The sequence below is a fragment of the Brevundimonas subvibrioides genome, from assembly GCF_027271155.1.
Lineage (GTDB): Bacteria > Pseudomonadota > Alphaproteobacteria > Caulobacterales > Caulobacteraceae > Brevundimonas > Brevundimonas subvibrioides_D.
Map to the genome: position 1 here is coordinate 1,449,388 of NZ_CP114542.1, position 112,249 is coordinate 1,561,636.

The 112,249-nt window shown below is 67.3% G+C and carries 110 protein-coding genes and 5 tRNA genes (2 of these 115 running past the window's edge); 71 read left to right on the forward strand and 44 right to left on the reverse strand.

Features of this window, described 5'->3' with window-relative positions:
- From O3139_RS07270 to eno, 9 genes are all read left to right on the forward strand, one after another.
- Positions 1–105, forward strand: partial view of a DUF6249 domain-containing protein gene (locus tag O3139_RS07270; protein WP_269516364.1) — the 3' end only. The gene continues 312 nt to the left of window position 1, outside the view; the window shows 105 of its 417 coding nt (coding positions 313–417); its start codon lies off the left edge, out of view; its stop codon occupies positions 103–105.
- 26 nt (positions 106–131) lie between these two features.
- On the forward strand, positions 132–710 hold the full coding sequence (locus O3139_RS07275) for an RNA polymerase sigma factor (protein ID WP_269516365.1): 579 nt from the start codon (positions 132–134) through the stop codon (positions 708–710).
- Positions 700–1,119 carry a hypothetical protein gene (locus O3139_RS07280; protein WP_269516366.1) on the forward strand — a complete coding sequence of 140 codons (420 nt, stop codon included), beginning with the start codon at positions 700–702 and terminating at the stop codon, positions 1,117–1,119. The genes O3139_RS07275 and O3139_RS07280 overlap by 11 nt, the downstream gene beginning before the upstream one ends.
- 88 nt (positions 1,120–1,207) lie before the next feature.
- Complete coding sequence (gene panB, locus O3139_RS07285) at positions 1,208–2,044, forward strand: 3-methyl-2-oxobutanoate hydroxymethyltransferase (protein WP_269516368.1); 837 nt, start codon at positions 1,208–1,210, stop codon at positions 2,042–2,044.
- Positions 2,045–2,140: 96 nt separating this feature from the next.
- Positions 2,141–2,944 (forward strand): tetratricopeptide repeat protein, encoded by an 804-nt coding sequence (locus tag O3139_RS07290; RefSeq protein WP_269516369.1) that lies wholly within the window; start codon positions 2,141–2,143, stop codon positions 2,942–2,944.
- 35 nt (positions 2,945–2,979) lie between these two features.
- Positions 2,980–4,434, forward strand: coding sequence for a PQQ-binding-like beta-propeller repeat protein (locus O3139_RS07295; protein ID WP_269516371.1), 1,455 nt, complete (start codon positions 2,980–2,982; stop codon positions 4,432–4,434).
- Positions 4,435–4,466: 32 nt separating this feature from the next.
- Complete coding sequence (gene der / locus O3139_RS07300) at positions 4,467–6,080, forward strand: ribosome biogenesis GTPase Der (RefSeq protein WP_269516372.1); 1,614 nt, start codon at positions 4,467–4,469, stop codon at positions 6,078–6,080.
- A gap of 856 nt (positions 6,081–6,936) precedes the next feature.
- Positions 6,937–7,119, forward strand: a complete 183-nt coding sequence (gene rpmF, locus O3139_RS07305) for a 50S ribosomal protein L32 (RefSeq protein WP_029416334.1) — start codon at positions 6,937–6,939, stop codon at positions 7,117–7,119.
- 215 nt (positions 7,120–7,334) lie between these two features.
- Positions 7,335–8,612 carry a phosphopyruvate hydratase gene (gene eno, locus O3139_RS07310; RefSeq protein WP_269516373.1) on the forward strand — a complete coding sequence of 426 codons (1,278 nt, stop codon included), beginning with the start codon at positions 7,335–7,337 and terminating at the stop codon, positions 8,610–8,612.
- Positions 8,613–8,627: 15 nt separating this feature from the next.
- Here eno and O3139_RS07315 read toward each other — a convergent pair whose 3' ends face one another.
- Together O3139_RS07315 and O3139_RS07320 are read right to left on the reverse strand one after the other, a co-directional pair.
- Positions 8,628–9,362, reverse strand: a complete 735-nt coding sequence (locus O3139_RS07315; RefSeq protein WP_269516374.1) for an arginyltransferase — start codon at positions 9,360–9,362, stop codon at positions 8,628–8,630.
- Between the two features lie 121 nt (positions 9,363–9,483).
- On the reverse strand, positions 9,484–10,380 hold the full coding sequence (locus O3139_RS07320; RefSeq protein WP_420022348.1) for a flagellar motor protein MotB: 897 nt from the start codon (positions 10,378–10,380) through the stop codon (positions 9,484–9,486).
- A 120-nt stretch (positions 10,381–10,500) separates the two neighbouring features.
- Here O3139_RS07320 and O3139_RS07325 point away from each other — a divergent pair.
- Positions 10,501–10,585, forward strand: a tRNA-Leu gene (locus O3139_RS07325).
- A 55-nt stretch (positions 10,586–10,640) separates the two neighbouring features.
- On the opposite strand, the gene O3139_RS07330 is transcribed toward O3139_RS07325, so the two are convergent.
- Positions 10,641–12,209: an amino acid permease gene (locus O3139_RS07330; protein ID WP_269516377.1), complete on the reverse strand. Its 1,569-nt coding sequence runs from the start codon at positions 12,207–12,209 to the stop codon at positions 10,641–10,643.
- A gap of 146 nt (positions 12,210–12,355) precedes the next feature.
- On the opposite strand from O3139_RS07330, the gene hrpB reads away from it, so the two are divergent.
- The gene (hrpB, locus tag O3139_RS07335; RefSeq protein ID WP_269516378.1) at positions 12,356–14,803 is read left to right on the forward strand and encodes an ATP-dependent helicase HrpB; all 2,448 of its coding nucleotides are present in this window, start codon (positions 12,356–12,358) and stop codon (positions 14,801–14,803) included.
- 50 nt (positions 14,804–14,853) lie between these two features.
- Positions 14,854–16,149 (forward strand): MFS transporter, encoded by a 1,296-nt coding sequence (locus O3139_RS07340; protein WP_269516379.1) that lies wholly within the window; start codon positions 14,854–14,856, stop codon positions 16,147–16,149.
- 1 nt (position 16,150) lies between these two features.
- Here O3139_RS07340 and O3139_RS07345 read toward each other — a convergent pair whose 3' ends face one another.
- Genes O3139_RS07345 through O3139_RS07355 form a run of 3 tightly spaced genes read right to left on the reverse strand, consistent with a single transcriptional unit; the run spans position 16,151 to position 19,263 of the window.
- A complete protein-coding gene (locus O3139_RS07345; RefSeq protein WP_269516380.1) occupies positions 16,151–16,948 on the reverse strand; it encodes a TrmH family RNA methyltransferase in 798 nt (265 codons plus the stop codon).
- Positions 16,945–17,844 (reverse strand): class I SAM-dependent methyltransferase, encoded by a 900-nt coding sequence (locus tag O3139_RS07350; RefSeq protein ID WP_269516381.1) that lies wholly within the window; start codon positions 17,842–17,844, stop codon positions 16,945–16,947. The genes O3139_RS07345 and O3139_RS07350 overlap by 4 nt, the downstream gene beginning before the upstream one ends.
- Before the next feature lie 18 nt (positions 17,845–17,862).
- On the reverse strand, positions 17,863–19,263 hold the full coding sequence (locus tag O3139_RS07355) for a glycosyltransferase family 2 protein (protein ID WP_269516382.1): 1,401 nt from the start codon (positions 19,261–19,263) through the stop codon (positions 17,863–17,865).
- A 126-nt stretch (positions 19,264–19,389) separates the two neighbouring features.
- Between O3139_RS07355 and O3139_RS07360 the strand changes: the two genes are divergently transcribed.
- On the forward strand, positions 19,390–20,034 hold the full coding sequence (locus tag O3139_RS07360; RefSeq protein ID WP_269516383.1) for a TetR/AcrR family transcriptional regulator: 645 nt from the start codon (positions 19,390–19,392) through the stop codon (positions 20,032–20,034).
- A gap of 8 nt (positions 20,035–20,042) precedes the next feature.
- On the opposite strand, the gene O3139_RS07365 is transcribed toward O3139_RS07360, so the two are convergent.
- Positions 20,043–22,094: a transglycosylase SLT domain-containing protein gene (locus O3139_RS07365; RefSeq protein WP_269516384.1), complete on the reverse strand. Its 2,052-nt coding sequence runs from the start codon at positions 22,092–22,094 to the stop codon at positions 20,043–20,045.
- 113 nt (positions 22,095–22,207) lie between these two features.
- On the opposite strand from O3139_RS07365, the gene dapA reads away from it, so the two are divergent.
- On the forward strand, positions 22,208–23,092 hold the full coding sequence (gene dapA / locus O3139_RS07370; protein ID WP_269516385.1) for a 4-hydroxy-tetrahydrodipicolinate synthase: 885 nt from the start codon (positions 22,208–22,210) through the stop codon (positions 23,090–23,092).
- Positions 23,092–23,595, forward strand: a complete 504-nt coding sequence (gene smpB / locus O3139_RS07375; protein ID WP_269516387.1) for an SsrA-binding protein SmpB — start codon at positions 23,092–23,094, stop codon at positions 23,593–23,595. The genes dapA and smpB overlap by 1 nt, the downstream gene beginning before the upstream one ends.
- A 1-nt stretch (position 23,596) precedes the next feature.
- Here smpB and O3139_RS07380 read toward each other — a convergent pair whose 3' ends face one another.
- The 3 genes from O3139_RS07380 to O3139_RS07390 form a co-directional block, all read right to left on the reverse strand.
- Positions 23,597–23,797, reverse strand: coding sequence for a hypothetical protein (locus O3139_RS07380; protein ID WP_269516389.1), 201 nt, complete (start codon positions 23,795–23,797; stop codon positions 23,597–23,599).
- Between the two features lie 127 nt (positions 23,798–23,924).
- A complete protein-coding gene (locus O3139_RS07385) occupies positions 23,925–24,599 on the reverse strand; it encodes a uracil-DNA glycosylase (RefSeq protein WP_269516391.1) in 675 nt (224 codons plus the stop codon).
- A gap of 76 nt (positions 24,600–24,675) precedes the next feature.
- On the reverse strand, positions 24,676–25,218 hold the full coding sequence (locus tag O3139_RS07390; RefSeq protein ID WP_269516392.1) for an NYN domain-containing protein: 543 nt from the start codon (positions 25,216–25,218) through the stop codon (positions 24,676–24,678).
- Here O3139_RS07390 and folK point away from each other — a divergent pair.
- The 3 genes from folK to O3139_RS07405 all read left to right on the forward strand — a co-directional run bounded on the left by folK (position 25,217) and on the right by O3139_RS07405 (position 28,775).
- Positions 25,217–25,786 (forward strand): 2-amino-4-hydroxy-6-hydroxymethyldihydropteridine diphosphokinase, encoded by a 570-nt coding sequence (gene folK, locus O3139_RS07395; protein WP_269516393.1) that lies wholly within the window; start codon positions 25,217–25,219, stop codon positions 25,784–25,786. The genes O3139_RS07390 and folK overlap by 2 nt on opposite strands.
- 347 nt (positions 25,787–26,133) lie before the next feature.
- The gene (gene rpoZ / locus O3139_RS07400; RefSeq protein WP_209320979.1) at positions 26,134–26,493 is read left to right on the forward strand and encodes a DNA-directed RNA polymerase subunit omega; all 360 of its coding nucleotides are present in this window, start codon (positions 26,134–26,136) and stop codon (positions 26,491–26,493) included.
- 95 nt (positions 26,494–26,588) lie between these two features.
- On the forward strand, positions 26,589–28,775 hold the full coding sequence (locus O3139_RS07405; RefSeq protein WP_269516394.1) for a RelA/SpoT family protein: 2,187 nt from the start codon (positions 26,589–26,591) through the stop codon (positions 28,773–28,775).
- Between the two features lie 10 nt (positions 28,776–28,785).
- On the opposite strand, the gene O3139_RS07410 is transcribed toward O3139_RS07405, so the two are convergent.
- Together O3139_RS07410 and O3139_RS07415 are read right to left on the reverse strand one after the other, a co-directional pair.
- A complete protein-coding gene (locus O3139_RS07410; RefSeq protein WP_269516395.1) occupies positions 28,786–29,262 on the reverse strand; it encodes a hypothetical protein in 477 nt (158 codons plus the stop codon).
- A gap of 83 nt (positions 29,263–29,345) precedes the next feature.
- A complete protein-coding gene (locus O3139_RS07415; protein WP_245162351.1) occupies positions 29,346–29,462 on the reverse strand; it encodes a hypothetical protein in 117 nt (38 codons plus the stop codon).
- Between the two features lie 172 nt (positions 29,463–29,634).
- Between O3139_RS07415 and O3139_RS07420 the strand changes: the two genes are divergently transcribed.
- The 3 genes from O3139_RS07420 to dacB all read left to right on the forward strand — a co-directional run bounded on the left by O3139_RS07420 (position 29,635) and on the right by dacB (position 35,219).
- On the forward strand, positions 29,635–30,144 hold the full coding sequence (locus O3139_RS07420) for a hypothetical protein (protein WP_269516396.1): 510 nt from the start codon (positions 29,635–29,637) through the stop codon (positions 30,142–30,144).
- 126 nt (positions 30,145–30,270) lie between these two features.
- Positions 30,271–33,735 (forward strand): DNA polymerase III subunit alpha, encoded by a 3,465-nt coding sequence (dnaE, locus tag O3139_RS07425; protein ID WP_269516437.1) that lies wholly within the window; start codon positions 30,271–30,273, stop codon positions 33,733–33,735.
- Positions 33,735–35,219, forward strand: coding sequence for a D-alanyl-D-alanine carboxypeptidase/D-alanyl-D-alanine-endopeptidase (gene dacB / locus O3139_RS07430; protein ID WP_269516397.1), 1,485 nt, complete (start codon positions 33,735–33,737; stop codon positions 35,217–35,219). Before dnaE ends, dacB begins: the two co-directional genes overlap by 1 nt.
- A gap of 74 nt (positions 35,220–35,293) precedes the next feature.
- Here the strand turns inward: dacB and O3139_RS07435 are convergent, their stop codons facing one another.
- Positions 35,294–35,836, reverse strand: a complete 543-nt coding sequence (locus tag O3139_RS07435) for a hypothetical protein (RefSeq protein WP_269516398.1) — start codon at positions 35,834–35,836, stop codon at positions 35,294–35,296.
- Positions 35,837–36,026: 190 nt separating this feature from the next.
- On the opposite strand from O3139_RS07435, the gene rpsB reads away from it, so the two are divergent.
- The 15 genes from rpsB to lpxB all read left to right on the forward strand — a co-directional run bounded on the left by rpsB (position 36,027) and on the right by lpxB (position 50,875).
- Entirely contained in the window at positions 36,027–36,893 is an 867-nt protein-coding gene (gene rpsB, locus O3139_RS07440; RefSeq protein ID WP_269516400.1) for a 30S ribosomal protein S2, read from the forward strand.
- A 97-nt stretch (positions 36,894–36,990) separates the two neighbouring features.
- Complete coding sequence (tsf, locus tag O3139_RS07445) at positions 36,991–37,935, forward strand: translation elongation factor Ts (protein WP_269516401.1); 945 nt, start codon at positions 36,991–36,993, stop codon at positions 37,933–37,935.
- 140 nt (positions 37,936–38,075) lie between these two features.
- Positions 38,076–38,819, forward strand: a complete 744-nt coding sequence (gene pyrH, locus O3139_RS07450; protein WP_269513304.1) for a UMP kinase — start codon at positions 38,076–38,078, stop codon at positions 38,817–38,819.
- 25 nt (positions 38,820–38,844) lie between these two features.
- Positions 38,845–39,402 (forward strand): ribosome recycling factor, encoded by a 558-nt coding sequence (gene frr / locus O3139_RS07455; protein WP_209320968.1) that lies wholly within the window; start codon positions 38,845–38,847, stop codon positions 39,400–39,402.
- Positions 39,403–39,436: 34 nt separating this feature from the next.
- A complete protein-coding gene (gene uppS / locus O3139_RS07460; RefSeq protein WP_269513305.1) occupies positions 39,437–40,192 on the forward strand; it encodes a polyprenyl diphosphate synthase in 756 nt (251 codons plus the stop codon).
- On the forward strand, positions 40,192–41,016 hold the full coding sequence (locus tag O3139_RS07465; RefSeq protein WP_269513306.1) for a phosphatidate cytidylyltransferase: 825 nt from the start codon (positions 40,192–40,194) through the stop codon (positions 41,014–41,016). The genes uppS and O3139_RS07465 overlap by 1 nt, the downstream gene beginning before the upstream one ends.
- Complete coding sequence (gene dxr, locus O3139_RS07470; protein WP_269513307.1) at positions 41,013–42,209, forward strand: 1-deoxy-D-xylulose-5-phosphate reductoisomerase; 1,197 nt, start codon at positions 41,013–41,015, stop codon at positions 42,207–42,209. The genes O3139_RS07465 and dxr overlap by 4 nt, the downstream gene beginning before the upstream one ends.
- 37 nt (positions 42,210–42,246) lie before the next feature.
- Positions 42,247–43,464 carry a M50 family metallopeptidase gene (locus O3139_RS07475; protein ID WP_269513308.1) on the forward strand — a complete coding sequence of 406 codons (1,218 nt, stop codon included), beginning with the start codon at positions 42,247–42,249 and terminating at the stop codon, positions 43,462–43,464.
- Positions 43,465–43,493: 29 nt separating this feature from the next.
- On the forward strand, positions 43,494–45,965 hold the full coding sequence (gene bamA / locus O3139_RS07480; protein ID WP_269513309.1) for an outer membrane protein assembly factor BamA: 2,472 nt from the start codon (positions 43,494–43,496) through the stop codon (positions 45,963–45,965).
- Positions 45,966–45,997: 32 nt separating this feature from the next.
- On the forward strand, positions 45,998–46,588 hold the full coding sequence (locus O3139_RS07485) for an OmpH family outer membrane protein (protein WP_269513310.1): 591 nt from the start codon (positions 45,998–46,000) through the stop codon (positions 46,586–46,588).
- 12 nt (positions 46,589–46,600) lie between these two features.
- Complete coding sequence (gene lpxD, locus O3139_RS07490; RefSeq protein WP_269516438.1) at positions 46,601–47,599, forward strand: UDP-3-O-(3-hydroxymyristoyl)glucosamine N-acyltransferase; 999 nt, start codon at positions 46,601–46,603, stop codon at positions 47,597–47,599.
- 6 nt (positions 47,600–47,605) lie between these two features.
- Complete coding sequence (fabZ, locus tag O3139_RS07495) at positions 47,606–48,085, forward strand: 3-hydroxyacyl-ACP dehydratase FabZ (protein ID WP_269513311.1); 480 nt, start codon at positions 47,606–47,608, stop codon at positions 48,083–48,085.
- Positions 48,082–48,867, forward strand: coding sequence for an acyl-ACP--UDP-N-acetylglucosamine O-acyltransferase (gene lpxA / locus O3139_RS07500; protein ID WP_269513312.1), 786 nt, complete (start codon positions 48,082–48,084; stop codon positions 48,865–48,867). The genes fabZ and lpxA overlap by 4 nt, the downstream gene beginning before the upstream one ends.
- The gene (gene lpxI / locus O3139_RS07505) at positions 48,864–49,709 is read left to right on the forward strand and encodes a UDP-2,3-diacylglucosamine diphosphatase (protein WP_269513313.1); all 846 of its coding nucleotides are present in this window, start codon (positions 48,864–48,866) and stop codon (positions 49,707–49,709) included. Before lpxA ends, lpxI begins: the two co-directional genes overlap by 4 nt.
- The gene (lpxB, locus tag O3139_RS07510) at positions 49,706–50,875 is read left to right on the forward strand and encodes a lipid-A-disaccharide synthase (protein WP_269513314.1); all 1,170 of its coding nucleotides are present in this window, start codon (positions 49,706–49,708) and stop codon (positions 50,873–50,875) included. Before lpxI ends, lpxB begins: the two co-directional genes overlap by 4 nt.
- 83 nt (positions 50,876–50,958) lie before the next feature.
- Here the strand turns inward: lpxB and O3139_RS07515 are convergent, their stop codons facing one another.
- Entirely contained in the window at positions 50,959–51,600 is a 642-nt protein-coding gene (locus O3139_RS07515; protein WP_269513316.1) for a hypothetical protein, read from the reverse strand.
- A gap of 39 nt (positions 51,601–51,639) precedes the next feature.
- Positions 51,640–52,533, reverse strand: a complete 894-nt coding sequence (gene miaA, locus O3139_RS07520) for a tRNA (adenosine(37)-N6)-dimethylallyltransferase MiaA (protein ID WP_269513317.1) — start codon at positions 52,531–52,533, stop codon at positions 51,640–51,642.
- A gap of 73 nt (positions 52,534–52,606) precedes the next feature.
- Here miaA and O3139_RS07525 point away from each other — a divergent pair, with 73 nt between their 5' ends.
- The 3 genes from O3139_RS07525 (at position 52,607) to O3139_RS07535 (ending at position 55,653) form a co-directional block, all read left to right on the forward strand.
- Entirely contained in the window at positions 52,607–53,656 is a 1,050-nt protein-coding gene (locus tag O3139_RS07525; protein ID WP_269513318.1) for an Mrp/NBP35 family ATP-binding protein, read from the forward strand.
- Positions 53,657–53,719: 63 nt separating this feature from the next.
- Positions 53,720–54,817, forward strand: a complete 1,098-nt coding sequence (locus tag O3139_RS07530) for an NADH:flavin oxidoreductase (RefSeq protein WP_269513320.1) — start codon at positions 53,720–53,722, stop codon at positions 54,815–54,817.
- Positions 54,818–54,918: 101 nt separating this feature from the next.
- Entirely contained in the window at positions 54,919–55,653 is a 735-nt protein-coding gene (locus O3139_RS07535; RefSeq protein ID WP_269513322.1) for a sterol desaturase family protein, read from the forward strand.
- Positions 55,654–55,756: 103 nt separating this feature from the next.
- On the opposite strand, the gene O3139_RS07540 is transcribed toward O3139_RS07535, so the two are convergent.
- The 7 genes from O3139_RS07540 to O3139_RS07570 form a co-directional block, all read right to left on the reverse strand.
- A complete protein-coding gene (locus tag O3139_RS07540; protein ID WP_209320954.1) occupies positions 55,757–56,077 on the reverse strand; it encodes a YbjQ family protein in 321 nt (106 codons plus the stop codon).
- Between the two features lie 16 nt (positions 56,078–56,093).
- The gene (locus O3139_RS07545) at positions 56,094–56,621 is read right to left on the reverse strand and encodes a dihydrofolate reductase (protein ID WP_269513323.1); all 528 of its coding nucleotides are present in this window, start codon (positions 56,619–56,621) and stop codon (positions 56,094–56,096) included.
- Positions 56,621–56,917 (reverse strand): phosphoribosyl-ATP pyrophosphohydrolase, encoded by a 297-nt coding sequence (locus O3139_RS07550; protein WP_269513324.1) that lies wholly within the window; start codon positions 56,915–56,917, stop codon positions 56,621–56,623. Before O3139_RS07550 ends, O3139_RS07545 begins: the two co-directional genes overlap by 1 nt.
- Entirely contained in the window at positions 56,914–57,531 is a 618-nt protein-coding gene (locus tag O3139_RS07555; protein WP_269513325.1) for a hypothetical protein, read from the reverse strand. Before O3139_RS07555 ends, O3139_RS07550 begins: the two co-directional genes overlap by 4 nt.
- 11 nt (positions 57,532–57,542) lie before the next feature.
- Positions 57,543–57,767: a DUF2188 domain-containing protein gene (locus tag O3139_RS07560; protein WP_269513326.1), complete on the reverse strand. Its 225-nt coding sequence runs from the start codon at positions 57,765–57,767 to the stop codon at positions 57,543–57,545.
- A gap of 10 nt (positions 57,768–57,777) precedes the next feature.
- A complete protein-coding gene (locus tag O3139_RS07565) occupies positions 57,778–58,644 on the reverse strand; it encodes a thymidylate synthase (RefSeq protein ID WP_269513327.1) in 867 nt (288 codons plus the stop codon).
- Positions 58,645–58,719: 75 nt separating this feature from the next.
- A complete protein-coding gene (locus tag O3139_RS07570) occupies positions 58,720–59,262 on the reverse strand; it encodes a DUF924 family protein (protein WP_269513328.1) in 543 nt (180 codons plus the stop codon).
- A gap of 43 nt (positions 59,263–59,305) precedes the next feature.
- Between O3139_RS07570 and ilvC the strand changes: the two genes are divergently transcribed.
- Entirely contained in the window at positions 59,306–60,298 is a 993-nt protein-coding gene (ilvC, locus tag O3139_RS07575) for a ketol-acid reductoisomerase (protein WP_420022349.1), read from the forward strand.
- 68 nt (positions 60,299–60,366) lie between these two features.
- On the opposite strand, the gene O3139_RS07580 is transcribed toward ilvC, so the two are convergent.
- Positions 60,367–60,443, reverse strand: a tRNA-Pro gene (locus O3139_RS07580).
- Positions 60,444–60,600: 157 nt separating this feature from the next.
- Here O3139_RS07580 and O3139_RS07585 point away from each other — a divergent pair.
- Positions 60,601–60,674, forward strand: a tRNA-Gln gene (locus tag O3139_RS07585).
- Between the two features lie 214 nt (positions 60,675–60,888).
- Positions 60,889–61,344, forward strand: a complete 456-nt coding sequence (locus tag O3139_RS07590; RefSeq protein WP_269513330.1) for a response regulator — start codon at positions 60,889–60,891, stop codon at positions 61,342–61,344.
- Between the two features lie 3 nt (positions 61,345–61,347).
- On the opposite strand, the gene O3139_RS07595 is transcribed toward O3139_RS07590, so the two are convergent.
- The 4 genes from O3139_RS07595 to O3139_RS07610 form a co-directional block, all read right to left on the reverse strand.
- Positions 61,348–62,706 (reverse strand): hypothetical protein, encoded by a 1,359-nt coding sequence (locus tag O3139_RS07595; protein ID WP_269513331.1) that lies wholly within the window; start codon positions 62,704–62,706, stop codon positions 61,348–61,350.
- A 63-nt stretch (positions 62,707–62,769) separates the two neighbouring features.
- Complete coding sequence (locus tag O3139_RS07600; protein ID WP_269513332.1) at positions 62,770–63,096, reverse strand: hypothetical protein; 327 nt, start codon at positions 63,094–63,096, stop codon at positions 62,770–62,772.
- 30 nt (positions 63,097–63,126) lie between these two features.
- Positions 63,127–63,675 (reverse strand): GNAT family N-acetyltransferase, encoded by a 549-nt coding sequence (locus tag O3139_RS07605; RefSeq protein WP_269513333.1) that lies wholly within the window; start codon positions 63,673–63,675, stop codon positions 63,127–63,129.
- On the reverse strand, positions 63,672–65,846 hold the full coding sequence (locus O3139_RS07610; RefSeq protein ID WP_269513334.1) for a S9 family peptidase: 2,175 nt from the start codon (positions 65,844–65,846) through the stop codon (positions 63,672–63,674). The genes O3139_RS07605 and O3139_RS07610 overlap by 4 nt, the downstream gene beginning before the upstream one ends.
- Before the next feature lie 84 nt (positions 65,847–65,930).
- On the opposite strand from O3139_RS07610, the gene O3139_RS07615 reads away from it, so the two are divergent.
- Entirely contained in the window at positions 65,931–66,737 is an 807-nt protein-coding gene (locus O3139_RS07615) for a trypsin-like serine peptidase (protein WP_269513335.1), read from the forward strand.
- On the opposite strand, the gene O3139_RS07620 is transcribed toward O3139_RS07615, so the two are convergent.
- From O3139_RS07620 to O3139_RS07645, 6 genes are all read right to left on the reverse strand, one after another.
- Positions 66,721–67,668 carry a glycosyltransferase family 2 protein gene (locus O3139_RS07620; RefSeq protein WP_269513336.1) on the reverse strand — a complete coding sequence of 316 codons (948 nt, stop codon included), beginning with the start codon at positions 67,666–67,668 and terminating at the stop codon, positions 66,721–66,723. The two genes, O3139_RS07615 and O3139_RS07620, sit on opposite strands and share 17 nt — an antisense overlap.
- Positions 67,668–68,603: a glycosyltransferase family 2 protein gene (locus O3139_RS07625; RefSeq protein ID WP_269513337.1), complete on the reverse strand. Its 936-nt coding sequence runs from the start codon at positions 68,601–68,603 to the stop codon at positions 67,668–67,670. Before O3139_RS07625 ends, O3139_RS07620 begins: the two co-directional genes overlap by 1 nt.
- A complete protein-coding gene (locus O3139_RS07630) occupies positions 68,600–70,048 on the reverse strand; it encodes a lipopolysaccharide biosynthesis protein (RefSeq protein ID WP_269513338.1) in 1,449 nt (482 codons plus the stop codon). The genes O3139_RS07625 and O3139_RS07630 overlap by 4 nt, the downstream gene beginning before the upstream one ends.
- Positions 70,048–71,598, reverse strand: coding sequence for an exopolysaccharide biosynthesis polyprenyl glycosylphosphotransferase (locus tag O3139_RS07635; protein ID WP_269513339.1), 1,551 nt, complete (start codon positions 71,596–71,598; stop codon positions 70,048–70,050). The genes O3139_RS07630 and O3139_RS07635 overlap by 1 nt, the downstream gene beginning before the upstream one ends.
- Before the next feature lie 47 nt (positions 71,599–71,645).
- Complete coding sequence (locus O3139_RS07640) at positions 71,646–72,479, reverse strand: enoyl-CoA hydratase-related protein (RefSeq protein ID WP_269513341.1); 834 nt, start codon at positions 72,477–72,479, stop codon at positions 71,646–71,648.
- 72 nt (positions 72,480–72,551) lie between these two features.
- Positions 72,552–72,643, reverse strand: a tRNA-Ser gene (locus O3139_RS07645).
- Positions 72,644–72,806: 163 nt separating this feature from the next.
- Here O3139_RS07645 and O3139_RS07650 point away from each other — a divergent pair.
- The 3 genes from O3139_RS07650 to egtB all read left to right on the forward strand — a co-directional run bounded on the left by O3139_RS07650 (position 72,807) and on the right by egtB (position 76,756).
- Positions 72,807–73,112, forward strand: a complete 306-nt coding sequence (locus tag O3139_RS07650; protein WP_269513342.1) for an SCP2 sterol-binding domain-containing protein — start codon at positions 72,807–72,809, stop codon at positions 73,110–73,112.
- 141 nt (positions 73,113–73,253) lie between these two features.
- On the forward strand, positions 73,254–74,468 hold the full coding sequence (locus tag O3139_RS07655) for an acyl-CoA dehydrogenase family protein (protein WP_269513343.1): 1,215 nt from the start codon (positions 73,254–73,256) through the stop codon (positions 74,466–74,468).
- A gap of 128 nt (positions 74,469–74,596) precedes the next feature.
- Positions 74,597–76,756 (forward strand): ergothioneine biosynthesis protein EgtB, encoded by a 2,160-nt coding sequence (egtB, locus tag O3139_RS07660; protein ID WP_269513344.1) that lies wholly within the window; start codon positions 74,597–74,599, stop codon positions 76,754–76,756.
- A 66-nt stretch (positions 76,757–76,822) separates the two neighbouring features.
- Here the strand turns inward: egtB and O3139_RS07665 are convergent, their stop codons facing one another.
- The gene (locus O3139_RS07665) at positions 76,823–77,050 is read right to left on the reverse strand and encodes a general stress protein (RefSeq protein ID WP_269513345.1); all 228 of its coding nucleotides are present in this window, start codon (positions 77,048–77,050) and stop codon (positions 76,823–76,825) included.
- Between the two features lie 98 nt (positions 77,051–77,148).
- Positions 77,149–77,295, reverse strand: coding sequence for a hypothetical protein (locus O3139_RS07670; RefSeq protein ID WP_269513346.1), 147 nt, complete (start codon positions 77,293–77,295; stop codon positions 77,149–77,151).
- Positions 77,296–77,391: 96 nt separating this feature from the next.
- On the opposite strand from O3139_RS07670, the gene O3139_RS07675 reads away from it, so the two are divergent.
- Complete coding sequence (locus O3139_RS07675) at positions 77,392–77,682, forward strand: hypothetical protein (protein WP_269513347.1); 291 nt, start codon at positions 77,392–77,394, stop codon at positions 77,680–77,682.
- A gap of 3 nt (positions 77,683–77,685) precedes the next feature.
- Here O3139_RS07675 and O3139_RS07680 read toward each other — a convergent pair whose 3' ends face one another.
- The gene (locus tag O3139_RS07680; protein ID WP_269513348.1) at positions 77,686–78,387 is read right to left on the reverse strand and encodes an MBL fold metallo-hydrolase; all 702 of its coding nucleotides are present in this window, start codon (positions 78,385–78,387) and stop codon (positions 77,686–77,688) included.
- Between the two features lie 96 nt (positions 78,388–78,483).
- Between O3139_RS07680 and O3139_RS07685 the strand changes: the two genes are divergently transcribed.
- From O3139_RS07685 to O3139_RS07705, 5 genes are all read left to right on the forward strand, one after another.
- On the forward strand, positions 78,484–79,419 hold the full coding sequence (locus O3139_RS07685; RefSeq protein ID WP_269513349.1) for a polysaccharide deacetylase family protein: 936 nt from the start codon (positions 78,484–78,486) through the stop codon (positions 79,417–79,419).
- A gap of 144 nt (positions 79,420–79,563) precedes the next feature.
- Entirely contained in the window at positions 79,564–80,907 is a 1,344-nt protein-coding gene (gene tig / locus O3139_RS07690; RefSeq protein ID WP_269513350.1) for a trigger factor, read from the forward strand.
- Positions 80,908–81,000: 93 nt separating this feature from the next.
- Positions 81,001–81,951 (forward strand): hypothetical protein, encoded by a 951-nt coding sequence (locus O3139_RS07695; protein WP_269513351.1) that lies wholly within the window; start codon positions 81,001–81,003, stop codon positions 81,949–81,951.
- A 132-nt stretch (positions 81,952–82,083) separates the two neighbouring features.
- On the forward strand, positions 82,084–82,725 hold the full coding sequence (locus O3139_RS07700) for an ATP-dependent Clp protease proteolytic subunit (protein WP_269513352.1): 642 nt from the start codon (positions 82,084–82,086) through the stop codon (positions 82,723–82,725).
- A 150-nt stretch (positions 82,726–82,875) separates the two neighbouring features.
- On the forward strand, positions 82,876–83,196 hold the full coding sequence (locus O3139_RS07705; protein WP_269513353.1) for a hypothetical protein: 321 nt from the start codon (positions 82,876–82,878) through the stop codon (positions 83,194–83,196).
- A gap of 5 nt (positions 83,197–83,201) precedes the next feature.
- Here the strand turns inward: O3139_RS07705 and O3139_RS07710 are convergent, their stop codons facing one another.
- On the reverse strand, positions 83,202–83,849 hold the full coding sequence (locus O3139_RS07710) for an HAD-IB family hydrolase (protein ID WP_269513354.1): 648 nt from the start codon (positions 83,847–83,849) through the stop codon (positions 83,202–83,204).
- A gap of 183 nt (positions 83,850–84,032) precedes the next feature.
- On the opposite strand from O3139_RS07710, the gene clpX reads away from it, so the two are divergent.
- The 5 genes from clpX to O3139_RS07735 all read left to right on the forward strand — a co-directional run bounded on the left by clpX (position 84,033) and on the right by O3139_RS07735 (position 89,731).
- Positions 84,033–85,298 (forward strand): ATP-dependent Clp protease ATP-binding subunit ClpX, encoded by a 1,266-nt coding sequence (gene clpX, locus O3139_RS07715; protein WP_209320355.1) that lies wholly within the window; start codon positions 84,033–84,035, stop codon positions 85,296–85,298.
- Positions 85,299–85,522: 224 nt separating this feature from the next.
- Entirely contained in the window at positions 85,523–86,086 is a 564-nt protein-coding gene (locus O3139_RS07720) for a cupin domain-containing protein (RefSeq protein WP_269513355.1), read from the forward strand.
- Positions 86,087–86,118: 32 nt separating this feature from the next.
- A complete protein-coding gene (locus tag O3139_RS07725) occupies positions 86,119–86,955 on the forward strand; it encodes an AraC family transcriptional regulator (RefSeq protein WP_269516439.1) in 837 nt (278 codons plus the stop codon).
- A 178-nt stretch (positions 86,956–87,133) separates the two neighbouring features.
- Positions 87,134–89,536, forward strand: a complete 2,403-nt coding sequence (gene lon / locus O3139_RS07730) for an endopeptidase La (RefSeq protein WP_269513356.1) — start codon at positions 87,134–87,136, stop codon at positions 89,534–89,536.
- Between the two features lie 118 nt (positions 89,537–89,654).
- Positions 89,655–89,731: transfer RNA gene (locus tag O3139_RS07735), tRNA-Val, on the forward strand.
- A gap of 92 nt (positions 89,732–89,823) precedes the next feature.
- On the opposite strand, the gene O3139_RS07740 is transcribed toward O3139_RS07735, so the two are convergent.
- Positions 89,824–93,006 carry an autotransporter outer membrane beta-barrel domain-containing protein gene (locus tag O3139_RS07740; RefSeq protein WP_269513357.1) on the reverse strand — a complete coding sequence of 1,061 codons (3,183 nt, stop codon included), beginning with the start codon at positions 93,004–93,006 and terminating at the stop codon, positions 89,824–89,826.
- A 305-nt stretch (positions 93,007–93,311) separates the two neighbouring features.
- Here O3139_RS07740 and O3139_RS07745 point away from each other — a divergent pair, with 305 nt between their 5' ends.
- Positions 93,312–94,562 carry a glycosyltransferase gene (locus O3139_RS07745; protein ID WP_269513358.1) on the forward strand — a complete coding sequence of 417 codons (1,251 nt, stop codon included), beginning with the start codon at positions 93,312–93,314 and terminating at the stop codon, positions 94,560–94,562.
- A gap of 22 nt (positions 94,563–94,584) precedes the next feature.
- Here the strand turns inward: O3139_RS07745 and O3139_RS07750 are convergent, their stop codons facing one another.
- The gene (locus tag O3139_RS07750) at positions 94,585–95,904 is read right to left on the reverse strand and encodes a diguanylate cyclase domain-containing protein (protein ID WP_269513359.1); all 1,320 of its coding nucleotides are present in this window, start codon (positions 95,902–95,904) and stop codon (positions 94,585–94,587) included.
- A gap of 189 nt (positions 95,905–96,093) precedes the next feature.
- Between O3139_RS07750 and O3139_RS07755 the strand changes: the two genes are divergently transcribed.
- Complete coding sequence (locus O3139_RS07755; RefSeq protein ID WP_269513360.1) at positions 96,094–97,020, forward strand: YihY/virulence factor BrkB family protein; 927 nt, start codon at positions 96,094–96,096, stop codon at positions 97,018–97,020.
- Here the strand turns inward: O3139_RS07755 and O3139_RS07760 are convergent.
- Complete coding sequence (locus O3139_RS07760) at positions 96,986–97,222, reverse strand: sulfurtransferase TusA family protein (protein WP_269513362.1); 237 nt, start codon at positions 97,220–97,222, stop codon at positions 96,986–96,988. The two genes, O3139_RS07755 and O3139_RS07760, sit on opposite strands and share 35 nt — an antisense overlap.
- Entirely contained in the window at positions 97,219–97,713 is a 495-nt protein-coding gene (locus tag O3139_RS07765; protein WP_269513363.1) for a CinA family protein, read from the reverse strand. The genes O3139_RS07760 and O3139_RS07765 overlap by 4 nt, the downstream gene beginning before the upstream one ends.
- A gap of 83 nt (positions 97,714–97,796) precedes the next feature.
- On the opposite strand from O3139_RS07765, the gene O3139_RS07770 reads away from it, so the two are divergent.
- Positions 97,797–100,097, forward strand: a complete 2,301-nt coding sequence (locus O3139_RS07770) for a spermidine synthase (RefSeq protein ID WP_269513364.1) — start codon at positions 97,797–97,799, stop codon at positions 100,095–100,097.
- Positions 100,098–100,103: 6 nt separating this feature from the next.
- Here O3139_RS07770 and O3139_RS07775 read toward each other — a convergent pair whose 3' ends face one another.
- Entirely contained in the window at positions 100,104–101,237 is a 1,134-nt protein-coding gene (locus O3139_RS07775; protein ID WP_269513365.1) for a bifunctional 2-C-methyl-D-erythritol 4-phosphate cytidylyltransferase/2-C-methyl-D-erythritol 2,4-cyclodiphosphate synthase, read from the reverse strand.
- 64 nt (positions 101,238–101,301) lie between these two features.
- On the opposite strand from O3139_RS07775, the gene dusB reads away from it, so the two are divergent.
- The 6 genes from dusB (at position 101,302) to hflX (ending at position 108,691) form a co-directional block, all read left to right on the forward strand.
- Positions 101,302–102,360, forward strand: coding sequence for a tRNA dihydrouridine synthase DusB (gene dusB / locus O3139_RS07780; protein WP_269513366.1), 1,059 nt, complete (start codon positions 101,302–101,304; stop codon positions 102,358–102,360).
- Complete coding sequence (locus O3139_RS07785) at positions 102,357–104,618, forward strand: sensor histidine kinase NtrY-like (RefSeq protein WP_269513367.1); 2,262 nt, start codon at positions 102,357–102,359, stop codon at positions 104,616–104,618. Before dusB ends, O3139_RS07785 begins: the two co-directional genes overlap by 4 nt.
- A 9-nt stretch (positions 104,619–104,627) precedes the next feature.
- The gene (locus tag O3139_RS07790) at positions 104,628–106,034 is read left to right on the forward strand and encodes a sigma-54-dependent transcriptional regulator (protein WP_269513368.1); all 1,407 of its coding nucleotides are present in this window, start codon (positions 104,628–104,630) and stop codon (positions 106,032–106,034) included.
- Positions 106,034–106,897, forward strand: a complete 864-nt coding sequence (locus O3139_RS07795) for a D-amino-acid transaminase (protein ID WP_269513369.1) — start codon at positions 106,034–106,036, stop codon at positions 106,895–106,897. The genes O3139_RS07790 and O3139_RS07795 overlap by 1 nt, the downstream gene beginning before the upstream one ends.
- 110 nt (positions 106,898–107,007) lie before the next feature.
- On the forward strand, positions 107,008–107,253 hold the full coding sequence (hfq, locus tag O3139_RS07800; RefSeq protein ID WP_013269198.1) for an RNA chaperone Hfq: 246 nt from the start codon (positions 107,008–107,010) through the stop codon (positions 107,251–107,253).
- Between the two features lie 127 nt (positions 107,254–107,380).
- Positions 107,381–108,691 (forward strand): GTPase HflX, encoded by a 1,311-nt coding sequence (gene hflX / locus O3139_RS07805; protein WP_269513370.1) that lies wholly within the window; start codon positions 107,381–107,383, stop codon positions 108,689–108,691.
- Between the two features lie 5 nt (positions 108,692–108,696).
- Here the strand turns inward: hflX and O3139_RS07810 are convergent, their stop codons facing one another.
- Positions 108,697–109,524, reverse strand: a complete 828-nt coding sequence (locus O3139_RS07810; protein ID WP_269513371.1) for a hypothetical protein — start codon at positions 109,522–109,524, stop codon at positions 108,697–108,699.
- Positions 109,525–109,853: 329 nt separating this feature from the next.
- Between O3139_RS07810 and O3139_RS07815 the strand changes: the two genes are divergently transcribed.
- The gene (locus O3139_RS07815) at positions 109,854–110,402 is read left to right on the forward strand and encodes a hypothetical protein (protein WP_269513372.1); all 549 of its coding nucleotides are present in this window, start codon (positions 109,854–109,856) and stop codon (positions 110,400–110,402) included.
- Positions 110,403–110,521: 119 nt separating this feature from the next.
- Here O3139_RS07815 and rpmG read toward each other — a convergent pair whose 3' ends face one another.
- Positions 110,522–110,689 (reverse strand): 50S ribosomal protein L33, encoded by a 168-nt coding sequence (gene rpmG / locus O3139_RS07820; RefSeq protein ID WP_013269202.1) that lies wholly within the window; start codon positions 110,687–110,689, stop codon positions 110,522–110,524.
- A gap of 362 nt (positions 110,690–111,051) precedes the next feature.
- Here rpmG and rpsL point away from each other — a divergent pair, with 362 nt between their 5' ends.
- The 4 genes from rpsL to fusA all read left to right on the forward strand — a co-directional run.
- Entirely contained in the window at positions 111,052–111,426 is a 375-nt protein-coding gene (rpsL, locus tag O3139_RS07825; protein ID WP_013269204.1) for a 30S ribosomal protein S12, read from the forward strand.
- Between the two features lie 10 nt (positions 111,427–111,436).
- Positions 111,437–111,577 (forward strand): hypothetical protein, encoded by a 141-nt coding sequence (locus tag O3139_RS07830; RefSeq protein ID WP_269513373.1) that lies wholly within the window; start codon positions 111,437–111,439, stop codon positions 111,575–111,577.
- Between the two features lie 12 nt (positions 111,578–111,589).
- Positions 111,590–112,063 (forward strand): 30S ribosomal protein S7, encoded by a 474-nt coding sequence (gene rpsG / locus O3139_RS07835; protein WP_209320530.1) that lies wholly within the window; start codon positions 111,590–111,592, stop codon positions 112,061–112,063.
- Positions 112,064–112,211: 148 nt separating this feature from the next.
- Positions 112,212–112,249, forward strand: the start of a protein-coding gene (gene fusA, locus O3139_RS07840; RefSeq protein ID WP_269513374.1) for an elongation factor G. Its footprint extends 2,044 nt past the window's final position; 38 of the gene's 2,082 nt are visible here — the first part of the coding sequence; it begins with the start codon at positions 112,212–112,214; its stop codon lies off the right edge, out of view.

A 112,249-nucleotide genomic window follows, 5' to 3' on the forward strand; every position in this document is an offset into this window, starting at 1 on the left:
GGTGGCCCCGACTTCGATGGAGATCTGCTGGGCATCGCCGCCATCCCGGTCACCGTGGGCCTGGCCTATCTGCTGCTGAGCTTCTTCAACAAGAACAAGGACTGAGCCCGGCCTGACAGGGGGAAACAGTCATGGCCAAGTCCCTGATGGACCATCACGACGTGGAGCTCGCCGCCCTTGCGGCGGCGGGCGGGCGGCGCGAGTTCGGCGAACTGGTCCGCCGCCACGGCTCGGCCGTGCGTTTTCTGCTCCGGCGGATGGGCGCGCAGGGGGCCGAGGCCGACGACGTGGCCCAAGACGCCTTTCTGCAGGCGTTCGAGAAATGCGCCGAGTTCCGGGGCGACGGCACCTTCGCCGCCTGGGTCAAGCGCATCGCCGCGCGGCTGTATCTGAAGCGCAAGGCGAAGGACGCCCGCTATGTCGCCGGGATCGAGCCGGACCAGGAGGAGGTCACGCCCTCTCCCGACCAGGCCGGTCTGGTCGATCTGGACGAGGCCCTGAAAACCCTGAGCGAGACGGAACGCCTGTGCGTCTCGCTGTGTCATGGCGCGGGGCTGTCTCATCCCGAGATCGCGACCGCCATGAATCTGCCGCTAGGAACGGTGAAATCTCATGTCAAACGTGGTCTGGATAAACTCCGTGCCCGGCTTTCGCCAGAACTTGGCAAGGACGGTGCCGGACAGTCGGGGAGGACGACCCATGTCGGCTGACGAATTCGATCCGATGATCGAGCGGCTGTTCGCCCGCACGCCCCAGATGGCCGACGCGCCCCTGTTCGCCGCTGATGTCGAGACGAAGCTGCACGCCTCGACCCGGGTGCGGACCCTGGCCCTGACCCTTGCGGGCGTGGTCGGAGGGATCATCGCAGTGCGGGAGTCGATGAACGTGAATCTGCACCTGGCGGGATCACAGGCCCCGGTGGCGGGTCGGGTGATCGGACAGGGGATCCAGTCCGCCAGTCTGGACGTGCAGGGGGCGGTGGCCTCCGGCCTGTCGCAGATGGGGCTGGCCGACATGACGCTGGGGTCCATGGGCGGGATGCAGCTGTTCTGGATCGCCGCCGGCGCCCTGATCGCCCTGGCCGCCGCGGGGGTGATGAAGCTGTCGCAGGAGGTCTGATCGCCCGATCTGCGCACCTCCCGGCCTTCGCCGGGGTGCATGGAGATGATAGAGAGACCCGCCGTCGCATCAGATCGAGTTCAAGCCGATGTCCGCCCAGTCCCAGCCGATCGTCAAGCGCCTCGCGGCTCCCGACATCATGAAGCGGAAGGGCGGCGAGCCGATCGTCTGCCTGACCGCCTATGACGCCCCGACGGCGGCGCTGCTGGACGATCACTGCGACCTGCTGCTGGTCGGGGACAGCGTCGGCATGGTGGTGCACGGCCTGCCCAATACGGTCGGCGTGACGTTGGAGATGATGATCCTGCACGGCCAGGCGGTGATGCGCGGGTCGAAGCGGGCCATGGTCGTGATCGACATGCCGTTCGGCAGCTACGAAGGCGGGATGCAGATTGCCTATGAGAACTGCGCGCGGGTGATGAAGGAAACCGGGGCCCAGGCGGTCAAGCTGGAAAGCGGCCCGACGGTGCCCCAGACGATCGAATATCTGGTCCAGCGCGGCATCCCGGTCATGGGCCATGTCGGTCTGCGCCCCCAGGCGGTGCTGACCGAGGGCGCGTTCAAGGCCAAGGGCAAGACCGACGACGAGCGCCTGCGGGTCATCGCCGAGGCCGAGGCGACCGCCGACGCCGGAGCCTTCGCCATCGTCATCGAGGGCACGGCCGAGGGCGTGGCGCGCGAGATCACCGGCACGATCGACAAGCCGACCATCGGCATCGGCGCCTCTGCCGCCTGTGACGGGCAGATCCTGGTGACACCGGACATGCTGGGCCTTTTCGACTGGACGCCGAAGTTCGTGCGCCGGTACGCCGATCTGCGCGGGGAAATCGACCGCGCGGTCGCAACCTATGCCGCCGATGTGAAAGCCCGCCGTTTTCCTGCCGAAGTCGAGACCTACTTCTCGCGCACGCCCGTCACCTCCTGACGCGTCTTGCCCGTCAAGATGCGTTGCGGGGAAAGCGCCGACTGTCTAGGGTCCGCGCCGATTGGCTTTGCAGCGTTTTTTGGGGCGGCGTTTCACGTGACTGATGTCTTTGAAGAGGTCGAGGAGGAGATTCGCTCCGAACGCCTCAAGCGCCTGGCGCGCACCTGGCTGCCGGTCGTGGGCGGCATTCTGGCCGTCGCCCTGGTCGCCGCCCTGGCATGGTGGGGCTGGCAGAGCTTCCAGACCAGCCAGGCCAGCAAGGCCTCCGTCGCCTATCAGCGCGGCATCGAGGCCCTGCAGTCCGGCGACAAGGCGGCGGCCGAGAGCGCCTTTGCCGAGGCCCAGAAGGCCGGCAACGGGGCCTACAAGGCCCTGGCCCTGCAGCAGCGCGCGGGTCTGGCCGTCGAGGCCAATCGCATCCCCGACGCCATCAAGCTGTTCGATGACGCCGCCAGGGCCGACTCCGATCCGATGCTGGCCGATCCGGCCCGCTACAAGGCCGCGCTGCTGCTGATGGACAACGGGGGGACGCTGGCGGACCTTGAGGCGCGCCTGATGCCCCTGACCGACGATGACCGGCCCATGCGGCCGTTCGCGCAGGAGGCGCTGGGACTGGCGCGCCTGCAGTTCAACAAGCCCGCCGAAGCGCGCGAGCAGTTCGTGCTGCTGACCCTCGGGCAGGACGTACCGGATTCGGTGCGCCAGCGCGCCCAGGCCGCGATCAGCATGATCGATGCCGGACTGGTGGCCGGGCTCGGCCCCATCGTCGCCGCCCAGCAACTGGTCCCGCCCCCGGAGCCCGCCCTGCCGACCGGCCCGGATGGCCAGCCGATCGACCCGCGTGCCCTGGAAGCCGCCCGTCAGGCCCAGGCCCAGGCCGAAGCCCAAGGGTCCAACTGACCGTGACGACCCGCCCCCTCAAGACCGGAACACCGATGACCCCTGTGTCGCGCGCATTGAAGACGGCCCTGGTTCTGGGGCTCGCCGCCGGATTGGCGTCCTGCGGGACCGTGCGGCGCGCCCTGCCGTTCGGTCTGGGCAAGGACGACGCGCCCCAGGCCACGGCGACCGAGGGGACGCGGATCTCGATCCTGACCTTTGAGCAGCAACTGGCCCCGTCCGCCGGTCTGGCGGGACGCGACTTCTTCCTGCCGGGACCGGTCGCGGCCAATTCCTGGCCTCTGCCGGGCGGCACCGAGACCAATTCGATCGAGCACGTCATCGCGGCACCGACCTTCACCGTCGCCTGGCGTCGCCGCATCGGCGACGGATCGGCCAGGACCCGCCAGGTCATGGCGCCGGTCGTGGCCGACGGTGGCCGCGTCTTCGTCATGGACGGCGAATCGACCGTGACCGCCGTCGATGCCGCCACCGGCGACATCGTCTGGAAGGTCGACGTCAAGCCGGACGGCCGGGAGGCCCGCGGTGGAGCCAGCCTGTTCGGCCTGCCCATTCCCTCCATCGGCGTCGGCGGACCGGGTGAACTGACCGGTGGCTTCGGTGGCGGCGTCGCCGTCGGCGGCGGCAAGGTCTTCGTCGCCTCCGGCTATCGCACCATGTCGGCCCTGGACGCCGCCACCGGCGCAGTCGTCTGGACCCAGCCGGTCGATGTGCCGATCCATGGCGCGCCGACGGTGGCGGGCAACCACGTCTATGTCGTCGACGTCGACAACCAGCTGATCGCCTTCAACACGGCGACGGGTCTGCAGGACTGGTCCTATCGCGGCATCGTCGAGCCGGCGCGGATCATGCGGGCCTCCAGCCCGGCGGTCAGCGGCGAGACGGTCATCGCCCCCTTCTCGTCCGGCGAAGTGGTCGCCCTGCGGGCCGGCAACGGCCAGGTGGTGTGGCAGCAGGTCCTGTCGCGCACCAGCCGCACCAGCGCCCTGTCGGAGGTCCGCGACATCGCGGGTCGCCCGGTCATTTCGCGCGGCTTCGTCTATGCCGTCGGCCATTCGGGCGTGATGCAGGCCATGGACATCCGCACCGGTCAGCCGAAGTGGTCGCTGCCCGTCGCGGGCGTCAACGCGCCGCTGCCGGCGGGGGACGTGGTCTATGTGGTGTCCAAGTCGGGCGAGCTGACCCTGGTCAACCGGGAGTCGGGCGCGGTCTACTGGACCCGCAATCTGAACGACGGCCGGATCCGTCAGGAAGGCGGCTTCCTCGGCTTCTTCGACCGCACCGTGCGGCCGGAGTGGTCGGGTCCGATCCTGGCCTCGAACCGGCTGGTCCTGGTCAACTCCGACGGCGATGCCGTGGCCTTCGATCCGAAGACGGGCGTGGAGACCGCCAGCATCCCTCTCGGCGCACCCGCCTATATCGCCCCCGCCGCCTACAATGGCGCGCTCTATGTCCTGACCGACGACGGTGAACTGGTCAGCATCCGCTGACCTTCCGCACCGAATTACGCTAGAAGGCCGACATGGCACTGAAGCTCGCCATCGTCGGCCGCCCGAATGTGGGCAAGTCGACACTGTTCAACCGGCTGGTCGGCAAGCGCCTTGCGCTCGTCGACGATCGTCCGGGCGTGACCCGCGACCGGCGCTATGCCGAGGGCAGCATCGGCGACATGGACCTGACGCTGATCGACACGGCAGGCTACGAGGACGTCAGCGACGACAGCCTGGAAAGCCGGATGCGCGAGCAGACCGAGCTGGCGCTGGAGGACGGCGACGTCATCCTGTTCATGATGGATGCGCGCGAGGGCGTGACCTCGCTGGACCGCATCTTCGCCGAGCGGCTGCGCAAACAGCACAAGCCCGTCATCCTGCTGGCCAACAAGGCCGAGAGCCGCGAGAGCGGTGGCGGGGTGGGGGAGGCGCACGCCCTGGGCTTCGGCGAGCCGGTCGCCATCTCGGCCGAGCACGGCGAGGGGATGGCCGACCTGTATGCCGCCATCCGCGACGCCTCGGTCGACATCTTCGTCGAGGAGATCGACGAGCCGGACAAGCCGATCCGCATCGCCATCATCGGCCGTCCGAACGCCGGCAAGTCGACCCTGATCAACCGCCTGATCGGCGAGGACCGTCTGCTGACCGGGCCCGAGGCGGGGATCACCCGCGACTCGATCTCGGTCGACTGGGAGTATGAGGGCCAGAACATCCGCCTGGTCGACACGGCCGGGATGCGGCGCAAGGCGCGGGTGCAGGAGAAGCTGGAAAAGCTGTCGGTCGCCGACACCATCCGCGCCATCACCTATGCCGAGGTCGTCGTGCTGGTGATGGACAAGGACAATGCCTTCGACGTCCAGGACCTGCAGCTGGCCGATCTGGTCGAGCGCGAGGGCCGGGCGCTGGTCTATGTCGCCGCCAAATGGGATCTGGAAGACCAGCCCCAGGCCAAAATGGCCGAGCTGAAGCATCTGGCCGACGACAAGCTGCCGCAGCTGCGCGGGGCGCCGTTCGTGGCCCTGTCGGCGCATTCGGGGCGCGGCGTCGATCGCCTGATGCCCGCGGTGCTGAAGGCGCACGAGACCTGGTCGGTCAAGGTCAAGACCAAGGATCTGAACGACTGGCTGGCCCTGGCGACCCAGAGGCATCCGCCCCCCGCCGTGGACGGCAAGCGGATCAAGACCAAATACATGGCCCAGACCAAGGCCCGCCCGCCGACCTTCGTCCTGTTCGCCAGCCGCGCCGCCTCCCTGCCCGAACACTATATCCGCTATCTGACCAACAGCTTGCGCGAGAGCTTCGACCTGCCGGGCACGCCGCTGCGACTGACGATCAAGGGCGGGTCAGAGAACCCCTATGCCTCGGGCGGGGCCAAGTCCGGCCCCGAACGCTACAAGGGCGACGCCAAGACCGCGCCGCGCGCCGTCAGGAAGAAGGCGGAAGAGGAATCCCACCTGCCCGGCAAGGCGCTGGAACAGAAGAAGACCCGCGTCGCCAAGCCCCGCATCATCGGCGCAGTGAAGAACTCGGCGTCCAAGAAGGCCGGGTCGTCAGTGGCGGTCCAGGAGGGCGCGCGCGGCGGGGCACGGCAGGTGTCGCGCTCGGGCCGTGTGCGGACGGGGCAGAAGCATCTGCCGAAGAAGTAGGGGGGCTGTCTGAAGTCAGGCCGTCGTGCAGTCTCCTCCCCGTCGCTGCCTGGCGAGGGGGAGGGGGACCGCGAAGCGGTGGAGGGGCTTTTGAGGCCCGCACCGGGTCCGGGGTGAAGACCCTCTCCGTCCCGGCGCTGAAGAAGCGCTGCGCCTTGAGGACCGGCTCTTAGACGAGCCAACCGCAAGCCCCATCGCTACGCGACAGGGAGGAGACCTCGCGAACTGCCGTTGAGGGTGGAAAGCAAACGTCAACCTAGGGTTCGACAGCGGATGTCGTGGTGGCTATAACTCATCGGACTAATGAGCCGCGAGAAACCTCATGCTGGGTTGCTGCCCCAACTGCGCTACGCGGATAACGTACGCCCAGGCGGCTTTCAGCGGCAAAGAGATTGAATGCAGGCGATGCCAATACGCGCTCAATAAGCGCACGCCGCTTTGGCTGTTGCTGCCGGGGACGTGGGCGATCATAGCGTCGTTTCAGAGCTTTCCGGCAGACAGCTTTGTCCCATGGCTAGCCAGCGGACTCACGCTGGTGACCGTGGGCTTCGGCGCTAAGTATCTAAGCCGGGTGAGGTACTCCGCAGAGTAGAATGTGTTTCCGCAATCGGGAGGGAACCTGCCAGACGTCTGAGATGGGTCGACAAACGAAGTTGGTGCGGGAGTGAGACGCGGACGTTAGGCGCTCCGCCCCTCGTAGCCACCGTGCCCGCCCTGTCTCATTCCCCCTTGAACATCCCGCCCGACTCCGGCATAAGCCGCCGCTCGCAGGCGGCTCATCCGATGGGCCGCCGCATTTCGTTTTCGCGCTGGCGGGTTTCGACCTGTGGCGCCCGACCCTGAGATTGAGACGGACATGGCTGTTCCGAAGCGCAAAGTATCGCCCTCGCGTCGCAATATGCGCCGCGCCCACGATGCCCTGGGCACCAACCCCTATACCGAAGACAAGGACACGGGCGAGCTGCGTCGGTCGCACCACATCGACCTGAAGACCGGCACCTATCGCGGCCGTCAGGTCCTGACGCCCAAGGAAGACTAGGCCTCTTCCTTCCACGGCTTTCGTGAGGTTTTCGGCGCGCGGGACACCCCGCGCGCCGTTTTCGTGCGTTGAGGGGGCATCGACCTTCAAGGCGTGCCCTTCATGATCCGATCCCTGGCCGCAGAACCCGTTCTGGCCCGTCGGCGGTTGGCGATTCGCGGGGGGCGGGCTAAACCCCCGGCCTGATCTCCCTGCATCCGCGAAGGCCCCAGCCCATGACCGACATCGCCGACATCGTCGCCCGCCAGATCCTCGACAGCCGGGGCAATCCCACCGTTGAAGTCGATGTGGTTCTGGACGACGGCAGCTTCGGCCGGGCGGCGGTGCCGTCGGGGGCCTCCACCGGGGCGCACGAGGCGGTCGAGCTGCGCGACGGCGATGCGACGATGTGGGGCGGCAAGGGCGTCCAGAACGCCGTAGATGCCGTCAACGGCGAGATTTTCGACGCCCTGTCGGGCATGGACGCCGAGGACCAGCGCCGCATCGACGAGGCGCTGATCACCCTGGACGGCACCGAAAACAAGGGACGGCTGGGGGCCAATGCGATCCTGGGCGTGTCGCTGGCCGTCGCCAAGGCGAGCGCCATCTCGGTCGGCCTGCCGCTGTTCCGCTATGTCGGCGGCATCTCGGCGCGCGTGCTGCCGACGCCGATGATGAACATCATCAACGGCGGGGCCCATGCCGACAATCCGATCGACATCCAGGAGTTCATGATCCTGCCGACCGGGGCCGAGAGCTTCTCGGAAGGTCTGCGGATGGGCTCGGAAATCTTCCACGCCCTGAAGAAGCAGCTGAAGGACGCCGGTCACAACACCAATGTCGGCGACGAGGGCGGCTTTGCCCCCAATCTGGCCTCGGCCGAGGAGGCGCTGAGCTTCATCACCAGGGCGGGACAGGCCGCGGGCTATCTGGCGGGCGAGGATTTCCACCTGGGCCTGGACGTCGCGGCGACCGAGTTCTTCAAGAACGGGGCCTACAACATGGCCGGCGAGGGCAAGATCCTGGACGGGGAGGGGATGGTCGCCTACCTGGCCGACCTGTGCGAACGCTTCCCCATCGTCTCGATCGAGGACGGGTGCGCCGAGGATGATTTCGACGGCTGGAAGCTGTTGACGGATGCTCTCGGTGAGCGCGTCCAGATCGTCGGCGACGACCTGTTCGTGACCAATCCGGCGCGTCTGGCGGCCGGGATCGGCGAGGGCCTGGCCAATTCCATCCTGATCAAGGTCAACCAGATCGGCACCCTGTCCGAGACCCTGGACGCCGTCGATATGGCCCACCGCGCGGGCTATACCGCCGTGATGAGCCACCGCTCGGGCGAGACGGAAGACTCCACCATCGCCGACCTGGCCGTGGCCACCAACTGCGGGCAGATCAAGACGGGCTCGCTGGCGCGGTCCGACCGCACGGCCAAGTACAACCAGCTGCTGCGCATCGAGGAACTGCTGGGCGACCAGGCGTCCTACTATGGCGACGGGATGCTGCTGAAATAGGGGCCCGGGACCGGTTCAGTCGATGCGGGTCCAGCCGAGAGGCTTCAGGACCTCCATCGGCCGGAACTGAGCCTTGTAGTCCATCTTGGGCGAGCCCTCGACCCAGTAGCCCAGATAGACGAACGGCAGGCGCACGGTCGCGGCCTGGCGCAGGTGGTCCAGGATGGCAAAGACCCCCAGCGAGCGCTTGCCCAGGGCCGGGTCGAAGAAGCTATAGACCATCGAAAGCCCGTCCGAGAGCAGGTCGCACAGGGTGACCGCGACCAGGTCGCCGGGGCCTTCGTCGGTGCTGGGCAGGCGGTATTCGATCAGGTGGGTCCGGACCGCCGTGTCCTCGACCATGGCGATATAGTCGGGCCAGGTCATGTCGGTCATGCCGCCGCCCGGGTGGCGGGTTTCCAGATAGCGTTTCAGCAGGGCGAACTGCTCCTGCGTCGCCTCGGCCTCGACGAGATCGCGCGACAGGTCGGCGTTGCGGCTCAGGATCTTGCGATGCCCGCGCGAGGGCCGGAACTCCGGCACCGGCAGGCGGACCGAGATGCAGGCGTCGCACCCCTCGCAGGCCGGGCGATAGGCGATGTTCTGACTGCGGCGGAACCCGGCATGGGTCAGTTCGTCGTTGACATGCGCCCCGTCCGAGAAGGGCAGGTTGGCGAAGACCTTCCGCTCCGTCATGCCTGGCAGATAGGGGCAGGGCGCGACCGCCGTCATGAAGAAGCGGAGCTGGCGCGTGGGAATATGCTGCGTCACGTCAGTGCGTCCGTATCGGTCGGACGATCATCGAGGGCAGGCAAGGCGTCATGGGGGGATTTGGCGTCATTCCGGCCTGCGCCGCAAGACTGTTCGCGCCGGAACCGAACCGGCGCGATCCTCACAGGCTGGTGTCCGTCGGGAGCACGGGGGCCTCGCGCAACAGGACGATGGCGATGCGGCGGTTTCCGGCCAGCGATGGATCGTCCGGGTAGAGCGGATCGGACCCGGCCTTGCCCGCCACGGAATAGACCCGGTCGACGTCGACGCCGGCCGCCTGCAGGATCTGACGCGACGCATCGGCGCGCGACGCCGAAAGGGGCCAGTCACCGGGGCTGGAGGCGCGGCCCGAGCCGGCGATGGCCGAGGTGTGGCCGGAGATCGAGATGCGGTTGGGCAGGCGGTTGATGACACCGGCGATGGCGCGCAGCAGGACCTGGGCGCGGGCGTTCGGGCGCGTCGAATTCTGGTCGAACATTGAGCGGCCTTCCTGGTCGACCAGCTGGATGCGCAGACCCTCCGGCGTCTGGTCGATGATCAGCTGTTTCGACAGCTCGGCCAGCTCGGGCATGCGCTGCATGGCCTGACGCAGGGATTCGGCGGCCGAGGCGAATTCGGCGGCTTCGCGGGCGGCGATCTCGTCGCGCAGCTCCTCCTCGGAGGCGGCGGCCAGGTTGGGGCTGGTCCCGACTTCCTGGGGCGCGTCTTCGGGGGCCTCGGGGGCCTGCTCCTGAAGCACCGACATGGAGCCGGAGCTCTTGGCCCCGTCCTCGCCCAGGGAGGTGCCGCCCAGGATCCCGCCGGAGCCGGAGGTGGTCGCCGACACGCTGGCGGGCGCGAAATACTCGGCGATGCCGCGCTTCTGCTCCGGGTCGGTCGTGTTGATCAGCCACATCAGGAGGAAGAAGGCCATCATCGCGGTCACGAAGTCCGCATAGGCGACCTTCCACGCGCCGCCGTGGTGTCCACCGCCGACGACCTTCTTGACCTTCTTGATGAGGATCGGACGATCACTCATGGACGACATGGCACGAGCCCTGAGACAACGATGCCTGACCGTGGTCGATCAAGGTTAAGGCTGCGTTTCCAATTGTGCGGTTGTGGCCGCGATCGCTTGCCCCTAAACCCACCGCCCAGTGCGGATGTGGCGAAACTGGTAGACGCACCAGATTTAGGTTCTGGCATCGCAAGATGTGGAGGTTCGAGTCCTCTCATCCGCACCAAAAACAAAAGGCCCGGGATCGCTCCCGGGCCTTTCGTCCTTGGGTGATCCGTAGATCAGGTCGTCGCGGGAGGCGGTGGAATGTCGGCATCCTGCTCGTGGATGTCGCTCAGACCGCGCCCGACGTGGCTCTTGCGATAGCCATACAGGAAGTAGATCACCAGGCCGATGCCGCCCCAGATCGGCAGCACCATCTTGGCGTCGTGCGGCAGGTTCCAGAACAGGAAGGCGCAGCCCGCGGCCGAGAGCGGCGCGAACAGCCAGATCAGCGGCGTGCGGAACGGACGCTTCCGGTTGGGCTCCTTGACCCGCAGGATCATGACCGCCAGCGACACCATGAAGAAGGCGAACAGGGTGCCCGAGTTCGAGATGTCGGCCAGCTGACCGACCGGGAACAGGGCCGCCGCGATGGCCACCGCGATGCCGGTGAAGGCGGTCACGATGTAGGGCGTCTTCCACTTGGAGTGGATCTTGGTCAGGCCTTCCGGCAGCAGGCCGTCGCGCGCCATCACGAAGAAGATGCGCGTCTGGCCATAGATCATCATCAGGATGACCGAGGGCAGGGCCAGGAGGGCAGCCGTGCCGAGGGCGTTGCCGACCAGCGGGAAGTTGACCTCACGCAGGACGTGGGCCAGCGCCTCGTTGGAGCAGACCAGCTTGTTGGCGTTCTCGGCCAGGGCACAGGCGGCAACGAAGGCGGGCGATCCGGGCTGGACCGCTTCGCCGGCCGGGCCGACCACGGGCTGGGCCCCGATGGCGCCGATCGCACCGACGGCCACCAGCAGATAGAAGATGGTGCAGATGGCCAGTGAGCCGATCAGGCCGATGGGCACGTTGCGTTGCGGGTTCTTGGTTTCCTCGGCGGCGGTCGAGACCGCATCGAAGCCGACATAGGCGAAGAAGATCGAGGCTGCGGCCCCGACGATGCCCATGCCCGAGGAGCTGCCGAACAGGCCGTTGGGCGCGAACGGGGTGAAGTTCTCGGACTTCATCAGCGGCAGGGTGATGACGATGAAGGCCGTCAGGGCGACGACCTTGACCACCACCAGCACGGCGTTGACGCGCGCCGACTCCGTCGTGCCCAGCATCAGCAGGAAGGTCACGCCCAGGGCCACGATGATGGCGGGGATGTTGATGATGCCGGCCGAAAAGTCCGGCGTCGGGATGAAGCCGTTCATCGACCAGGTCGGGCCGGCCTGGAGAAGGTCGGGCCAGTCTACGCCAAGCCCGTTCTCGAGCAGGCCAAGGACATATCCGGACCACCCCACAGACACGGCCGAGGCCGCCACGGCGTATTCGAGGATCAGCGCCCAGCCGACGCACCAGGCCAGAAGCTCGCCCATGACGGCATAGGTATAGGTGTAGGCGGAGCCCGAAACCGGGGCCATGGCCGCCAGTTCGGAGTAGCAGAGCGCGGCGACGGCGCAGACGGCCCCGGCGATCACGAAGCTGATCGCCATGCCCGGACCGGCCTTTTGCGACGCAGCGGCCGTCAGAACGAAGATGCCCGTGCCGATGATGGCGCCGATGCCCAGAAGCGTCAGCTGGACTGGACCGAGCGACCGATGAAGTGATTTCTTCTCGGCCGTGGCTAGAATCGCGTCGAGCGACTTAATGCGCCACATGAAATTCCCCTAATACGATTATCCCGGACCCCTGCCGGTTTGCGCCGACGCTAACCATGGAAATGGCCTTGCGCAACGCGCTATCGATCCCGTGACTGCGTGACGACGCTTTCGTGAACACCGCCGTTGCCGCTAGAGCGCTCCCGATGTTGCCGATCCACGCCATTCTGGACGATCTGAAGGCCGCGGTGGCCGCCCATCCGGCCGTCGTGCTGGGGGCACCGCCGGGCGCGGGCAAGACGACGGTCGTCCCACTCGCTTTGCTGGACGCGCCCTGGCGCGGCGACGGGCGCATCCTGGTGCTGGAGCCGCGTCGGCTCGCGGCGCGGGCGGCGGCGGAGCGGATGGCGGCGACGCTGGGGCAGGCGACCGGAGAGGTCGTCGGCTATCGCACGCGGCTGCAGAGCCGGATCGGGCCGCGCACCCGGATCGAGGTGGTCACCGAAGGGGTCTTCACCCGGATGATCCTCGATGATCCCGGCCTCGACGGTGTGGCCTGCGTCATCTTCGACGAGTTCCACGAACGCAGTCTGGACGCCGACCTGGGCCTGGCGCTGGCGCGCGACAGTCAGGGGGTGCTGCGGGAGGACCTGAAGATCCTGGTCATGTCGGCGACGCTGGACATCGCGGGGATTTCGCGGCTGCTGGCCGGTGCGGACGGGATGCCTGCACCCGTGATCGAGGCGGAAGGGCGGGCCTATCCGGTCGAGACCCTGTATCTGGGCCGCAATCCGGTCGAGCGGGTCGAGGACGCGACGGCGCGGGCCTGTCTGACGGCGCTGGGCGATCAGTCCGGTTCGGTGCTGGCCTTCCTGCCGGGGCAGGGCGAGATCCATCGGACGGCGCAGCGGATCGCCGAGCGGCTGCGCGATCCGTCGGTCGATATCGTTCCGCTGTTCGGGGCGATGGAGAAGGACGCCCAGGACCGGGCCATCCAGACCTCGCCGCCGGGCCGGCGCAAGGTCGTGCTGGCGACGTCCGTGGCCGAGACCAGCCTGACCATCGAAGGCGTGCGAGTTGTCGTCGACAGCGGGGTGTCCCGCGTGCCCCGGTTCGAGCCGTCCAGCGGCCTGACCCGGCTGGTGACCGTGCGGGTCAGCCGGTCCTCGGCCGAGCAGCGCCGGGGGCGGGCGGGACGCACGCAGCCGGGGGTCTGTTATCGCCTGTGGGACGAGGAGGCGACGCGGGGGCTGGTGCCGCACCAGCGGCCGGAGATTCTGGAGGCGGACCTGACGGGACTGGCGCTGGATCTGGCGCGCTGGGGGGCACGGTCCACGGACGGTCTGGCCCTGCTGGATGCGCCGCCGAAGGGCGCGATGGCTGAGGCGCGGGCGGTGCTGACGCGACTGGGTGCGCTGGACGGGGCGGGCGGGCTGACGGCGCACGGGCAGCGGCTGACCCGGATGCCGTTGACGCCGCGGCTGGCGCACCTGGTCGCGATGGCGGCCGATGCGGAGGAGGCGATGCTGGGGGCACGCATCGCAGCCGTGCTGAGCGAGCCGGGGCTGGGCGGCAACGACACGGACCTGCGCGAGCGGCTGCGCGGCTTCGACCGCGACCGAAGCGCCCGGGCCCATGACGCGCGCAAGCTGGCCGATCAATGGGCGCGGGCGGCCCCGGGCGGCGGCGAGACGAGGGGCGACGGCATCGACGTCGGCACCCTGCTGGCCGAGGCCTTCCCCGAGCGGGTCGCGCGGGCGCGGGGCAGGCCGGGCGAGGTGCTGCTGGCTTCGGGCCGGGGCGCGTTTCTGGACGCCACCGATGTTCTGGCCGCAGAGCCCTGGCTGGCGGTCGCCGATCTGGGCGGCGGCGATGCCCGGGACCGGATCCGGCTGGCGGCCCCTCTCGATCCCGCGACGCTGGAGGGGCGGATGATGGTGGAGGATCGGCTGGCGCGCGAGCCGTCGGGGCGTCGGGTCGTGCGGCGCATCCGGCGGCTGGGGGCCATTGTGGTCGACGAGCGGGTCATCGGACCGGCCGACCGCGCGGCGATCACCGCCGCCCTGCGCGCCGAGGTGGATCAGCAGGGGCTGGCGGGCCTGCGATGGGGCGAGCGGGCGACCGCCCTGCGCGACCGCCTGGCCTTTCTGAGGGGGCTGGACGAGGACTGGCCCGACGTATCCGACGACGGGCTGACCGCGGCGCGCGAGACCTGGCTGTGGCCCCTGCTGGACACGGCTCAGGCCCTCGACACCCTCCCGGACGACGCCCTCGCACAGGCCCTGCTCAGCCTCGTGCCGTGGGACCGGCACCGGGACCTTGATGCCCTGGCCCCGGCGCGCCTTGTTACGCCCCTGGGGTCGGCGGCGATCGACTATGCGGCTCACGGCGGGCCGCGCGTGGATATCCGGGTGCAGGAGCTGTTCGGCGTCCGGGATCATCCAGTCGTCGGCGGGGGCCGGGTGCCGCTGACGCTGGCCCTGCTGTCGCCGGCACGGCGGCCGCTGCAGCTGACGCAGGATCTGCCGGGCTTCTGGAGCGGGTCGTGGAAGGATGTGCGCGCCGAAATGCGCGGCCGCTATCCGCGCCATCCCTGGCCGGAGAACCCCGCCGAGGCGCCGCCGACCAACCGGGTCAAGCCACGCGGGACCTGACCGCTTGACCGCCGGGCCCGGCCGACGCATCGGTGGTCATCGACATGGGGATGCCGACCTTGCCCGCACCTGACCTGCTGATCGCGCCCAGTCCCGCCTCGACCCGGCGCGTCCTGTTCGCCAGCCTGATCGGCACGACGATCGAGTTCTTCGATTTCTACATCTATGCGACCGCCGCCGTGCTGGTGTTTCCGGCCCTGTTCTTTCCGGGCGGCGATCCGCTGACGGCGCAGCTGCAGTCGTTCGCCACCTTTGCGCTGGCCTTCTTTGCGCGGCCGGTCGGGGCGGTGGTGTTCGGACATTTCGGGGACCGGATCGGGCGGAAGGCGACCCTGGTCGCGGCCCTGATGACCATGGGACTGTCGACCATCGCCATCGGCCTGTTGCCGACCTATGCACAGGTCGGCGTCGTGGCCCCGATGCTGCTGGCCCTGTGCCGGTTCGGTCAGGGTCTGGGTCTGGGCGGCGAGTGGGGCGGCGCGGTCCTGCTGGCGACCGAGAACGCCCCGCCGGGGCGCAAGGCGTGGTTCGGGATGTTCCCGCAACTGGGTGCGCCGATCGGCTTCATCCTGTCGACCGGGGCCTTCATCGTCCTGACGTCGACGATGAGCGATCAGGCCTTTCTGGATTGGGGATGGCGGGCGCCGTTCCTGGCCAGTGCGATCCTGGTTATCGTCGGCCTGTGGGTCCGGCTGCGGATCACCGAGACACCGGAGTTCAGCCGGGTGATCGAGCGGGCCGAGCGGGTCAAGGCCCCCATCCTGACCCTGCTGGCCCGCTACAAGGGCGCTCTGGTGCTGGGGACGCTGGGGGCCACCACGACCTTTCTGCTGTTCTATCTGATGACGGTATTCGCGCTCAGCTGGGCGACGACGACCCTGGGCTTCACCCGTGCCGACATCCTGCCGATCCAGCTGGTCGGGGTGGTCTTCTTCGGGGCCTTCATCCCGATTTCTGCGCTGGCGGCCGATGCGTTCGGTCAGATCAAGGTGCTGGTTGCGGCCTCGATCGGGATCGCCCTGTTCGGGTTTCTGATCGCGCCGCTGTTCTCGGGAGGACTGACCGGGCTGCTGGTCTTCTTTTCGATCGGGTTCGCTCTGATGGGGGCGACCTACGGGCCGCTCAGCGCGACCATGGCGCGGCCGTTCCGGGCGGCGGTGCGCTATACCGGGGCGTCGATGGCGTTCAACCTGGCGGGCATTGCAGGAGCGTCGATGGCTCCGTCCGTTGCGACCTTTCTGGCCAGTACCTTCGGTGTGCCGGCCGTGGGCCTGTATCTGGCGGGATCGGCCGTGGTGACCATCGTGGCCCTGATCGGCATGTCGCGGCTGAAGGTCGAGGACTGACTCAGACCGCGTCGGTCACCGCATAGGCCATGATGCCGGTGGCGATGGCCAGGTTCAGACTGTCGGCCCGTCCGCGCATCGGGATCTTCACATTGACGTCGCAGGCGGCGGCGAGGCCGTCGGTCAGCCCCGCCTGCTCGTTGCCCATCAGGATCAGGGTCGGCGATGCAAGGGCCGCGTCGCGGTAGCCGACGCTGGCATCCAGCCGGGTGCCGACCACGCTGCCGGGCCAGGTCGTCCGCCAGGCCAGAAAGGCCTCGGCCGTGCAGCGGACGATGGCGACGGCAAAGACGCTGCCCATGGTGGCCCGGACGGCCTCCACGGAAAAGGGATCGACGCAGTCGCCGATCAGGATGACGCCGCCGCACCCGGCCGCGTCCGCCGTGCGGATGATGGTGCCGAGATTGCCGGGATCACGGACCTGCTCCAGCGCGATCCAGCAGGCGGCCGATGCGGGGTCGATCTGGTCCAGCCGGGCATAGGCCTGGTCGAAGACGCCCAGCACGGTTTGCGGGTTCTCGCGGCGGCTGATCTTTTCGAGGATGGGGTGGGTGACGGTGACGATCTCGCCGCCGGCCTCCAGCGTCGCGGCCTTCGCGCGGTCCAGCAGCGGATGGGGCCGCGCCTCCATGCCGACCATCAGCAGACGGGGCGCGCGGCCCTGATCCAGCGCCTCGCCGATGAACTTCAGGCCCTCGGCGAGGAACTGGCCCGTGGCTTCGCGTTCCTTGCGCATATGCAGGGCGCGGACGGCCTTGACCGTGTCATTGGTCAGGGAGGTGACGAGGCGTTCCGTCACGACGCGCTCCACCGGGCGAAGAAGGACAGGCCAATGGCGCGGGCGTCCGGGCCGTCCTCGGACAGGGCCAGTTCGCCCCAGTCGATGCGGCCGGCGCGGTTCGCGGTCGCCTCCCGCATCAGATGCGCCAGCGACAGGCCCGAGACCCGCGCGGCATAGGCGTTCAGCAGCAGGAAGTCCGCGTCGTCGGTCAGCAGGGCCGCGCAGTCCTTCAGCAGGGCCGGCATGTCCTCGAACAGCCGCCAGACCTCGCCCGTCGGTCCCCGTCCGTATTTCGGCGGGTCGAGGATGATGCCGTCATAGCGAGAGCCCCGCCGGACCTCGCGCGCCACCCATTTCCGGGAGTCCTCGACGATCCAGCGGATCGGGTGGTCGGACAGGCCGGAGAGATCTGCATTCTCGCGCGCCCAGGCGACCGACTTTTTGGAGGCGTCGACGTGGGTGACCTCGGCACCCGCCGCGGCGCAGGCCAGGCTGGCGACGCCGGTATAGCCGAACAGGTTCAGGATCTTCGGCCGGGCGCGGGCCCGCACTCGGCCGTCCAGCCATTCCCAGTTCGCGGCCTGCTCGGGAAAGAAGGCCAGGTGCCGGAACGGGGTGAAGCGGCCCGTGAACCTCACCTCGCGCCACGACAGGGGGAAGGTGTCGATGGCCTTGCCCGCGAACCGCCAGCGCCCGTCGTCATCCTCGTCCTGCGCCTGCGGGTCGAAGAGGGCGTCGGCGCGGTCGAAGGCGGTCGGATCGCGCGGCAGCCAGAAGCACTGGGGCTCGGGCCGGACGACCGTGTGGGGTCCGTATCGTTCCAGCTTCCGGCCCTCTCCGGAATCAAGCAGCGCATAGTCGGACCAGCCATGGGTCAGCAGCGTCTGGGGCTCGGGCGCGAAAACGGGGGGCATGGATCAGGCCTTATGCCGTCAGGCGGCCTGGCGTCCAGCCGTCGCGGGCCCGTCGTTGGCTGCGACTGACAGATCGATGGCGTCCGGCAGGTGCCGCGTCTTGTTCCAGGCGAAGGGCTCATAGAACAACCGGGCAAAGGCATGGGCGAAGGCCAGGGTCAGCAGGGACCAGTAGAGCGGTGCCCGGGCGAGGTCGGCGAGGCGACAGGGCAGACCGGCCCGCCGGGTCCCGAGCCAGGCGCTGCTCCAGGCGGCCACGGTGCCGAGGCTGAGGACCCCCAGGGACGCCAGAGACGCGCGAGGCTCCAGCCCGGCCGCGACCGCGACCAGCACCAGGGCCGCGACCCAGGTCACGGAGATCGCGTGCACGGCCGCAGCCGCCAGCGATGCCCCGATGGTCATCAGCAGGGCCAGGGCCCCCCGCCATCCAAGGGTGTGCAGCGAACGGGTGTGAACGCCGCAGGTCTGCATGTATCCCTTCAGCCATCGCGTCCGCTGTGGCAGCCAGGCACCCAGACCTCCGGGCGGGGGCTCATGGGTCGGGCGCCGGATGACCCCCAGGGTGCCACCGGCCCGCCACAGGCGAAAGCCCAGGTCGGCATCCTCGGTCACATTGTGTGCATCCCAGCCGCCGACGGCGCGCAGCCACGACGCCCGGAAGTGATTGCTGGTCCCGCCCATCGGATACGGCAGCCCCAGCCAGGTCATGGCCGGCAGGGTGACCTCGAACAGGCTGGCATATTCGATGGCGAACTGGCGATCCAGGAAGGGCGTACGGGTCCGCGTCGCGGTCCGGATGCGCAACGGCGCCTGAAGGGCGGACAGGGTGCCAGATGCGTCGGCGGCGAAACGCGCCGCGGCCTCGCGGAGCTGAAGCGGATCGGGATCGTCCTCGGCATCATAGACCGTCACCAGCTCGCCGGTCGCGGCGGCCAGGCCGACGTTCAGGGCGCGGGGCTTGGTGCGGGGATGGCCGGGTGGCGCGATCACGATCGACATCCAGGCCGGGCGGTCGGCGTGCCAGGCCGCGTCGATGGTCTCCTGGTCGTGAGCCTCCAGCAACAGGAAGGCCTCCAGTCGATCCGGGGGATAGTCGATCCTTGACAGGCGTTCGACCAGCTGGTCGATCACCGATGCCTCATCCAGCAGGGCCACCAGTATGGTGTAGCGGGGAAGGTCCGGCCCCCGCGCCACGGTGCCTGGTCGAGGTCGTGGCACCGCGATCAGCATGATCCGCCAGAGGGCCACGGACACGAAGGCCACTTGCGCACTGCGGATCAGGATGGCCCCGGTCGTGTCAGGGGCCAGTCGCATTCCGGCACCGGCAGCCACCAGGGCCGCCAGCAGGAATCCCGCCTGTGGCCAGGTCAGGCTCCGACGGCTTGCCCATTCGTCGAAGTGGCGCGCCAACCTCTCCACGGCCCCCAACCGCAAGTTGCCCGACAGTCCTAGGCGGCAGCCCTGTGTCGGGCAAGGCGTTGGCATGACGACGGGATTGCCGCTATTCCAGCACGGCGGCGTCGCGCCGTGGATGGAGTTGGTCGCGTGCCGGAACTGCCGACGATGTCTTCAGCGGTGCCGGTCAAGGGCGCGCGCAAGCCCAAGGGCGAGGGCCATGCCCGGCGTGCCGAAATCCTGGAAGCGGCCGAACGCATCTTCGTGGAGGTCGGCTACGAGGGGGCCACGATCCGGCGGATCGCCGATGAGGTCGGCCTGTCGTCGACGGCGCTCTATATGCATTTTTCCGAGAAGTCGGAGATCCTGCACGAGATCTGTCGCGTCGCGTTCGCGCGCCTTCAGGCCATGAACCAGGCGGTGATGGACGAGCCCGGACCGCCGGACCAGCGTCTGCGGCGGCTGCTCGAAGCCTATGTCGCCTTCGGGTTCGACAATCCCAATGCCTATCGCCTGACCTATCTGACCCGCCCGGTCGAGGCACGCGACGGCGCGCAGACGGCGGCCCAGAACCTGGGCGGAGAGCTCTATCGTGCGTTCGAGGCGGTGGTCGGCGACATGGCCGAACAGGGGCATCTGAGGGGCGATCCGCGCACTGCGGCCCAGACGCTCTGGGCGGGCGCGCACGGCGTTGTGTCCCTGATGATCACCAAGCCCTATTTCGACTGGGTCGGCCGCGAGGCCCTGTCACGGTCGATGATCGATGCGCTGATCGCGGGCCTGCTGAGGCCCTGAGGGCCGACCTATTGATACGGTCGCGGCCCGTTGTAGCCCGCCGCGATGTCGCGCGAGAGGGTCAGGGGGGCGGAGCCGCCGTTCAGCCGGGCCTTGTAGACCGACATGTTTTCCATCACCCGCATCATGTAGTTGCGCGTCTCGGTGAAGGGGGCGCACTCGATGAAGTCGGTCGGGTCCACGCCGCCCCCGGCGACGCCGCCGCGCGGATCACCGCACCGCGCCGTCCACTGCAGCGGCCGGGCAGGGCCGGCATTGTAGCCGACGGTGGTCAGCAGCATGGAGCCCGAAAACTGGCTCATCAGCTCACCGAGGTGATAGCTGCCCAGGGTCATGTTGTAGTCGGGGTCCCACAGCCGCTCGGACGACCAGGGCATGCCCAGACGCCGGGCGACCCCCGAGGCGGTCGAGGGCAGGAACTGCATCATGCCGCGGGCGTCGGCGCCTGAGCGCGCGCGGGGGTCGAAGCTGGATTCCTGACGCGTGATGGCCAGGGTGAACTCCAGCGGGGCGGCCCCGGCCACGACCGGCGGGATGCGGATCGGATACTGGCGCTCCGGCATCAGATAGCCGCGCTGGCTGGCGGTCCGGCCGACCATCATGGCCCCGAACCCGTCGCCATAGCCGCGCGACAGGTCCATCAACTGGGCCAGATCGGTCACGCCGGGCAGGGTGTCGTCCAGCTGGTAGGCGAAGACCCGGAACAGGCTCATCTCGCCGGTCTCGCCCAGGATGCGGGCCGCGCGGACGACCTCGTTGGCCTCGAAGGCGGCCGCGTCGTTCCGGGTGATGACGGGATCGGCGGGCAGGGTCAGGGTCGTGATCCCGGCCTTCTCGGCGGCCAGCTGGCCGTAGAAGGTCTGAATGTGACGGGCCCCCTCCTGGTAGAAGGTCCGGGCCCCTGCCTGATCGCCCCGGGCCTCGGCCGCGCGGCCCAGCCAGTACAGGGCGCGGCCCTGGGTGATCGGGGTCTGTGAGGACTGGCGCAGGGTCTCGAAATGGCGGGCGGCGGTCGCCGGATCGCCGAGTTTGGTCAGGGCGACCCAGCCGGCGAAGAACTCCGCATCGACCTTCTTTTCGCCGGACGGGAAGCCGTGTCCCGCCATGGCGTCGTAGGCGGCGCGCCATTCGCGGCGCTCAAGGGCATCGAGGAAATAGTTGCGGCGCTCGGACCACAGCGTAGCCTGGGCATCCGAATTCAGCGGCGAGGGGGGCAGGGCCGACAGAAGGGGGAAGCCCTCGCTCTGGCGACCGGCCGCGCGCAGGATGCGGACCCGCTCCAGCACCACATTGGAATCCCTCGCCTGCGACGGCGACAGGTTGGCCACGATCGCATCGCCGCCATAGGCGCTGCGCAGCGACAGGACGGCGTTGGCGATGGTCTGGCGTTCGGGCGAGACGAGGGCGATCATGGCCCGCGTGGCCGGGCCGTGCGGGCCGACGAGCAGCATGTTCAGCCGCGCCTCGTGATCCCGCTGTGTCAGGGCGGACCCCCAGCGGGCCAGGATGCGGCTCTGGTTCGCCACGTCGAAGGACTGGGTCTGCCACCATTCCTCGATCAACAGGCGGGCTTCGTCCCCGCGACCGCGCTGGTCCAGCGCCTCGGCCAGGGCGATGGCCCCCTCGACGGTGGTGGGCCGGTCCGAGGCGAAATAGGCGATGGCGGCGTCGGCCCCCACGCCGGCGCGGTCCAGCGCCCGTTCGCCCGCCGCGATCCGGCCCTCGGCCCGGGGCCAGCCAGCCAGGGCGGTCTTGTCCTGGGCCAATTCGGTGAAGGACAGCTGATCGGCGGAGGTATCGACCAGGGCCCATTCGACCAGCTTTCTGGCCGTGCCGTCGCCGATGCCGGAGATGGCGTTGCGCGCGCCGGTCACGTCGCGGGCGCGGGCGGCGGCCAGACCCTGGCGGAACAGGGCCGTGTCGGCCTGGCTCAGGATGCCCGGCTGATAGGCGTCGCTCGAGGCGGAGGGTGTGCCCTGGGGCGGCTGGCGGTTCAGGTCGGCGGTCTGTGGAATCGGCGCGAGAACGGCCAGAACGGCCGCCAGGGTGGTCGCAAGCATGATATGTCCGATCCCCATTCATCCCGGTTGCGGGTTCGACCCCGGCAACCTACCCTCTCGCGTCTCGTTTCAGGCGACCGCCGCCCATCCCCACGCAAGGTATTCTTGTTTCAATGACCGCCCCCTTGTTCAAGGGCGTGATCACCGCCCTGATCACACCACTTCGTGACGGAAACGTGGACGAAGCCGCTTTCGAGGCCCTGCTGGAACGCCAGATCGCTGCCGGGGTCCATGGCGTCGTGCCGATGGGCACGACGGGCGAAAGCGCGAGCCTGTCATCGGAAGAGCACCGGCAGGTGGTCGAGCTGTGCGTGCGCGTCGCCGCCGGGCGTGTGCGGGTGATCGCGGGCGCGGGATCGTCCTCGACCGACAAGGCGATCGGGATGGTGCGCCATGCCAAGACCGTCGGGGCCGACGGTGCCCTGGTCGTCACCCCCTATTACAACCGGCCGTCGCAGGCGGGTCTGAAGGCGCATTTCGAGGCCATTGCCGATGCCGTCCAGCTGCCGATGCTGCTGTACAATGTGCCCGGCCGGACGGGCGTCGATCTGGCGGATTCGACGGTGGCCGAACTGGCCGGCCATCCGAACATCGTCGGCATCAAGGACGCGACCGGTGACATGGGGCGGGTCAGCTGGATGCGGGCCAATATCACGGGCCAGTTCGACCTGATCTCGGGCGATGATGCCAGCTTCCTCGGCTATCTGGCCCACGGCGGGCACGGCGTGATCTCGGTGGTGTCGAACGTCGCGCCGGACGCCATGGTGGCGCTGTACGGCGCGCTTCAGGCCGGGGACCTGGCGACCGCCCGCTCGTGGCAGGATCGGCTGATCGGTCTTCACAAGGGTCTGTTCGCCGATGCATCGCCGTCGCCGACGAAATATGCGCTGGCGAAGCTGGGGCTGTGCGGCGAGGAGGTACGGTTGCCTCTGGTGCCCACGTCGGCCGAGGCGCGCGCGATCGTCGATGCGGCCCTGTCCGCGGCCGGGATCGGCTGATGGCGACGTCAAGGGAGAAGGCCGCCGCCGCGACCAAGGCCCCGATCACCAAGGCCAAGGTGATCGCCGAGAACCGCCGTGCCCGCTTCGACTATTTCCTCGAGGACAATATCGAGGCCGGCATCATGCTGCTGGGCACCGAGATCAAGGCGCTGCGGATGGGGCGGGCCAATATCGCCGAGAGCTATGCGGCGGTGGAGGGGCGCGAGATCGTGCTGATCAACGCCGACATCCCGCCCTATGTGCAGGCCAACCGGTTCAACCACGAACCGCGCCGGCCCCGGAAGCTGTTGCTGCACAGAAAGCAGATCGACCGGCTGATCGGGGCGGTCCAGAAGGACGGCCAGACGATCATTCCGCTGAAGCTGTATCTGAACGACGACGGCAAGGCGAAGCTGGAGATCGCCCTGGCCAAGGGCAAGAAGCTGCACGACAAGCGCGAGGCCTCGGCCGATCGCGACTGGGCCAGAGACAAGGCCCGGCTGCTGCGCGACCGCGGCTAGATCAGGCGGCGCGGCTCAGCGGTCGGGCGTCGACGACGTTCGGCGCGGACAGCGTCGGAGCGCTGGTCCCGTAGATTCCCAGCGACGGCGCGAAGGCGCGCTCGGCCACCATGATCGTCAGGGTCAGGACGACGGCCGCGAGCAGGGCCAGCAGGCCGATCCGGCGTTCGGCCGCGGTGAAAAGCGAAGGCTTGTTACGCATGGTCTGCCCCTCCCAAGGCATGGATCCAACGCAATCTGAGCGGGGTTGTTCCCCCCGGATTCCATACACCCGAACGGTCCTGATTCGTGTGTCCGGCGAACCACAGTCGCCGATCAGGCGAGGTGAATCAGCGGCCGTCGATCAGGGCCCTGGCGCGCCGGAAGATCGCCTCGAACATCCCGGGCGTCAGGCGGCCGGTGTTCGTGTTCAGGCGCGAGCAGTGATAGCTGTTCAGCAGGACGTAGCCGCCGATCCCGGCCTCCATGCCGTGGCCCGACGCCATGGCCGAGGCCGGATGGCCCATGGCCTTCAGCACGCTGCGGCGCGAGACGTCGCCCAGGGTGACGATGACCTTCAGCCGGGGCAGGGCGTCCAGCCGGGCCTTGAGGAACGGGCGACAGGTCGCCTCCTCGATCGGGAGGGGCTTGTTCTGGGGCGGGGCGCAGCGGACGGCGTTGGTGATCATGCAGTCGACCAGCGTCAGGCCGTCGTCCGGCCGGGCGTCATAGGTGCCGGTGGCGAAACCGGTCCGGATCAGCGTCTCGTAAAGAATCACGCCCGCGCCGTCGCCGGTGAAGGGCCGGCCCGTCCGGTTGGCACCGGTCCGGCCGGGGGCGAGGCCCGCGACCAGCAGCCGCGCGTCCGGGTCGCCGAACGACGGCGCCGGGCCGTTCCACCAGTCGGCGTTCTGGCGGCGGTTCTCCTCGCGATAGGCGACCAGCCGGGGGCACAGGGGGCAGTCGCGGGGCGGTTCGGCGATGCCGGGAGGGGCGAGTGGCGAGTGGCGGGGGGCGAGTGTCATGGTCGAGATCATCCCAAATTCAGGACCGAAGGGCGAGGCTCAGTGAGCGACGGCCTTCCTCGCCACGCGCCACGCGTTACTGGCCGCCGCTGCGGGGCCGCCCCCAGTCGTCCAGCCGGTCGGCCAGGTCGATGTAGTCGTCGGCCTGACGCCTCAGCTCGTCGGCGATCATCGGCGGCTGGCTCTTCACGGTGGAGACGACCGTGACCCGCACGCCCTTCGCCTGCACCGCCTGAACCACGCGGCGGAAGTCGCCGTCGCCCGAGAACAGGATGGCGTGGTCCATGTGCGGAGCCATCTCCAGCATGTCGACCGCGATCTCGATGTCCATGTTTCCCTTGGTCTTTGTATGACCCTGGGCGTCGGTGAACCGCTTGACCGGCTTGGTCACGACCGAAAAGCCGTTGTAGCCCAGCCAGTCGACCAGAGGCCGGATGGACGAGAACTCTTCGCCCTCGATCACCGCCGTGTAATAACAGGCGCGGATCAGGCGGGATTGCTGGCGAAAGCCGTCCAGCATCTTCCGGAAATCGAGATCGGCGTTCAGCGCCCTGGCCGCCGAATACAGATTGGCTCCGTCGATGAAGACGACGAGGCGGTCGTTCGGATAGGATGTCATGGCAACCCTTGCGGAAACATCGGTCGCAGACACCCATGCGGGCCTCGTCAATATCGACGGGCCCGGGAACCTGGACGATGCCGTCATCGTCGCCCTGGGCTGCAATGACAAGGGGGTCTGGTCCGACTGCCGCGAGGCGCTGGAGGCGGCCCTGGCCCGGTTCCGGTCCGAGGGCATCGATGTGATCGCCCGGTCGTCCTGGTGGGCGTCGCAGGCCTGGCCCGACCCGACCGACCCGCCCTTCCTGAACGGCGTGGTGATGGTCCGCACCGCCCACGACCCCCACGCCCTGATGGCGGCGCTGGGCCGGATCGAGGAAGCCTTCGGGCGGCGGCGGGTGGTGCCGAACGCGCCCCGCACGCTGGATCTGGACCTGATCGCCTATGGGCGGGAGCAGGGGGACCGCGACGGCCTGATCCTGCCGCACCCGCGCGCGGCGGACCGCAGGTTCGTCATGGGGCCTCTGGCGGAGATCGCGGCGGCGTGGGTGCATCCGGGGGTGGGGAAGACGGCGAAGGCGCTGGCGATCACGGCCACAGTGGGCGTCGATGCCCGCTCACTGGGCTAAAATCCAAGCACAACTCTCGCGACTATCCACACGATCAGAAGGCCGAGGATCAGAAACAACACCCATCGCCCTCGCGCTTTCTCCGAGGTAGGCAGCCTTGGGGTTGCCGCGAAACTCCAGAATGCGGGACGTTTCCTGTCTGGCGGGCCAACGACCTTGTCAATTTCCCGGGCGTGGTAGGCGGCGTTGAGGCGCTCTTCGATCGGGTCAGGGACTTCGTGCATGGGTGAGACTAGCATATCAGCTGAACCCAAGCGACTGACCCGCCCCAAATCGGCCCCTGTGGCGTTGCACAAACGCCTCTCCATCTGTATGCAACGCGGTTCTCCCCCCGCCCGAGGTAATTCATGGCTCGCGTCACTGTCGAAGATTGCATCCAGAAGGTGCCGAACCGGTTCGGCCTGGTCCTGCTGGCCGGGAACCGCGCCCGCGCGATCGCCAATGGCGCACCGCTGACCATCGATCGCGACAACGACAAGAACCCGGTCGTCGCCCTGCGCGAGATCGCCGACGAGACGGTGGTCCCCGCCGACCTGCTGGAGACCGTCGTGGTCGCCCTGCAGCGCGTGGACGAGCGCACGGAAGCCGAGGACGAGGCGGAAATCGTCGGTCTGCTGGCCGAGCCGCAGCACATGAACATGGCCGAGGCCGAACTGATCCGCGCCCTGCAGAGCGACCGGGACGGCGGGCAGGAGGAGCGGTACTGACGGCCCAATCCGCCAACGGTATCACCATCCTCCCGGCGCGGTCCGGTTCGACCCCGCCGCCGACCCCCATTGCCAATGACGTCGTATCGCCGCCCGTGGAAACACCGGCGGCGAAACGCATTCCGGTCCTGCGACAGTTCGAGCTGATCGAGGCGGTCAAGGCCTATGACCCCACCGCCGACGAGGCCCTGCTGAACCGGGCCTATGTCTATGCGATGAAGATGCACGGCTCGCAGCTGCGGGCCTCGGGCGATCCCTATTTCGCCCATCCGATCCAGGTCGCCGGCATCCTGACCGACTACCGGCTGGACACCGCCACCATCGTCACCGCCCTGCTGCACGACGTGGTCGAGGACACCTCGGCCACCCGCGACGACATCGCCCTCATGTTCGGCGAGGAGGTCGCGGTGCTGGTCGAGGGGGTGACCAAGCTGAGCCGGCTGGAGCTGCAGGCCGAGCACACCCGTCAGGCCGAGAACCTGCGCAAGTTCATCCTGGCGATCTCGAAGGACGTGCGCGTCCTGCTGGTGAAGCTGGCCGACCGCCTGCACAACATGCGGACGCTGAAATACGTCAAGCCCGAGAAGCGCGAGCGGATCAGCCGCGAAACCCTGGAGGTCTATGCGCCGCTCGGCCGGTCGATTGGCATCCACTCCATCGCGTCGGAGCTGGAAGAGCTGGCGTTCGAGCATCTGAACCCCACGGCCCGGACCGCCATCGAGCGGCGGCTGGAGGCGCTGAAGCTGGAGCATGGCGGGGCCACCGAGACCGTCGCCGAAGAATTCCACCGGGTGCTGAGCGAGGCGGGGATCAAGGCCCGCGTCTATGGCCGCCAGAAGACCCCCTATTCGATCTGGAGGAAGCTGCAGAGGAAGTCCGTGGGCTTCTCGGCCCTGTCCGACATCTATGGCTTCCGCGTGCTGGTCGAGGCCGAGGACGACTGCTACCGCGCGCTGGGGGTCATCCACCGCGCCTGGCCGATGGTGCCCGAGCGGTTCAAGGACTTCATCTCGACCCCCAAGTCGAACAACTATCGCTCGCTGCACACCACGGTGGTCGGCCCCGCCGGTCTGCGGATCGAGATGCAGATCCGCACCGAGGCCATGGACCGGGTGGCCGAGGACGGGGTGGCGGCGCACTGGGCCTACAAGAACAAGTCCTATGGCTTCGACCAGGAAGCGATGGAGCGCGAGGGCGGCCGCGACCCGCTGCAGAACCTGCGCCACCTGGTGCAGGTGATCGAGCACGGGGAGGGGGGCGAGGACTGGGTCGAGCACGCCAAGCTGGAAATGTACCTGGATCAGGTCTTCGTCTTCACGCCCAAGGGGCGGCTGATCACCCTGCCGCGCGGGGGCATGGCGCTGGACTTCGCCTATTCCGTCCACACCGAGGTCGGCGACACGGCCGTGGGCGTCAAGATCAACGGCGAGCTGAAGCCGATGCGCACGGCGCTGCAGAACGGCGATGTGGTCGAGATCATCCGCGGCAAGAAGCGCGAGGCCCCGGCCGACTGGCGCAGCCTGACCGTCACGGGCCGCGCCCGGTCGGCCATTCGCCGCCATATCCGCTCTTCGGAACGCGACGAGTTCTACAAGCTGGGCAAGACGACGCTGGAACAGGCCCTGGGTCGGGTCGGCAAGTCGCTGGCCGAGGTGTCGCTGAAGTCCGCGGTCGAGACCTTGGCCACCGGCACCGAGGAGGATCTGTTCGACGCCATCGGCCGGGGCCGTCTGCCCGCCAACAAGGTGGTCGAGATGCTGTTCCCGGCCCTGAAGGGCACGCTGAACACCGGCCAGGAACGCCGCAGGATCGCCGACGACAAGGCCCGCATGTTCGTGCGGGGCGGCGGCCTGACGCCGGGAATCAGCATCCATTTCGGGGCCTGTTGCACCCCGGTGCCCGGCGACCGGATCGTGGGTATCCTGGAGCCCGAGCAGGGCCTGACCGTCCATGTCATCGACTGCCAGAAGCTGGCCGACTATGCCGACGACGACAGCGTCTGGCATGACCTGCAGTGGACGCCCCAGGCCGAACAGGGTGCGGTCGGCACGGCCCGCCTGCGCGCCACCATCAAGAACGCGCCCGGTGTCCTGGGCCAGGTCTGCACCGTGATCGGCGAGGCCGGCGGCAACATCCTGAACCTGAAGATGGCCCACCGTCAGTCGGACTTCTTCGACGTCGATCTGGACGTCGAGGTCGCCGACGCCAAACACGCCACCAGCATCATGGCCGCGCTGAGGGCCAACCCCAGCGTGGACACCGCCGAACGGTCGCGGGGGTAGGGCCGCTGTCCTATCGAAGGGCCGTCAGTTCATCTAGATAGGCAAACGCAGCTACCGGATCTCGCAGAAGGTAAGTCTTCAACTTTCGCGGATTTTTCCCGCGTGCGCGAATAAGGATGTAACTTTCATACAGACTTGCTGTGTGGAGCCTACAGGCGACCAATTCGCTCAGCCGGACAGAAAAAAACAGCGGATGTAGAAAAACGAGTCTGTCATCAGCCTCGTAGAAGACCGCACCGCCAACGACGAACCTGTAAAGATAGGCCCATCCCGCTGCTCCGCAGATCAACAGCATCGCCGAACTCGCGGCTGCGAGAACCGATATCAAAACAGGTATCCCGCTTCCCCAGACCGTGCCTGGCGTCACCCAGCACCAAGCCATGGCCATCGAACCCGACAACCAGAGGCCAGTCGCCAAAGCCATCTGATTCTGCACGCGGCTCCGCTCGACAGAAACAGCCGCTTTGCCCATCGAGGTTTCGGTCATCGTGCTGGCGCTTCAGTCAAGCTGTGATGCCTAAGGGGACGTCGGTCGAATGCCGCGACTTCCGGGACACCCAGGCCGGAAGCCTACTTCTTCCCGGGAGGCTGGGTGAAGGGCGAGGTGCCGACCGACACGGCCGGCTTGGCCTTCTCTGCCTTGGGTTTGCGGACTTCCTTGTTGGACTTCACTTGACCCTTGGCCATGGCTGATACTCCGGACGGGCACCGCCGGGAGGGCGGGCGTGACGAATACAGCATAGCCTGTGTCGATCCCGCCGTCCTCCGAAAGCGTGGGCTTGACGAGCAACGATCTGGCGAACAACGATCTCCCAGTTTGTAACTGGGGGCCAGGATGCGCTCAATTGCGAGGGCAATCTTGGGCGTCCTGCCCATTGTCTGGACCGTCATCACGGCCCCGATCGCGATCATCAGCGCCCTCAGCGACCTGCTCAATATCGACGGTCTGCTGCTCGCTCCGGTCGCCACCTACAGGGCGGCTGCGGTCGACACGGCGTCCGCCCTCGGCCTGTCCCTGCCGGTCGCGTGCTGGGTGATTGATGTGGTCATGCTGGCCCTCGCGGCGGGCGTTCTGGCCTGGCTATTCTTCACGCGTCTTTTTCTCGAAAGCCGGAGCCAGTGGAGGGCGGCGCGAGAGGGACGGGCCATCGCCGTCAACCCTCAGGCTCGCCGCCGAACAGGCCGCCATTGCGCAATCCAACATCCGGATGTTCAGGGCCAACGAGCGCCGCAAGCTTCTCATCGCGTCAGGGATCGTTGTCGCGATCGTCGCCGGCAACTTCGTGGTTCCCTTGTTTGCAAAATTCTGAACTTGACGAGAACAAAAAGCCAACATAGAACATATACAGAACACGCAATCTGGGGATAAGGCGATGACACGGGTGGTTCGGGAAACTCTGTCGCTTGCATCGTGCGGCGGCTTTGTCTGGATGGTCTGGCAGGTCGCCCTGTTGGCGAGATGAGTCGCCTCCGGCCTGACATCGAGGTTCAGGCCATTTCCGAAGCGCCCGCAAAGACCGGTTTCGTCCATCTGAGGGTCCGCTCGGCCTATTCGCTGCTGGAAGGCGCGATCAAGGCGGGCAAGGTCGGGAGACTGGCGGCGGACGCAGGGATGCCGGCGGTCGGCGTTTCGGACCGGGTCAATCTGTTCGGGGCGCTGGAGTTTTCCGAAGCCGCCAAGGCGGTGGGGGTCCAGCCGCTGATCGCCTGTGCCCTGCCGGTGACCGGCATCGGCGGCAAGCGGACCGAACGCTGGGCCAAGGTGCCGACCGTGGTCCTGATCTGCCAGGACGAGACGGGCTGGCGAAACCTGTGCGCCCTGTCGTCCTCGGCCTATCTGGACGCCGGAGACGAGGAGCCGCATGTGACCTGGGATCAGGTCGTGGCCCGGTCGGCGGGGCTGATCCTGCTGTCGGGCGGTCCGGACGGTCCGGTCGATCCCCTGTTCGTGCAGAACAAGCCGGCCGAGGGGGCAAGGGCGCTGGCGGCGATGGCCGGGGCGTTCGGCGACCGGTTCTATGTCGAGCTGCAGCGGCATGGCCGACCGGACGAGGCGGCGGCGGAGCGGGGGCTGGTCGACTGGGCCTATGGCCACGACGTCCCGCTGGTGGCGACCAACGACGTCCACTACGCCCGACAGAACCAGGCGCGGTCGCACGACGCCCTGCTGTGCATCGCCGACGGAGCCTTTACCGGTCAGGAGGATCGCAGACGGATCAGTCCGGAGCATTTCTTCAAGACGGCGGCGGAGATGCGGACCCTGTTCGCCGATCTGCCCGAGGCGTGTGACAGCACGATCGAGATCGCGCGCCGCTGCGCCTTTCTGGTCAGGACCCACCCGCCGATCCTGCCGCGCTTCGACGCCGGCGACGGGCGGACCGAACCCGAAGAGCTGATGCATCAGGCGCGCGAGGGGCTGAAGGCGCGGCTGAATCGGGTGACGCCCTCGGCCCCCGAGGCCGACTACTGGACCCGACTGGAATGGGAGGTCGGGATCATCACCCAGATGGGGTTCCCCGGCTATTTCCTGATCGTGTCGGACTTCATCAAATGGGCCAAGGCGCACGGGATTCCCGTCGGGCCGGGGCGGGGTTCGGGGGCCGGGTCGCTGGTCGCCTGGGCCCTGACCATCACCGATCTGGACCCCTTGCGGTTCGGCCTGCTGTTCGAGCGGTTCCTGAACCCCGAGCGGGTCTCCATGCCCGATTTCGACATCGACTTCTGCCAGGAGCGGCGGGAGGAGGTGATCACCTATGTCCAGGAGCGGTACGGCAAGGACCGGGTCGCCCAGATCATCACCTTCGGCACCTTGCAGGCACGGGCCGTGCTGCGCGATGTCGGCCGGGTGCTGCAGATGCCGCTGGGCCAGGTGGATCGGCTGGCCAAGATGATCCCCAACAATCCGGCCAATCCCACGACCCTGGCCCAGGCGATCGAGATCGAGCCGCGTCTGCGTGAGGCGCGCGACGCCGACCCGGCGGTGGCGAGCCTGCTGGAGACCGCTCTGGAGCTCGAGGGGCTGTATCGCAACGCCTCGACCCACGCGGCAGGCATCGTCATCGGCGACCGACCCCTGGTCGAGTTGACGCCCCTGTACCAGGACCCGCGGTCCGACATTCCGGCCACCCAGTTCAACATGAAATGGGTCGAACCGGCCGGGCTGGTGAAGTTCGACTTCCTGGGCCTGAAGACCCTGACGGTGCTGGACCGGGCCCACGGATACCTGTCCCGGCGCGGGGCGGCGCAGGACTTCAACCTGCTGCCACTCGACGATGGCAAGACCTATGAGCTGATGGCCTCGGGCCAGACGGTCGGGGTGTTCCAGCTGGAATCGCAAGGGATGCGCGACACCCTGCGCAAGATGCGCTGCGGTTCCATCGAGGAGATCACGGCGCTGATCTCGTTGTATCGCCCCGGGCCGATGGAGATGATCGACACCTATATCGACCGCAAATTCGGTCGGGCCGAGGTCGACTATCTGCATCCCAGCCTGAAGGAGACGCTGTCGGAGACCTATGGCGTCATCATCTACCAGGAACAGGTGATGAAGATCGCCCAGATCCTGGCGGGCTACAGCCTGGGCGAGGCCGACCTTCTGCGCCGCGCCATGGGCAAGAAGAAGAAGGAGGAGATGGATTTCCAGAAGGCGCGCTTCATCAAGGGCGCGTCCGAGAAGTCCGTGCCGGAACAGCAGTCGGACTCCATCTTCGAACTGGTGGCCAAGTTCGCCGGCTATGGCTTCAACAAGTCGCACGCGGCGGCCTATGCGCTGATCAGCTACCAGACCGGCTGGCTGAAGGCGAACCATCCGGTCGAGTTCTTCGCCGCCTCGATGAGCCTCGATCTGTCGAACACCGACAAGCTGGCGGTCTTCTATCAGGATGCCAGGAAGTTCGGCGTGCCCGTGCGGGCACCCGATGTGAACACATCCTCGGCCGACTTCGACGTGGCGTGGGAGGAGGGGACCGGAGCGGTGCTCTATGCGCTGGGGGCCATCCGCAATGTGGGTCTGGAGGCGATGAAGCACGTCGTCGAGGTGCGCGAGACCGGCGGCCGCTTCACCGACATCTTCGACTTCCTGGAGCGGGTCGATCCGCGCGCGGTCAACAAGCGGGCGCTGGAGGGACTGGCCAAATCGGGAGCGTTCGATTCCCTTCATCCGAACCGCCGCCAGCTGTTCGAACAGGCCGATACCCTGATGGCCTATTGCCAGAGCGTGGCGGCGGACCGGACCTCGTCGCAGGTGTCGCTGTTCGGGGCCGATCAGGCGGGGGCGTCGCGGCCCCGGTTGAAGGCCGTGGAGCCCTGGGTCGGGCCGGAACGGCTGGATCAGGAGCTGTCGGCGGTCGGCTTCTACCTGTCCGGCCACCCGCTGGAGGACATGGAAGGGGCGCTGCGGCGCAAGCGCGTGACCTTCGTGGCCGAGGCCGTGCAGCGGGCGGAGCAGGGTCACGACGCCTTCATGATGGCGGGGGTCGTACGGCGACGTCAGGAGCGTGCCAGCGCCAGGAATGGCGAGAAATTCGCCTTCGTCACCTTCTCGGACCCGACGGGCGAGTTCGAATGCCTGTTCCCGCCCGAACAGCTGCGGAAATGCCGCGACCTGCTGGAGGTCGGTTCGGCCCTGATGGTCCGCGTGCGGGCCAAGGCGTCGGACGGGGAGGTCCGCTTCTTCGGCGACGACTGTTCGCGGCTCGATGCCCTGGTGGACGACGCCTCGGTGGGCCTGCGGGTCCATGTGTCGGCGCGCACGACCGACCCCGCCGCCATCCAGGCGCGGCTGGCAAGGGCGACGGCCCAGCCCGGCAAGGGGGGCGCGGGGGGCGAGATCACCCTGATCGCCTCGCTGGACGGACGACGCGAGGTCGAGATGCGGCTGCCGGGCCGCTATCGTCTGGACGGGGCGCTGCGGGGGGCGCTGAAGTCGGCCCCCGGTGTGTTGATGCTGGAAGACGCCTGATGCGCCGGGCCGCCGCGCGGGTGGCCCTGTGGTCGCTGGTCGCGGCCCTGACCGTGTCGGCGGGCGGTTGCGCCTTGTCCGCGGGGCTTGCCGAAACGGCACCCCCGGCCGTTCTGGCCGTTCTGGACGAACCGGCGCTGGCGGGCACGCGCTGGGGTCTGATGGCCGTCACGGCAGAGGGCGAGCCCGTGATGGCGCGGAACGCGGATCAGCGCTTCATGCCGGCTTCGACCACAAAAGTGTTCACCACGGCCGCCGCCTTCGCCCTGCTGGACGATCTGGATGCGCCCGATCCGGCCGACGGGACCTCGGTCCGCCTTGAAGACCGTCCGGACGGCGGTGCGGCCGATGTGGTGCTGGTCGGGGCCGGCGACGCGCAACTGGGCGACGGGCCGGGCTGCGTCACCGACTGCCTGTCCGAACTCGCCGATGCGACGGCCGCGCGGGTCCGGCGGGTCGGAGACGTCATCGGCGACGACCGGCTGTTCCCCGACGCGCGGTGGGGTCCCGGCTGGAGCTGGGAGGACATGCAGGAGCCGTTCGGGGCGGCTGTCTCCGCCCTGACGGTCAACGACAATGTCGTCGTTCTGGAGGTCATGCCGGGCGCGACGGCCGGTGCGCCGGTTCAGGCGACCTGGCGGGACGGAGACGACCTTCAGTCTCTGGAGACGGAGGCGGTCACCGTCGCGGACGGCGAGGCCGATCTGAGGCTGGAACGCCGGCCGGGTCAGGAGGGCGTGCGCCTTTACGGTCGTATGCCGGTCGGTTCGGCACCCGCGCGTTTGCGGGTCGGGCTGGACGATCCGGCCCTGACGGCGGCGCGCCGGTTCCGGCGTCTGCTGGAGGCGCGCGCCGTGTTGGTGGAGGGCGAGGTGACGGCGCGCCATCGACCGCCGACGCTGACGGACGCCGTCCCCCCGGTTTCCGGGATGGACGAGGTGGAGGTGGCGCGTCTGGCGCGGCCGCCACTGCTGGCCACCCTGACCCGCACGGCGAAGGCCAGCCAGAACCTGTATGCCGAACTGATGCTGCATCGACTGGGTCGGCTGGATGGCACGGGCGCGCGCGCCGACGGCCTTGCCCGGGTCGAGGCGGTGATGGCGATGGCGGGCGTCCCGCGCGAGGCCTTCGACCTTTATGACGGGTCCGGCCTGTCGGCCTACAATCGCATCAGTCCCCGGGCGGTGACGACCTTCCTGCTGTGGACGATGGACCAGCCCTGGGGCGAGGCCTGGCGCGCGACCCTGCCGGTCGGCGGGCGGGACGGCACCCTGTCGCGGCGGTTCGTGGGGACGCCGCTGGAGGGGCGGGTATTCGCCAAGACCGGCACATTGAATGGCGTTAACGCCCTGGCCGGTTTCCTGACGGCGGCCAGCGGGCGGACGCTGGTGTTCGCGATCTATGCCAACGACCGTCCCTCGTCGGCGGGGTCGGCGCTGGAGGCCATGGACCGCGCCGTGCTGGCGCTGGCGGCGGAGAACTGAAGAGGACGCGCCTCTGCCGACCGCTCATCCTGGAGGCTGGCGGCCACAGGCCAGGTGCCATAGCCACCTGGCGATTACTGACGGGCACGCTCGCGAACAGCGTTCAACTGATCCTCATCGGCAACGACGTCCCGCGCGCGTTCACAGAAGGCGGAGGCGTCCTCCGGTGCGCAAACGTCGTCAATGACCTCGATCATGAACCGCATGCCGAATTCGATCCCCGTATCGCGAGCGCCGTCGGCGAGATTGCTCCAACGCGCGGCGGGGATCGAATCTGGATTGAGCAGTTCCTCATGGGTGAACTCATCGACGATTGCCTGGGCAACCCAGTCTTGCACCTGGCTGATCAGCTTTGGCAGGCGAGCTCGGAAGGCCGTTTTGATTGCGGTTTGTGACGACGGTTCAGGCGGCGCACCTTCGAGCATTTCGTCGACGGTCCTTTCCATCTGATCGGTCAGCGCCGTCGCCAGCATGTCATCGACCATGCCATGGGCGATGGCCAGTTCAGCGCCATTCAGGGACTCATCGGGATCCTCACGATCCTGCGCCTTGACCGGGAGGGGCCAGGCAAGCAGGGCCATGCCCATCAGCACGACGAGAATGCGGTTTATCATCATGGGCACCATTTTCTGAGGTGGTGCGCCACGATAGTCATGACTTGCCCTTTGCGTCCAACCCGCCTATATCGCCGCCCACTTCACACGCAGGCGTGGCGTGTTCGGGGAGACATCCCGGGCGCTCCGTTCCGAGGGACCAGCCGGTCCTTTCACCGTCTGCGGCGGAATAATCGGAAAAAGGACTCATCCCATGGCTCTGCCAGACTTCTCCATGCGCACCCTGCTCGAAGCCGGTGCCCACTTCGGCCACCAGACGCACCGGTGGAACCCGAAGATGGAGCGCTACATCTTCGGCTCGCGCTCCAACATCCACATCATCGACCTGTCGCAGACGATGCCGCTGTTCCACCAGGCTCTGGTGGCCGTGCGCGAAGTCGCTGCAAAAGGTGGACGCGTGCTGTTCGTCGGCACCAAGCGCCAGGCCGCAGAGCCGGTCGCCGAGGCCGCCAAGCGCTGCGCCCAGTATTACATGAACAACCGCTGGCTCGGCGGCACCCTCACCAACTGGAAGACCGTTTCGGGCTCCATCGCGCGTCTGCGCGAACTGGAAGGCATCCTGGAGCGCGGCGGCGAGGGCCGGGTCAAGAAGGAACTGGTCAACCTGGCCCGCGAGAAGGAAAAGCTGGAACTGTCGCTGGGCGGCATCCGCGACATGGGCTCGATCCCCGACATCATGTTCGTGATCGACACGAACAAGGAAGCGATCGCGATCCTGGAAGCCCGCAAGCTGAACATCCCGATCATCGCGATCCTGGACACCAACTCCGATCCCGACGGCATCACCTATCCGATTCCGGGCAATGACGACGCCGCGCGCGCCATCCAGACCTATTGCGATCTGATCGCCGACGCCGTCCTGGACGGCCTGGCCGCCGGTGCCGCGCACTCGGGTGTCGACCTGGGCGCGATGGAAAACCCCGTCGAGCCGATGCTGGCCGAGGCCTCGGCCCCGGTCGATGCGGACGCAGCGCCCGCCGGAACCGAGGCCGTCGCCGAGGAACTGCTGGCCGCTTCGGGCGAAGAGACCGCCGCCGAAGAAGAGCAGGCCGACGCCTGATCGGAACGGTCCGGCGATCCGGACCGTCCGCAAAACTGACACGCGGCCGGGGTAATCCCCCGGCCGCTCACGCATTCAAGACCTCAGGAGACCAGAAATGGCCGAGATCACCGCCGCCCTCGTCATGGACCTTCGCGCCAAGTCCGGCGTGGGCATGATGGACTGCAAAAAGGCGCTCCAGGAAACCGACGGCGACATCAACGCCGCGATCGACTGGCTGCGCGCCAAGGGCCTGTCCAAGGCCGCCAAGAAGGCCGACCGCGTCGCGGCCGAGGGCCTGGTGGCCGTCGCCTCGAAGGAAGACGGCAAGGGCGAAGTCGGCGCCGCCATCGAGTTCAATTCGGAAACGGACTTCGTGGCCCGCAACGAGCTGTTCCAGAACGCCGCCAAGGCCTTTGCCCAGAAGGGCCTGGACCATCACACGGTGGAGGCCCTGCACGGTGCCGAACTGGAGAATGGCAACACCATCCAGGCCGAGGTCACCAACATGATCGCGACCATCGGCGAGAACATGCAGCTGCGTCGCGCCGCCCGCCTGTCGGTCGATGAGGGCGTCGTCGCCTCCTACGTCCACAATGCCGTGGCTCCGGGCCTTGGCCGCATCGGCGTGCTGGTCGCCCTGCACGGTGGTGGCGACAAGGCCGCCCTGCGCGAGCTGGGCCGCAAGATCGCCATGCACGTCGCCGCGACCGCGCCGCTGTCGCTGAACACCGATGACCTGGACCCGGCCGCCGTCGAGAAGGAACGTCAGGTCCTGACCGAAAAGGCCAAGGAAGAGGGCCGTCCCGAGAACATGATCGCCAAGATCGTCGAGGGCCAGATCAACAAGTTCCAGAAGGACGTGGTGCTGACCAAGCAGCCGTTCGTCATGAACCCCGATGTGACCATCGAGCAGCTGGTCGCCGACGCGGGCAAGGAACTGGGCGCACCCGGCCTGCACCTGGCCGGCTTCGTCCGCCTGGCCCTGGGCGAGGGCGTGGAGAAGGTCGAGGGACCGGACTTCGCCGCCGAAGTCGCCTCGATGATGGCTCCGCAAGCCTGAGTTCGACATCGTCCGGTCGGGCGTCGCTACGCGCCTTGGCCCGAGGATGACGAAGTTCTACTGAGGGGCGCGTTCGGCTTTGAAGCCGGGCGCGCCCTTCGTCTATAAGACACCGACGATTCCCGCCGGACGAGACCCCCATGCCCGCTGACAGTGCCCCGAAATACAAGAAGGTGCTGCTGAAGGTGTCGGGCGAGGTCCTGATGGGCAATCAGGGCTATGGCATCGACATGGACACGGTCGACACCGTGGCCGCCGCCATCGCCAAGGTGGCCAAGGGCGGGACTCAGATCTGTCTGGTGATCGGCGGCGGCAACATCTTCCGGGGCCTGTCGACCGCAGCCGCCGGGATGGAGCGGGCCAGCGCCGACTATATGGGCATGCTGGCGACGGTGATGAACGCCCTGGCCATGCAGAACGCGCTGGAGAAGATCGGCGTCCAGACCCGCGTGCAGAGCGCCATACCGATGGCCGCGATCGCCGAGCCCTATATCCGCCGTCGGGCCGTCCGGCACATGGAAAAGGGCCGCGTGGTGATCTTCGCCGCAGGGACCGGCAATCCCTATTTCACGACCGATACGGCCGCCGCCCTGCGCGCCGCCGAAATGGGCTGCGACGCCCTGCTGAAGGGAACGTCGGTGGACGGTGTCTATTCGGCCGATCCGAAGAAGGACGCGTCCGCCACCCGCTATGACCACCTGAGCTATCAGGATGTGCTGAGCCAGAACCTGAAGGTCATGGACGCCGCCGCCATCGCCCTGATGCGCGAGTCGGGGATTCCGATCGTGGTGTTCTCGATCCGCGAGGAAGATTCCCTGCGCAAGGTGCTGAAAGGCAAGGGGACCTTTACCGTTATCGGCGACACAGACCCCAAAGCGGCCTGATACAAGAAACGCACCAGGAGACCACATGGCCAAGCCCGATCTGAAGACCTATCGCGACCGCATGGACCGCGCCGTGTCCTCCCTGAAGGAGGAATTCCAGGGCCTGCGGACGGGCCGTGCCAATGCCGGCCTGCTGGATCCGGTCCAGGTCCAGGCCTATGGCTCCTCGTCGCCGCTGAATGCCGTGGCCGCCATCAGCGTACCCGAGCCGCGCATGATTTCGGTCAGCGTGTGGGACAAGTCGATGGTCGGACCGGTCGAGAAGGCCATCCGCGCGGCGGGTCTGGGCCTGAACCCCATCGTCGACGGCCAGACCCTGCGCATCCCCGTGCCGCCCCTGACCGAGGAGCGCCGCCGGGAGCTGGCCAAGCTGGCCGGCAAATATGCCGAACAGCAGAAGATCGCCGTCCGCAACGTGCGCCGCGACGCCAACGACGACCTGAAGAAGGCCGAGAAGGCGGGCGAGATCAGCCAGGACGATCAGAAAAAAATGGAGACCGAGGTCCAGAAGGACACCGATGCGGCCATCAAGCGTATCGACGAGACCTTGAAGACCAAGGAAGTTGAGATCATGCAGGTTTGAGGGCCTCCTCTCACCTCGACAGAACGGATTATCGATGACGGCCCAACCCGGCGGTCTGCCAGCCTCTGAGATCGGGCCCCGGCATGTCGCACTGATCATGGACGGAAACGGTCGCTGGGCGCAGGCGCGGGGACTGCCGCGCGCCATGGGTCACCGCGAGGGCGTGCAGGCGCTGAAGCGCACCGTCCAGGCCGCGCCCGATTTCGGCATCGAATGCCTGACGGTGTTCGGCTTCTCGACCGAGAACTGGCGTCGTCCGGTCGAGGAGGTGTCCGACCTGATGGGTCTGGTCCGGTCCTATGTGTCCAGCGACCTGAACCGGCTGGCGCGCGAGGGTGTGCGGGTGCGGGTGCTGGGCCGCCGCACCGGCCTGCCCAGCGACATCGACGCCATCGTCGAGCGGGCAGAGCGGACGACGGCGCATAACGACAAATTCCTGCTTCAGGTGGCCTTCAACTACGGCGGCCGTGCCGACATCGTCGATGCAGCCCAGGCCCACGTCGATCGCGTGCTGGCGGGGCAGGCGACGGGCCCGCTGGACGAGGACATGCTGGGCATGGGCCTGTCGACCGCCGGATCACCTCCGGTGGACGCCATTGTGCGGACCTCGGGCGAGCAGCGGCTGTCGAACTTCCTCCTGTGGGAGGCCGCCTATGCGGAGCTGATCTATCAGGACGTCCTGTGGCCGGATTACGGGCCAAACGCCCTGGCCGACGTGGTCCGGCAGTACCGGGCGCGCGACCGCCGGTTCGGGTCCGTGTCCGTCGCCCCGGCCCTCGCGGTCGGCTGATGGCGATTCGGGTGCGCGACATCGGGCTTCGCGCCGCCTCCGCCATCGTTCTGGCTCCGGCAGCGGGCCTGGCCACCTGGCTGGGCGGGCCGTGGTTCCTGGCCCTTCTGGTCGCCGCAGCCGCCCTGTTGTCGGCCGAATGGGCGATGATGAGCGCCCCCAGGGCCTGGCGGGCGACGGGCGCGGCCGTGTTTCTGGGCCTGCTGTGCGCGATCCTGACGGTTCATGCCCAGCAGCTGTCGCTGTCTCTGGTGCTTCTGGTCTTCGGCGCGGTCGCGGCCGCCCTGTATGCTCGGGCCCGGGGGCAGGAGGCGCTGGATGCTGCCTATGGCGTGCTCTACCTCGGCTGGCCGGCGGTGCTGGTCATCTGGTTGCGCAACGGTCAGGCCGACGATGCCTCGGGCCTGCACTGGACGGTCTTCGTGCTGGCGGTGACCTGGGCCTCCGACATCGCCGCCTATGTTTTCGGCAGCCTGCTGGGAGGTCCGAAACTCTGGCCCCGTTTTTCGCCGAACAAGACCTGGTCCGGCTTTCTGGGTGGGCTGCTGGCCGGGGTCGGGGCGGGCGCGACGATCGCGGCCTGGCTGGACATGGGGCCGCTGACCGTCCTGTGGGGCGGTGCCCTGGGTCTGGCGGGAGCCCTGGCCACCATGGCGGGTGACCTGTGGGAATCGGCGCTGAAACGGCGCTTTGGGGTCAAGGATGCGGGCAAGCTGATCCCGGGACACGGGGGGCTGCTCGACCGGGTGGACGGGCTGATGTTCGCCATCGTCGTGGTGGCGGCCGGTCGGCTGGGCGTGCTGCTGCTGGAGGGCGGCGCATGATCCGGCGGCGGGTGAGCGTCCTGGGTTCGACGGGCTCGGTCGGGACCTCGACCCTCGATCTGATGGAGCACGGCCAGGCCGCGGGATCGGCCGCGTTCCAGGTCGTGGCCCTGACCGGCGGGGCCAATATCGAGCGTCTGGCCGGACAGGCCCGGCGCTGGCGGCCGGAAATCGCCGTGACGGCCGACCCGGCACGGCTGGACGAGCTTCGCGCGGCGCTGGACGGCACAGGCATAGCGGTCGCTGCGGGCGAACAGGCGGTCATCGAGGCGGCGACGCGTCCGACGGATCTGGTCATGGCCTCCATCGTGGGCGCGGCGGGTCTGAAGTCCGCCTGGGCGGCGGCGGCGACCGGGGCGACGCTCGCCCTCGCCAACAAGGAAAGTCTGGTCTGCTGCGGCTCCAGCCTGATCGAGCGGGTCCGCGCCCACGGCGGGCGACTGATCCCGGTCGATTCCGAGCATTCCGCCATCTTCCAGGTGTTTCCGGCCGAGACGCCGGACCATGTCGCACGGCTGATCCTGACCGCCTCGGGCGGCCCGTTTCGCACGACCTCGCGCGAGGCGATGGCCGCCATGACGCCGGAGCAGGCCGTGGCCCACCCCAACTGGAGCATGGGGGCCAAGATCTCGGTAGACAGCGCCACCATGGCCAACAAGGGCCTGGAGATGATCGAGGCGGCCTATCTGTTCGGCATGTCGGCCCAAAAGATCGACGTCGTGGTGCATCCGGAATCGATCATCCACAGCCTGGTCGAATACATCGACGGCTCGACCCTGGCCCAGATGGGACCGCCGGACATGCGCACGCCCATCGCCTGCGCCCTGGCCTGGCCCGAGCGACTGGCCTGGCCGGCCCCCCGGCTGGACCTCGCGGCCCTTGGCAAACTCACGTTCGAGGCCCCCGATCCGGTGCGGTTTCCGGCCCTGCGGCTGGCGCGTGAGGCGCTGGAGGCGGGGGCGGGGGCACCGACCGTCTTCAATGCGGCGAACGAGGTCGCGGCCCTGGCCTTTCTTGACCGTCGTCTGGCCTTTCTCAATATTGCCGCAGTCATCGCCGAAACGCTTGATCGGATGACGAAGACGGGGCCGGGTTCCGGTTACGACGACGCCTGCGCGGGGGCTCTGGCCCTCGATGCGGACGCCCGTCGTGTCGCGGTCGGGATCGTCCAGGACATGGCGATCGCCGCCTGATGGCGTCTCGCGGACAGGAAACGGGGACGACGAGCGAATGCTGAATGCCTTGGCGCAGGTCCTGATGACGGTCGTGCCGTTCCTGATGGTGCTGACGGTCATCGTCACGATTCACGAACTGGGTCACTTCCTCGTCGCGCGGTATTTCGGGGTGAAGGTCGACCGGTTCGCCATCGGCTTCGGCAAGGCGATCTTCAGCCGCACCGACCGCCACGGCATCGAATGGCGGATCGGCTGGCTGCCGCTGGGGGGCTATGTGAAGTTCTCGGGCGACATGGATGCCTCCAGCGTGCCCGACAGCCGGGGTCTGGACACGCTGAAGCGCGAGATCGTGGCCGAGAAGGGTGTCGGGGCCGAGCGCGACTATTTCCATTTCAAGCCGATCTGGCAGCGGATGCTGATCGTCGCCGCCGGGCCGGTGTCGAACTTCGTCCTGGCTATCGCGATCTTTACGGTCCTGTTTTCGGTGGTCGGGGTCACGCTGCGGCCCGCGCGCATTGTGGAGGTCGTGGCGGGTTCGCCCGCAGCGACGGCGGGCTTTCAGGTCGGGGACCTGATCACCGAGATCAACGGCAGCCCGGTTCGGGATCGCAGTGACGTGAGCCGCCGCACCAGCCTGTCGAGCGGTGATCCGCTGCGCTTCACCGTCGAACGTGCGGGACAGCGACTGATCCTCATCGCTACGCCGGAGCGCCGCGTGCAGGAGGACCCTCTGGCCGGGCGAACGAACATGGGCCAACTCGGCGTTCTGCTGTCGTCCACGGCGGCCGAAACCCGCCAGATCCGCTACAATCCGATCGAGGCGGTCGGGGAGGGCGTGCGTCAGACCGGAAACGTTCTGGGCACGACGCTGAACTACATCGGTCGCATCTTCACCGGCCGCGAGAACGGCGACCAGCTCAGCGGACCGCTCGGCATCGCCAAGGCATCCGGGGCCCTGACGAACGCGGCCGTCGCGGCCAATCCCGACCCCGGGGCCATGGCCATCAACCTGCTTCTGACGATGACGAGCTTTGCCGCCATACTTTCGATCGGAATCGGCTTTCTAAACCTGTTGCCCATCCCGGTTCTGGATGGCGGTCATCTGGTTTTCTACGCCTATGAGGCTGTGGCGAGAAAACCTGTGGCGGCCAGTGTTCAGGAGGCGGGGTATCGGGTCGGTCTTGCTTTGCTGGCGGGATTGATGTTGTTCGCGACCTGGAACGACCTGCAGAAGTTGAACCTGTTCAAATTCCTGGGCGGGCTCGTCTCGTGAGCCGACGCCAGCCCTTATTGGTTTCCCGAATGATCCTGAACCACCCGCGCGCCGCCAACACCCCGGCCGACAGAACTCTGCGAGGCGGTTTCGTCGCCACCGCCAGCCTGATCGCCCTTATGGCGGCCGGCCCGGCGCTGGCCCAGACGCCGCCGCCCGCGCCGAACGTCCAGCCCGGGGCGCTTCAGGCCACGGGCCAGGCCCCGACCGCCCCGCCGACCGAGACGGGCGTGGTCAATCGCATTCTCGTGCAGGGCAACCAGCGGATCGACCAGACCACGGTCCTGTCCTATCTGCCGATCCAGCCGGGCGACACGATCGATCCGGTCGTCCTGGACGTCGCCATCCGCACCCTGACGCGGACCCAGCTGTTCGCCGACGTCCAGATCGGGCTTCAGGACAATGGCGACCTGATTATCCGCATCGTCGAGAACCCCATCATCAACCAGGTGGTGTTCGAAGGGAACGGTTCGATCAAGGAGGACAAGCTGCGGGAGGAGGTCACCATCTCTCCGCGCGGCATCTATACCCGTGCCCGGGTCCAGGAGGACGTGGGCAAGCTGATCGAGCTCTATCGTCTGTCCGGCCGGATCTCGGCGACGGTCACGCCCAAGCTGGTCCAGCTGGAACAGAACCGCGTCGACGTCGTCTTCGAGATCGACGAAGGCCCCGAAACCGGCGTGCAGGCCATCACCTTCCTGGGCAACCAGGCCTTCTCGGATTCCGAGCTGCAGGAGGTCATGGTCACCAAGGAATCGGCCTGGTTCCGTCTGTTCACCAAGAACGACAACTACGACCCCGGCCGCCTGGACTACGATCGCGAGCAGCTGCGCAAATTCTATACGAACCGGGGTTATTACGATTTCCGCATCACCTCGGCCGTCGCCGAGCTGGCTCCCGATGACAGCGCGTTCGGCGTTACCCTGACCGTGGACGAGGGGGACCGCTACAATTTCGGCACCATCGACGTGGTGACCGAGAACGATCGCCTGAACGCCGACTTCCTCAAGCTTCTGCTGCCGATCCAGTCCGGCGATCTGTACGAGAGCGACAAGATCGAAAGCTCGGTCGATGCGCTGACCTTCGCCGCCGGTTCGGCCGGCTATGCCTTTGTCGACATCAATCCGACCTATCGTGCCAATCCGGACACTGACACCGTCGATGTGACCTTCAACATCTCCGAGGGCCAGCGCGTCTATGTCGACCGCATCAACGTCATCGGCAATACGCGGACGATCGACCCGGTCATCCGTCGCGAACTGTTGCTGACCGAGGGCGACGCCTTCAACCGCACCCTGGTCGAGCGCTCGCGCAACAACCTGCGGGGCCTGGGCTTCTTCAAGGACGTGACCATCGAGGAGGAGCGCGGCTCCGCCCCCGACCGCTCGATCGTGAACGTCACCGTCGAGGAACAGCCCACGGGTGAGCTTTCCGTCGGGGCCGGCTTCAGCTCGGTCGACAGTTTCGTCGTCAACCTCGGGATTTCGGAGCGGAATTTCCGCGGCCGGGGTCAGAACGTCGTGGCCCGCGTCGAGTGGGGCTCGCTGCGTCAGCAGATCGATTTCCGCTTCACCGAGCCCCGCTTCCTGGGTCGCGACATCGGCGCGGGCTTCGACGTGTTCCACTCGCGATACGACTTCCAGCAGGAGTCGTCGTTCGACTATCGCTCGACCGGTGCGAGCCTGCGTTTGTCTTATCCGCTGAACGGCTACAGCCGGCTGGCGACGCGATACACCATCAAGGATGACGAGATCATCGTGCCCGTCGGCTACTGCTCGGGCGCGGGACAGGGGTCGGCGGCCCTGTGCGAACAGATCGGTGCCTCGCTGAACTCCGCGATCGGCTATACGCTGCTGGTGGACCGTCGGAACGATCCCATCCGCCCGACGCGCGGCTGGACCGGATCGCTGCGCCAGGACTTTGCCGGTCTGGGTGGCGATGTGAACTATGTGAAGACCGAGGTCGAAACGACGGCCTACTACGGCATCACACCCGACTGGATCGTCAGCGTCACCGGCTCGGCAGGCTATGTGTCGGGCTGGGCCGGGGATGCGATCCGCATCAACGACCGCTTCTTCAAGGGCGGCAACACCTTCCGCGGGTTCGAGAACGCCGGCATGGGTCCGCGCGACCTGGCCACGAATGACTCTCTGGGCGGTAACTTCTATGCGGTCGGCAGTGTCGAGCTGACCCTGCCGAACGGCCTGCCGGAGCAATACGGCATCAAGACCTCGCTGTTCGCCGACGTCGGAACGCTGGGCGTGCTCGACGACCGCTACACGGTCAACGCCACGACCGGATTGTCCAGCGCCTGCCCCGACGGCGCCGTCATCGGCGACGCCTGCGTGGCCGACGACCTGTCGCTGCGCGCCTCGGTCGGCCTGAGCGTGCACTGGAAGGCGCCCGTCGGTCCGATCCGGTTCGACTTCTCCAAGATCCTCAGCTCCGAAGACTACGACCGCACCGAAACCTTCCGCTTCTCCACCTCCACCCAGTTCTAAGCCGGGCCGTTCCGGCCTCCATAAGGTTACCCATGAAACTCCTCGCTCTCGGCGCTTTCGCCCTGGCCTCCTTCGCCGCCATCGCCGCCCCCTCGGCCGCTTCGGCCCAGACCGCCGGCCCCCAGAACCCCGGACCCGTGATCCCCGGCGTCTGCGTCTATTTCAACCAGCGCCTGCTGGCCCAATCGACGGTCGGTCAATCCGTTCAGGCTCGCATGGAGCAGCTGGCGACCGAGGTTCAGGGTGAACTGGCCCCCTATGGCACGGCGATCCAGACCGAAATCACCGCCCTGCAGCAGGGTGGCCAGGCCGCCGATCCGGACGGCTCGCGCCGAACCGCGCTGCAGCAGCGAATCCAGGAAGCCCAGGCCCTGGAACAGACCCGCCAGGACGAGCTGCGTTACACCCTGGGTGAGCAGCGCCGCCTGATCTCGGCCCAGGTCGAACCGATCCTGGTCGCCGTGTATCAGGAACGGGGCTGTGGCCTGCTGCTGGACCGCGAAAGCGTGTTCATCGCCAACCCTGCCATGGACGTGACCGACACGGTCATGGAGCGCCTGAACGCGGCCCTGCCGTCGCTCAGCTTCAACCGCCTGCCGGTGCCGGTCCAACAGGCCCAGTAGGCGTTCGGCATGATGCCCGACGCCCGGTTCTTCACCACGTCGGCACCGCTCGGCCTCGACGACCTCGTTGCCCTGACGGGTGGCGAGGTCGTTCGCCGTTCGGGGGCTACCGTGTCGCGCGTGGCCCCGCTGGCCGAGGCGGATGCGGCCTGCGTCGCCTTCATGGCGGATCGCAAATTCGCTGCGGCCCTGTCGGCCTCCGGTGCGGGCGTGGTCATCGTGCCGCCGTCCGCGGTCGAGGTGGCGCCCGCCGGAGCGGCCGTGATCGTCTCACGAGAGCCCCAGGCCGCCTGGGCCCGGGTCGCGGCCCGGCTGCATCGACCCGTCACGCTGGAGGCGGCCATCGGGCGCGACGTCTGCGAAGACGACACGGTCGTTCTGGAGCCGGGCGTGGTCGTCGGTCGGGGTGCCCGGATCGGACGCAGGAGCCGGATCGGGGCCAATACCGTCATCGGCCCCGGCGTTCAGATCGGGCGTGACTGTGCCATCGGTTCGGGGGCCTCGATCGGATTCGCCCTGATCGGCGACCGGGTGAAGATCTATGCCGGGGTGCGGATCGGAGAGGCCGGTTTCGGGGCTGCAGGGGCCGCCGGCGGGCCCGTCGACGTTCCCCAGCTGGGCCGCGTCATCCTGCAGGACGGCGTGACCGTCGGGGCCAACACCTGCATCGACCGCGGGGCCTATGGCGACACCGTCGTCGGCGAGAACACCAAGATCGATAATCTGGTCCAGATCGCGCACAATTGCATCATCGGCCGGAACTGCCTGATCGCCGCCCATACCGGCATTTCCGGCTCCTGCACGGTCGGTGACAATGTGATGTTCGGCGGCAAGGCGGGGATCGGCGACCATCTGTCGATCGGCGACGGCGCGCGGGTCGCAGGCGGTGCGGGCGTGCTGGCCGACATCCCGGCGGGCGAGACCTGGTCGGGCTATCCCGCCAAACCGATCCGTCAGTTCTTGCGCGAGGCCGTCTGGCTTGCCAGACAGGTGAACCGCAAGAAGGACTGAGTGCGCGTGACAGATCCCACGACCACCGAAGACATCCGAATCGACTACGCCGAGGTGATGCGCCGTCTGCCGCATCGCTATCCCTTCCTGCTGGTCGACAAGGCCGAGGCCTTCGTGCCCGCGACCTCGATCGTCGGCATCAAGAACGTGACCCACAACGAGCCGTTTTTTCCGGGCCATTTCCCGATCGATCCGGTCATGCCGGGGGTGCTGATCGTGGAGGCCATGGCCCAGACGGGCGCCCTGCTGATGTCCAAGACCCTGGATGTCGCCGTGGCCGACAAGGTCATCATGTTCATGTCGATCGACGGCGTCCGCTTCAGGAAACCCGCCCGGCCCGGCGATCAGCTGCGCATGGAGGTCAAGGTGATCCGCGCGCGGGGCGACGCCTACAAATTCCGGGGCGAGACCTTTATCGACGGCAAGCTGGCCGCGGAGGCCGAGTTCATGGCCATGGTGGTCAAGGTCGACCAGCCCGCGACATGACCGTTCACCCCAGCGCCATCGTCGATCCCTCGGCCAGGATCGCCGCCGACGTCGTGATCGGTCCCTGGTGCACGGTCGGGCCGGGCGTCTCGCTGGCGCCGGGTGTCCATCTGGTCAGCCACGTCGTGGTCCAGCAGGACACGAGCATCGGCGAACGCACCGTCATCCACCCCTTTGCGGTCATCGGCGGCGACCCCCAGCACAACGGCTACAAGGGCGAGCCGGTCCGGCTGGAGATCGGCCACGACAACAGTATCCGCGAGCACTGCACCTTCAACCGCGGCACGCCACAGGGCAGCGGCGTCACCCGCGTCGGCTCCAACGGCCTGTTCATGACCGGGGCTCACGTCGGACACGACGCGGTCGTCGGCGACAACGTCGTCATGGCCAATTCGGCCACGCTGGGCGGTCACGCGAGGATCGGCGACAGGGTCTTCCTGGGCGGCCTGTGCGCCGTGCATCAGAACGGACGGGTGGGGCAGGGCGCGATCGTCGGCGGTCTGGCGGCCGTGACCCGCGACGTCATCCCCTATGGCTCGGCCTGGGGCAACCACGCGCGGCTGCATGGGCTGAACCTGATCGGACTGAAGCGGAAGGGCTACGGCAAGGACGCGGTCCGCCGGCTGCTGGCCGCGTTCCGGGACCTGTTCGAGGGAGCCGGCATGTTCGCAGACCGGCTGGACCGCGTCGAGGCCGGCTATGCCGACCTGCCCGAGATCATGGAGATCGTCGCCTTCATCCGCGCCGACGCCAGACGCCCCCTCTGTCTGCCGGGCGAATGACCGGAGCGTCCGGAAAGCTGGGCCTGATCGCGGGCGGGGGCGAACTGCCCCATGCCATCGCAAGGCGCTGCGAAGCCGAGGGACGTCCCCTGTACATCGTGCGGCTGGACGGGTTTGCAGACGTTCATCTGGAACGCTGGCCCGGCGCCACCTTCGGCATGGCCGAGATCGGCGGTATCCTGAAGGCCTTGAAACAGCAGGGCTGTGTGGCCGTCTGTCTGGCCGGCACCGTCAGCCGACCGGATTTCAAGCGGCTGAAGCCCGACCTGAAGGGGGCCTCGGTCCTGCCCGGCATCATCGCCGCCGCCACGAAGGGCGACGACGCCCTGTTGCGCAAAATCCTGTCGGTGTTCGAGGCCGAGGGTTATGGCGTCGAGGGCGCAGACGACATCCTGGGCGGCGAGACCTTGCCGGACGGGGCGCTGGGCCGCGTCGCGCCGACCCCCGCGCAAATGCTTGATCTTAAGAAAGCGCTACATATCGCAGAAAAAGCAGGAGAACTCGACATCGGACAGGGTGCAGTCGTCTGTGACGGCCTGGTGCTGGCGGTCGAGGCCCAGGAGGGCACCGACGCCATGCTGGCGCGCGTCGCGGGCCTGCCCGCCGACCTGCGGGGCTCGGGGGCGGACCGCAAGGGCGCGCTTGGGAAGGCTCCCAAGCCGATTCAGGATCTGCGCGTCGACATGCCGGTGATCGGCGCTCGCACGGTCGAGATGGCGGCTGCGGCCGGTCTGGCCGGCATCGCCGGGATCGAAGGCCGGCTCATCCTGATTGACCGTCAATCAATCATTGATGCCGCAAATCGGCTCGGTTTGTTCGTCTGGGGCGAGCCCCGGCCATGAAGATCATGCTGGTCGCGGCGGAGGCCTCGGGCGACGCCCTCGGAGCCGGACTGGCTGCGGCGCTGCGGGCGCGAGAGCCCGGAATCGCTGTGGTCGGCGTCGGCGGTCCACGCATGGCCGAACACGGGATCGCCAGCCCCTTCGACATTGCCGAGCTGTCGGTGCTGGGCTGGCTGGAGGGGTTGCGTGTCTATGGCCGGGTCAAGGCCCGGGTCGCCGATACCGTCGCCATGGCGCTCCGCGAACGTCCCGATGCCGTGGTCCTGATCGACAGCTGGGGCTTCACCATCCGCGTCGCCAGGGCCATTCGCGCCGTCCTGCCGGACGTGAAGCTGATCAAATATGTCGGCCCCCAGGTCTGGGCCTCGCGGCCGGGAAGAGCCAGGACGCTCGCCGCCGCCGTCGACCATTTGCTGGCCCTCTACGCCTTCGATGCACCCTGGTTCGAGGCCGAGGGTCTGCCCACCACCGTCGTCGGATCCCAGGCGCTGCACATCGACATGAGCGGGGCCGATCCCGTCGCCTTCCGGTCCGCGCGGGGCCTCGCGCCCGACGCGCCCCTGCTGCTGATCCTTCCAGGTAGCCGCCCCGGCGAAATCCGCCTGATGACGCCCGTCTATGAGCAGGCGGCCGCGCGCCTGAAGGCTGAACGTCCGGACCTGCAGATCGCCGTGGTCGCCGCCGGCACGGTCGCCGCCGACGTCACCGTCCGCGTCGCCGCCTGGCCGTTCCGCGCCCATCTGGTGACCGAGGCGGACAAGTATGCAGCGATGAAGGCCGCCACCGTCGCCCTGGCCACCAGCGGCACGGTCTCGACCGAACTGGCGCTAGCGGGCGTGCCCATGGTCATCGGCTACCGGTTCGCAGCCGTGAGCTATGCGATCATGAAGCCCTTCTTCACCGGCAAGTACGCCACCCTGTTCAACCACGCCGCCGATGCCGAGATCGCCAGGGAACTGATCCAGGCCGAGGCCACGCCGGAGCGGTTCGCGGTCGAACTGTCCCGCCTGCTGGACGACCCCGCCGCCCGCGCCGACCAGTCCGCCCGCCAGACCGCCGCCCTGGACCTGATGGGCCGCGAGGGACGCGACCCGTCCGAGATCGCCGCGGAGACCCTCTATACCCTGTTGCGCGACGCGCCTGCCGGTCCGCGCACAGGGGGCTGAGCGCGCACGAGTCCGGACGTCCTCCAGCTTCGTTCGAGGTCGCCGGCTGTTGACCCGGGACGGAGCCGTTGGCCGACTGCGGCCTATGCGGCTGGTGCGATGCTCACGAGTTCAGTGGCGAGGACGTCTTCATATCGCAGGGTGACGGTCCGGCCGTTGGCAGCGACCAGCTTGTCGCTGATGAAGAGCTCGAACGTGACCGAAGTGCCGTCGGGCGCCGTGACGGTGGCCTCTGACGGCAAATCTCCGGCGGTTGCGGATTCCGCGCCGGAGAGCACGCCCTGGATCGATTTTGCGCCGCCGGCCGGGGCCGGTCCGCCTGTGTCAAGGACCTCGCCGTTCATTGTCAGATCGACCATATGGTGTTCTGTGGTCACCGTGTAGCGAACCTCGACCGGCTTGCCGATCAGCGGCTGGATCGTGGCCGGAGCGACCGGGCCGCCCACCTCAGGATCGAGACTGCCCAATTTCAGATTGCCGTCGTCGCCCACAGCGGCGCCGGCAGGGCCGACCTCAAGGCCATCATAGTAGGCTGGCCAGCTGACGTCCTCGAAGGCCAGGAGCACGCCCTTGACGCTGTGCGTTCCGACCGTCCGGGGGGCGAAGCCAGCCTGTGCAGCCTCTACGCCAGCACCCACCGGTGCCGAGGCCGGCTCCCTGGCCGGAGCCTCGCAGCCCGCAAGAGCCAGAGCCGCCAACCCCGTGATGAAAAGCCTGATCGCCATGTCCCGTCTCCCCGGATCGCCGTATCGGGAGAGGCTAGATCAGCGTCGCGCGGGTGGCAATCGGCCGGTCCGTTGCCAGTCGCCACACTGGTTCCTGAACCATGTCAGCTGGCGCTTGGCGTAGTTCCGGGTGGCCTGTTGAATCGCTGTGGTCGCCGTGGCCAGGGTGATCTCTCCGGCCAGGAGGGCTGCCAGTTCCCGCACGCCCACCGCCTTCATCGCAGGGAGAGCCGGGTTGAGTCCCCGACCCGCCAGCGCCCGGACCTCATCGATGGCCCCGGTAGAAAGCATCGTCACCACCCGTGCATCGCAGGCGGCATAGAGGGCCTCTCGGTCCGGCTCGATCACCTGCCGCTCATAGGTGCCCGGTTCCAGCAACGGTCGGGTCGAGGCGCGCCAGTCGCTGAGCGACCGCCCCGTCGCCCGCGCCACCGCATAGGCCCGCGTCAGGCGCTGGCGGTCTCCGGCTGCGATGGCGGCCTCGGCGGGCGGATCGAAGGTCGTCAGTCGCAGGCGGAAGGCACCCTCGCCCTCGGTGTCATACAGCGCCATCGCCTCCTCGCGCGCCTCGACCGGCACATCGGGAATATCGGCAAGACCCCGGGTCAGGGCGTTGAAATACAGGCCCGTTCCGCCGACGATCAGCGCCGGGCGACCTTCGGCCCGCAGCGTCTCCAGCAGCGGCAGGATCGCCCGGGTCCAGCGGCCGACCGACCAGGCCTCGGCCGCATCGACGGTGCCGTACAGATGGTGCGGGGCCTGTGCCTCGTCGTTTGCCGATGGCCGGGCGGTCAGGACGCGCAGGTCGGCGTACAGCTGCTGGCTGTCGGCATTGATGATGGCCGCCCCCGTGCGCGCGGCGATCTCCAGCGCCAGCCGCGACTTTCCCGATGCGGTCGGGCCGGCGATCAGGGTGATGGCGGGTCGGGGCACGGGACGCTCGCTTGCGGCAGGGGTTGGCGATAGAACGCGCGTCCGTCCCTCGCAACCAGCCCCCGAGTTCGCCTTGATTGATCGCGCCGCCGTCGAAGCCGTCCTGAACGCCATACCCGACCCCGCGACAGGCCAGGGACTGGTCGATGCGGGCGTGCCGAAGGGCCTGACCGTCACCGAGGATCGCGCGGGCTTCGTCATCGAGGTCCCCGCCGACCGCACCGCCGCCTATGCCCCCGTGCGCGACGCGGCCGAGGCGGCGCTGAAGGCCATGCCCGGGATGGCCCGGGTCTCCGTGATCCTGACCGCCGAGACCGCCCCTGCCGCCCGCAAGGCCTCCCTGTCGCCCGCCGCCGTCGAACAGACGCGCGCGAAGGCCCCCGTGCCGACCGACCGCCCCGCCCATGTCCGCCGCGTTCTGGCCGTCGCCAGCGGCAAGGGCGGCGTGGGCAAGTCCACGGTCTCGGTCAATCTGGCCACCGCGCTGGTGCGGCGGGGCCTGAGCGTGGGCATCCTCGACGCCGACGTCCACGGTCCCAGCCTGCCGACCATGCTGGGCCTGGCGGGCAAGCCGGACTATGTCGACGGCGCGATGGTCCCGCACCTCGCCCACGGGCTGAAGGCCATGTCGGTCGGCCTGCTGACCAGGGCCGAGGACGCCATGGTCTGGCGCGGCCCGATGGCGTCGCAGGCCCTGACCCAGATGCTGACCCAGACCCGCTGGGGTTCGGAAGATCAGCCGCTGGACGTCCTCGTCGTCGATCTACCCCCCGGCACCGGCGACGTGCAGCTGACCCTGATCCAGAAGACGCCGCTCGATGGCGCTGTGATCGTCTCGACGCCCCAGGCGGTCGCCCTGGCCGACGCCCGCCGCGCCCACACCCTGTTCCAGCGCGTGAACGTGCCGACGCTGGGCCTGATCGAGAACATGTCCGGACCGGTCTTCGGGCGCGGTGGGGCAGAGGCCGAGGCGGGTCGTCTGGGCGTCGATTTCCTCGGCGATCTGCCGCTGGATGCCGCGATCCGGGAGGCCGGCGATGCGGGCAGGCCGCTGGCGTCGGCGCCGGTGGCCGACCGCTTCGATGCCGTCGCGGCGACGATCGCGCAAAAACTCGGCCTCTGAGGGTTTTCAAAGGCAACGGCAATCGCCACCTTGGCGGTACCCATCCCCCCAGCGAGACTCCCCATGAGCGTCGACACCCTGTTCCGCCCCTTCACGATCAAGGGCCTGACCCTGCCCAACCGCATCGTCATGGCCCCCATGACGCGCTCGTTCAGCCCCGGCGGTATCCCGACCTCGGACGTCGCGGCCTATTACCGTCGTCGCGCCGAGGGTGAAGTCGGCCTGATCATCACCGAGGGCACGGTGGTCGAACGCCCCGCCGCCCGCAACGACGCCAATGTGCCGGTCTTCCATGGCGACGCCCTTCCGGAGTGGAAGAAGGTGGTCGACGAGGTCCATGCGGCCGGGGGCCTGATCGCGCCGCAGATCTGGCACGTCGGGGCCGCGCGCGGGCAGGGGGCCGAGTGGCAGCCGCTGGGCCAGGTCGACAGCCCCTCCGGCCTCGTCGCGCCCGGCAAGCAGAAGTACGAACCGATGACCGAGGAGGACATCGCCGACACCATCGCCGCCTTCGGCAAGTCCGCCCGGGCCTCGCGCGAGTTGGGCTTCGACGCCGCCGAGATTCACTCGGCCCACGGCTATCTCATCGACCAGTTCTACTGGTCCGGCCTGAATGCGCGCGGCGACAAATGGGGCGGACCGTCCATCGCCGAGCGCGCGCGCTTCGGCGTCGAGGTGGTCAAGGCCGTGCGTGAGGGTCTGGGCCCCGACATCCCGCTGATCATCCGCCTGTCGCAGTGGAAGCAGCAGGATTACTCCGCCCGCATCGCCGAGACCCCCGACCAGATGGCCGAATGGCTGATGCCGCTGTCGGACGCCGGCGTCGACGTCTTCCACTGCTCGCAGCGCCGCTTCTGGGAGCCGGAGTTCGAGGGGTCGGACCTCAACTTCGCCGGCTGGGCCAAGACCATCACCGGCAAGCCGACCATCAGCGTCGGCTCGGTCGGCCTGGACGGCGAGTTCATCGCGGCCTTTGGCGGAGAAGGTTCCAAGCCCGCCTCGCTGGACGGGCTGATCCAGCGCATGGAGCGCGAGGAGTTCGATCTGATCGCCGTCGGCCGCGCCCTCCTGTCCGATCCGCATTGGGTGCTGAAGGTCAAGGAAGGCCGTCAGGACGAACTCAAGGCCTTCGCGCGCGGCGACATGGCGGTGCTGCACTGAGGCAGTGGCGAGTGGCGAGGGGTTAGTGGCGAGCGAGGTCGGATGGGCCCGCGGCCTTCGCGCCACTCGCCACCCGCCACTCGCCACTCTACTTTCCGGCCATGACCCCCGCCGCCGTCCTGATCACCACCCTGTGGCTGACCCTGATCATCGGGGCGCGCTATCTGCTGATCGCGGGGGGTGTCTGGTGGATGACCTGGGGTCGGGCCAGGGGTGTGGGCCGTCGCCTGAACCGGGAGCGGCCATCGCGTCGACTGATCGCCCACGAGATCAGGTTCTCGCTCCTGTCCACGCCGATCTATGCCTTTCCCGCCGCCATTGCGCTGGAGGCATGGAAGGCGGGCGGCACCAGACTGTATGTCGATCCTGCGGCCTGGCCGCTGTGGTGGCTGCCGGTCAGCTTCCTGCTGCTGCTGGTGGTGCAGGACACCCACTACTACTGGACCCACCGCCTGCTGCATGACCGGCGGATCTTCAGATGGGCCCACGCCGCCCATCACCGCGCCCGCGATCCCAGCCCCTTCGCCAGCTTCGCCTTCGACCCGGCCGAGGCGGTGGCGACGGCCTGGCTGTTGCCGCTGCTGACGTTTCTGATCCCGCTGAACCTGTGGATGCTGGCGGTGATGCTGGCGTTCATGACCGCGACGGCGGTGATGAATCACTGCGGGTGGGAGATGTGGCCCGATCGCTGGGTGCGCGGCCGCATCGGCTCGCAGCTGATCACCGCCACCCACCATAGCCGCCACCACACCCATATGAAGACGAACTTCGGGCTCTATTTCCGCATGTGGGACCGGTGGTGCGGGACGGATGCGATGCCTGGGGTCGGGGACTAGGGGGTAGGGATTAGGGATTAGGTATTAGGTGGAGCGGGGGGCGACCGCGGCCGAACTGGCTCAGTTCAATCGCTGGTCCCACTAATCCCTAATCCCTAATCCCTCACTGCGGCTCCACCACCACCGCCGTGCCATAGGCCAGGACTTCGGTGACGCCCGGCATGATCTCGTTGGATTCATAGCGCATGGCCAGGATGGCGTTGGCTCCGGCGGCCCGGGCGTGGTCCACCAGCTGCTCGAAAGCCTCCTGCCGCCCGGCCTCGGCCAGTTTCACATAGGCACCGACGCGCCCGCCGACCAGCGACTGCAGCCCGCCGATGGCGTCGGACACGACGTTCCTCGACCGCACGGTGATGCCGCGTACGACGCCGATGTGGCGCACGATCCGGTGTCCGAAGATGTCGTTGGTGGTCGACGTCAGCATGGTGAAGGCCTCCGATTCAGATGCGGTCCAGGATGCGGAAGACGAACGGATGGTCGTCCTTCTCGCCCGCATCATGGCGTTCGTTCAGCGTCTCGGCAAACAGGGATTCGTCGAACGACGGGAACATCGCATCGCCCTCGGGGTCCGCCTCCACCTCGGTGATGTAGAGCCGTTTCGCGCGCGGCAGGGCCGCCTCGAACAGGGCCGTGCCGCCGATCACGCAGATCTCGTCAATGCCGTCGTCCCCGGCCGTCTCGCGCGCGATGTCGATGGCGTCGGCCAGGTTGGAACAGACCACCGCCCCCTTCGCCTTGCCCCGCTCCTCATAGGACAGGTCGCGCGACAGCACGAGATTGAGCCGGCCGGGCAGGGGCCGCAGCGGCAGACTCTCCCACGTCGAGCGCCCCATGATGCAGGGCTTGCCCAGGGTGATCGCCTTGAACCGCTGCAGGTCGGATCGCAGCTTCCACGGAAGGTCGCCGTCCCGACCGATGACGCCGTTGCGCGCCCGGGCGACGACGAGGGCGATGTGGGGGATGGTCATCAGGTACGCTCCAGCCAGTGCAGCCATTTGTGCTGCATGGCCTGTTCGATATCGATCCCGGCGCGATCACAGTAGATCAGCAGCATGCCGAGCACATCGGCGGCCTCGTCGGCCAGCGCCCCGGGATCGGCTTCACCGCGCGCACGGCCCGAGACGCGCAGATGTTCGGCGGTCAGTTCGCCCAGCTCCTCCTGCAGCTTGAGGATGGCCCAGTCGCCGGAGCGGTCGATGCCGTGCGCTGTGGCGTAGATGTCGGAGATGCGCAGGACGTCTGCGGCGAGATCTGAAATCTTCACAGGGGGTGCGCGGCGACCCACGCCTCCATACTTCTCATCAGGGTGGATATCGGCAGCCGGTCGATGTCACGCCGGGAAAAGCCCCGCGCGACCAGCGAATCGTCATTGTCTGCCATGAAGTCAGTGAACTGATCCCACAGGCGCGCTGGCCCGTCCGCGTCCAGCCGCGCCTCCTGATCCAGCCAGTCCCGAACGGCAGTGAACGCTTCCAGCGGCTGGTTCCCATGGGCCACGATGTCGGAGCTCGACAGGTCCGACAGGGCAGCCTGGTACCGGTAACGCTCGGTTTCCATAATCAGGCACTTTTTCTCTGACCAGGGAGCCCCCCCAAAGCGTTTGCACCCGAGGTCAATCCCCAGCTCCAACGGCATGTTCAGCCGGAACAGCTCGCCCGCCTTGCGGGCCTTGATGCGGGACAGGTCGTGGATGCCGTATTTCGAGCCTTCGATCAGCTCGATAATCTTCTCGATCCGGGGCTCATTGCCATCCAACCGCTCCGACGCGATCCGCGGTTGGAAGCCGAGGCGGTAGATGCAGAAGACGACGGGCCGCAGCAGCGACTTGTAGTCGTTGTCGAACGGGCAGTTGATGAAGACGTTCGTTTCGAACGCCAACGCAATCCGCCTCAGCCTTTGGAGGCCACGGGATCGCGCCCATAGCTGTCTCGCTGGCGGATCGTGCCGTCCTTGCGGTGAACATAGAACTCCACGCCGTCCTTGCGGGCGGCATTGCGACCGAATTTGATCGCGTCAGCCTGGGATTCGAACACCCTGGTCGCCTTCGCCGCTCCGCTGCTGCGAACGGCCCATTCCCCATTCGGACGGGGTACGACATGTTTGTTGGCGGCCATTGCGCGGCTCCTAGATCGCAACCTGCGCTTTAATATGAGGCCAGGACTCGTACCCTTCAAGCACGAAGTCCCCTGGCTCGAAGGCGAACAGGTCTCGCCCGGGCGCGATCGTCATGGTCGGCAGATCGAACGGCTGGCGGGTCAGCTGCAGTTCCGCCTGTTCGATGTGGTTCGAATAAAGGTGGGCATCGCCGAGGGTGTGGACGAAGTCGCCGGGCTCCAGCCCCACCACCTGGGCGACCATCATGGTCAGTAGCGCATAGCTGGCGATATTGAACGGCACGCCCAGGAAGACGTCGGCCGAGCGCTGGTACAGCTGGCAGCTCAGCTTCCCGTCCCCCACGAAGAACTGGAACAGACAGTGGCAGGGCGGCAGGGCCATGTCCTCGATGTCGGCCGGGTTCCAGGCCGAGACGATATGGCGGCGGCTGTTGGGGTTGGTCTTCAGACCCTCGATCAGGCGCGTGATCTGGTCGATGCTCTCGCCGTTCGGCGCGGCCCAGGACCGCCACTGCTTGCCGTAGACGGGCCCCAGCTCGCCGTTCTCATCGGCCCATTCGTCCCAGATGGAACAGCCGTTCTCCTTCAGCCAGCCGATGTTGGTCTCGCCGCGCAGGAACCACAGCAGCTCGACGATGATGGAGCGCAGGTGCAGCTTCTTGGTCGTCAGCAGGGGAAAACCCTTCGACAGATCGAACCGCATCTGGCGGCCGAACACGCCCAGCGTGCCGGTGCCCGTCCGGTCGTCGCGCCGCACCCCGTTGTCCAGGATGTCGCGCAGCAGGTTCAGATACTGGAACTCGGGATGATCGACGGGCGCGGCGGCCTGGGCTTCTGTCCGGGCCTGAAGGTCTGCGAGGATGGCGACGGCGGTCATGCTCCCAGAATGTCTCCGAAAGGCGATTCGGTCGCCTGAAAACGGGCCCGGCCGAATCACCGGCTGTGGATCGAGTCAGCCGCTGAATCCGCCGTCATCCAGAAACGCCTGCTCCTCCGGCGTCGTTTCCCGGCCCAGGCAGGCGTTCCGATGCGGGAACCGGCCGAACCGGACGATGACGTCGCGGTGGACGTGGGCGAACTTCAGGGCGTCCGGCATGTCGGCCACCAGCGGCAGAAGGGCATCCTGATCGGCCAGATCCTCGGAATGCATCAGCGGCATGAACAGGAACTGCCGCAGCTCGGGCTCGAACGTCGCGGGATAGCCATGGGCGATGGCGTCCCGGGCGAAATGGCGAGCCAGCGTATCGGTCGCGAACTGATGCGCCGTGCCGCGAAAGCTGTTTCGGGGATACTGGTCCAGCACGATCATCAGGGCCAGCGCGCCCTCGGCCCTGTCCATCCAGTCGTCCAGCTGCCGGCGCGCGGCGGCGAAATGGGCGGCGCGCATGTATTCGCGCACGAGAAAATCGAACTGCGGGTCCTTCCGGTACCACTTGGCGGGACCGGCCTCTTTCCAGAAGCCGACGATCGTGGATGGCGTTATGAGACCCGGCATGACCCATTCCTCCTCAGGTGAAGCCTTGGCCCTACCCGCTCCACTGCCCGTTTTCCATGACCGCGATTGCGATCTGTCGATCATCCGCGGCCGGCGGGTCGCCGTCATCGGCTACGGCAGCCAGGGCCGGACCCATGCGCTGAACCTGCGCGACAGCGGCGTCGCCGACATCGTCATCGGCCTGAAGGAAGGGTCCGCCACGCGGGCGAAGGCCCAGGCCGACGGCTTTCCCGTCCTGACGGCCGGTCAGGCGACGGCCGGTGCCGACGTTGTGGCCATGATGGTCTCGGACGAGGCGCACCGCGACCTGTACCGCGACGAGATCGAGCCGAACATCAGGCCCGGCGCGGCCCTGATCTTCGCCCACGGCCTGTCGGTCCGGTTCGGCCTGGTGACGCCGCGCCCCGACCTCGACGTCATCCTGGATTCGCCCAAGGGCATCGGGCCGCGCATCCGCGATCTGTACGAGGCCGGGGAGGGGGTCTTCTGCCTGTTCGGCGTGCATCAGGACGCCACCGGCGGGGCCCATGCCCTGGGGTTGTCCTATGCGGCGGCGCTCGGCTGTGGGCGCAAGGGCATCCTCGAAACCACCTTCGCCGCCGAGTGCGAGAGCGATCTGTTCGGCGAGCAGGTGGTGCTGTGCGGCGGGGTCGGCGAGCTGATCGATGCGGCCTTCATGAAGCTGGTCAACGCCGGCTATCCGCCCGAGGTCGCCTGGTTCGAGTGTTTCTACGAGGTCAAGCTGGTCACCGACCTGATGTACGAGCGCGGCATCGCGGGGGCCTTCGCCAAGATCTCCAACACGGCGGAATACGGCGCTTATCTGACCGGCCCTCGCGTGATCGGCGAGGCATCCCGCACGGCCATGGACGCGGTGCTGGGCGAGGTTCGCGACGGTTCGTTCGTCCGGCGGCTGATGGCCGATCATGACGCCGGTTCGCCCGAACTGCTGGCCCGGCGCAAGGCCCTGGGCGAGCGCACGATCGAGGCCGTCGGCGCGCGACTGGCGAGGGTCTCGGCGGCTGCGAAGGGATGAGGCAAGGAGCGCCCGGATCGCGCTCGGCTCGCGGGTGCCCGCGTCGATCGCGACAGCGCCCAGAATAATGGTCGGAGTGGCAGGATTCGAACCTGCGACCCCTGCGTCCCGAACGCAGTGCTCTACCAGACTGAGCCACACTCCGACTTGAGGACGGGGCTTATAGCGACGGGGTTCCGGGGCCGCAAGCGGCGTTCATCCCGGCGGTGAAATAGACCGGAAACCGGGTGTTGCATCGCCTGCGCCCTTGGCGTATTCGACCGCCTCCCCAAGGCCCAGGTCTCGGGGCGCACCGGTCCTGCTGGGGAATGGTGTAATGGTAACACTCCGGTTTTTGGTACCGTCATTCTAGGTTCGAGTCCTAGTTCCCCAGCCATCCGTCCCCACCTCAAGTCAGGCCCCGCGACGCAGGGTCGGTGGGTCGCAGGCCCTGCGATCCGGACCTCAGCGGTCGCGGTGATTTCCCTGCGGATACACGGTCCCGTCGCTTTTCATGACACCGGTGAACCCTTCGGCGGGCCGCGCGTTCGTCGTGTTCGGTCGCCGACACAGTCGCGGGAAAGCGGGTCGCCGGACCTGGGGGTATGTGGGTGAATCAGGCTGCTGACCTTCGGGTCATGATCGTGGAAGATCAGGCCATCCTGGCGATGGAACTGGAGCTCATACTCGGCGACGCCGGGTGCGATGTCGTGGGCTGTGCCATGGATCGCGACGGTGCGTTGGAGATCGCGGAACGGGAGCGACCGACGCTGGCGCTGGTCGACGTCAATCTGCTGGACGGGATGACCGGCCCCCAGATCGCCCGCAGGCTCGTCAGCGAATACGGGACGACCGTGGTTTTCCTGACCGCCAACCCCGAACAGATCCCCGACGGGTTTGCCGGTGCCCTGGGGGCGGTGTGCAAGCCATTCGACGACGACACGATCCGCGCCGTCGTCGCCTTCGCCAGCCGCTTCATCACCGACCGGACGGTGGGCGAGGCCCCGCGCAAGTTCCGCCTCGCCCCCTGGCTCGAGACGCCATCTGACGTGATCCCGGGTCACTAGCCCTTAGTCGATCTTCAACCGCATACAGATCATCCCGCCGTCCGGATCGCCGCCGTAGGATGGCTCCAGACCATCCGGCACGGCGTTGATGGCAAAGAGCGCGCCGAGACCAAACCGGACATGGTCGCTAACCCGCCAGTCGCGGATCGCACCGATCGAGACCTTGCCGACCGCATAGACCGGGCCGTGGGCCCCGCCCGGCAGTTCGAGGAGCTCACCGGTCTCCGTGCGTTCGGCCCGAGCGAACACGGTCCAGCGCACATCAGGGCTGAAGGCGGATTCCAGCGCGAAGGCGTGGGTCGCTTCATCGCCGCCGTGGGCCTTCGCCCCCCATGCCAGGGTGGTCGACCACCAGCCGTCGGTGCCGATCCGGCGGGTGTGGATGGCACTGGCCGACCACTTGGTGTCGTCCTCGTCCGGCGACAGCTGTTCGGGCGACTTGACGTCGGCGTATGAGGTCTGCAGCGACCATTCGGGCGAGGGATTCCAGGACGCGCGCACCGACCAGCTGTCCAACTCCGGCCTTTCGATGTCGTAGCGATCCTGGTCCGGCTCGCGACCCTTGAAGGTCGAGGCCTCCAGCTTGAAGGTGTCGTGCACCCACCCGAGGGTCGCCACACCGAATACGATATGGGTCGAGTCCAGCCAGTGGTGGGTGATGGGGGCCTCTGGAGAGTCCATCGCGCTCAGGCGGTGCATGAAGGCGGGCGGACCGAAGGCGGGCTCGCCCGGCAGGCCGACGTAGGCAAACACGCTGTCCGTGTCCGACAGCTGGTGCGCGTAACTGGCCGACAGCTCCATGAACAGGTCGTGCGGATGCTGGCGATCTACCAGGGTGTTTACGCCGTCGGCCGTCTCGCCGGCCGCCAGCAAGAGGGGATAGCCACGCTTGCCCATGAAGGGATCGGGACTGACCATGGCCCGCAGGTTCAGCGTCGATCCATCGTCGAAGTCTCGCCGCGCCGAGGTCATGACCATCCCCGAGACGAAAGTCTGGCTCTCGCCTCGCGGACCGTTCTGGCCGTCATAGGTCAGGTTCAGCAGGGCGTGGGTCATGAACGACCAGTCGCCCCGCATCGTGTGGATGCCGGCGTGCTCTGACCTTTCGGGCTGCCAGCTCGTGCCCGACGCATCGCGGGTCATGGACCAGGGGCCGAGCGGGCTGGTCATCGGCTGGTCGCCGTGGACCATCCCGGGCATGAAGTGATCCGTCTGGTCCATCGACGACATGTCGTGGGCTGGTTGGGCCGATGCGCGCGGCATCGGCATGGGGTGCGCGGCATGGTCCTGTGCGAAGACAGGCTGGGCGACGGCAAACAGGGATACGCCGACGCTGAGCGCGGCGAGAGATCTGGCAGCCATGATGGCTCCTTGCAAAGAGGGTCCGGGTGGCGAGCGGCTCGCCGAAGAGTCGGTTCGAAGGACTCAGGCCTTGGGTGGACCAGTCTCGGGCATCGCGCGCAGCCCGGTGGGCAGGACGCGGTCCAGCGCCACCGGGCGGGCGCGAAGTTGCGTGACCGCCGCCCGCATGGGTGGCGTCACCGTCGGCGCAGCGATGCACGCGACGCAGCAGGCCATGCTCTTCATCGGCCGATCGGGCGTGGAAGCCGGCGACTGGTGATCCCTGCCGGCCATGTCCATTCTCTCATGGCAGGGCGGCGGGCCGGTCTCGGCCATGACCGGCGCGGCAGCCCCCAGTAGCAGGACGCCAAGCGCGCCGAGCAGCAGCAAAAGGGTTCGAACGGTCGCCATGGCCCAGTCTAGGCGCATGGACCGTTCGCCTCAAGCAAGCCCGCCGCCGAGGTCGAGGCCCGGCGCGGTCGGGGGCGAGCCGTCGGGGGCCAGATCGAGCTGCATCAGGTGCACATCGATCCAGCGGTCGAACTTCCAGCCGACCTGGGCGTAGGTGCCGACCTGGCGAAAGCCGAGGCGTTGGTGCAGGGCGATCGAAGCCTCGCTGGTGGCGCTGTCACTGATGGCCCCGATGACATGGCGCAGGCCCATGGCGCGAACGCGATCGACCAGGGCGGTCAGCAGGGCGCGTCCGACCCCGCGACCCCGCGCATCCGCCTCGACATAGATCGAACCCTCGACGCCATAACGATAGGCGGGGCGCGGCCGGAACGGAGAGGCGTAGGCATAGCCCGCGAAGGCTCCGTCGATCGCGGCGACGAACCACGGCAGCCCCCTGGCCCGCACCGCCTCGAAGCGCGCCGTCATCTCCGCCAGCGAGGGTGGATCCAGCTCGAACGTCGCCGTGCCGGTCAGGACCTCGCGGCCATACAGGGCCGTGATGGCGGGCAGGTCGGACGGGGTCGCCTCGCGGATCACGCGGTCTCCCAGCCCCGATCCATGGCCCAGACCGCGAAGGCATAGTCGTGGGCGACTTCCTTCAGATAGTCGAACCGCCCCGAGGCCCCGCCGTGTCCGGCCTCCATGTTGATCTTCAGCAGCACCGGATTGCCGGAGGTCGTGGCGGGACGAAGTTTGGCGACCCATTTCTGGGGCTCCCAGTAGGTGACGCGCGGGTCGGACAGGCCGCCGGTCGCCAGGATCGCCGGATAGGCCTTGGCTTCGACCTGGTCGTAGGGGCTGTAGCTCATCATGTAGTCGTAGGCCTCCGGATCCTCGATCGGATTGCCCCACTCGGGCCACTCGGGCGGGGTCAGCGGCAGGGAGGTGTCCGACATGGTGTTGATGACATCGACGAACGGCACCTGGCCGATCACCCCGGCCCACAGGTCGGGCCGCATGTTGTTGACGGCCCCCATCAGCAGGCCCCCGGCCGATCCGCCCTGGGCCACGATCCGGCCGGCACTGGCATAGCGGTTGGCGATCAGGTGTTCGGCCGAGGCGATGAAGTCGGTGAAGGTGTTCTTCTTGGTCATGCGCCGGGCATTCAGGAACCAGCCCCAGCCCTTGTCCGAACCGCCCCGGATGTGGGCGATGGCATAGATCCAGCCCCGGTCCACCAGCGACAATCGCCCGGTCGAGAAGCTGGCCGACATCGGAATGCCGTAGGAGCCATAGCCATAGAGCAACAGCGGTGCTGACCCGTCCACCGGCGTCGTCCTGCGGCGCAGGATCGTCACCGGGACCCTCTGGCCGTCGGTGGCCGGGGCGTTCAGACGCTCGACGACATAGTCCGCCGGGTCGTGGCCCGAGGGGATTTCCTGGACCTTCATCAGGGTCCGGGCCCTGCTGGCCATGTCGTAGTCGTAGGTCGAGGTCGGGGTGGACGGAGAGTTGTAGGTGTACCTTGTGACCGTCGTATCGAACTCCGACGCCCCGGCCAGCGACAGGGCATAGGCGGGTTCGTCCGCCGCGATCGCATGCTCCTGGCCCACCTTGTCGCGGATGATGATGGTGGTGTTGGCCTCGGCCCGCTCCTGCCAGGCCAGGTGGGCCGACGTCAGGTCGAAGCCCTCGATGAACCGTCCGGGCCGGTGCGGCACCAACTCGCGCCAGGCGATGCGGGCGGGCTGGCCGGTCGGCGCCTGCATCAGCTTGAAGTCGACCGCGTCATTGTCGTTGGTGCGGAACACCCAGCCGTCGGGCCAGTGGTCGGCATCGTAGCGGATGCCCACACGACGCGGGGCCAGCACCGTCGGCATGGCCGTCGGCGCGCCATTGGGGATTTGCCAGGCCTCCGACGTCTCCTGGTTCTGGACCGTGATGATGACGAAGGCGTCGTCCGAGGACCGCCCGACGCCGAGGAACATGCCGTCGTCGGCCTCGTCATAGACCAGCACCGTTTCGCCCCCGCGCGAGGGGCGGCGATAGATCCTGTCCGGGCGTCCGTTGTCGTCGCGGTTGGTCCAGAAGATGTAGCAGCTGCACGGGCTGAAGACGAAGTTGCCGTTGGACGACTGGATCGGGTCGGGCAGCAGTTCGCCGGTGTTCAGATCGCGGGTGTAGATCTGGTGCACCTCGGACCCCTGGGCATCCTCGGCATAGGCGAACAGGGTGTGGTCGGGGCTGTGCTCGACCGAGGAGACCTCCGAATAGGCCTTGCCCTCGGCCAGGGCGTTGGCGTCCAGCAGGACCGTCTCGGGTCCACCCCCGCGCGGGCGGCGGCAGAACAGGGGATGCTGCATCCCGGTCTCGAACCGGCTGTAGTATTCCCAGGGACCGTCGGGGGCGGGGACGGACGAATCGTCCTCCTTGATGCGGCCTTTCATCTCCTCGAACAGCTGGGCCTGGAGCGGCAGGGTCGGGGCCAGCATCGCCTCGCGATAGGCGTTCTCGGCCATCAGGTGTTCCTTGACGTCGGCCTTGATCAGCGTCGGGTCGCGCAGCACCGCCTGCCAGTTGTCATCCTTCATCCAGTGGTAGTCGTCGACACGGGTCCGTCCCAGCTGTTCGATGGTCACCGGGATCTTCCGGGCGACGGGGGGTGTGGGCAGGGTCATCGAAACTCCGGACGGACGGGCGAGAACGGGAGAGGCTGCGGCGGCCAGCGCGGATGCGGCGGTCGTGGCGACGAACTGGCGGCGGTTCATGGCGAGCCTTCCTTTAGGACAGGACGCCAGCTTGTGCGACGGGGCGTGCTTGCGTCAAATGCCCGAAGCCGGAGTGCCCGCCGAATGATCCAGACCCCGCCCGTCCCGGACGCGCTGCCGCCGCTTGCCGCCCCCGTCCGGGACCTGACGGTGGAGCTGATCAATGCGACGGTTCAGCTGGACCAGCCTTCGGGACCGACGACACGCACGGTCGGGACGGGCTTCCTGATCGATGCCCCACGCCCGGACGGCACACCGCGTATCGTGCTGGTCACGGCCGCCCATGTGCTGGAGACGATGGCAGACCCCGAGGCGCGGATCGGCTGGCGTGTCGCCTTGCCGGACGGGGGCTGGCAATTCGATCCGGAACCGCTGCTCATCCGCGACGACGCGGGCGGGCCGCTCTGGACACAGCATCCCGTGCAGGACGTGGCCGTCATGGAGATCACGGCGCCGGAAGCCTTCGCGCGGGCAGCAATCCCGATCGCCTGGCTGGCGGACGAGAATACCTTCGACGCCTGGCAGGTCGGACCGGGCGACGAGCTGCTGTCGCTGGGCTTTCCGCGCGGCCTGTCGTCGAACCGGGCCGGGTTTCCGATTCTGCGGGTGGGGCGGATCGCGTCCTGGCCCATGTCGCCGGTCAGCGCGTTTCCGACGTTCCTGCTGGATTTCACCGTCTTCCCCGGCAATTCGGGCGGACCGGTCTTCTGGACGCCGGGCGCACGCAAACGACCCGGGACGACCGGGCCGGAGACCCCCTTCATCGCCGGACTGCTGAGCCAGGAGGTCCGGGTCGGCGACGACCCTCTGGAGATCGGCGTCGTCACCCACGCCACCTTCATCCGCGAGGCGATCGCCCGGCTGGACGCCTCGGTCAGACCCGCGCCGTGAGGCCGTTCAGCCGGGCCAGTTCGCGCGTGCCGTAGAACCGGGGCTCGAACCCCCTGGTCCAGAACACCTTGCCGAGACCGCGGGCCGTCCTGTCCATCATCCCGGCCCGCGCCGGATGGGCGATGGCGGTCAGGGCGAGGGCGGCGATGCCCCAGACCACAGCCTGCACCACGCCGACCAGCATCCAGCGACCGACGCCCGGCCAGTCGCGGGCTTTGGCGGCGGTCTGGCTGGGCCCCTGGCCATAGGCGAAGGCACGCGACAGGGCATAGCGCATCGTCGCCCGATGCGGCGGCGCGAACTCCTCGACCCAGGCCTCGGCGGCCCAGCCGAACCGTCCGCCACGGGCGCGGAGCGCCGCGAACAGGGCATCGTCCTCACCGCCGGTCTGGTCCGCGAACGGATCGAAGGGCGTGGATCCGGGCAAGGCCGTCGCGCGCACCAGCAGCGAGTTCCCACAGCCAAAACTGTGGTCGATCAACCCTGTGCACGCGGGTCCTTCCCTGCCGAAGAAGCGTTGCAGATAGGGGGTGGCCCATCCGGTATCGTCGGGCACCCGGCCGGTGATCGGGCCGAAAACCGCGTCCGCGCCCGTGCTGGCCTGCGCCGTCAGCAAGGCGGTCAGCCATCCGGGCGAGGCGGCCTCGTCATCGTCGAGGAAGGCGATCAGCGGCGCGTCAGTCATCCCGAGGCCCGCGTTGCGCGCTGTGGCCACGCCGGGTTGCGGCTCATGCCGATAGATCAGTGGACAGGGGCTGGTGACAGCCAGACGCGACACGGTCCCGGCCGCTGTCCCCGCCGGGTCGTTGTCGACGACGACGATGGACGCTAGCCGGTCGGCCACGCCCGTCTGCGCGAACAGCGAGCGCAGCGCCCGCTCAAGGCTTTCGGGTCGCCGCATGGTCGGCACGATCACCGACACGTCCGCCATCAGACCGCCTCGGCGTAGAGGGCGGCGCGGTACAGCCTCAGCGAGAAAGCCCGCGCGCCCGTCGGCATCCAGCCTGCGACAGCCGCGCGCTTCATCCACGGCCTCACCCTGGACAGGGCGGGTATCCGCTTGAGCAGTCTGGCCGCCTTGAAGCTGGGGTAGGTGCCGATGATGTCGGGGTGGCGGGCGACAACGCGGGCGAAGTTGCCGGCCGACTGCTCATACTTCCCGGCCAGCGCTTCGACCGTATCCAGGCCCATATGGGTGGCCGGATTGTCGACGTGGACGACGGCGAACCGACGCGAGACGCGCATGGCCCATTCGACATCCTCCCAGCCCCAGCCAGTGAAGGCGGGGTCGAAGGCCTCGGCCCGGAACACATCGCGGCGAACCAGCAGGTTCGAGGTGTAGACGTATTTTTCAGGTGTCCTGGCCCGCTCGACACAGGGAACGCACTCGCTGCGGGTCGCCATGGCGCGATGGACCGAGAAGCGCGTGTCCGTCGGGGCCTGCAGCAGCGAAAACCCGCCGAAGGCCACGGCCGGATCCTCGCGCGCGACCAGGTCGGCCCAGGTCCAGAGGAAGCGGCGTTGGTCCGGCCGCATGTCGCTGTCGAGGAACAGCAGACTGCCCCCCCGCGCGGAAGCGGCCAGCCGGTTGCGCCCCTTCGAGCGGCCTTCGTTCCGGGTCAGGGAGATCAGGCGGACGGGCAGGGCCATGGCGAGGACCACAGACGTCAGCCGCGCGGTCAGGGCGGGGTCGTCGGTGCCGTCATCCAGCAGGACGATCTCGACCGCGCCGCCGAGGGTGCCGGCTTCCTCATCCAGCAGACCCAGCAATTCGGTCGGATCGTCGCGCAGGAAGGGGATCAACACCGAGACGGCGGGGTTCGCCGACGTCCGGCGCGCATTGTCCATCAGGACCGGGCGGGTCATGCGGTCATGCTCCGGCCCGTCCGGGCCGCGATCAGGCGGAGGACCAGGTCGCGCACGCCGGCGGCATTCAGGATCAGGACGACGGCCGCATAGACGACCGCGCCAACACCGGCCTTCAAAGCCAGCTCCGGCACGCCGCCATAGGCCGGCATCAGGACCACGGTTCCGGCCATGCCCCCGCAGGCCAGGGCGCAGCGGCTCAGCGCCGTCCAGGGGATCGGCATGGCGACGATGCGGCGGCCCAGGGCGATGGACGCCAGAAGGCCGATCACGAAGCTGGTCGTCGTGGCGAGCGCGGCCCCCATCACGCCCATGGGGGGCACCAGGATCAGGTTCAGGATCACGTTCGATGCCGCGGGGATGCCCAGGGTCAGAAGAAGCCGGTCCGTCCGCCGTCCCAGCACGAAGGCCTGGCCGAAGTAGTAGGCGGTCATGCCCGACAGCAGGGCCGACAGGGCGATCCAGGGCGTGACGGAGGCCGCGACGCTGCGCAGGTCCTCGCCGATCATGAAATCCGCCATGGGTCGCGCCACCAGGGCCACGCCGACGGCGGCGGGCAGGCCGATCAGGATGAAGGTCGAGGCCTGTTCGCGGGCGGCGATCATGAAGGCCTCGCGACTGCCGCGCTCCCAGGCCATGATGAGGGCGGGCGTGCCCGCCGCGCCCAGCCAAATGAACAGCACGTCCAGCGTCCGGCTGGAGAGGCTGTAGCCCGCATGATAGGCTCCGACCGCCGCCGGCCCCATGAAGATTTCCAGCAGGAACCTGTCGGTGGACGCCATGATCAGCGACAGGCCCAGACCCGCCGCGATCGGATAGCCATAGCGGGCATAGGCGACCAGCCGGTCGCGATGGTGGACGCCGCCCCGCGCCTGCCTCAGCTCACCGGGCAGCATGAAGGGCAGGGCCAGCAGAGGGGCCACGCCCATGCCGATCAGGGGGGAGGCGGCTCCGGCGCCCATCAGCGCGCAGGTCGCGCCGATCAGGAAACCGCCCAGGGTCACGCCGATGTCCATGACCACCGACTTCGACACCTCGCCCGCGGCCTGGTATCGCTCCTGCGCCAGCTTGGCCAGGGACCGGATCGGCAGACCGACCAGACCGGCCCCGATGGCCAGCTTGAGTCCGTCACCGATCGGCGAGAGCCAGAGCAACAGACCGGCGATCGGCAGGATGGCGGCCGTCATCACCGCCAGGGTGCGGTACAGCGTGGTGAAATGGTCGGCCAGGCCCTGGCCCTGCTCGGCCGCCCAGAACCGGGCCATCGACGCTTCCAGCCAGCTGAAGGTGCCCACATGGACCAGCGTCATGACCGAGAAGGCGATGGCATAGTGGCCGAAGTCGTCGGGGCTCAGGAGCCGGGTGAAAACGACGATTGCCCCGAACCCGACCAGGCCCTGGACGATATTGGCAGGCAGATAGCCCCAGACGCCGCGCCAGAACATCAGCGAACCGCCGCGCGATCGCCCAGCAGGACGGGCACGGTCACGGCCATGATCCAGAGATCCAGCCATAGCGACTGACGCTCGATATAGTCGATGTCCAGCTGCACCCGGCGGCGCACGTCCTGGGCGCTGTGCAGCGGCCCGCGAGACCCCTTGATGGCGGCCCAGCCCGTCATGCCGGGCTTCATGCGGTGACGATGGGCATATTCGGCGACCAGGCGCGCGCTCTCGACCGCGCCGGTCTTCATGCCGATGGCATGGGGCCGGGGGCCGACCAGCGACATCTCGCCCTTCAGCACATTGAACAGCTGTGGCAGCTCATCCAGGCTGGTGGCGCGGATCAGCCTGCCCACGCCGGTCACGCGATCGTCGTCGGTCGTGACCTGGCGGCTGGCAGTGGCATCGGCGGCGTCGGCCCGCATGGAGCGGAACTTCCACACCACGATCTCCTCGTGATTGAAGCCGTGTCGGCGCTGGCGGAACAGGATCGGGCCGGGGCTGTCCAGCTTGATGGCCAGGGCCGTGATCACCATGACCGGTGACAGCACCACGAGGGCCAGCGTACCGACGATGAGGTCCTGCAGCCGCTTGTTGAAGGCACGGCGGTCGTCATTGAGGGTGCCGTCCAGCGACGCCAGCGGAGCCCGTGCCAGCCGGTCCAGCGCCGCGCTGCGCTCGATGGCATCGATCGGATCGACCAGCAGGGTGACCTCGTTGGGCAGGGCCGACAGCCGCGCCGTCAGTTCGCGCACCCTCCTTTCCGCCCGCGGATCGATCGCCAGAACAATCCGGTCGACATAGGGCGTCATCCGGTGGGTCATCAGGGCCTCGGCATCGCCCAGCACCGGCACGCCCTCGATGCTGTCAGGAGAACGGGCCAGACGGTCGTCGAACACGCCCAGCACATTGATGTCACGCCGTTGCAGGGCGTCACGGATCAGCCGCTCCGCATGGCGCGTCGCACCGACCAGCACGATGTTCGGCGTCAGGGCTCCCGTCGCCCTCCAGTCCATGACGGCCTGGCTCCAGCCGAGGTGCAGGCCGTACAGGGCGACCGTGACCAGCGCGGTCCACACGATATAGCCCGTCAAGGCCGGGGTGCTGCCCGTCACCATGGCTTCCAGGGCGATGGCGCACAGACCGCCGCCCACCGCGACACCGGACACCGCCGCCAGGTGGACCATCACCTCCTGCCCTCGCGCGAAACGATAGAGCCCCAGGGATCGCAGCAGACCCAGGATCACGAGCGCGCCGGCGGCCAGCGGCAGGGCGCGGGACAGGGGCATGGTCATCAGCCCGGCCGGCGTCATCGCCCAGCCGATCGCAATGGTCAGGCCGAACACGACGGCGACATCGGCGCTGCGAAACCAGTGGACCGCCAGCCGCGATGCGCCCTTCTGGCGGGCATTTCGCCACACATCGGGGCGGAACGGTCCGCGCCGCGCCGCACCCGTTTTCGCGCCTCTGATGGATTTCGCAGCCAGGGCCTGCAGCCCGGTCGCATCCAGCCGGGGCGCAGCCGCGCGGTCCAGGTCGAGGGCATTGGTCATGCATTCACTGTGCACAGACCCCGTGGATGTCGCGTTAACGCTCGGCCTCAGTCGCCCGTCGTGAAGCCTTTCAGAGCCTTCAGGGCCTCGAACTGGCCCGGCGTGCCGGCCTGGCGCGCCTGGATCGCGGCCATGACGTCGGCCGTGCTCCACAGCGATCCCTGCATGATCGCCGCCCATTCGAGACCCTCGGCGACCGAATGATCCCGGGCATAGTTCAGGGCGGCTTTCGATCCGGATATCGCCAGCGGGGCCTTCGATGCGATGGCGTCGGCCATCTCCAGGGCAGTAGCGACCACGGTGTCGGCGTCCGCGACCACGGCGTTGACGAAGCCCAGCCGCTCGGCCCGGTCGGCCTTCAGGCTGGTGCCCAGATAGGCCAGTTCGCGCACGACCGCGTCGGGCAGCTGCCGTGGCAGACGCTGAAGGCTGCCGACGTCGGCCATCATTCCGATGTTGATCTCCTCGATCCGGAAATAGGCGTCGGCGGAGGCCAGTCGCAGGTCGCACGCTGCGACCATGTCGAGCCCCGCGCCGACGCAGGCCCCCTGGATCGCGGCGATGACCGGAAACCGGACCCGCTCCAGCTGGCTCAGGGCATCCTGCAAGTCCCTGGCGGCCTGATGAAAGGCCTGACGCGCGGCAGCCGTATCCGTCTGCAGGATGGCACCGCCGGCGAAGACCGAGATGTCCATGCCCGCACAGAAGTTGCGGCCTTCGCCCGACAGAACGAGGGCACGGGTGTCGCCGGCGGCATCGATCGCCTTCAGCGCCGGGCCGAACTCACGCCAGAAGGCGATGTCGAGGGCGTTCGAAGCCTTCGGGCGCGTGAGGCGAAGATGGGCGACATGACCGTCGCGGGTGATCTGGAATGCACTCATGACTGTCCCTTTCCGGGCCAAATGACGCGCGGCCGCCACCGTGGCGAAGCTCTGTACGAACAGGAAGGGTTCTGGCGGAGACGGAGGGATTCGAACCCTCGGTACCCCTTACAGGGTACGACGATTTAGCAAACCGTTGCCTTCAGCCACTCGGCCACGTCTCCGACAGGACGGCTCGATAGCGGAGGGCGGGCGAAGGCGCAATCCGCCCGATGAATATCCGCGTGTGGCGGCGACAGGGCGAAGGACGACTTTCCCCGACGTGATCTTGTGACCGTCGTCGCGGAGGGATAGGGCTTTGCCTTCATCGCTTCCCGGGAGAGCAAAATGGCCGATCTGGCTCAGGTTACCGATCACATCCGCGCCGCCGTTGGCGACAACTCCGGTCTGGGCAAGACCGTCAAGCTGGACATGGGCGACGCGGGCAAGATCTTCATCGACGGGGCCTCGGTGCCGAACTCCGTGACGAACGACGACAAGCCCGCCGACACCACCGTCACCGTCTCGTGGGACGACTTCATCGCCATGTCCGAGGGCAAGCTGGACGGCATGATGGCCTTCATGCAGGGCAAGCTGAAGATCGCCGGCGACATGATGATCGCGCAGAAGCTGATCCCGCTGCTCAAGCGTTAGACATCAATCCTCCCCCTCCTGGGGGAGGTGGCGCGGCGCGCCTTCGCGCTGTGACGGAGGGGGCCTACCTCGATCGCGGTGTCCGGGGCTGACCCGTGCACCGCTTCGCGGTCCCCCTCCCTCAATGGGGGAGGATTACCCATGGACTTCAAGCATTCCGACAAGGCCCTGCACTGGCAGGAGCGGGTCAACCGGTTCCTGGACGACAAGGTGCTGCCGCGCGCCGCAGACTACTGGGCCGAGGTTCACGCCGACCACACCGTCCAGCCGAAGACCATGGAGGCCCTGAAGGCGGAGGCGCGCGACGCCGGCCTGTGGAACATGTTCCTGCCGGGCGAGCACGGCACCGGCCTGACCAACCTCGAATATGCGCCGCTGGCCGAGGCCATGGGACGCGCCGGTCTGTGGACGCCCGAGGTGTTCAACTGCAACGCCCCGGACACCGGCAATATGGAGGTGCTCCATATGTACGGGAACGCGGCCCAGCAGGAACGCTGGATGAAGCCGCTGCTGGCGGGCCAGATCCGCTCGGCCTTCCTGATGACGGAGCCGGCCGTGGCGTCGTCGGATGCCACCAATATCCAGACCTCGATCGTGCGCGAGGGCGACGAATACGTCATCAACGGCCGCAAATGGTGGTCGACCAACATGGGTCATCCGAACGTCGCCATCGCCATCGTGATGGGCAAGACCGACACCGAAGCGGCGACCCATGCCCAGCAATCCCAGATCCTGGTGCCCACCGACACGCCCGGTTTCCGGGTCGAGCGGATGCTGACCGTGTTCGGCTATGACGAGCGTCCGATCGGACATGCCGAGGTCGTCCTGGACAACGTCCGCGTCCCTGTCGAAAACCTGATCGCGGGCGAGGGCCGGGGCTTCGAGATCGCGCAAGGCCGCCTCGGACCTGGGCGTATCCACCACTGCATGCGCGTGATCGGCGCGGCAGAAAAGGCGCTGGAGCTGATGTGCCAGCGGCTGCTGACCCGCACGGCGTTCCGCAAGACCCTGTCCGAGCATTCGGTCTGGGAGCAGCGCGTCGGAGAGGCCCGCACCAATATCGAGATGTGCCGCCTGATGGTCCTGAAGGCCGCCTGGATGATGGACAATGGCGGGGCCAAGAACGCCAAGTCCGAGATCGCCCAGATCAAGGTCGCGGCCCCCAGGATGGCACTGCAGATCATCGACGACGCGATCCAGGCCTTTGGCGGCGCGGGCGTCTCGGCCGACACACCGCTGGCCGAGATGTACGGCACCGTCCGGACGCTCCGGCTCGCCGATGGTCCGGACGAGGTGCACAACCGCACGATCGCCCGGCTGGAATATGCCCGGCACGGGGGTCGGCCGGTCCGGTAGGGGACGGACAGCCAGCGTCAGTAACGGCGTCTGCGACCTCTCGTTCCGGCAACGAAACCTGAACGACCGTGTTAGCGTAAGCTCGGACGGCCAGCGCGGCCGTCCAGCGCCCCACGGAGCAGGGTCCGATGACGTCTTCACCCCGGATCGCGGCTCGCGACAATGACGACGTCCAGCGCTTTCGGGCCATGAGAGCGGCCATGCCCGCCCTGTCCGAGGGCCTGTCGGTAGAGGATCTGACCGCCCAGTCCATGCCGGATGCCAGCCCGTCCAAATGGCATCTGGCGCATACCAGCTGGTTCTTCGAGGCGATGATTCTGGCGGCCGACCCGGATTATGTGCCGGTCGATGGCCGGCTTCAGCAGCTGTTCAATTCCTACTACGAGAGCCTCGGTCGGCGGGTCGAACGCGGCGAGCGCGGGCTGATGACGCGTCCGTCGCTGGACGACGTTATGGCCTATCGGGCCGAGATCGACCGCCGCATGGAGGCGCGGCTGGAGGCTGGCCTGGGCAGCGACATGGATCGCTACCTGTTCGTTCTGGGCCTGCACCACGACCAGCAGCATCAGGAGCTGTTCCTGATGGATCTGCTGCACCTGATGTCACGGTCTCCGCTGGACCCGGCAGCCTTTCCGGTGGAGCCGCGTCCCGGTGGGCCGATGCAGTCGGCACGAGGCGGAGCCACGCGCTTCGAGGGCGGGCTGGTCGATATCGGTCACGATGGCCGGGCGTTCGGCTTTGACAATGAGGGACCTCGACACCGCGTGTGGCTGGAGCCGTTCCTGCTCGATCACGACCTGGTCACCAACGGCCAGTGGATGGCCTTCATGGCTGACGGCGGATATCGCCGCCCGGAATACTGGCTGGCCGACGGCTGGGCCACGGTGAAGGCCGAGGGCTGGACCGCTCCGCTCTACTGGCGCGAGGACGACGGTGTCTGGACCGTGCTGGGACTGACGGGGCGCGCGCCGGTCAATCCGGACGCGCCGGTCCGCCATATCAGCGCCTACGAAGCCGAGGCCTTCGCGGCCTGGTCGGGCCGGCGCCTGCCAACCGAAGCCGAGTGGGAAAGCGCCGCCGCTAGCGCGCCTGACGTGTTCTCGAATCTGTTCAACGAGGTCTGGCAGCATACTTCCAGCGCCTATGCCCCCTATCCGGGGTTCCGGCCGACCGAGGGAACGGCGTCGGAATACAACGGGAAATTCATGGCCAATCAGCGCGTGCTGAGGGGCGGCAGCCTGGCCACGCCGCCGGGGCACACCCGGGTGACCTATCGCAACTTCTTCTATCCGCAGCAAAGGTGGGCGTTCATGGGCTTGAGACTGGCCGCCGACGCGCCCGCCGCAAGACGACCCCGCATCGAGGACGTCGAGACCGCGCGCTTCCGCGCCGAACTGATCGCGGGGTTGTCCCGGCCGCAGAAGGCTGTCTCTCCCAAATGGTTCTACGACGCCGCAGGCTCGGATCTGTTCGAGGACATCACCCGGCTGCCGGAATACTATCCCACGCGCCAGGAAGCGGCCCTGCTGAAGACCATGGCCCCCCGGCTGACGGCGGGCTTTGGTGACAACGCCGTTCTGGTCGAGTTCGGCTCGGGGGCCAGCGAGAAGACGCGCATCCTGCTGGATGCCGCACCGACCCTGTCGACCTATCTGCCCATCGACATCAGCCCCGATGCCCTGAACGCGGCGGCCGGGCGGATTTCACAGGCCTATCCCGATATCGAGGTCGTGCCGGTCGTTGGCGATTTTCTGAGCCTGCCGCCGCTGCCGGAACTGGGTCGCGGTCGACGCATCGGTTTTTTCCCCGGCTCGACCATCGGCAATCTGGAACCACAGCAGGCGATCGCCTTTCTGGCCAATGCCCGCGATCGTCTGGGACCCGGTGCCCTGTTCATCCTGGGCGTCGATCTGGTGAAGACCGCCGATCTGCTGATCGCGGCCTATGACGATGCCCAGGGCGTGACGGCGGCGTTCAACATGAACCTGCTGCGGCGCGCCAACCGGGAGCTCGGGGCCGACTTCGACCTGACCGGCTTTCGTCACCGTGCGATCTGGAACGCCGAACGGTCGCGTATGGAGATGCATCTGGAGGCGACCCGCGATCAGACCGTACGGATCGGGGACCGCAGCTTCGGCTTCGTGTCGGGCGAGACGATCCATACCGAAAGCTCGGGCAAGTTCACCCGGGACAGCGTGTCGTCCATGGCCACAGCGGCGGGATGGACCGTGCAGGCCTTCGAGGTCAGCGACGAACCCTCGGTCGCGATCGCCCTGCTTTCGAACTGAGCGGAAGTCGCAGAAAAGGCGGCCGGTGATCGACCGGCCGCCTTTTCCATGTCTTCTGCGAAGCGGCTATTCCGCCTGGGCCTCGACGTCGTCGGGACGGCGCGACCCGTGCGAGGCTTCGCCGCCCTTGCGGCCGGCCTGGGCGGCCAGACTGCGATCCTGGGAAAAGCTGCGCTTCTCGCTGGGCACGCTGGCACCACCCTTGCGGGCGATCTCGCGCTGGCGTTCCGGATCCATGGAGGCAAAGCCCCGTTTGGATACGCCGGAAGGGCGGGGTGGCTGACCCTGGGCCATTCTGAACTTCCTCTACTGTCTATAGGCTGGCGGTTGATCAGCTAACCCGACCGGACCGCCAAGGTTCCCAAAGGTCTGCGATTTCAAGCCCGTGCGAATCAGATGGCACCGGGACGATCAAAGTCGCCGTCGTTGTCGCCCGGCTGCTGCGGGACCTCGTCGGGCGTGCCGGCGGGATCGATTTCAGGCTGGACCGGGACCGGGTCCATCGGCGGGATCTCGGGTTGCGGGGTCGGGTCTGTCATGCGCGGTCCTCCAGGGCCGGAAGCGGCCTGTCATGGGAACCGCGTCGAGCGCCTCGGGTTCATTCCCGCAGTATCAAACCGGCTTGAGGACGACCCATGACCGACATCCCATCCAACCCGACGATCGATGACGTCCTGGACGACGTGGACAGTGAACGCGCCCGTCTGGACCGCGCCGGCGACCGCTGGATGGAGGGCGGCGAGGCTCGCTCTTCCGCCAGGGATCAAGGCTTGCGTGACGCGGTCCGCAGCGACATTGATTCGGGCCGCGAATGGGCGCGCCAGCAGGCAGCCGAGGCGCGGGGCCGGATCGAGGAAGAGCCGCTGAAGGCCACGCTCTATGCCCTCGGCATCGGCGTGCTGATCGGCGTGTTTTTGCGTCGGTAGCCGTCAGGCCGGGCCGGACGCCGCCCGCACGGGCCGTGTTCCGGCCAGGGCGGCGTCGGACACGAAGGGATTGGTCCGCCGCTCCTCGCCCAGGGTCGAGATGGGTCCGTGGCCCGGGACGAAGGTGACGTCGTCGCCCAGCGGCCACAGCTTCTCCACGACGGACCGCACGAGGGCGTCCGGGTCGCTCTGCGGGAAATCGGTGCGTCCGACGGAGCCCTTGAACAGAACATCTCCGACCTGGGCGAAGCGGGCGGCCGCGTTGTAAAAGATGACATGGCCGGGGGTGTGTCCCGGGCAGTGCCGAACGTCCCACGTCGTCTCGCCCAGGGTGACGATATCACCATCGTCCAGCCAGCGCGTCGGGACGAAGCTGCGGGCCTCCGGCAGGCCGTACATCTGTCCCTGCGACGGGATGCCGTCGATCCAGAACTGGTCGGCGGGGTGCGGCCCCACGATCGGGGCGCCCGACTTTTCCGCCATTTCGGACGCACCGCCCGCGTGATCCAGATGGCCGTGAGTGATCCAGATCTGCTCCAGCGTCAGGCCGCGACGCGCGACCTCGCCCATCACGATATCGACGCTGCCGCCCGGATCGATCACGGCCGCCTTCATCGTCGCCGTGCACCAGACGGTCGTGCAGTTCTGTTGCAGGGGGGTGACCGGGGTCACGAAGACACCGACGGGGGAGGGGGGCTGGGTCATGCTCCGACAAATAGTCGTCGCCGGCCTTGAGGCAAAGCGCTCGCTTCCGTCCGTCAGGCTGATAGGCTGATGGTCCACCCGGGGAGGCCGACCAGAATGAACCGTCGCCAGCTGCTGTCTGGATTCTTGCTCGGCACCGGCGGTTTGCTGTCGGCCTGCGGACACTTGTCGGCCGGAACCGATACGCGACCGCAGCTCGCCATCACCATCGACGATTTCAATATGGGCGACGGGCCCCTGATGACCGGGGCCCAGAAGCACGAAGCGATCCTTCGGGCGCTGAAAGCCGCCGGCATCCAGGCCGCCGGCTTCGTGACCGGGAAATACATCGACAACGATCCGGCGCGTCGGCATCTGGAGGCGTGGGTCGCGGACGGCCATCTCGTCGGAAACCATACCTATCGCCACGCCTACCATGGTGGGGCCGAACCCGGCGATCTGGCCGCCGACATCGACGACGTGGCCGTTCTGATAAAGGACTATGCCACCTGGCGGCCCCTGTTCCGGTTTCCCTACCTGGCCGAAGGCAGCACGACGGTCAGCCGCGACGCGCATCGGGCAGTGCTGGCCGCCCGGGGCCTGAAGAATGCCTATGTCACCATCGATGCATCCGACTGGTATGTCAGCGATCGTCTGATCGCGCGGTTGAGACGCGACCCGGGGGCCGATGTCACGCCCTATGGCGATTTTCTGGTGGCGCACCTGCTGAGCCGCGCGCGGTTCTATGACGCGTTGGCTCGCGACGTTCTGGGCTTCTCCCCGCCGCACACCCTGCTGATCCATCACAATCTGACGACGGCCCTGTTTCTGCCGCGCATTCTGAGCGCCTTTAGCGACGCGGGATGGGCCGCGATCGACGCGGACACGGCCTTTGCCCATCCGGTGTATGCGTCACAGCCGGATATCGCGCCGTGTGCCAACAGTCTGATCTGGCAACTGTCCAGCGCCGATGGGCGCTTCGCACATCGGCTTCGTACGCCGGGCGAGGATGGGCCCTACGAGCAGTCGGCCATGGACGCGCTGGGGCTTTAGGTCGCTTCGCGTTGACCTTTCGTGCCCCTCTCGACATAAGGGCGGGCTTCGAGGTGCCGCTCCGACAGGGGCGGCCCTTTCTGCTTTACCCATCCCTGCGCGCGCACCCGCCCGTGGTGCCGCCCCAGAGCGTCAGATTCCGCCATGCAAGTCGTCGAAAAGTCCACCGAAGGTCTGAGCCGCGTCATCACCGTGACCGTGCCCGCCACCGAGCTGAGCGCCAAGCTGGACGCCAAGCTGGCCGAGTTCGCGCCGAAGATGAAGTTGAAGGGCTTCCGTCCCGGCAAGGTGCCGGTCTCGCACGTGCGCAAGACGTATGGTCGCGAGATGATGGGCGAGATCGTCAACGACACGATCAATGAGACCAGCCAGAAGGCGCTCGACGAGATCAAGGTGCGCCCCGCCGCCCCGGCCGACATGAAACTGACCTCGGACATGGACAAGGTCCTGGCCGGGTCCGACGACCTCGCCTACGAAATGGCGCTGGAAGTCATGCCGGAATTCACGCCGGTCGATCCCAAGACCCTGAAGCTGGAGCGGCCGACCTATGAGGCGTCCGACGCCGATCTGGACGAGGCCCTGACCGAACTGGCCGGGCAGGCCAAGAATTACGAAGACAAGAAGGGCAAGTCCGTGAAGGCCGCCGACGGCGACCAGCTGACCATCGACTTCCTGGGCAAGCTGGACGGCGAGCCCTTCGAGGGCGGTGCCGCCGAGGACGCGGACCTGGTGATCGGCTCCAACCGCTTCATCCCCGGCTTCGAAGAGCAGCTGAAGGGTGCCAAGGTCGGTGAGGAAAAGACCATCGAGGTCACCTTCCCCGCTGACTATCAGGCTGCGAACCTGGCCGGGAAGCTGGCCACCTTCGACGTCAAGGTGAAGGCCATCAAGGCCGAGGCCCCCGCCGTGGTCGATGAGGACTTCGCCAGGCGCATCGGGCTGGAAAGCCTCGACAAGCTGAAGGAACTGCTCCGCAACAACCTGAACCAGCAGTATGCCGGTCAGGCGCGCTTCAAGCTGAAGCGCGGCCTGCTGGACGTGCTGGACGCGGCCCACAGCTTCGACCTGCCGCCCCGGATGGTCGACGCCGAGTTCGACGGCATCTGGCAACAGGTCGAGGCTGACAAGGCCGCCGGCAACCTGCCAGAGGAAGACGCCAAGAAGTCCGACAAGGACCTGAAGGCCGAATACCGCAAGATCGCCGAGCGCCGCGTGCGCCTGGGTCTGGTGCTGGCCGAGATCGGCCGTGCCAACAACGTCGGCGTGACGGACCAGGAACTGAACAACGCCATCATGGCCGAGGCCCGCAACTATCCGGGTCAGGAGCGTCAGGTGCTGGACTTCTATCGTCAGAACCCCAACGCCGCCGCCTCGATGCGCGCGCCGATCTATGAGGAAAAGGTCTGCGACCTGATCTTCAGCCTGGCCGATGTGACCGACACGCCGATCACGAAGGAAGAGCTGCTGAAGGACGAAGACGAGGGCTGATCGGGATACAGCTTGAACTGGCCTTGAGGCCCGGGCGAGTGTAGGCTGCAGGCCGGGCAGCAGGTTTGTCTTGATCTGGATCCGGGGCTCAAGTTGACGGCACTTGCCACTCTGCTCGCGGTTCTGATGCTGGGCCAGACGGGTCCGGCACAGCCTGCCTCGTCGGTGCCTCAGGCCGTCGATCAGTCGACGGCGGTGCCGGACGTCCAGGTCAATGGCGAACGAATCGACCGCGAGGCGATCGAGGAGCGTGCCGCTGCTTTCGTGGAAGAAGTGGCCGATCCGCCGTTCGGGGCCCAACTGGCACGCTGGAATACGCCGATCTGCGTGGGCGTCAGCAACATGCGGTCGCCCTATGGACAGTTGCTGATCGATCGCGTCGGCCAGCATGCGGCAGACCTGGGCCTCGAAGTCGGAGAGGCAGGATGCAAGCCGAACGTGGTCATTGTAGCCACTCCGGATGGGCGGGCGACAGCATCGCATCTGGTCGAGGAGGCGGGCTTGAGCTTTCGACCGACGGATGGTGGCTCCAATCCGTCGCGAGCGGCGCTGCGGGCGTTCCAGACGTCGGATGCTCCCGTGCGGTGGTGGAACGTCGCCCTGCCTGTGGGCGAGCAGGGCGAGACCGCATCGCGTCCCCGTGGAGGCATGGGTACGGGAGGTGGCCCGCCTGACGCGCCTGTCGTGGTCGTTCATGCGGGGTCTCGACTGACATCCAGCATTCGGACCGACATGACCTGGGTCATTATCGTCATCGATTTCAACCGGACGGGTGGCTTGCCGCTCGGGTCGCTGGCGGATTACGTGTCCATGGTCGCCCTGGCTCAGATCGATCCGGATGCCGATCTGAGCGGCTATGACACGATCCTGAATGCCTTCAGCGATCCCTCGCAGGCGCACAGCCTCAGCGATTGGGACCTTGGCTATCTCCAATCAATCTATTCGGGTCAGGCGAACCGCGCCAATGCGCGGCAGAGGCGAAACGAAGTCGTCCGGACCCTGGTTCAGAACCAGATCGCGCCCGTGCCGACAGGGGCCCAGTAGGTTCGCGACAGCCTTCCGACACGCCGCTCAGCCGCTGTCGGCCTTGCGCGACACGGTGCGCGACGCGATATGCTGTCCAACGCGATGGCCAACCGCTGAGTCGTCGTCCTCCAGCATCCGAGAAGGCCAAGAATGCGCGATCCGATCGACTATCTGCAATCCAACCTCGTCCCCATGGTGGTGGAGCAATCCAGCCGGGGCGAACGTGCCTTCGACATTTTCTCGCGCCTGCTGCGCGAGCGGATCATCTTCCTGACCGGTCCGTTCGAGGACGGTATGGCCAGCCTGATCTGTGCCCAGCTGCTGTTCCTGGAATCGGAAAACCCGAAGAAGGAAATCAGCATGTACATCAACAGCCCCGGCGGTCAGGTGACCTCGGCGCTGGCGATCTACGACACCATGCAGTACATCAAGTCGCCGGTCTCGACCGTGGTCATGGGCATGGCCGCCTCGGCCGGCTCGCTGATCCTGACGGCCGGCGAGGCGGGTCAGCGCATCGCCCTGCCGAACGCACGCATCATGGTGCACCAGCCCTCGGGCGGGTTCCGGGGTCAGGCCTCGGACATCGAACTGCACGCTGCCGACATCCGCTACACCAAGCGCCGCCTGAACGAGATCTACGTCCACCACACCGGCCGGACCTATGAAGAGGTGGAGAAGACCCTCGATCGCGACCACTTCATGGACGCCGAGGCCGCCAAGGAATGGGGCATTGTCGACCACGTCTACGACAAGCGCGACCAGGCCGATGCGGACGGCGTCAAGACCGTCTGATTTGTTCCTCCCCCTGGCGCAGCCTAAGGGGGAGGGGGACCGCAGCGCTGTTGCGCTGTGGTGAAGGGGGCCAGCCGCAAAGACGGTGTGTGGGGGTAAGCCCCCGCCACCCCTTCGTGGTCCCCCTTCCCCTGCGGGGGGAGGAACAAGATGCAACACACCCGCGACCTCAAGGGCATCGTCACCGTCGATGGCGACGACTACGAATGGGAGGTCCGACGTCAGCCGCAGCGCACGACCGGCAACGAATGGCAGGGCATCGGCATCGCCCTCAGGCTGGTTGACGGTCAGCGAGAGGCCCTGGTGCAGTTTCCCATGGTCATGCGGGCCAGCGGGATTCCGAATTTCGAGCGCCAGCGGATCAATGTCGAAAGCATCAGGAACGCGGTTGCCTCGGCCATAGCGGCCGGATGGAACCCGACATCGCGCGGCAAGGTCGTGGTCTTCGATGTGGACGCCGACGGCAACTGAGCCGATCAGGGCCTGCCCTTGAAGACCCGAAATCCTGCGATCGCCGCGATGGCCAGCATCTCGGTATCGCCCGAGGTGTCGCCATAGGCAGCGGCCAGCCGCACGTCCGGTCCGAAGGCGGCCCGCAACCGCCGCACCTTTTCCTCGCCGCGACAATTCGGCCCTTCGAACGCTCCGGTGAACCAGCCCCTCGCGTCGGTGACCAGATCGGTGCCCAGAAGGGCGTCGGCGCCCAGCCGGTCGGCGAACGGCTGGACCGTCAGGGCCGGGGAGGCGGTCACGATTGCGCGATATGCGCCCCGTCGGCCCCAGTCATTCCAGACGCCCAGCGCATCCGGTCGCATCAGTCTGTCCCAGTGCTCGCGCGCAAATTGCTCGGCTTCCATGCTCAGCGCCATGGCACCCATACCCGGCAGGAAGCGGCGGACGGCAGCCTCCTTCAGCCTTTGACGGTCGCGGTCCAGGGCATAGGCGGCCAGCTGAGGCGCCATGGCCAGAAGCCCGCTGCGCCAGCGTTCCGGGCCGACCTTCCACTTCAGAAAGGCGGTGAAACTGTCCCGGATCGTCAGCGTGCCGTCGAAATCGAAGGCGACGACGGGCTGACCCGGTGCGGGCGACTGGCGAAACGGTCGTGTGGTTCCCATGTCACCCATTCGCCTTGATCCTCTTCCATCCTGAACCGTCCACGCCCAGTCGCGTGCACTCTGCTTTCGCGGGGTTGTCGTGGCGGTTCGGATGGGGGATTGTCATTTTTTGAATATCTTCGCCTCCATAGTGATGGAATCATTGCGAAGACAGCGCGTTCCCTCTCCGGGGCGCGAGAGTGAGAAGGGTCCATGACCAAAGCTGCCGGCACCGACGCCAAGAGCACCCTCTACTGCAGCTTCTGCGGCAAGAGCCAGCACGAGGTGCGCAAGCTCATTGCCGGACCGACGGTGTTCATCTGCGACGAATGCGTCGAACTGTGCATGGACATCATCCGCGAAGAGCACAAGATCGGCTTCAAGAAGGCGGGGGCCGACGGCGTGCCTACGCCCAAGGAAATCCGCGAAGTCCTCGACGACTATGTGATCGGCCAGAGCCACGCCAAGAAGGTTCTCTCGGTGGCCGTCCACAACCACTACAAGCGCCTGAACCACGCGACGAAGAACAACGACGTCGAACTGGCCAAGTCCAACATCATGCTGATCGGGCCCACGGGCTCGGGCAAGACTCTGCTGGCCCAGACGCTGGCGCGCATCATCGACGTGCCCTTCACCATGGCCGACGCCACGACCCTGACCGAGGCCGGTTATGTGGGTGAGGACGTCGAGAACATCATCCTGAAGCTGCTCCAGGCGTCCGACTACAACGTCGAGCGGGCCCAGCGCGGCATCGTCTACATCGACGAGATCGACAAGATCTCGCGCAAGTCCGACAACCCCTCGATCACCCGCGATGTGTCGGGCGAGGGCGTGCAGCAGGCCCTGCTGAAGATCATGGAAGGCACCGTCGCCTCCGTGCCTCCGCAAGGCGGGCGCAAGCATCCGCAGCAGGAGTTCCTGCAGGTCGATACGGCCAACATCCTGTTCATCGTCGGCGGTGCCTTCGCCGGTCTGGAAAAGGTCATCTCCGCGCGTGGAGCCGGGGCCTCGATCGGCTTCGGGGCCAAGGTCAAGGAAGTGGACGAGCGCCGCACGGGTGACATCCTGAAAGGGGTGGAACCGGACGATCTGATGCGGTTCGGCCTGATCCCCGAGTTCATCGGTCGTCTGCCCGTCCTGGCGACCCTGGAAGACCTCGACGAGAAGGCCCTGGTCACCATCCTGACCGAGCCCAAGAACGCCCTGGTCAAGCAGTACAAGCGCCTGTTCGAGATGGAGAACGTCGGCCTGACCTTCACCGACGATGCGCTCAACGCCGTCGCCAAGAAGGCGATCACGCGCAAGACGGGCGCGCGGGGCCTGCGCTCGATCCTGGAAGGCATTCTGCTGGAGACGATGTTCGAACTGCCGACCTTCGACGGTGTCGAGGAGGTGGTCGTCAACGCAGAGGTCATCGAGGGCAATGCCCAGCCCCTGCTGATCTATGCCGAGAAGAAAAAGGCCGACGGCGCGGCCTGATCGTCCGCATTTGATCCCTCCCCTGCGGCGCCTCTTCGGAAGCGACCGCATGGGACAAAGGCCGGTTCGATGCGTTGGGGTGGCCCGGTGGTCTTCGAAGGCGCTGTCGGGTGGTCCCAGGCGGATCAGCGTGGACGTTTGGTGGGCTGATATGTCCGATCCTTACCACCGGGGTGGGGACCTCCACGCCTAGGGTGGCCGCATCTCAGCAAGGGGACGCGGACATGGATCGCAGAACGTTTTCGATACTGATGGCAGGCGGCGTTGCCGGCACTGCCGCACCGGCCGTAGCCGCTTCGCCGCGGCAGCAAGCCCACGGCTTCGTCACCGCCGCCACCGAAGGCCGGTTCGGTGAGCGGACCCGGCTGTTCGGCGGCACCAGCCCCAACGACATCAAGATTTCCGGCCAGGACACCGGCGGGCAGCTGTCTGTGTTCGAATATGTGGGCCACGTCCCCGGCGGGCCCCCGCTGCATGTCCACCCGGACCAGGACGAAATCTTCTTCATCCACGGCGGCGATTATCTGTTTCAGATCGGCACGGAGAGACGTCGCCTGGGTGCGGGCGACACCGTGTTTCTGCCGCGCGGCGAGCCCCACACTTTCGCCCAGCTCAGCGAGGTCGGGCGCATGTTGTTCATGTTCACGCCGGCGGGCGATATGGAGGCCTATTTCCGGGCACTCGCCGACCTCGCCGGGCCTCCGTCAGAAGCAGAAGAGGCGGCCCTGTTCGCTGCCCACGGCATGAGGCGGCTTGGCCCGGGTCTCGATCCGCGCGTAGATGGCTGACCGCAAGGGAAGGGGAGGCCGCCTTGCAGCCTGTGTTCCGAGAGACCGCGCCCTGTCCCGGCCTGAGGGGCTGGGTCAGCCGCTATCAGATCATTCATCTGGACTTTCGCGCGATCGAAGCCCCGCCGGCAAAAGCCTATTGGCCCCGGCCTGCTTCGGCCCTGGCCTTCTATCCCCGTGATCCTGAGGTCGTAAGCCGGGCGGGCACGGGTGCCGAGACCAAGCCTCGCGCGGTGCTGATTGGCCAGCCGACCGCGATGGAGCATCGTTGCGGTGGCCGGGACTTCTTCGTCTTCCAGGTCGAGTTCAGGCCGGGTGCCCTCTATCGCCTGACGGGCGGTCTACGATCCACGCAGCTGACCGACGCCTTCGTCGATGCCGAGGCGGTTTTTGGACGCGAGGCGTCCCAGGCCGCATCGGCCCTTTCGGACGCCGAAGACGCTGACGTCATGATCGGGATCGTGGACGCCTTTCTCATGCGACTGGTCGCAAGGAGGCAGGCCCGGCGTGGGTTGGGTGAACACGGTGCCGACTGGGCTGCGGATCGACTGTGCATGAATGGCGTCGGCTCGCTGTCACGTCTCGCCGACCGCGCTGGGCTGAGCCCAAGACAGCTTCACCGCAGCTTTCTGGATCGTATCGGTGTCGAGCCCAGCGTGTTCGGCCGGATCGCGCGGTTCGACCGCCTGTTGCGGGCCCGCAATGCATACCCCGACTGGGACTGGCTCAGCCTCGCGCTTAACTCAGGCTACCATGACCACCGTCACATGGCGCGCGATTTCCAGTCCTTCACGGGGATGAGCCCCGGTGCCTTCTATCTCCAGGAACTGGCGGCACCCGAGCGGCACTTCGGACACCTGGAGACCTGAAGCCACGTCACCAGGACAATATCCTGGACTTTTGGGGCAACGCTTGAACGTCATGTGACAAGCGCCACATACTCATCCGAACGCCGTCGGAATCGACGGGCCTCTCCAGGGTGTCGCTGCATATCGCGGGGCGTCGGGGGAGGCGGGCCGGAGATCGTCAATGGCCCAGGAGCGCATCATGTCCGAGTCAAAGATCCTGCCCGTCCTGCCTCTGCGGGACATCGTCGTGTTTCCCCATATGGTCGTGCCGCTCTTCGTAGGGCGCGAGAAATCCGTGCGGGCGCTCGATGAAATCATGAAGGGTGAAAAGCAGATCCTGCTGGCCACCCAGAAGAACAGCGTCGATGACGATCCGTCGCCCGACGCCATCTATCCGGTCGGTGTGCTGGCCACCGTGCTTCAGCTGCTGAAACTGCCTGACGGCACCGTGAAGGTGCTGGTCGAGGGCAAGGGCCGGGCCCGTCTGACCCGCTTCACCGACCGCGAGGCGTATTTCGAGGCTGAGGCCGTCGAGATCGAGGACGACCTGGGTGAACCCTCCCAGGCCGAGGCCCTGCTGCGCGCCGTGGTCGAGCAGTTCGAAAACTATGTGAAGCTGAACAAGAAGGTGCCGCCCGAGGCGCTCAGCTCCATTCCCCAGATCACCGACGCGTCCAAGCTGGCGGACAGTGTCGCAGCCCACCTGTCGGTCAAGATCGCCGACAAGCAGGCCCTGCTGGAAACCATTGCCGTGCCCCAGCGTCTGGAGAAGGTCTATGGCCTTATGGAGGGCGAGATCAGCGTCCTGCAGGTCGAGAAGAAGATCCGCTCGCGCGTGAAGCGCCAGATGGAGAAGACCCAGCGCGAATATTACCTGAACGAGCAGATGAAGGCGATCCAGCGCGAGCTGGGCGAGACCGACGACGCCCGCGACGAGATCATGGAGCTGGAAAAGCGCATCCGTAAGACGCGCCTGTCGAAGGAAGCCCGCACCAAGGCCGAGGCCGAGGTCAAGAAGCTGCGCAATATGAGCCCGATGTCGGCGGAATCGACGGTGGTGCGCAACTACCTCGACTGGCTGCTGGCCATTCCGTGGGGCAAGGCCAAGCAGAAGCCGATCGATCTGAACAGGGCCGAGGCCATCCTCGAGGAGGACCACTACGGGCTCGAGAAGGTCAAGGAACGCATCATCGAGTATCTGGCCGTCCAGGCGCGCACCAACTCGCTGAAGGGGCCGATCCTGTGCCTCGTCGGCCCTCCCGGGGTCGGGAAGACCTCGCTGGCCAGGTCGATCGCCAAGGCGACGGGGCGTGAATACGTCCGCATGTCGCTGGGCGGGATGCGGGACGAGGCGGAAATCCGCGGTCACCGCCGGACCTACATCGGCTCCATGCCCGGCAAGATCATCCAGTCGATGAAGAAGGTGAAGACCACCAACGCCTTCATCCTGCTGGACGAGATCGACAAGCTGGGCGCCGACTGGCGCGGCGACCCGTCCAGCGCGCTGCTGGAGGTGCTGGATCCGGCCCAGAACAATGCGTTCGGCGATCACTATCTCGAGGTCGACTATGACCTGTCCAACGTCATGTTCGTGACCACGGCCAACAGCCTGAACATGCCCCAGCCCCTGATGGACCGGATGGAGATCATCCGGGTCAGCGGCTACACCGAGGACGAAAAGGTCGAGATCGCCAAGCGGCACGTCCTGCCCAAGGTCACGAAGGACAACGGCCTGACGGCTGCCGAGTTCGTCGTGCCTGAGGACACGATCCGCGACCTGATCCGCTACTACACGCGCGAAGCCGGCGTGCGTTCGCTGGAACGTGCCCTGGGCGGTCTGGCACGCAAGGCCGTTCGCGAGATGTCGAAGGAGAAGACGCTCTCGATCACCGTCGACGGCGCCAAGCTGGCCGACTATGCGGGCGTGAAGAAATACCGCTACGGCGAGACCGACGAAGAGGATCAGGTCGGCATCGTCACGGGCCTGGCCTGGACCGAGTTCGGCGGCGACATCCTGACTATCGAGGCGATCAAGATGCCGGGGCGCGGGCGCATGACCGTGACGGGCAATCTGAAGGAGGTGATGAAGGAATCCATCTCCGCCGCCGCCTCCTATGTCCGGGCCCGCTCGCTCAGCTTCGGGGTCAAGCCGCCGGTGTTCGAAAAGACCGACATCCACGTCCACGTGCCGGACGGGGCCACGCCCAAGGACGGCCCGTCGGCCGGTGTCGCCATGACCGTCGCCATGGTCTCGGTCCTGACCGGCGTGCCGATCCGCAAGGACATCGCCATGACCGGCGAGATCACGCTGCGTGGCCGGGTCACCGCCATCGGCGGCCTGAAGGAGAAGCTGCTTGCGGCGCTGCGGTCCGGCGTCAAGACCGTGCTGATTCCGCAGGAGAATGAGAAGGACCTCGCCGATGTGCCGGACAATGTGAAGGGCGCACTGGAAATCGTCCCGATCTCGACGGCCGACGAGGCGTTGAAGTGGGCCCTGACCGGCTCGCTGACGGCCGTGGAGTGGGACGAGGTGGCCGAGCCGCTGAACCCCGGGCCCGCCACCGTTCCGCCGATCGACGGCACGACGGTCGTCAGCCACTGACCAATCGTCTCCTCTCTGTTCGCACGGCGAACGGGGAGGGGGCACGGCCGTTCTTCACGGCCATGACGGAGGGGTTCTGGACGCGGCCTGAATCAACGGGCAAACAGATCCCCTGGATGGGCGGCTAGCTCAGCTGGTCAGAGCATCTCGTTTACACCGAGAGGGTCGGCGGTTCGAACCCGTCGCCGCCTACCAATCCCATCGAAAAGGCCGCCGGAGCGATCCGGCGGCCTTTGTCGTTCCCTGTGTCGGTGGAGCGGGAGGGATGACCCTCCGATCCCGCCCGATCAGAACTTGAAGCTGGCCCGCAGCAGCAGGCTGTAGCGGATGTAGTCCTCAATCTTCTCTGCATCGGCCGTGATCGACAGCTTGCCCAGGTCGTTGCCGACGCTGAGGCTGAAGCCCGCGATCGGGCCGCCGCCTTCGATCGAGTCCGGTGTCAGCTTGAACGACGACCCGGTCGACACGAACCGCGCCATGGTCTCGCCCGGGTCGACGGAGATGTTCTGACGCCAGCCCAGCCGGACCTCCGGTCGGATCCAGCCGTCCTGACCGAAGCCGTAGCCGATGTTGACCGCGGCCACGGTCGAGAACATGTGCCCGTCCCGGCTTTCGATATCCAGGTTGAAGCTGTTGTTGGAGCCTTGCTCGGTGTGGGCGTCCTCGTTCAGCGAGAAATACTCGGCATAGACCTCGGGCCGGATGTTCAGGCGACCGAATTTACGCTCGTAGGAGGCCCCGCCGGCCAGGGCGAGGGTGAAACCGTTCCAGCTCGATGTGTTCTGGATGTTGATGGCGGTTGTCACGATCTGGCGGGTCGAGTCGAAGGTGGCATAGCCGCCCGCCGCCCGCGCCCACGTCGTCCAGGCCTGTCCCTGGGCCCGCCAGTAGAGACCCAGTTCGACCAGATTGGCGGTCAGGACCTCTTCGGCCTCGGCTTCAGGGTCCTGGATATCGGACGAGGTGAACGCGAGTGATACACCCAGGGCCCCCAGCGACGAGCCGCGTTCGATACCGCCGGCGACTCCGAAGCCTTCGGAGCGGAAGCCGTAGGAGTCGGTCTTGTCCTTGTCGGCGTAGAAGTTGATTTCCTGCATCCAGGCGCTCGTTTCGCCCGGCGCGACCGTGGCGTTGCGCCCGGTCAGGGCGCGCGTCACGGCATCGACGCCGGATGCCAGCGACAGCAGAGGCCCACCCGAGTGATCCGGCAGGACCTGTTCGTAAAGCTCGATGAAGCCTGCGCGCGTGGTCTGGGCGGTGAAGGCGTTCAGCAGCGCGCCACTTCCGGTCAGGCCGGTGTAGAAGGCATCGAACGCCTGGGCCTCCACGGAAATCAGTCCCGCTTCGGCCGCCGTCCGGCGTCGCGCGTCGATATAGACATCGCCCGCCGCGACGTTGGTGCCCGCCGTGACGATGAACAGATAGGGCGAGTTGGCCTGGACCGCGGTCTGATCGATCGTTCCGACCACCAGGGTGTTTGCGTCGATGATCGTATACCGCTGGGCCGACGTGATCAGCGAGTTGAACCGGACGCCAAGCCCTGCGCCATCGGCCAGGGTCGCCGTCCCGTTGACCCGGAACCCGGAACTGGTTCCAGTGGCCGGGTCGAGGGTGACGATCAGATCGCCGGCGGTGCCGATGTTCAGCCGGGTGACGTTGGTGGCGCTGGTCTGGCGGGCATCCAGCGTCCCGTTCGTGATGTCGACCGTCAGCAGGCCGTCGCTGTCGCTGATCGCCCCCTGGATGCGTGCGCCACCGGTCAGGGAAAGCCGATCTGCGCCGGCCCCGAACGAGACATCGCCGACGATGACGCCATTTTCGGCCGACAGCACGTCGGCACCGGATCCAAACCGGATTGCTCCCAGGGTCGTTGGTTCGCGGGAGTCGGGCACACCGTCACCATCCGTGTCGGGATCGCTTGCGGTCGCCGTAGCGGTCGTCCCGTACTGGCGGTAGGTCACACCGGTGGTGTTGGCGGACACATCGATCGCCGTCACAGTTCCGCTCGTCAGGCCGGTCGTTGTGTCAGGCCCGAGAAGGGACTGGATCGATCCGACATTGGTGATCGACGTCAGGGTCCCGGATGCATCCCGAATGGCCGTCGTCGAGGCCCGGCCACCCGTTGAGGATGCCAGCAGCGACCCGCTGTTCATGAGGAGGGGCAGGTTGGCCCCGGCGGCGATATCCAGTGCCACCACGGTCCGGGCTGCCGTCGTCGCGACGGCACCAGCGGTGAGGGAGCCGGTATTGTCGAACCGCGGCGTCGCCACGCCGCGGTTGATCAGATAACCGGTTGCACCGGCCTCGGCGCCGATGGCAAGAATGGAGCCTTCGTTGCGAATGCCGCCATCGATGGTCACCGTCTGACCGCCGGCGACGCCGACCTGGACGGCCGTGGCGCTGATCCCATCATAGATGCCGTTGGCGTTGATCGCGCCCCGGGTGATGAGGCCGAAGGCATTGTTGCCAGTCCCGGCAACGCCGAGCGTGATTCCCCGCGTTGCCGAACCGATCGTCAGTGCCGGGGCGAGACCGAAGGCGTTGATTTCCCCGTTGCTCTCGGAGGCGTCGGCAATACCGTCGCCATCCTCATCGGTGCTGTTGGCATCGAGGTCGGCGGGGCGAATGTCCAGGACGACCCCACCGGCGACGTTGCCGGCCACGACGACGGTCGATCCCCCCTGAAGCAGGTCGTCGGGATCCAGTGCCGCGATCTGTGCCGCCGTCGGTCGGCTGGAATAGCGGTAACCCGTGGAGGAGATTGCACCTTGCAGCGTCAGTCGCCCGCCGACATCGCCCTGGATGTTCACGGCACTGGCGTCCTGGCCCTGCGCCGTGACCGTTCCAGACACGTTGATTGCGCCCGAAACCGTCGAGGTCGTTGCAACCGCGACGGAATTCGTTCCTACCGCGCGAAGGTTGCCAAAGTTGGTCAGATTGCCCGTCAGGGCGCGCTCGACCGATATGGCACGGGCGTTTGTACCTTCGACCAGAACACTGCCGGAACTTTCCACCAGCACGTTTCCGGTCAGGGCCGTCGGTCCGGTCAGACGAAGGCCGTAGCGATCGGCCCCGTTGGCAAAAGGTCCGTCAGTATTCCCGTCCCCGTCCGTGTCGGGATAGGTGTCGATATTGTCAGTGACAGAAATCGCACCGCCGATGGTGACGTTCCCGGTAACGGCACCCGGGCCGACCAGAATGGCGGTGGCCCCGTCGGCACTGTTCGCAAGGGTGATTGTGGATCCGGAGTCCAGATCGATGCTGTTGTTGGTATCCACAGTGACGGCCACGCCACTGGTCACGGCGATCGAACCGCCCGACGCGAATCGGATGTCGTCGCGCGCCGTTCCCGTCGCGTTCGACGTCTGGATCGGCGTTGTGCGGGTCGTCGAAATCACGACCTCGGCCCGCGCGGCGGTGACCGCCATCAGAGGGGCAAGCGCCACCGCGGTCGCAAGCAGTCTACGCATTCGCAAAGTTCACCCCAGAAGGACACGCCAGCAGGCGCGGGGCCTTCTAACAGGAGGGCCGCCACCTGTCTCAAGTTTCGCGAATTTGAGGCGATTGCAAGGCTAAAGCGGCCGTGCCCGCCATGTAGCGAGGGTTTGCCTGACGTGATGCAAGCCGACCTCAATGACGGAACCATCGATGGGCGAAGCGGCTTGAGCTTGACGGTCACCGGGCGTAGGGGCGTTCGATGGCCCCGCGCAAATCGTCCGCACGCATCCCAAAGTCCCGACCCCGCGGTTCGCGCCGGTCACCGGAGACCCGGCCCATGAGCATGACCGATCTGGACGTTCAGGAGGGCGAACTTCGCCTGATCCCGGGGCTGGACGAGGAGGTGGCCGAGACACTGAGGGTGCTGAAGGCTTCGACGGCCGATCCTCGCCCGCGTATGGTCGATACGACCATGCTCTATGCCCCGCGATCCGGCGGCGTGAAGCGTTATCTGCTGTCGAAGAAGGCCTGGATCGAGGCGAACCGCCCCGGTATCGCCCACTCCCTGGTCGTGCCCGGGGCGCGCCATGAAGCGGGCGAGGACGGCATCATCAAGCTGCACGCCACCAAGCTGCCGTTCGGCGACGGCTATCGCTGGCCCAGTTCGGTCAAGCGCTGGGGGGCCTGGGTGGCCTCGATGAAGCCCTCGCTGATCGAGGCCGGCGACCCCTATACGCCGGGGCAGGGCGCGCTGGAGGCCGGCCAGCGTGCGGGCTGTCCCGTGGTCGGCTTCTGCCATTCCGATCCGGCTGGCCTGGCGGCGCTGCATTTCGGGGAGTGGGCCAAGAAGCCGGTCGAGAAGCGCTGGGCCCGTCTGTTCGGACAATTCGACCGGGTCGTCTCGCCCAGCCGCTTCATCGCCCGCAGGCTGGAAGAAGCCGGCGTGCGCGACATCGTCATCCGGCCCCTGGGGGTCGAGATCGATACCTTCCGCCCGGACCGGCGCGACCGGGACTGGCTGCTGAAGCGACTGGGTCTGCCCCGGGATGCGCGACTGCTTTGCTTTGCGGGGAGACCGGCCCGGGAAAAGAACATCGACGTTCTGATCGAGGCCGTCCAGAAGCTGGGCGCGCCCTATCATCTGGTGCTGGTGGGGGCCGGAGCCGGCATGCCGGCCGAAGACCGCGTCATCGCCCTGCCTTATGAGCGCGATCCCCGCGCGGTCGCCCGGATCATCGCCTCGTGCGACGCCTTCGTGCACGCCAACGACAAGGAACCGTTCGGGCTGATCGTGCTTGAGGCCATGGCCTGCGGCCGGCCGGTCGTCGGCGTCAACGCAGGCGGCGTGGCGGAGACGGTGACCGATCAGGTCGGCCAGCTGGCCCGCAGCGCGGACCCGGACGACTACGCGCAGGCGGTCGCGGCGCTGTTTGAACGCGACATCGAGGCGATCGGTGCGGCGGCCCGGGTTCATACTGTCGAAAAATTTGCCTGGAACCGCGTGTTCGAGGATCTGTGCATGACCTATGGCGAGGTCAGTGGAAAGGCCGAGTTCGTGACACCCGCCGAGGTCTTGCCCGTCCATTAGGCTCCGCGCGGGAGCGGTCCGCTCAGACCAGGGCAGACCGCGCGGCATAAAGGTCGGCCGAGGCCCGTTCCAGCACCGCCGCGGCGCTTTCGCCCGGCATCAGTTCGGCGGCTCCGACATGGAAATCGGCCACGAACGGCGATCGTTCGGGCCCCGCATCGAAGGCGGTGCAGCCGATCACGGCGGCGATCCGTTCGGCCGCAAGGCGCGCGGCAGCTGCCGGGGTGGCCGGCAGGGCCAGGGCGAACACCTCCGGGGCCAGGCGCGCGGCCGTGTCCTCGACCCGAACCAGTCTGGAGACCATGGCTCCGATTTGCGGCATGGCCCGGTCAAGCCAGCCTCCGACGCGCGCGCGGGTCAGGGCGTCCGTGTCCGCCAGACGCAGGACGCAGACCGACAGCGGACGCCGTCGCGCCGTCGCCGCCTCGGCCACCCGGCCCAGATGGCTGGCGAACAGGGTCCGGGTGAACAGGCCCGTGGACGGGTCCATGATCCCGGCACCGCGCGCGCCCTCAAGGGCCTTGCGGATGGCCAGATGGCGGCGATGGGTGCGGGCCAGTGACAGCACCCGCGCAGCCGTGTCCGGCTCCGGCGTGTCGGCGGCGGCGACGTCGGAGAAGCCCCGGTTGAACAGCTCGCTCAGATTGATCTCGCCTTCGCTGCGCAGATAGAGGGCCAGCGGTATGTGATACAGGCGGGTATTCCGTTTCATGCCCGAGGCGATGGACAGGGCAGGGGCGTGATCCGGAGCGCCCCACAGCACCGCCGCATCGAACGAGGTCTCGTGCAGGTAGTCGAAGGCCGTATAGGGCGTCGGCGCGGCGATCACCTCCGCGCCTTCGCCCGTCAGGATATTGGACAGGGCCAGGAACCGGTGGTCCGGGGCTCCGGCGATCAGGATCTTCAAGGGTGCCGGATCCGGCGCCCCCGGATCGAGGGTCGCGCCGTGCAGGGCGAACGTCGCCTGCCGCAGGCGGAACTCCTCCTCGGCGATCGCGGCACGGACCAGCTGTTCGATTCGCAGGGCGACCTGGGCGGGGTGCGGTGCCTGGGCGGCCACCATGTCGAAATCGCCGCCTTCCTCCAGTCCCTCGCCGATGCCGACGACGGGAAGGCGGCGCGCACCGGCGGCGCGCCGCAGGGCCGCAGGCAGGGCCGCGATCTCGGGGTGGTCCGCGTCCAGAATCGCGACCTCCAGCGTGAAATCGGTCAGGGCGGCCACGGCTGCGTTGCCGGTGCGCGCCGTCATGGTCCGCCACCCCAGCGAATCCAGCCCCCGGCACATCAGACCAATCCGTTCATCGGTCGCGGCGACGACCAGCACGCGCGGCTCCTGACTCAAGGCGACGTCTCCCCATCCGTCGGCCGATTGCCCACGAGCCCTCGCGGGCAAATCGACCATACCGATGCGGCCACGGTCGGCGCAATGTCGATGACACCCGCCGCAGGCGAAAATGGTCGAGTGGTGGACGCCGCACACAGGGATGTTTTACGATAGGGTCACAAAACAGGGGCGGCGGCGGGAACCGGCTTGAGCGGATATCGAACGGACATCGCATCCCCGGGCTTCTGGGGCAGGCTTTCTGTGCGGGCCTTCACCCGCAGCTGGGGCCGGGACGTCATGCTCTATACGGGTGGCGTGTCGTTCTTCGCCCTGCTGGCAGTCTTTCCGGCCATTGCCATACTGATCGGCTTCTACAAGGCCGTGCTGTCGATCGCGCAGGTCGGCGAACAGGCGGCCGCCCTGGCCGATGTCATGCCCCACGCGGCCCGCGCCATCTTCCGCGCCGAGATCGAGCGTCTGTCCAATGCCTCTGCCCGTACCGTCTCGACCCAGAGCGCCTTCGCCCTGATCGTCGGTGCCTATGCCGCGCACCGGGGGTTCAAGGCCCTGCTGGCAGGGCTGAATCTCATCCATGACGAGACCGAGCCGCACGGCTTCTTCAAGTTCAACCTTCTGGCCTTCTTCGTCGCCCTGTTCGCCTTCGCCCTGTTCACGATCGTGTCCGGTGCCGTGGTGACGTCCCGCCTGCTGGAGCACACGGGACCGGTGGCGGCCGAGAGCGGCTTCATGGCGCTGGATGGTCTGTGGCCGGCGCTGGGTCTCGGGGTGGGGCTGACGCTGCTCTATCGATACGCCATGTCTCATCGCGATCCCGTCGCCTGGGGGCCATCGATCACGGGGGGCGTCGTGGCGACGCTGATGTCGATGGTCTCGTCGTGGCTCTGCGCCATCTATGTGGAGCAGATCGCACAGCTGGGTGCGACCTACGGGTCCGTCGGGGCGGTGGTGGTGCTGCTGATCTGGCTGTCGTGGAACGTCAACGCCATCTTCTATGGCGGCGCGTTCGCCACCGAGATGGAGATCGCCTGGCGCGCGCGGGGCGCGCCGGACATTGAACCCGAAACCTCCGGTTCCGTCGTCAACCTGTCGGAGCGGCGCGCCTCTCGACGGTGATCGCCAGGCCATCGTCGGTCTCCTCGACCGAGACGACCCGTCCTCCCAGTTCGCTCATCAGAAACGGCACATCGATCCGCGCCATGGGGTCCGTGGCCAGGAGGACGAAGGCCTGAATCCCGGGCTGATCTTCCAGCGCCTTGCGCAGGCGCAGGCTCGGTACCGGACAGCGATGCCCTCGCGAGTCGATGACCGCCGTCACGCCGCCTCCGCCGCGTCCAGAAGCAGCCCCAGGGCCACCCTGACACTGGCCAGGCGCACCGCCTCGCGGCCGATGTCGCCGAAGCGGTGCACCGCATGGCGGACGCCCGCCTTGCTCGCGCAGGCGAAATGCACCAGGCCGACCGGCTTGTCCGCCGATCCGCCCCCCGGCCCGGCGATGCCGGTGACCGAGACGGCCAGATCGACGCCTGCGTCATCCCGGGCCCCCGCCGCCATGGCCTCGGCCACGGGTTGCGCGACAGCGCCGTTTCGGTCGATCAGCTCGGCCGGGACGCCCAGCAGCCGGGTCTTGGCCGCGTTGCTGTAGGTCACGAAACCCCGGTCCAGGACGGCCGAAGATCCGGGCACGGCGGTCAGGGCGGCGGCGACCAGGCCGCCGGTGCAGCTCTCGGCTGTCGCCAGCGTCAGCCCACGGGCTGCGGCTGTCGCGATCACCGCCTCTGCCAGCGTCTGGATGTCCTCTGGAAACATTGACCTTTCCGAAACCGCCCCGAGTCAATCTAGCGTGACGTCCGACACGGGTTCTGTCGAGCCGGGGACGATTTGGGGGATCCATGTCTGAAACCACTCTGAACACGGGTGTGCCCGGTGCTGGCGATGCCGCGACCGGCGATCGGTTCACGCCGCTCCTTTTCGCGGCGGCGATCTTCACCTCTGCCTCCCTTGTGTTCGTGGTCCAGCCGATGGTCACCAAGCTGGTTCTGCCCATGCTGGGGGGATCGCCTTCGGTGTGGAACACCTCGATGGTCTTCTTCCAGGCGGCGCTGCTGGCGGGATACGCCTATGCCCACGCCCTCCAGCGGCTGAAGAGCCTGCGAGCGCAGCTCGCTGTCCACCTGGCGCTGCTGGCGCTCGCGGCGCTGTTCCTGCCACTGAAGATCAACGGTCTGCTCGGCGATCCCGACCCTTCGGCCCCCATCGGCTGGCTGCTGATGACCCTGGTGCTGTCCGTCGGCGCGCCCTTTGCCGTGCTCTCGGCCACGGCCCCCTTGCTCCAGGCCTGGTTCGCGCGGGTCAGGGCAGGGCACGCCGACGGCAAGAACCCCTATGTCCTCTATGCGGCCTCCAACCTCGGCAGCTTCCTGGCGCTGCTGGCCTATCCGGTCGTGATCGAGCCGCTCATGACCCTGTCGGGCCAGCGCGCTGCCTGGAGCGGCGGTTATGCCGTCTTTCTGCTGCTGATTGTCGGATTGGCGGCGGTGACGTGGAAGCGTGCGGTCACGCCCGCACTGGACGCCGAGCCGCTTGTCCGCTCGAAGCCGATCGCCTGGGCGGACAAGATCAAGCTGATCCTGATCGCCGCCGCACCCTCCAGCCTGATGCTGGGCGTGACGCAGCATCTATCGACGGATGTCGCCTCCGCGCCGTTCCTGTGGATCATCCCGCTGGCGCTGTATCTGCTGACGTTCGTGATCGCCTTCTCGTCCAAGCCACTGATTCCGCTGTCCTATACCTATACGTTCCAGGCTGCCCTTGTCGGGGCGTGCATGGTGCTGCTGGCGTTCCGCAACGGCGACTGGCTGATGATGTTCGCGCTGCACCTGGGTACGTTTTTCCTGACCGCCCTGATGTGCCACCAGGTGCTGGCGGAGCGGCGACCGGCGCCGGACCGGCTGACCGAGTTCTTCCTGCTTCTATCCATCGGAGGGGTCGTCGGCGGCATCTTCAACGCCCTGATCGCGCCGGTGATCTTCAACATGGTGTGGGAGTATCCGCTGGTCCTGGTCCTGGTCGGCCTGGTCCGTCCCTGGAGCTGGAAAACGGTCGGCCGTGGCGAGATGGCCCTGCTGCTGGGGGGCATCCTGCTGGCGATCGTGCCGCCGTTGGCCCTGGAGGTCATGCGCTACAATGCCCCGTTCCGGGCCCTGTTCTCGCTGGAGCAGATCGTCGCCCTGTCGCAGCTGATCTTCGGCGTAGCCGTGATCTGCGCCTTCATGGTCCGCGATCGGGCTCCGTTCTTCACGGTCATCATGGCCGTCGTGGCCATCGGGTCGCACCATATCGCGCGCGGCTATGTCTGGGACCTCAGCGAGCGTAGCTTCTTTGGCCTGATGCGCGTTGCCACGCCCCAGGACCCGCGCCTGGGCGGCCCCGTCCATGTCCTGTCGCACGGTACGACGCTGCATGGGGCCCAGGCGGTCGACCCGCGCTTCGCCTGCATGCCGACGCTCTATTACGCGCCATCGACGCCCCTCGGGCAGGTCATGCAGGGCTTGCAGCTTCGCAACGAAGGCCGCGGCATTAATGTCGGTGTCGTGGGGCAGGGGTCCGGAGCCATGGCGGGTTACAAGCGTGCCGAGGACACCCTGGCCTATTTCGAGATCGACCCGATGGTCGACCGGTTGTCGCGCGATCCGAAGTGGTTCACCTACATCTCGACCTGCGCCGATGGTCCGGTCCGGACGGTGCTCGGCGATGCCCGCCTGTCGATGGCCCACGAGAAGGCCGGCACCTATGACTATCTCGTCATCGACGCCTTCTCGTCCGACGCCGTGCCGACCCACCTGCTGACCGTCGAGGCCATCGCCGGCTATCTGAAACTGCTGAAGCCCGATGGCGTGCTGCTGTTGCATCTGTCCAACCGGAATCTGGACATCACCCAGCCAGCCCAGGCTGCGGCCGTGTCGCTGGGGGTGCCCTATCTGCACCAGACCTATACCGAACGGGCCGATGCGCCGGAAATGGCGGAGGCCTCGACCGAGGCGATCATCCTGTCACCGACCGAGGCGGGCCTGGCCCGGTTCCGGGCCGATCGGCGCTGGGCCGTGCTGCCGGACACGAAGGTCAAACCCTGGACCGACGACTATGTGAATCTGTTCGGTTCGCTGTGGCGTCACTTCAGGGGCGAGGGCTGAGGCCTCTCAGGCGGGCAGTTCGATCGTGGCGAGGGCCTGGGCGGCCAGACCCTCGCCGCGACCGGTGAAGCCCATGGCCTCGGTCGTGGTCGCCTTCACGCTGACGGCGTCCAGCGGCAGGCCGAGAATTTCGGCCAGACGCTCGCGCATCGCCTGACGGTGCGGCTTCACCTTCGGTCGCTCGCAGATCAGGGTGACGTCGACATTGACCAGCCGCCCGCCCCGGGCGTGCAGCCGCTCGACCGCATGGATCAGGAACAGGTCCGACGGCGCGCCCTTCCACTGCGGATCGGTCGGCGGAAAATGATCGCCTATATCGCCGTCGCCCATGGCGCCCAGCAGGGCGTCGGTCAGGGCGTGCAGGCCCGCATCGGCATCGGAATGGCCGATCAGCGTCTGATCGTGCGGGATGGCCACGCCGCACAGCCAGACGGTGTCGCCCGGGCCCCAGCGATGGGCGTCGAACCCGGAGCCGACCCGGGTCTGGCGTGGGATCAGGGCCTCGGCCATGTCGAAATCCTCCGGATAGGTCAGTTTCATCAGGCGCGGATCGCCGGGCACCAGTCGCACCGTGCCGCCGTCACGCTCGACCACGGCCGCGTCATCGGTCGGGGCCGTCCCGTCGGGCCAGGCGGCATAGGCGGCCAGCAGTCTGTCGGCCCGGAAGGCCTGGGGCGTCTGGGCGCGCCACAGGCCCGCGCGGTCCACCGTAGCCTCGATGCGGTCGCTGCCGCGCTTCAGGGTGTCGGAGACGGGCAGGGCGGCGATCGCTCCATCGGCCCCGGTCAGGGCGGCGCGCAGACGCCCGATCACTTCGGCAGAAAGCAGGGGGCGCGCGGCGTCGTGGATCAGGACGACCTGATCCTTCGCGCCGGTCAGGGCCCTGAGACCCGCCTGAACCGAATCGCTGCGTTCGGCCCCTCCGACGATCGCCGACCAGTGGGTCAGTCCGGCCAAGGCGTCAGCGGCCCTGTCCTGACTGCCCGGAGCCACGACGACCACGACCTGATCGGCCCCCGAATCCAGCATCGCCTCGACGGACCAGCGCACGACGGGTTTGCCGCCCAGCCGCCGCCACTGCTTGTCTCCACCGGCCCGGGAGCCGGATCCGGCCGCCACCACGATCGCTGCAAAGGTCATGACGGCCTTCTAGGGGCCACGATGGCGGTTGACGAGAGGCTCCGCATGGGATGGTGACGGACGGATGAGCACAGGCTTGCAGATCGGTGACGTGACGATCCCCGGACGGGTGCTGATGGCCCCCATGACCGGCGTCACCGATCTGCCGTTCCGTCAGCTCGCCTGTCGACTGGGTGCCGTCTATGTCGCCACCGAAATGGTGGCGGCGGCAGAACTGGCCCGCGCCCGGCCGGATGTCGTGCGGCGCGCGGCCGTCGGCGAGGGCCTGCCGTTGACGGTCATTCAGCTGGTCGGACGCGATCCGGCCGCGATGGCGCAGGGCGCGCGCATGGCCGAAGCGGCGGGGGCCGACATCGTCGATCTGAACTTCGGCTGTCCGGCCAAGGAGGTCACGGGCTCGGCCTCGGGCTCGGCCCTGATGCGGACCCCGGACCTTGCCGGGCGGATCATGGCGGCGGTGGTCGCCGCGACCTCGCGGCCGGTCACGGTCAAGATGCGTCTGGGCTGGGACGACGACAGCCGCAATGCGCCCGAACTGGCGGCGCGCGCGGAAGCCCTTGGCGTGAAGGCGGTGACGGTCCACGGCCGGACCCGCCAGCAGTTCTATACCGGCCACGCCGACTGGGATGCCATTGCAGCGGTGAAGCGCGCCGTGGCCATCCCCGTCATCGTCAACGGGGATATCGTCACCGCCGGGCAGGCGCGCGAGGCGCTGGACAGGTCGGGGGCCGACGGCCTGATGCTGGGACGGGGCGTCTATGGTCGTCCCTGGCTGGCGGCCCACCTGGAGCGCGCCCTTGCCGACGGCACCGTCCTGCACGAACCCGACCGCGACGAGCGGTTCGCGATCGTCGTCGATCATCTGCATACTTCCATCGCCTTCTATGGCACCGGCCTGGGCCTGAAGATGTTCCGCAAGCATCTGGGCTGGTACGTCGAGCAGGCCCCCTGGCCCGCCTCGCCCGAGGATCGGCGCGCCGCCAAGGGCCAGATTTGCCGCCTTGATGACGCGAACGCGGTCGCAGGGGCGCTGGCGGCACTGTGGGGCGTGACGCTTCCGAAGCATTTCCGCAACGACGCTGTTGAGTTTTCGCCACAGGTAGTTGAAGCTGTCGCGATATGAGCGACACGCCGGTCCAGCCCAGCGCGACAGAAGGCGAGCCATCCCTCTGGGGACGGCTGGAGGCCGGACCGATGCGTGCGGCGTTCGGCGCAGCCTATGCCCTGGCCTTTCTGATCGCCGGTGCCGCGATCTGGCTGGTCGCCGTCGCGCCGGGCGCGGCCGCCGGCGATGACGCCCGCGCCACGGCCAGCCGCGCGGTCCTCTATGTCCTGATCGCCAACCTGGTGCTGATCGGCGGCCTCGGTGCGGTGATCGGCAGCCGGGTGCTCCGACTATCGCAGCGCCGGGCGGACGATCCGGGCGCGCGCCTGCACCTGCGGTTCGTGACGCTGTTCTCGCTGGTGGCGGTGGTGCCGGCCGTGCTGATCGCCCTGGTGTTCGGTCTGCTGGTCAATCGCGGGGTGGACCAATGGTTCAGCCAGAACGTCCGCTCGGCCGTCAACAACGGTGCATCGATCGGCAAGGCCTATGTGGCGGACGTCGGCGGTGGCCTGGAGCGAGACCTTGGCACCATGGCCAATGAGCTCGGCGGGGTGCGCGACGTGTTCGACAACCGAATCCAGTTCTCGGGGGCCCTGACGCAGATTGCCGAGTTTTTCGGCTATCCGGCGGTCTATATCCTGAACGGAGAGGGTCAGGTGCTGGCGCGCGGCGAACTGCCCGGAGCCCCCGCCTATGTCGCGCCCCCGCGCGAGGTGTTCGAAACCGCCGCCGAGGGTCAGGAAGTCCCTGTCACGGTCACGGAGCATCCCGACACCGTCCGCGCCGTCTATCCCTTGCCCGACTATGGCGACGCCTATCTGTATGTCGTCCGGCCCCTGGCCCCCGGCATCGTCGCCCGGATGCGGAATGGCGAGGAGTCGATCCAGGCCTATCGCGTCGCCGAGGAAAGCCGCGCCAGGCTTCAGGCCGCGTTCGCGCTCAGTTATCTGGAAACCGCGCTGCTGGTCCTGGTCGGAGCCGTCTGGCTCGGCATGTCGGCGGCCAGTGCCATTTCAGCCCCCATTGGACGGCTGGTGAAGGCGGCCGATCAGGTGGCTGCAGGCGACCTGTCAGCCCGCGTCGAGGCCGACGGCGCACCCGGCGAAATCGCCACCCTGTCTCGCGCCTTCAATCGCATGACCGGCGACCTCCAGGCCCAGCAGGCCGCCCTGAAGACCGCCAGCGACGAGGCCCAGGATCGAAGCCGCTTCATCGAGACCGTGCTGTCGGGCGTCAGCGCCGGCGTCATCGGCCTGGACAGGCGCGGTCGGATTTCCGCGATCAACGACAGCGCCCTGCAACTGCTGTCGATCTCCGAGGTCGAGGTTCGGGGCAAGGGTCTGGCCGACGTGGCGCCCGAACTCGGCGAACTGGTGCGGCGGGTCGAGGCCCACATCGAGGAAGACATCGACGTTTCGCGCGAGGGCGAGATGCGCCGCCTGCGCGTCCGGATCGAGGGCGGCGTCGGCGGCGAGATGGTGCTGACCTTCGACGACATCACCCGGCTGGTCACGGCCCAGCGCAATGCCGCCTGGCGCGATGTGGCTCGTCGCATCGCTCACGAGATCAAGAACCCCCTGACCCCGATCCAGCTGTCGGCCGAGCGGCTGAAGCGCAAATTCCGTCCCGCCATCACCGAGGATGTCGAAATCTTCGACCGGTGCACTGACACCATCATCCGCCAGGTCGGCGATATCGGCCGGATGGTGGACGAGTTCTCGTCCTTCGCCCGCATGCCCGCGCCGCGCTTCACCAACGAGAACCCGGCCGAACTGCTGCGCGAGGCCGTCTTCGCCCAGCGCGTCGCGGCACCCGACATGGTCGTCGAACTGATCGAACCCCTGCCCAGGGCCAAGATGAAGGCCGACGGCCGGATGGTGGGTCAGGCCCTCGCCAACATCCTGAAGAACGCCGGAGAGGCCGTCGCGGCGCGCCGTCTGGGCACCCCCGCCAACGAGGACGACGTGGCCATCAGCGCGCGGCTGGAGATCGAGAACGGCATCGCGACCTTCATCATCGAGGACGCCGGCAAGGGCTTGCCCGTCCGCGACCGCGACCGCCTGACCGAGCCCTATGTCACGACGCGCGAGAAGGGCACTGGCCTCGGTCTCGCGATCGTCAAGCGCATCTGCGAGGACCACGGCGGCGACCTGAAACTGTCAGATGCCGACACTCTGGGCGGCGCGAAAATCTGTCTCATCTTTCCCCTCATTCCCACCGGCAAAGCCGACCGCGCGCCCGAGCCGCAAAGCTCCCGCACGCTGGCGGCCGAATAGCGAGGCGATATGCGTTCCAACGGTGCTGACATCCTGGTCGTCGACGACGAGGCCGACATCCGCGACCTGGTCTCCGGCCTGCTGGAAGACGAGGGTCATTCCGTGCGCTGCGCGTCCAGTTCGGAGGAAGCCCTGGCCGGCATCCGGGCCCGCAAGCCCAGCCTGATCGTGCTGGACATCTGGATGCAGGGCGGTGGCATGGACGGGCTGGAACTGCTCGACCTGGTCAAGACACTGGACGCCGACCTGCCCGTCGTCATGATCTCTGGCCACGGCAATATCGAGACGGCGGTCAGCGCCCTGAAGCGCGGGGCCTACGACTTCATCGAAAAGCCCTTCAAGTCCGACCGGCTGGTGGTGGTCATCGAGCGCGCGCTGGAGGCGGCCTCGCTGAAGCGCGAGAACCGTCGCCTGCGGGGGATCGCGATGACGCCGACGGGGCTGATCGGCCGCTCTGCCGCGGCCCAGGTCCTGCGCACGACCATCACCAAGGTCGCCCCCGCCAACAGCCGCGTCCTGATCTCCGGTCCGCCCGGATCGGGCAAGGAACTGGTCGCGCGCCAGATTCACGAGGCCAGCCCACGGGCAAAGAGCGAGTTCGTGGCCATCTCCGCCGCCGGCATGACGCCCGAGCGTCTGGATCTGGAGCTGTTCGGCGAGGAGGGTCACGACGGCCGCCCGCGCAAGATCGGGGTGTTCGAGCGCGCCCACAACGGCACCCTCTACCTCGATGACGTCGGCGACATGCCGCGCGAGAGCCAGAGCCGCATCCTGCGCGTGCTGGTCGAGCAGCGCTTCCGCCGCGTCGGCGGCGAACAGGACGTCCAGGTCGACGTCCGCGTCGTCACCTCGACCTCGCGCGACCTGAAGATCGAGATCACCGAGGGTCGCTTCCGCGAGGACCTGTTCCACCGCCTGAACGTCGTCCCGATCCGCGTCCCGCCGCTGTCGGAACGTCGCGAGGACATCGCCGAACTGGTCGAATACTTCATCGACACGCTGAGCACGTCCCAGGGGCTGCCGCGCCGACGTCTCGGCGATGACGCCATCGCCGTGCTGCAGGTCCATCCCTGGCCCGGCAATGTCCGCCAGCTGCGCAACAACGTCGAACGCCTGCTGATCCTGGCCACCGGCGACCTGAACGACCCGATCTCGGCCGACATGCTGCCCCAGGAAGTGGCATCGACCGGTGCCTCCGGCATGGGGACCGAACGCACCATCGCCCTGCCGCTGCGCGAGGCGCGCGAGGTGTTCGAGCGCGAATATCTGGCCGCCCAGATCATGCGGTTCGGCGGCAATATCTCGCGCACCGCCGCCTTCATCGGCATGGAGCGATCGGCGCTGCACAGGAAGCTGAAGTCGCTGGGCGTTTCCCCCTCGCGCGGCGGCGAAGACGAAGACGGGAGCATCGACTGATGTCGCGGGTCGCCTATGTGAACGGGGTCTATCAGCGCCACTCGGAGGCGACGATCCACGTCGAGGATCGCGGCTTCCAGTTTGCCGACGGCGTCTATGAGGTCTGGTCCGTCTTCGGCGGCCGGATGGCCGATTTCGAGGGCCACATGACCCGGCTGCACCGCAGCCTGACCGAGCTGCGCATCGACATTCCGATGACGCCCGAGGCCCTGACCCGTGTGCTCAAGGAGACGATCCGCAGGAACCGCGTCCGCGACGGCATCGTCTATCTGCAGATCACGCGCGGCACGGCGCGCCGCGACCACCCGTTCCCGGCCCCCGGCACCCCGCCCAGCGTGGTGGTGACGTCGAAATCCATCCCCTTCGCCCGCTCCCAGGACCAGGCCGCAAAGGGCGTCGCCGTCGTCACCCACCCGGACATCCGCTGGGGCCGTTGCGACATCAAGACGGTCGGTCTTCTGCCCAACGTCCTGGCCAAACAGGCCGCGCGCGACAAGGGGGCCTATGAGGCCTGGATGGTCGACGAGATGGGTCTGGTCACCGAGGGCTCCTCGACCAACGCCTGGATCGTCGACAAGGCCGGAAAGCTGCGCACCCGCGACACCCAGGCCAACATCCTGAAGGGCATCACCCGCACCGCCATCATGGCCATGATCGAGGCCGAGGGCATCGAGCTGGACGAACGCCCCTTCAGCGTCGACGAGGCCAAGGAGGCGCGGGAAGCCTTCTTCACCGCCGCCGGGGCCTTCGTCATGCCCGCTATCTCGATCGACGGCGTGAAGATCGGCGACGGCAAGCCGGGCCCGATCGCGACGAAACTGCGTGCCCGCTACCTTGAAGAGGCGAAGCGCGAGGCCATCTAGATGTTGCGACGCGGCAACTGCGTCGTCTAGGCTGACAAGGCCGGGCTCAACCGGCCCCGCGTTCCTCCCCCCGAGCGTGGCGAACAACAAAAGAACAGGACAAACCTGCCATGTCGCAAGACAAGCGTCAGAACCTTCAGGACACCTTCCTCAACTCGGTCCGCAAGACCAAGACCCCCCTGACCATCTTCCTGGTCAATGGCGTCAAACTGCAGGGCATCGTGACCTGGTTTGACAATTTCTGCGTGCTGCTGCGTCGCGACGGGCAGTCCCAGCTCGTCTACAAGCACGCCATTTCCACCATCATGCCGTCCGCGCCCGTGCAGCTGTACGAACCGGAAGCCGACGAGGACTGAGTTCAGTGGCGAGTGTTGAGTGGCGAGTGGCGAGCGTCAGCCGATGCGCTGACGCCGGCTCGTAACTACATGCGGTTCTGAGCGCTTTACGCTCCTCGACACTCACCACTCGCCACTCCGAGATTCCTTGACCTCCAGACTCATCGACCATTCCGTGCCGCTCATCCGGGCGGTCGTCATCCATCCCGACCTGGGCGAGCGATCGTCCCGGCCGGCACAGGAGCGGCTTGAAGAGGCCTCGGGCCTCGCCCGCGCGCTGGACCTCGACGTCCGCGCCGAAGAGGTCGTGCGGCTGCGCAAGACCACGCCCGCGACCCTGTTCGGCACCGGCAAGGTCGAGGAACTGGCCGCCCTGATCCGCGCCGCCGAAGCCGAGGCCGCCGTCGTCGACGACGACCTGACACCGGTCCAGCAGCGCAATCTGGAAAAGGAATGGGACTGCAAGGTCATCGACCGCACCGGCCTGATCCTCGAGATCTTCGGCCGCCGCGCACGGACGAAGGAGGGTCGGCTACAGGTCGAACTGGCCCGGCTGGACTATGAGAGGTCGCGCCTTGTCCGCACCTGGACCCACCTGGAGCGCCAGCGCGGCGGCACCGGCTCGACCGGCGGCCCCGGCGAGACCCAGATCGAGCTCGATCGCCGTCTGATCGCCGACCGCATCGTCAAGCTGAAGGGCGAGCTGGAAGAGGTGCGCCGCACGCGCGGCCTGCACCGGAAACAGAGAAAGAAGGCCCCGTTCCCGGCCGTCGCCCTGGTCGGCTATACCAATGCCGGCAAATCGACCCTGTTCAACCGGCTGACGGGGTCGGAGGTGCTGGCCAAGGACCTGCTGTTCGCCACCCTCGACACCACCCAGCGCACCATCCGCCTGCCGCAGGGCCGCCCTGCCATCATCGCCGACACCGTCGGCTTCATCTCCGACCTGCCGCACGAACTGGTCGAGAGCTTCCGCGCGACCCTGGAGGAGGTGGGCGAGGCCGACCTGATCCTGCACGTCCGCGACATCGCCTCGGCCGACACGGCCGCCCAGGCGAAGGACGTCGAGGCGGTCCTGAAACAGATCGAACAACCCCCCAATCCTGATGGAACGGCGAAACCCCGCCGCATCCTCGAGGTCTGGAACAAGACCGACCTGCTGGACCCCGAGGCCCGCGAGGCCGTCGAGGGCCAGGCCGCCCGCTCCGGCAACACCGCCGTCGCCGTTTCCGCCTGGACCGGGCAGGGGATCGAGACCCTGCGCCAGGCCATCACCGACCTGATCGATGACGACCCCGAGACCGAACTGGTCCTGCAGCCCTCACAGGGCGAGGCCCTGGCCTGGCTCTACGAACACGGCCGGGTGACGGCGCGCGATACGGACGATCAGGGGCGGATGCGGCTGACCGTCCGGCTGGACCCGCAGGCGATGGGGCGGTTCGAGCAGAGATTTGGATGAGTTGCTCACCCACAACGCACCTTGCCGCCGAGAATCTCCACCAAGCCTTGGAGCTCGTCGAAATGCCTTGCTAGCTTGGTTTCGCGCGTAAGGAAACCATCATAGAACGTCGCTAAAGCGGCGATTTCCAAGTCTACAATTTGGTTTACCGCTTCCTTGATCTTTTTGCGGTCGGGTTCTCCGTCTTTCACCCAATGCATGAAGTAAATCACTAGAGATAACGCATACCGGTAAAGTGGTGTGTCAATAGCCTTACGAGGATGCAAATCCTCGGGTGCATTTCCATGCTGCAAGGCGAGCCGGGCGCGAAGTGCGAAGCTGAACTTGAGCAGCTTCTCTTGAAGAGCAGGAGAAAGTGGACGTCGTTTCCTGAGCTCCTGCCGGTCCTTCTCGGAAAAATTGCTAGAGATCACGCGACGATACAAACGCATCAAGCCAGGTGCCTTACTCGCGATAGTGGCGCTCTCTTGGGCTGCATCCGCTTGTTTTCTCGCGAAGTGCTGGAGCGCTACCACATCCAATGGAGCTACGACCACAGTGGCGCAGTAGGCCGGGAAATCTTCAGACTGGCGCATGGAGATGGTGGCCTTGGCCGGGTCGTTAGCTGTCCCATCGAAGCTGTAGAGGTCGTAGAACGAATGAGTGACGGAGACCCGATCCCAATTGGCGCATGCCAAAGCAAGAAGGCGGGGGACATTCTGCGCTGCGCGTGCCTTATGAATCTCGATTAGCGTGGCCTCAGAGATGACGATCTCGTTAGAGGGGTCCGCTGCTAGGAAAGCGGCCAACTCTTTGTGGTCGAGCATATTGGTATCGACGAGGTAGCGAGCCATTAATCGCCTTCTTCGGCTAAAGCACAGACCGCGTCGATGGTGCCGTTTGTGAATTCGCGGAACACGTCCTTGCCGGTACAGACTTACTTCCATGATCGCGGTCGCGAGCTCCGCTACCAAGGCCTGCCGAAAGGCGGGCTTCCGGCGGCGCTAGTCGTCGGCGCAGTCTTCACGCCGTTTCGACGACGCCACGTGTGGCCATGATCCCTCCACCGCTTTGCGGTACCCCTCACCATTCGCCAAGCGGAGAACGGGGGAGGAGACATCATCTGACACTGGTCTCCAAGCCACGACCGATTCTGACGCACTCCCATGTCATGCTCCCGCCCATGACCATGCGCCATCAGATCAACCCCGAAGACCTCGACGGTCTCGGCGGCAATATGTGGGACCATATCCGGCGGGAGTATCTGTCGGGGGTCAAGGCGGCGCACATCTGCCAGAAGTGGGGCATATCGCTCAGTTCGTTCCGGATGCATGCGCGGGCCGGGAAGTGGCGGCGGATCGATCAGCCGATCGGCGACGTCCTGCCGGAGGCCGGCGAATTTCATCCCGACGACGAGGTCAGTTTCGCCGACCTCGCCGACCAGGCCTTCCTGAACATCCGCCGCGCCCTGGGCATGGGCCGCGCGTCGGAGGCCTCGACCTGGATGCGCGTCTATGACCGTCTGTGCGACCGCGCCCGCGCCCAGGTCATGGCCGACCTGCCCGACATCGCGCCGCCTGCGATCGCGTCCAGAAGAGAGCCGTTGAGGCTGGTCGCGGACGGGGAGGGGAACCGCAACGTTTTGAATGAGATGTCGGCAGGTTCCGGCACGGACCCGCAGGAATTGGACTCCTTGCACCCGGTTTTTTCGGAGTCCAATCCCGCGACCTGATCCCTCTCCCGCCGGGAGAGGGACAAGACAAAGAAAAACGCCCGGCCATGGCTGACCGGGCGTTGAAATCTCATTCCGGGCTCAAGCAGCGCGACCGCGCGTTAGCCCGACAGGAATGCCTACTTGATCTTGCCTTCCTTGAACTCGACGTGCTTGCGCACGACGGGGTCGTATTTGTTGACGACCATCTTTTCCGTCATCGTGCGGGCGTTCTTCTTGGTGACGTAGAAGAAGCCGGTGTCGGCGGTCGAGTTCAGGCGGATCTTGATTGAGGCGGGCTTGGCCATCGGAAATTACCTTTGCGACGGCGGGGAAGCCGTGAAAATAAGAGGCGCGGAACATACTCAGCGCGCCCGGCAAGTCAACGCCGTTTCTGAACCCCTTGACCACACCCCTTGACCCCTCGGCCCCGCCCGCGTAAACGCGCCGGACTTTCGAGGCGGGGCCTGCCCCATCCTGATCGTGACAATTGAACGGACGGGCTGTGCCCGCCGGAACGCCCGAAGCGCGCGTTCCGGTTTTTTCGTTTGGGTCACGGATCCGGTCTCGAACGATCCCGGGCGTCTCCGTCGGAGACGTTCAAAAGAAGGAAACCGAGGCGCCCCGGCCGACAGGCACACGCCTCCATCAGAAGTCGAGACTGTCTTTAATGCCTACGATCAACCAGCTGATCCGCAAGCCCCGCAAGCCCAAGCCCGTGCGCAACAAGGTGCCGGCCCTGGAAGGCTCGCCCCAGCGCCGCGGCGTCTGCACCCGCGTCTATACGACGACCCCCAAGAAGCCGAACTCGGCTCTGCGTAAGGTCGCCAAGGTCCGTCTGGCCAAGTCCGGCTACGAGGCCGTGTGCTACATCCCCGGCGAGGGTCACAATCTGCAGGAGCACTCTGTGGTTCTGATCCGCGGCGGCCGCGTGAAGGACTTGCCCGGTGTCCGCTACCACATCCTGCGCGGCGTGCTCGACACCCAGGGCGTGAAGGACCGCAAGCAGCGCCGTTCGCACTACGGCACCAAGCGTCCGAAGTAAGGATCAGCGCATGGCGTCCCGTTCACGCACCTTCGGCATGACCTTCTGGGTCGCGGTCACTCTGGTGGTCATCGGGGGTTACATCGTGGGCAAGGACGCCGCCCTCAGAGATAATGCGCGAGATCAGGTCTCGCGATCGACAACAGAATAGAAGGCCCACCTCATGTCACGTCGTCACCGCGCCCAGAAACGCGAAGTCCTGCCGGATCCCAAATACAAGGATCTGATCGTCACCAAGTTCATGAATTACGTCATGTACGAGGGCAAGAAGGCCGTCGCCGAGAACATCGTCTACGGTGCCTTCGATATCCTGGCCGAGAAGAAGAAGGACTTCGAGCCGGTCCAGACCTTCCACACCGCCCTGGAAAACGTCCAGCCGTCGGTCGAGGTTCGTTCGCGTCGCGTCGGCGGCGCCACCTATCAGGTCCCGGTCGAGGTTCGCCCCGACCGTCGCCGCGCCCTGGCCATCCGCTGGCTGGTCAACGCCGCGCGCAAGCGTGGCGAGAACACCATGACCGAGAAGCTGGCCGCCGAACTGCTGGACGCCTCCAACAACCGCGGCACCGCGGTCAAGAAGCGTGAAGACACCCACAAGATGGCCGAAGCCAACCGCGCCTTCAGCCACTACCGCTGGTAGACGCCTTCAAAGCGTCAAACAGCGACACTATCTAGGCCTATCCGGCGCGGGCGGTTTCCGCTAAATCGCCCGCGCCCGCTTATTCGCAGCATCGACGATCTCCCCGAGGGCGCCCTTCGCGTCCCGAAAAAACTCAAGGCACGCTTTCATGGCCCGCACACACGCGCTCCAGGACTATCGCAACTT

What these genes read in the sequence shown, in the direction of transcription:
- O3139_RS07680 (WP_269513348.1), bottom strand. Translation starts at nt 78,387, where the DNA reads ATGACCCAGCCCCCCTCCCCCGTCGGTGTCTTCGTGACCCCGGTCACC.
- O3139_RS07675 (WP_269513347.1), top strand. Translation starts at nt 77,392, where the DNA reads ATGACCGACATCCCATCCAACCCGACGATCGATGACGTCCTGGACGAC.
- O3139_RS07795 (WP_269513369.1), top strand. Translation starts at nt 106,034, where the DNA reads ATGTCGCGGGTCGCCTATGTGAACGGGGTCTATCAGCGCCACTCGGAG.
- O3139_RS07540 (WP_209320954.1), bottom strand. Translation starts at nt 56,077, where the DNA reads ATGCTGACGTCGACCACCAACGACATCTTCGGACACCGGATCGTGCGC.
- O3139_RS07630 (WP_269513338.1), bottom strand. Translation starts at nt 70,048, where the DNA reads ATGTTCTGGCGCGGCGTCTGGGGCTATCTGCCTGCCAATATCGTCCAG.
- rpmG (WP_013269202.1), bottom strand. Translation starts at nt 110,689, where the DNA reads ATGGCCAAGCCCGCCTCAATCAAGATCCGCCTGAACTCGACCGCCGAC.
- O3139_RS07330 (WP_269516377.1), bottom strand. Translation starts at nt 12,209, where the DNA reads ATGTGGCGCATTAAGTCGCTCGACGCGATTCTAGCCACGGCCGAGAAG.
- O3139_RS07745 (WP_269513358.1), top strand. Translation starts at nt 93,312, where the DNA reads ATGAGCATGACCGATCTGGACGTTCAGGAGGGCGAACTTCGCCTGATC.
- O3139_RS07700 (WP_269513352.1), top strand. Translation starts at nt 82,084, where the DNA reads ATGCGCGATCCGATCGACTATCTGCAATCCAACCTCGTCCCCATGGTG.
- O3139_RS07595 (WP_269513331.1), bottom strand. Translation starts at nt 62,706, where the DNA reads ATGGCTGCCAGATCTCTCGCCGCGCTCAGCGTCGGCGTATCCCTGTTT.
- O3139_RS07565 (WP_269513327.1), bottom strand. Translation starts at nt 58,644, where the DNA reads ATGACCGCCGTCGCCATCCTCGCAGACCTTCAGGCCCGGACAGAAGCC.
- rpsL (WP_013269204.1), top strand. Translation starts at nt 111,052, where the DNA reads ATGCCTACGATCAACCAGCTGATCCGCAAGCCCCGCAAGCCCAAGCCC.
- pyrH (WP_269513304.1), top strand. Translation starts at nt 38,076, where the DNA reads ATGCCCGCTGACAGTGCCCCGAAATACAAGAAGGTGCTGCTGAAGGTG.
- O3139_RS07685 (WP_269513349.1), top strand. Translation starts at nt 78,484, where the DNA reads ATGAACCGTCGCCAGCTGCTGTCTGGATTCTTGCTCGGCACCGGCGGT.
- lpxD (WP_269516438.1), top strand. Translation starts at nt 46,601, where the DNA reads ATGCCCGACGCCCGGTTCTTCACCACGTCGGCACCGCTCGGCCTCGAC.
- O3139_RS07815 (WP_269513372.1), top strand. Translation starts at nt 109,854, where the DNA reads ATGACCATGCGCCATCAGATCAACCCCGAAGACCTCGACGGTCTCGGC.
- panB (WP_269516368.1), top strand. Translation starts at nt 1,208, where the DNA reads ATGTCCGCCCAGTCCCAGCCGATCGTCAAGCGCCTCGCGGCTCCCGAC.
- O3139_RS07515 (WP_269513316.1), bottom strand. Translation starts at nt 51,600, where the DNA reads ATGGCGATCAGGCTTTTCATCACGGGGTTGGCGGCTCTGGCTCTTGCG.
- O3139_RS07615 (WP_269513335.1), top strand. Translation starts at nt 65,931, where the DNA reads ATGATCCAGACCCCGCCCGTCCCGGACGCGCTGCCGCCGCTTGCCGCC.
- lpxB (WP_269513314.1), top strand. Translation starts at nt 49,706, where the DNA reads ATGAAGATCATGCTGGTCGCGGCGGAGGCCTCGGGCGACGCCCTCGGA.
- O3139_RS07380 (WP_269516389.1), bottom strand. Translation starts at nt 23,797, where the DNA reads ATGCGTAACAAGCCTTCGCTTTTCACCGCGGCCGAACGCCGGATCGGC.
- lpxA (WP_269513312.1), top strand. Translation starts at nt 48,082, where the DNA reads ATGACCGTTCACCCCAGCGCCATCGTCGATCCCTCGGCCAGGATCGCC.
- O3139_RS07485 (WP_269513310.1), top strand. Translation starts at nt 45,998, where the DNA reads ATGAAACTCCTCGCTCTCGGCGCTTTCGCCCTGGCCTCCTTCGCCGCC.
- O3139_RS07570 (WP_269513328.1), bottom strand. Translation starts at nt 59,262, where the DNA reads ATGCCGGGTCTCATAACGCCATCCACGATCGTCGGCTTCTGGAAAGAG.
- O3139_RS07640 (WP_269513341.1), bottom strand. Translation starts at nt 72,479, where the DNA reads ATGAGTGCATTCCAGATCACCCGCGACGGTCATGTCGCCCATCTTCGC.
- smpB (WP_269516387.1), top strand. Translation starts at nt 23,092, where the DNA reads ATGGCGACGTCAAGGGAGAAGGCCGCCGCCGCGACCAAGGCCCCGATC.
- tig (WP_269513350.1), top strand. Translation starts at nt 79,564, where the DNA reads ATGCAAGTCGTCGAAAAGTCCACCGAAGGTCTGAGCCGCGTCATCACC.
- frr (WP_209320968.1), top strand. Translation starts at nt 38,845, where the DNA reads ATGGCCAAGCCCGATCTGAAGACCTATCGCGACCGCATGGACCGCGCC.
- O3139_RS07320 (WP_420022348.1), bottom strand. Translation starts at nt 10,380, where the DNA reads ATGAGTGATCGTCCGATCCTCATCAAGAAGGTCAAGAAGGTCGTCGGC.
- O3139_RS07275 (WP_269516365.1), top strand. Translation starts at nt 132, where the DNA reads ATGGCCAAGTCCCTGATGGACCATCACGACGTGGAGCTCGCCGCCCTT.
- O3139_RS07350 (WP_269516381.1), bottom strand. Translation starts at nt 17,844, where the DNA reads ATGCCCCCCGTTTTCGCGCCCGAGCCCCAGACGCTGCTGACCCATGGC.
- O3139_RS07465 (WP_269513306.1), top strand. Translation starts at nt 40,192, where the DNA reads ATGGCGATTCGGGTGCGCGACATCGGGCTTCGCGCCGCCTCCGCCATC.
- hfq (WP_013269198.1), top strand. Translation starts at nt 107,008, where the DNA reads ATGTCGCAAGACAAGCGTCAGAACCTTCAGGACACCTTCCTCAACTCG.
- O3139_RS07740 (WP_269513357.1), bottom strand. Translation starts at nt 93,006, where the DNA reads ATGCGTAGACTGCTTGCGACCGCGGTGGCGCTTGCCCCTCTGATGGCG.
- dapA (WP_269516385.1), top strand. Translation starts at nt 22,208, where the DNA reads ATGACCGCCCCCTTGTTCAAGGGCGTGATCACCGCCCTGATCACACCA.
- O3139_RS07390 (WP_269516392.1), bottom strand. Translation starts at nt 25,218, where the DNA reads ATGACATCCTATCCGAACGACCGCCTCGTCGTCTTCATCGACGGAGCC.
- O3139_RS07600 (WP_269513332.1), bottom strand. Translation starts at nt 63,096, where the DNA reads ATGGCGACCGTTCGAACCCTTTTGCTGCTGCTCGGCGCGCTTGGCGTC.
- rpsG (WP_209320530.1), top strand. Translation starts at nt 111,590, where the DNA reads ATGTCACGTCGTCACCGCGCCCAGAAACGCGAAGTCCTGCCGGATCCC.
- O3139_RS07365 (WP_269516384.1), bottom strand. Translation starts at nt 22,094, where the DNA reads ATGCTTGCGACCACCCTGGCGGCCGTTCTGGCCGTTCTCGCGCCGATT.
- uppS (WP_269513305.1), top strand. Translation starts at nt 39,437, where the DNA reads ATGACGGCCCAACCCGGCGGTCTGCCAGCCTCTGAGATCGGGCCCCGG.
- O3139_RS07415 (WP_245162351.1), bottom strand. Translation starts at nt 29,462, where the DNA reads ATGGCCAAGGGTCAAGTGAAGTCCAACAAGGAAGTCCGCAAACCCAAG.
- folK (WP_269516393.1), top strand. Translation starts at nt 25,217, where the DNA reads ATGGCAACCCTTGCGGAAACATCGGTCGCAGACACCCATGCGGGCCTC.
- O3139_RS07785 (WP_269513367.1), top strand. Translation starts at nt 102,357, where the DNA reads ATGAGCGACACGCCGGTCCAGCCCAGCGCGACAGAAGGCGAGCCATCC.
- O3139_RS07340 (WP_269516379.1), top strand. Translation starts at nt 14,854, where the DNA reads ATGCCGACCTTGCCCGCACCTGACCTGCTGATCGCGCCCAGTCCCGCC.
- O3139_RS07655 (WP_269513343.1), top strand. Translation starts at nt 73,254, where the DNA reads ATGGACTTCAAGCATTCCGACAAGGCCCTGCACTGGCAGGAGCGGGTC.
- O3139_RS07665 (WP_269513345.1), bottom strand. Translation starts at nt 77,050, where the DNA reads ATGGCCCAGGGTCAGCCACCCCGCCCTTCCGGCGTATCCAAACGGGGC.
- egtB (WP_269513344.1), top strand. Translation starts at nt 74,597, where the DNA reads ATGACGTCTTCACCCCGGATCGCGGCTCGCGACAATGACGACGTCCAG.
- O3139_RS07610 (WP_269513334.1), bottom strand. Translation starts at nt 65,846, where the DNA reads ATGAACCGCCGCCAGTTCGTCGCCACGACCGCCGCATCCGCGCTGGCC.
- lpxI (WP_269513313.1), top strand. Translation starts at nt 48,864, where the DNA reads ATGACCGGAGCGTCCGGAAAGCTGGGCCTGATCGCGGGCGGGGGCGAA.
- bamA (WP_269513309.1), top strand. Translation starts at nt 43,494, where the DNA reads ATGATCCTGAACCACCCGCGCGCCGCCAACACCCCGGCCGACAGAACT.
- O3139_RS07560 (WP_269513326.1), bottom strand. Translation starts at nt 57,767, where the DNA reads ATGGCCGCCAACAAACATGTCGTACCCCGTCCGAATGGGGAATGGGCC.
- O3139_RS07435 (WP_269516398.1), bottom strand. Translation starts at nt 35,836, where the DNA reads ATGATGATAAACCGCATTCTCGTCGTGCTGATGGGCATGGCCCTGCTT.
- O3139_RS07620 (WP_269513336.1), bottom strand. Translation starts at nt 67,668, where the DNA reads ATGGCGGACGTGTCGGTGATCGTGCCGACCATGCGGCGACCCGAAAGC.
- O3139_RS07280 (WP_269516366.1), top strand. Translation starts at nt 700, where the DNA reads ATGTCGGCTGACGAATTCGATCCGATGATCGAGCGGCTGTTCGCCCGC.
- O3139_RS07635 (WP_269513339.1), bottom strand. Translation starts at nt 71,598, where the DNA reads ATGACCAATGCCCTCGACCTGGACCGCGCGGCTGCGCCCCGGCTGGAT.
- O3139_RS07535 (WP_269513322.1), top strand. Translation starts at nt 54,919, where the DNA reads ATGACCCCCGCCGCCGTCCTGATCACCACCCTGTGGCTGACCCTGATC.
- tsf (WP_269516401.1), top strand. Translation starts at nt 36,991, where the DNA reads ATGGCCGAGATCACCGCCGCCCTCGTCATGGACCTTCGCGCCAAGTCC.
- O3139_RS07650 (WP_269513342.1), top strand. Translation starts at nt 72,807, where the DNA reads ATGGCCGATCTGGCTCAGGTTACCGATCACATCCGCGCCGCCGTTGGC.
- dxr (WP_269513307.1), top strand. Translation starts at nt 41,013, where the DNA reads ATGATCCGGCGGCGGGTGAGCGTCCTGGGTTCGACGGGCTCGGTCGGG.
- O3139_RS07710 (WP_269513354.1), bottom strand. Translation starts at nt 83,849, where the DNA reads ATGGGTGACATGGGAACCACACGACCGTTTCGCCAGTCGCCCGCACCG.
- O3139_RS07790 (WP_269513368.1), top strand. Translation starts at nt 104,628, where the DNA reads ATGCGTTCCAACGGTGCTGACATCCTGGTCGTCGACGACGAGGCCGAC.
- O3139_RS07770 (WP_269513364.1), top strand. Translation starts at nt 97,797, where the DNA reads ATGTCTGAAACCACTCTGAACACGGGTGTGCCCGGTGCTGGCGATGCC.
- O3139_RS07810 (WP_269513371.1), bottom strand. Translation starts at nt 109,524, where the DNA reads ATGGCTCGCTACCTCGTCGATACCAATATGCTCGACCACAAAGAGTTG.
- dusB (WP_269513366.1), top strand. Translation starts at nt 101,302, where the DNA reads ATGAGCACAGGCTTGCAGATCGGTGACGTGACGATCCCCGGACGGGTG.
- dacB (WP_269516397.1), top strand. Translation starts at nt 33,735, where the DNA reads ATGCGCCGGGCCGCCGCGCGGGTGGCCCTGTGGTCGCTGGTCGCGGCC.
- O3139_RS07625 (WP_269513337.1), bottom strand. Translation starts at nt 68,603, where the DNA reads ATGACCCGCCCGGTCCTGATGGACAATGCGCGCCGGACGTCGGCGAAC.
- rpsB (WP_269516400.1), top strand. Translation starts at nt 36,027, where the DNA reads ATGGCTCTGCCAGACTTCTCCATGCGCACCCTGCTCGAAGCCGGTGCC.
- O3139_RS07765 (WP_269513363.1), bottom strand. Translation starts at nt 97,713, where the DNA reads ATGTTTCCAGAGGACATCCAGACGCTGGCAGAGGCGGTGATCGCGACA.
- der (WP_269516372.1), top strand. Translation starts at nt 4,467, where the DNA reads ATGGCACTGAAGCTCGCCATCGTCGGCCGCCCGAATGTGGGCAAGTCG.
- rpmF (WP_029416334.1), top strand. Translation starts at nt 6,937, where the DNA reads ATGGCTGTTCCGAAGCGCAAAGTATCGCCCTCGCGTCGCAATATGCGC.
- O3139_RS07385 (WP_269516391.1), bottom strand. Translation starts at nt 24,599, where the DNA reads ATGACACTCGCCCCCCGCCACTCGCCACTCGCCCCTCCCGGCATCGCC.
- O3139_RS07475 (WP_269513308.1), top strand. Translation starts at nt 42,247, where the DNA reads ATGCTGAATGCCTTGGCGCAGGTCCTGATGACGGTCGTGCCGTTCCTG.
- clpX (WP_209320355.1), top strand. Translation starts at nt 84,033, where the DNA reads ATGACCAAAGCTGCCGGCACCGACGCCAAGAGCACCCTCTACTGCAGC.
- O3139_RS07545 (WP_269513323.1), bottom strand. Translation starts at nt 56,621, where the DNA reads ATGACCATCCCCCACATCGCCCTCGTCGTCGCCCGGGCGCGCAACGGC.
- O3139_RS07775 (WP_269513365.1), bottom strand. Translation starts at nt 101,237, where the DNA reads ATGACCTTTGCAGCGATCGTGGTGGCGGCCGGATCCGGCTCCCGGGCC.
- hrpB (WP_269516378.1), top strand. Translation starts at nt 12,356, where the DNA reads ATGTTGCCGATCCACGCCATTCTGGACGATCTGAAGGCCGCGGTGGCC.
- O3139_RS07295 (WP_269516371.1), top strand. Translation starts at nt 2,980, where the DNA reads ATGACCCCTGTGTCGCGCGCATTGAAGACGGCCCTGGTTCTGGGGCTC.
- O3139_RS07410 (WP_269516395.1), bottom strand. Translation starts at nt 29,262, where the DNA reads ATGACCGAAACCTCGATGGGCAAAGCGGCTGTTTCTGTCGAGCGGAGC.
- O3139_RS07720 (WP_269513355.1), top strand. Translation starts at nt 85,523, where the DNA reads ATGGATCGCAGAACGTTTTCGATACTGATGGCAGGCGGCGTTGCCGGC.
- O3139_RS07830 (WP_269513373.1), top strand. Translation starts at nt 111,437, where the DNA reads ATGGCGTCCCGTTCACGCACCTTCGGCATGACCTTCTGGGTCGCGGTC.
- O3139_RS07670 (WP_269513346.1), bottom strand. Translation starts at nt 77,295, where the DNA reads ATGACAGACCCGACCCCGCAACCCGAGATCCCGCCGATGGACCCGGTC.
- eno (WP_269516373.1), top strand. Translation starts at nt 7,335, where the DNA reads ATGACCGACATCGCCGACATCGTCGCCCGCCAGATCCTCGACAGCCGG.
- O3139_RS07530 (WP_269513320.1), top strand. Translation starts at nt 53,720, where the DNA reads ATGAGCGTCGACACCCTGTTCCGCCCCTTCACGATCAAGGGCCTGACC.
- O3139_RS07705 (WP_269513353.1), top strand. Translation starts at nt 82,876, where the DNA reads ATGCAACACACCCGCGACCTCAAGGGCATCGTCACCGTCGATGGCGAC.
- lon (WP_269513356.1), top strand. Translation starts at nt 87,134, where the DNA reads ATGTCCGAGTCAAAGATCCTGCCCGTCCTGCCTCTGCGGGACATCGTC.
- rpoZ (WP_209320979.1), top strand. Translation starts at nt 26,134, where the DNA reads ATGGCTCGCGTCACTGTCGAAGATTGCATCCAGAAGGTGCCGAACCGG.